The 110950-nt window shown below is 63.0% G+C and carries 116 protein-coding genes (1 of these 116 cut by a window edge); 36 read left to right on the plus strand and 80 right to left on the minus strand.

Going from position 1 to position 110950, the window contains the following annotated elements:
* Positions 1 to 189, plus strand: a 189-nt coding sequence (locus HY26_RS17985; RefSeq protein ID WP_146740274.1) for a DUF885 family protein, incomplete at its 5' end; no start/stop codon positions are given.
* A gap of 97 nt (positions 190 to 286) precedes the next feature.
* Entirely contained in the window at positions 287 to 1471 is a 1185-nt protein-coding gene (locus HY26_RS17990; RefSeq protein ID WP_112074273.1) for an acyl-CoA dehydrogenase family protein, read from the plus strand.
* Positions 1472 to 1476: 5 nt separating this feature from the next.
* On the opposite strand, the gene HY26_RS17995 is transcribed toward HY26_RS17990, so the two are convergent.
* Entirely contained in the window at positions 1477 to 1707 is a 231-nt protein-coding gene (locus HY26_RS17995) for a DUF1674 domain-containing protein (protein ID WP_112074274.1), read from the minus strand.
* Between the two features lie 102 nt (positions 1708 to 1809).
* On the opposite strand from HY26_RS17995, the gene htpX reads away from it, so the two are divergent.
* The 8 genes from htpX to HY26_RS18035 all read left to right on the plus strand — a co-directional run bounded on the left by htpX (position 1810) and on the right by HY26_RS18035 (position 11294).
* Positions 1810 to 2709 (plus strand): zinc metalloprotease HtpX, encoded by a 900-nt coding sequence (gene htpX, locus HY26_RS18000; protein ID WP_034761210.1) that lies wholly within the window; start codon positions 1810 to 1812, stop codon positions 2707 to 2709.
* Positions 2710 to 2727: 18 nt separating this feature from the next.
* Positions 2728 to 4071, plus strand: a complete 1344-nt coding sequence (locus tag HY26_RS18005) for an RsmB/NOP family class I SAM-dependent RNA methyltransferase (RefSeq protein ID WP_112074275.1) — start codon at positions 2728 to 2730, stop codon at positions 4069 to 4071.
* A gap of 91 nt (positions 4072 to 4162) precedes the next feature.
* Positions 4163 to 4660, plus strand: a complete 498-nt coding sequence (locus HY26_RS18010) for a glycine zipper 2TM domain-containing protein (protein WP_034761203.1) — start codon at positions 4163 to 4165, stop codon at positions 4658 to 4660.
* A gap of 79 nt (positions 4661 to 4739) precedes the next feature.
* On the plus strand, positions 4740 to 5408 hold the full coding sequence (gene rpe / locus HY26_RS18015; protein ID WP_034761198.1) for a ribulose-phosphate 3-epimerase: 669 nt from the start codon (positions 4740 to 4742) through the stop codon (positions 5406 to 5408).
* An 18-nt stretch (positions 5409 to 5426) separates the two neighbouring features.
* On the plus strand, positions 5427 to 7157 hold the full coding sequence (locus HY26_RS18020; RefSeq protein WP_034761194.1) for a heparinase II/III family protein: 1731 nt from the start codon (positions 5427 to 5429) through the stop codon (positions 7155 to 7157).
* The gene (locus tag HY26_RS18025; protein ID WP_112074276.1) at positions 7154 to 9046 is read left to right on the plus strand and encodes a polysaccharide biosynthesis protein; all 1893 of its coding nucleotides are present in this window, start codon (positions 7154 to 7156) and stop codon (positions 9044 to 9046) included. Before HY26_RS18020 ends, HY26_RS18025 begins: the two co-directional genes overlap by 4 nt.
* Positions 9047 to 9106: 60 nt before the next feature.
* A complete protein-coding gene (gene purH / locus HY26_RS18030; protein WP_112074277.1) occupies positions 9107 to 10708 on the plus strand; it encodes a bifunctional phosphoribosylaminoimidazolecarboxamide formyltransferase/IMP cyclohydrolase in 1602 nt (533 codons plus the stop codon).
* Between the two features lie 10 nt (positions 10709 to 10718).
* Positions 10719 to 11294 carry a hypothetical protein gene (locus HY26_RS18035; RefSeq protein WP_034761186.1) on the plus strand — a complete coding sequence of 192 codons (576 nt, stop codon included), beginning with the start codon at positions 10719 to 10721 and terminating at the stop codon, positions 11292 to 11294.
* Positions 11295 to 11300: 6 nt separating this feature from the next.
* Here HY26_RS18035 and HY26_RS18040 read toward each other — a convergent pair whose 3' ends face one another.
* From HY26_RS18040 to HY26_RS18055, 4 genes are all read right to left on the minus strand, one after another.
* Positions 11301 to 12119 (minus strand): PhzF family phenazine biosynthesis protein, encoded by an 819-nt coding sequence (locus HY26_RS18040; RefSeq protein WP_112074278.1) that lies wholly within the window; start codon positions 12117 to 12119, stop codon positions 11301 to 11303.
* Positions 12120 to 12204: 85 nt separating this feature from the next.
* Positions 12205 to 13023, minus strand: coding sequence for a bifunctional hydroxymethylpyrimidine kinase/phosphomethylpyrimidine kinase (gene thiD, locus HY26_RS18045; protein ID WP_112074279.1), 819 nt, complete (start codon positions 13021 to 13023; stop codon positions 12205 to 12207).
* A 5-nt stretch (positions 13024 to 13028) separates the two neighbouring features.
* Complete coding sequence (gene fsa / locus HY26_RS18050) at positions 13029 to 13679, minus strand: fructose-6-phosphate aldolase (protein ID WP_034761176.1); 651 nt, start codon at positions 13677 to 13679, stop codon at positions 13029 to 13031.
* Positions 13680 to 13712: 33 nt separating this feature from the next.
* Positions 13713 to 15023, minus strand: a complete 1311-nt coding sequence (locus HY26_RS18055) for a UDP-glucose/GDP-mannose dehydrogenase family protein (protein WP_112074280.1) — start codon at positions 15021 to 15023, stop codon at positions 13713 to 13715.
* Positions 15024 to 15193: 170 nt separating this feature from the next.
* On the opposite strand from HY26_RS18055, the gene HY26_RS18060 reads away from it, so the two are divergent.
* Positions 15194 to 15832, plus strand: coding sequence for a glutathione S-transferase family protein (locus HY26_RS18060; protein WP_112074281.1), 639 nt, complete (start codon positions 15194 to 15196; stop codon positions 15830 to 15832).
* Between the two features lie 14 nt (positions 15833 to 15846).
* On the opposite strand, the gene HY26_RS18065 is transcribed toward HY26_RS18060, so the two are convergent.
* The 4 genes from HY26_RS18065 to HY26_RS18080 all read right to left on the minus strand — a co-directional run bounded on the left by HY26_RS18065 (position 15847) and on the right by HY26_RS18080 (position 21855).
* Positions 15847 to 17361, minus strand: a complete 1515-nt coding sequence (locus tag HY26_RS18065; RefSeq protein WP_034762271.1) for a phosphomannomutase/phosphoglucomutase — start codon at positions 17359 to 17361, stop codon at positions 15847 to 15849.
* A gap of 94 nt (positions 17362 to 17455) precedes the next feature.
* Complete coding sequence (locus HY26_RS18070; protein ID WP_034761168.1) at positions 17456 to 18175, minus strand: type 1 glutamine amidotransferase; 720 nt, start codon at positions 18173 to 18175, stop codon at positions 17456 to 17458.
* A gap of 6 nt (positions 18176 to 18181) precedes the next feature.
* Positions 18182 to 20041, minus strand: a complete 1860-nt coding sequence (locus HY26_RS18075) for an ABC transporter ATP-binding protein (RefSeq protein ID WP_112074282.1) — start codon at positions 20039 to 20041, stop codon at positions 18182 to 18184.
* A gap of 71 nt (positions 20042 to 20112) precedes the next feature.
* On the minus strand, positions 20113 to 21855 hold the full coding sequence (locus HY26_RS18080; protein ID WP_233351685.1) for a DUF885 family protein: 1743 nt from the start codon (positions 21853 to 21855) through the stop codon (positions 20113 to 20115).
* Between the two features lie 109 nt (positions 21856 to 21964).
* Here HY26_RS18080 and sdhC point away from each other — a divergent pair, with 109 nt between their 5' ends.
* Genes sdhC through HY26_RS18100 form a run of 4 tightly spaced genes read left to right on the plus strand, consistent with a single transcriptional unit; the run spans position 21965 to position 25382 of the window.
* Positions 21965 to 22363 carry a succinate dehydrogenase, cytochrome b556 subunit gene (gene sdhC, locus HY26_RS18085; RefSeq protein ID WP_112074283.1) on the plus strand — a complete coding sequence of 133 codons (399 nt, stop codon included), beginning with the start codon at positions 21965 to 21967 and terminating at the stop codon, positions 22361 to 22363.
* 13 nt (positions 22364 to 22376) lie between these two features.
* On the plus strand, positions 22377 to 22772 hold the full coding sequence (gene sdhD, locus HY26_RS18090) for a succinate dehydrogenase, hydrophobic membrane anchor protein (RefSeq protein WP_034761155.1): 396 nt from the start codon (positions 22377 to 22379) through the stop codon (positions 22770 to 22772).
* A gap of 24 nt (positions 22773 to 22796) precedes the next feature.
* On the plus strand, positions 22797 to 24584 hold the full coding sequence (gene sdhA / locus HY26_RS18095) for a succinate dehydrogenase flavoprotein subunit (RefSeq protein ID WP_112074284.1): 1788 nt from the start codon (positions 22797 to 22799) through the stop codon (positions 24582 to 24584).
* Between the two features lie 15 nt (positions 24585 to 24599).
* Positions 24600 to 25382, plus strand: a complete 783-nt coding sequence (locus HY26_RS18100) for a succinate dehydrogenase iron-sulfur subunit (RefSeq protein WP_034761147.1) — start codon at positions 24600 to 24602, stop codon at positions 25380 to 25382.
* Here the strand turns inward: HY26_RS18100 and HY26_RS18105 are convergent.
* The 17 genes from HY26_RS18105 to HY26_RS18185 all read right to left on the minus strand — a co-directional run bounded on the left by HY26_RS18105 (position 25379) and on the right by HY26_RS18185 (position 40957).
* Entirely contained in the window at positions 25379 to 25993 is a 615-nt protein-coding gene (locus HY26_RS18105; protein WP_051599488.1) for a GNAT family N-acetyltransferase, read from the minus strand. The genes HY26_RS18100 and HY26_RS18105 overlap by 4 nt on opposite strands.
* A gap of 202 nt (positions 25994 to 26195) precedes the next feature.
* Positions 26196 to 28124, minus strand: coding sequence for an ATP-dependent zinc metalloprotease FtsH (gene ftsH / locus HY26_RS18110; protein ID WP_034761143.1), 1929 nt, complete (start codon positions 28122 to 28124; stop codon positions 26196 to 26198).
* 94 nt (positions 28125 to 28218) lie between these two features.
* Positions 28219 to 29364, minus strand: coding sequence for a tRNA lysidine(34) synthetase TilS (tilS, locus tag HY26_RS18115; protein ID WP_112074285.1), 1146 nt, complete (start codon positions 29362 to 29364; stop codon positions 28219 to 28221).
* Positions 29262 to 30314, minus strand: coding sequence for a tol-pal system protein YbgF (ybgF, locus tag HY26_RS18120; protein WP_112074286.1), 1053 nt, complete (start codon positions 30312 to 30314; stop codon positions 29262 to 29264). The genes tilS and ybgF overlap by 103 nt, the downstream gene beginning before the upstream one ends.
* Before the next feature lie 110 nt (positions 30315 to 30424).
* Positions 30425 to 30949: a peptidoglycan-associated lipoprotein Pal gene (gene pal / locus HY26_RS18125; protein ID WP_233351686.1), complete on the minus strand. Its 525-nt coding sequence runs from the start codon at positions 30947 to 30949 to the stop codon at positions 30425 to 30427.
* A 113-nt stretch (positions 30950 to 31062) separates the two neighbouring features.
* Positions 31063 to 31608 carry a peptidoglycan-associated lipoprotein Pal gene (gene pal / locus HY26_RS18130; protein WP_034761138.1) on the minus strand — a complete coding sequence of 182 codons (546 nt, stop codon included), beginning with the start codon at positions 31606 to 31608 and terminating at the stop codon, positions 31063 to 31065.
* A gap of 228 nt (positions 31609 to 31836) precedes the next feature.
* Entirely contained in the window at positions 31837 to 33198 is a 1362-nt protein-coding gene (tolB, locus tag HY26_RS18135; RefSeq protein WP_034761134.1) for a Tol-Pal system beta propeller repeat protein TolB, read from the minus strand.
* A 22-nt stretch (positions 33199 to 33220) separates the two neighbouring features.
* Positions 33221 to 34138, minus strand: a complete 918-nt coding sequence (locus HY26_RS18140; protein ID WP_051599480.1) for a cell envelope integrity protein TolA — start codon at positions 34136 to 34138, stop codon at positions 33221 to 33223.
* A gap of 16 nt (positions 34139 to 34154) precedes the next feature.
* Complete coding sequence (locus HY26_RS18145) at positions 34155 to 34592, minus strand: biopolymer transporter ExbD (protein ID WP_034761129.1); 438 nt, start codon at positions 34590 to 34592, stop codon at positions 34155 to 34157.
* A 4-nt stretch (positions 34593 to 34596) separates the two neighbouring features.
* Complete coding sequence (gene tolQ, locus HY26_RS18150) at positions 34597 to 35310, minus strand: protein TolQ (protein ID WP_034761126.1); 714 nt, start codon at positions 35308 to 35310, stop codon at positions 34597 to 34599.
* Positions 35311 to 35522: 212 nt separating this feature from the next.
* Positions 35523 to 36155, minus strand: a complete 633-nt coding sequence (locus tag HY26_RS18155) for an outer membrane beta-barrel protein (protein WP_112074288.1) — start codon at positions 36153 to 36155, stop codon at positions 35523 to 35525.
* Positions 36152 to 36613, minus strand: a complete 462-nt coding sequence (locus tag HY26_RS18160) for a YbgC/FadM family acyl-CoA thioesterase (RefSeq protein WP_034761121.1) — start codon at positions 36611 to 36613, stop codon at positions 36152 to 36154. Before HY26_RS18160 ends, HY26_RS18155 begins: the two co-directional genes overlap by 4 nt.
* Before the next feature lie 31 nt (positions 36614 to 36644).
* Positions 36645 to 37199 carry a lipocalin family protein gene (locus tag HY26_RS18165; protein WP_034761118.1) on the minus strand — a complete coding sequence of 185 codons (555 nt, stop codon included), beginning with the start codon at positions 37197 to 37199 and terminating at the stop codon, positions 36645 to 36647.
* A 60-nt stretch (positions 37200 to 37259) separates the two neighbouring features.
* Complete coding sequence (locus HY26_RS18170) at positions 37260 to 38255, minus strand: alpha/beta fold hydrolase (RefSeq protein ID WP_112074289.1); 996 nt, start codon at positions 38253 to 38255, stop codon at positions 37260 to 37262.
* A gap of 82 nt (positions 38256 to 38337) precedes the next feature.
* The gene (locus tag HY26_RS18175; protein WP_034761114.1) at positions 38338 to 39081 is read right to left on the minus strand and encodes a ThiF family adenylyltransferase; all 744 of its coding nucleotides are present in this window, start codon (positions 39079 to 39081) and stop codon (positions 38338 to 38340) included.
* On the minus strand, positions 39078 to 39674 hold the full coding sequence (locus HY26_RS18180) for a nicotinate-nucleotide adenylyltransferase (protein WP_112074290.1): 597 nt from the start codon (positions 39672 to 39674) through the stop codon (positions 39078 to 39080). Before HY26_RS18180 ends, HY26_RS18175 begins: the two co-directional genes overlap by 4 nt.
* On the minus strand, positions 39671 to 40957 hold the full coding sequence (locus HY26_RS18185) for a glutamate-5-semialdehyde dehydrogenase (RefSeq protein ID WP_112074342.1): 1287 nt from the start codon (positions 40955 to 40957) through the stop codon (positions 39671 to 39673). Before HY26_RS18185 ends, HY26_RS18180 begins: the two co-directional genes overlap by 4 nt.
* 129 nt (positions 40958 to 41086) lie before the next feature.
* On the opposite strand from HY26_RS18185, the gene HY26_RS18190 reads away from it, so the two are divergent.
* Both HY26_RS18190 and HY26_RS18195 read left to right on the plus strand, forming a co-directional pair.
* On the plus strand, positions 41087 to 42655 hold the full coding sequence (locus HY26_RS18190) for a long-chain-fatty-acid--CoA ligase (RefSeq protein ID WP_112074291.1): 1569 nt from the start codon (positions 41087 to 41089) through the stop codon (positions 42653 to 42655).
* Between the two features lie 325 nt (positions 42656 to 42980).
* Entirely contained in the window at positions 42981 to 43388 is a 408-nt protein-coding gene (locus tag HY26_RS18195; RefSeq protein WP_034761110.1) for a hypothetical protein, read from the plus strand.
* Between the two features lie 263 nt (positions 43389 to 43651).
* Here HY26_RS18195 and HY26_RS18200 read toward each other — a convergent pair whose 3' ends face one another.
* Complete coding sequence (locus HY26_RS18200; protein ID WP_034761109.1) at positions 43652 to 43921, minus strand: hypothetical protein; 270 nt, start codon at positions 43919 to 43921, stop codon at positions 43652 to 43654.
* Positions 43922 to 44210: 289 nt separating this feature from the next.
* Here HY26_RS18200 and HY26_RS18205 point away from each other — a divergent pair, with 289 nt between their 5' ends.
* Positions 44211 to 44783, plus strand: a complete 573-nt coding sequence (locus HY26_RS18205; protein ID WP_034761108.1) for a hypothetical protein — start codon at positions 44211 to 44213, stop codon at positions 44781 to 44783.
* A gap of 66 nt (positions 44784 to 44849) precedes the next feature.
* Here HY26_RS18205 and HY26_RS18210 read toward each other — a convergent pair whose 3' ends face one another.
* The 13 genes from HY26_RS18210 to ftsE all read right to left on the minus strand — a co-directional run bounded on the left by HY26_RS18210 (position 44850) and on the right by ftsE (position 55898).
* Positions 44850 to 45371: a CarD family transcriptional regulator gene (locus HY26_RS18210; protein ID WP_034761104.1), complete on the minus strand. Its 522-nt coding sequence runs from the start codon at positions 45369 to 45371 to the stop codon at positions 44850 to 44852.
* 251 nt (positions 45372 to 45622) lie between these two features.
* Complete coding sequence (gene fdxA / locus HY26_RS18215) at positions 45623 to 45964, minus strand: ferredoxin FdxA (RefSeq protein WP_112074292.1); 342 nt, start codon at positions 45962 to 45964, stop codon at positions 45623 to 45625.
* Positions 45965 to 46057: 93 nt separating this feature from the next.
* The gene (locus tag HY26_RS18220) at positions 46058 to 46495 is read right to left on the minus strand and encodes a TerB family tellurite resistance protein (RefSeq protein WP_034761099.1); all 438 of its coding nucleotides are present in this window, start codon (positions 46493 to 46495) and stop codon (positions 46058 to 46060) included.
* A complete protein-coding gene (locus tag HY26_RS18225; RefSeq protein WP_051599475.1) occupies positions 46492 to 46776 on the minus strand; it encodes an RNA-binding S4 domain-containing protein in 285 nt (94 codons plus the stop codon). Before HY26_RS18225 ends, HY26_RS18220 begins: the two co-directional genes overlap by 4 nt.
* An 8-nt stretch (positions 46777 to 46784) precedes the next feature.
* Entirely contained in the window at positions 46785 to 49526 is a 2742-nt protein-coding gene (locus tag HY26_RS18230) for a helicase-related protein (protein WP_112074293.1), read from the minus strand.
* Positions 49527 to 49623: 97 nt separating this feature from the next.
* Positions 49624 to 50445, minus strand: a complete 822-nt coding sequence (locus tag HY26_RS18235) for a UDP-2,3-diacylglucosamine diphosphatase (protein WP_051599474.1) — start codon at positions 50443 to 50445, stop codon at positions 49624 to 49626.
* A gap of 84 nt (positions 50446 to 50529) precedes the next feature.
* Positions 50530 to 51093 (minus strand): HNH endonuclease, encoded by a 564-nt coding sequence (locus tag HY26_RS18240; RefSeq protein ID WP_034761091.1) that lies wholly within the window; start codon positions 51091 to 51093, stop codon positions 50530 to 50532.
* Between the two features lie 141 nt (positions 51094 to 51234).
* Positions 51235 to 51876 carry a DNA-3-methyladenine glycosylase gene (locus HY26_RS18245; protein WP_034761089.1) on the minus strand — a complete coding sequence of 214 codons (642 nt, stop codon included), beginning with the start codon at positions 51874 to 51876 and terminating at the stop codon, positions 51235 to 51237.
* Positions 51873 to 52895, minus strand: coding sequence for a DUF2125 domain-containing protein (locus HY26_RS18250; protein WP_112074294.1), 1023 nt, complete (start codon positions 52893 to 52895; stop codon positions 51873 to 51875). The genes HY26_RS18245 and HY26_RS18250 overlap by 4 nt, the downstream gene beginning before the upstream one ends.
* 13 nt (positions 52896 to 52908) lie before the next feature.
* Positions 52909 to 53655, minus strand: a complete 747-nt coding sequence (locus HY26_RS18255) for a 1-acyl-sn-glycerol-3-phosphate acyltransferase (protein WP_034761083.1) — start codon at positions 53653 to 53655, stop codon at positions 52909 to 52911.
* Between the two features lie 28 nt (positions 53656 to 53683).
* On the minus strand, positions 53684 to 54274 hold the full coding sequence (locus tag HY26_RS18260; protein WP_146740275.1) for a YdcF family protein: 591 nt from the start codon (positions 54272 to 54274) through the stop codon (positions 53684 to 53686).
* Positions 54271 to 55140, minus strand: coding sequence for an ABC transporter permease (locus HY26_RS18265; protein ID WP_233351687.1), 870 nt, complete (start codon positions 55138 to 55140; stop codon positions 54271 to 54273). Before HY26_RS18265 ends, HY26_RS18260 begins: the two co-directional genes overlap by 4 nt.
* Positions 55140 to 55898: a cell division ATP-binding protein FtsE gene (gene ftsE / locus HY26_RS18270; protein WP_051599598.1), complete on the minus strand. Its 759-nt coding sequence runs from the start codon at positions 55896 to 55898 to the stop codon at positions 55140 to 55142. The genes HY26_RS18265 and ftsE overlap by 1 nt, the downstream gene beginning before the upstream one ends.
* A gap of 62 nt (positions 55899 to 55960) precedes the next feature.
* Between ftsE and HY26_RS18275 the strand changes: the two genes are divergently transcribed.
* The 3 genes from HY26_RS18275 to HY26_RS18285 are packed head-to-tail and all read left to right on the plus strand — an operon-like array spanning position 55961 to position 57760.
* A complete protein-coding gene (locus HY26_RS18275; RefSeq protein ID WP_034761079.1) occupies positions 55961 to 56692 on the plus strand; it encodes an MJ0042-type zinc finger domain-containing protein in 732 nt (243 codons plus the stop codon).
* Positions 56689 to 57219 (plus strand): phosphoribosyltransferase, encoded by a 531-nt coding sequence (locus HY26_RS18280; RefSeq protein WP_034761078.1) that lies wholly within the window; start codon positions 56689 to 56691, stop codon positions 57217 to 57219. Before HY26_RS18275 ends, HY26_RS18280 begins: the two co-directional genes overlap by 4 nt.
* 19 nt (positions 57220 to 57238) lie before the next feature.
* On the plus strand, positions 57239 to 57760 hold the full coding sequence (locus tag HY26_RS18285; RefSeq protein WP_146740276.1) for a hypothetical protein: 522 nt from the start codon (positions 57239 to 57241) through the stop codon (positions 57758 to 57760).
* Positions 57761 to 57772: 12 nt separating this feature from the next.
* On the opposite strand, the gene HY26_RS18290 is transcribed toward HY26_RS18285, so the two are convergent.
* The gene (locus HY26_RS18290) at positions 57773 to 58759 is read right to left on the minus strand and encodes a D-glycerate dehydrogenase (protein ID WP_034761074.1); all 987 of its coding nucleotides are present in this window, start codon (positions 58757 to 58759) and stop codon (positions 57773 to 57775) included.
* A 140-nt stretch (positions 58760 to 58899) separates the two neighbouring features.
* Here HY26_RS18290 and HY26_RS18295 point away from each other — a divergent pair, with 140 nt between their 5' ends.
* The 5 genes from HY26_RS18295 (at position 58900) to HY26_RS18315 (ending at position 62127) form a co-directional block, all read left to right on the plus strand.
* A complete protein-coding gene (locus tag HY26_RS18295; protein ID WP_051599471.1) occupies positions 58900 to 59403 on the plus strand; it encodes an SH3 domain-containing protein in 504 nt (167 codons plus the stop codon).
* Between the two features lie 83 nt (positions 59404 to 59486).
* Positions 59487 to 60023: a bifunctional 3-hydroxydecanoyl-ACP dehydratase/trans-2-decenoyl-ACP isomerase gene (fabA, locus tag HY26_RS18300; protein WP_034761071.1), complete on the plus strand. Its 537-nt coding sequence runs from the start codon at positions 59487 to 59489 to the stop codon at positions 60021 to 60023.
* Positions 60024 to 60096: 73 nt separating this feature from the next.
* Positions 60097 to 60915: an enoyl-ACP reductase gene (locus HY26_RS18305; protein WP_034761067.1), complete on the plus strand. Its 819-nt coding sequence runs from the start codon at positions 60097 to 60099 to the stop codon at positions 60913 to 60915.
* A 233-nt stretch (positions 60916 to 61148) separates the two neighbouring features.
* Entirely contained in the window at positions 61149 to 61406 is a 258-nt protein-coding gene (locus tag HY26_RS18310) for a YjhX family toxin (RefSeq protein ID WP_034761064.1), read from the plus strand.
* A gap of 40 nt (positions 61407 to 61446) precedes the next feature.
* The gene (locus HY26_RS18315) at positions 61447 to 62127 is read left to right on the plus strand and encodes a nitroreductase family protein (protein WP_233351688.1); all 681 of its coding nucleotides are present in this window, start codon (positions 61447 to 61449) and stop codon (positions 62125 to 62127) included.
* Between the two features lie 3 nt (positions 62128 to 62130).
* On the opposite strand, the gene HY26_RS18320 is transcribed toward HY26_RS18315, so the two are convergent.
* Together HY26_RS18320 and udk are read right to left on the minus strand one after the other, a co-directional pair.
* On the minus strand, positions 62131 to 62961 hold the full coding sequence (locus HY26_RS18320; protein ID WP_158531559.1) for a CAP domain-containing protein: 831 nt from the start codon (positions 62959 to 62961) through the stop codon (positions 62131 to 62133).
* A gap of 75 nt (positions 62962 to 63036) precedes the next feature.
* Positions 63037 to 63723: a uridine kinase gene (gene udk, locus HY26_RS18325; RefSeq protein WP_034761054.1), complete on the minus strand. Its 687-nt coding sequence runs from the start codon at positions 63721 to 63723 to the stop codon at positions 63037 to 63039.
* 132 nt (positions 63724 to 63855) lie between these two features.
* On the opposite strand from udk, the gene HY26_RS18330 reads away from it, so the two are divergent.
* On the plus strand, positions 63856 to 65250 hold the full coding sequence (locus HY26_RS18330) for a pyridoxal-dependent decarboxylase (protein ID WP_034761051.1): 1395 nt from the start codon (positions 63856 to 63858) through the stop codon (positions 65248 to 65250).
* Here HY26_RS18330 and HY26_RS18335 read toward each other — a convergent pair.
* The 4 genes from HY26_RS18335 to HY26_RS18910 all read right to left on the minus strand — a co-directional run bounded on the left by HY26_RS18335 (position 65247) and on the right by HY26_RS18910 (position 68872).
* Positions 65247 to 65738 (minus strand): SRPBCC domain-containing protein, encoded by a 492-nt coding sequence (locus tag HY26_RS18335; RefSeq protein ID WP_112074298.1) that lies wholly within the window; start codon positions 65736 to 65738, stop codon positions 65247 to 65249. The genes HY26_RS18330 and HY26_RS18335 overlap by 4 nt on opposite strands.
* 132 nt (positions 65739 to 65870) lie before the next feature.
* Positions 65871 to 68006, minus strand: a complete 2136-nt coding sequence (pnp, locus tag HY26_RS18340; RefSeq protein ID WP_034761044.1) for a polyribonucleotide nucleotidyltransferase — start codon at positions 68004 to 68006, stop codon at positions 65871 to 65873.
* Between the two features lie 73 nt (positions 68007 to 68079).
* Entirely contained in the window at positions 68080 to 68349 is a 270-nt protein-coding gene (gene rpsO / locus HY26_RS18345; RefSeq protein WP_034761042.1) for a 30S ribosomal protein S15, read from the minus strand.
* Positions 68350 to 68572: 223 nt separating this feature from the next.
* Positions 68573 to 68872 (minus strand): hypothetical protein, encoded by a 300-nt coding sequence (locus HY26_RS18910; protein WP_146740277.1) that lies wholly within the window; start codon positions 68870 to 68872, stop codon positions 68573 to 68575.
* A 161-nt stretch (positions 68873 to 69033) separates the two neighbouring features.
* Here HY26_RS18910 and HY26_RS18355 point away from each other — a divergent pair, with 161 nt between their 5' ends.
* The gene (locus HY26_RS18355; RefSeq protein ID WP_034761038.1) at positions 69034 to 70074 is read left to right on the plus strand and encodes an NAD(P)-dependent alcohol dehydrogenase; all 1041 of its coding nucleotides are present in this window, start codon (positions 69034 to 69036) and stop codon (positions 70072 to 70074) included.
* Between the two features lie 22 nt (positions 70075 to 70096).
* On the opposite strand, the gene HY26_RS18360 is transcribed toward HY26_RS18355, so the two are convergent.
* The 18 genes from HY26_RS18360 to miaB form a co-directional block, all read right to left on the minus strand.
* Positions 70097 to 70600 carry a hypothetical protein gene (locus HY26_RS18360; protein ID WP_112074300.1) on the minus strand — a complete coding sequence of 168 codons (504 nt, stop codon included), beginning with the start codon at positions 70598 to 70600 and terminating at the stop codon, positions 70097 to 70099.
* Positions 70601 to 70652: 52 nt separating this feature from the next.
* Complete coding sequence (gene truB / locus HY26_RS18365; RefSeq protein ID WP_112074344.1) at positions 70653 to 71588, minus strand: tRNA pseudouridine(55) synthase TruB; 936 nt, start codon at positions 71586 to 71588, stop codon at positions 70653 to 70655.
* 118 nt (positions 71589 to 71706) lie between these two features.
* Entirely contained in the window at positions 71707 to 72447 is a 741-nt protein-coding gene (locus HY26_RS18370) for a hypothetical protein (RefSeq protein WP_112074301.1), read from the minus strand.
* A 139-nt stretch (positions 72448 to 72586) separates the two neighbouring features.
* Positions 72587 to 74209, minus strand: coding sequence for a bifunctional diguanylate cyclase/phosphodiesterase (locus HY26_RS18375; RefSeq protein WP_112074302.1), 1623 nt, complete (start codon positions 74207 to 74209; stop codon positions 72587 to 72589).
* 136 nt (positions 74210 to 74345) lie between these two features.
* Positions 74346 to 74750, minus strand: a complete 405-nt coding sequence (gene rbfA / locus HY26_RS18380; protein WP_034761029.1) for a 30S ribosome-binding factor RbfA — start codon at positions 74748 to 74750, stop codon at positions 74346 to 74348.
* Positions 74750 to 75277: a YcxB family protein gene (locus HY26_RS18385; protein WP_034761026.1), complete on the minus strand. Its 528-nt coding sequence runs from the start codon at positions 75275 to 75277 to the stop codon at positions 74750 to 74752. Before HY26_RS18385 ends, rbfA begins: the two co-directional genes overlap by 1 nt.
* Before the next feature lie 11 nt (positions 75278 to 75288).
* A complete protein-coding gene (infB, locus tag HY26_RS18390; protein WP_034761024.1) occupies positions 75289 to 77850 on the minus strand; it encodes a translation initiation factor IF-2 in 2562 nt (853 codons plus the stop codon).
* 60 nt (positions 77851 to 77910) lie between these two features.
* A complete protein-coding gene (locus HY26_RS18395) occupies positions 77911 to 78588 on the minus strand; it encodes an RNA-binding protein (RefSeq protein WP_112074303.1) in 678 nt (225 codons plus the stop codon).
* Entirely contained in the window at positions 78563 to 80335 is a 1773-nt protein-coding gene (gene nusA / locus HY26_RS18400) for a transcription termination factor NusA (protein ID WP_034761019.1), read from the minus strand. Before nusA ends, HY26_RS18395 begins: the two co-directional genes overlap by 26 nt.
* Positions 80332 to 80931, minus strand: a complete 600-nt coding sequence (gene rimP, locus HY26_RS18405; RefSeq protein ID WP_034761017.1) for a ribosome maturation factor RimP — start codon at positions 80929 to 80931, stop codon at positions 80332 to 80334. Before rimP ends, nusA begins: the two co-directional genes overlap by 4 nt.
* Positions 80932 to 81138: 207 nt before the next feature.
* Positions 81139 to 81348 carry a cold-shock protein gene (locus HY26_RS18410; RefSeq protein WP_034761014.1) on the minus strand — a complete coding sequence of 70 codons (210 nt, stop codon included), beginning with the start codon at positions 81346 to 81348 and terminating at the stop codon, positions 81139 to 81141.
* A gap of 184 nt (positions 81349 to 81532) precedes the next feature.
* Complete coding sequence (gene trmB, locus HY26_RS18415; RefSeq protein ID WP_051599596.1) at positions 81533 to 82246, minus strand: tRNA (guanosine(46)-N7)-methyltransferase TrmB; 714 nt, start codon at positions 82244 to 82246, stop codon at positions 81533 to 81535.
* Between the two features lie 32 nt (positions 82247 to 82278).
* On the minus strand, positions 82279 to 82713 hold the full coding sequence (locus HY26_RS18420; protein WP_112074304.1) for a helix-turn-helix domain-containing protein: 435 nt from the start codon (positions 82711 to 82713) through the stop codon (positions 82279 to 82281).
* A gap of 42 nt (positions 82714 to 82755) precedes the next feature.
* Entirely contained in the window at positions 82756 to 84399 is a 1644-nt protein-coding gene (gene lnt / locus HY26_RS18425; protein ID WP_034761009.1) for an apolipoprotein N-acyltransferase, read from the minus strand.
* Positions 84400 to 84405: 6 nt separating this feature from the next.
* The gene (locus HY26_RS18430) at positions 84406 to 85149 is read right to left on the minus strand and encodes a transporter associated domain-containing protein (RefSeq protein WP_233348560.1); all 744 of its coding nucleotides are present in this window, start codon (positions 85147 to 85149) and stop codon (positions 84406 to 84408) included.
* Between the two features lie 144 nt (positions 85150 to 85293).
* The gene (gene ybeY, locus HY26_RS18435; protein ID WP_034761004.1) at positions 85294 to 85743 is read right to left on the minus strand and encodes an rRNA maturation RNase YbeY; all 450 of its coding nucleotides are present in this window, start codon (positions 85741 to 85743) and stop codon (positions 85294 to 85296) included.
* Positions 85744 to 85751: 8 nt separating this feature from the next.
* Positions 85752 to 86741, minus strand: a complete 990-nt coding sequence (locus tag HY26_RS18440) for a PhoH family protein (protein ID WP_233351689.1) — start codon at positions 86739 to 86741, stop codon at positions 85752 to 85754.
* Complete coding sequence (gene miaB / locus HY26_RS18445) at positions 86738 to 88135, minus strand: tRNA (N6-isopentenyl adenosine(37)-C2)-methylthiotransferase MiaB (protein WP_034761003.1); 1398 nt, start codon at positions 88133 to 88135, stop codon at positions 86738 to 86740. Before miaB ends, HY26_RS18440 begins: the two co-directional genes overlap by 4 nt.
* 146 nt (positions 88136 to 88281) lie before the next feature.
* On the opposite strand from miaB, the gene HY26_RS18450 reads away from it, so the two are divergent.
* Positions 88282 to 89760 (plus strand): sodium:alanine symporter family protein, encoded by a 1479-nt coding sequence (locus tag HY26_RS18450; protein WP_112074307.1) that lies wholly within the window; start codon positions 88282 to 88284, stop codon positions 89758 to 89760.
* Positions 89761 to 89904: 144 nt separating this feature from the next.
* Here the strand turns inward: HY26_RS18450 and HY26_RS18455 are convergent, their stop codons facing one another.
* From HY26_RS18455 to HY26_RS18465, 3 genes are read right to left on the minus strand one after another with little or no spacing between them, the layout of a single operon-like run.
* Positions 89905 to 90378: a VOC family protein gene (locus HY26_RS18455; protein ID WP_112074308.1), complete on the minus strand. Its 474-nt coding sequence runs from the start codon at positions 90376 to 90378 to the stop codon at positions 89905 to 89907.
* Positions 90375 to 90833, minus strand: a complete 459-nt coding sequence (locus tag HY26_RS18460; RefSeq protein ID WP_034760998.1) for a hypothetical protein — start codon at positions 90831 to 90833, stop codon at positions 90375 to 90377. Before HY26_RS18460 ends, HY26_RS18455 begins: the two co-directional genes overlap by 4 nt.
* A gap of 36 nt (positions 90834 to 90869) precedes the next feature.
* Positions 90870 to 91754, minus strand: coding sequence for a bifunctional helix-turn-helix domain-containing protein/methylated-DNA--[protein]-cysteine S-methyltransferase (locus HY26_RS18465; protein ID WP_034760995.1), 885 nt, complete (start codon positions 91752 to 91754; stop codon positions 90870 to 90872).
* Positions 91755 to 91906: 152 nt separating this feature from the next.
* Between HY26_RS18465 and HY26_RS18470 the strand changes: the two genes are divergently transcribed.
* From HY26_RS18470 to HY26_RS18480, 3 genes are all read left to right on the plus strand, one after another.
* Positions 91907 to 92854, plus strand: coding sequence for a glutathione S-transferase N-terminal domain-containing protein (locus tag HY26_RS18470; protein ID WP_112074310.1), 948 nt, complete (start codon positions 91907 to 91909; stop codon positions 92852 to 92854).
* Positions 92855 to 92924: 70 nt separating this feature from the next.
* Positions 92925 to 93734: an SDR family oxidoreductase gene (locus HY26_RS18475; RefSeq protein WP_112074311.1), complete on the plus strand. Its 810-nt coding sequence runs from the start codon at positions 92925 to 92927 to the stop codon at positions 93732 to 93734.
* Positions 93735 to 93822: 88 nt separating this feature from the next.
* Positions 93823 to 95523: an acyl-CoA dehydrogenase family protein gene (locus tag HY26_RS18480; RefSeq protein ID WP_112074312.1), complete on the plus strand. Its 1701-nt coding sequence runs from the start codon at positions 93823 to 93825 to the stop codon at positions 95521 to 95523.
* Between the two features lie 43 nt (positions 95524 to 95566).
* Here HY26_RS18480 and HY26_RS18485 read toward each other — a convergent pair whose 3' ends face one another.
* The 3 genes from HY26_RS18485 to hisI are packed head-to-tail and all read right to left on the minus strand — an operon-like array spanning position 95567 to position 97752.
* Complete coding sequence (locus HY26_RS18485; protein WP_051599465.1) at positions 95567 to 96406, minus strand: family 16 glycosylhydrolase; 840 nt, start codon at positions 96404 to 96406, stop codon at positions 95567 to 95569.
* Between the two features lie 6 nt (positions 96407 to 96412).
* The gene (locus HY26_RS18490; RefSeq protein ID WP_112074313.1) at positions 96413 to 97309 is read right to left on the minus strand and encodes an N-acyl homoserine lactonase family protein; all 897 of its coding nucleotides are present in this window, start codon (positions 97307 to 97309) and stop codon (positions 96413 to 96415) included.
* A gap of 41 nt (positions 97310 to 97350) precedes the next feature.
* Complete coding sequence (gene hisI, locus HY26_RS18495; protein WP_112074314.1) at positions 97351 to 97752, minus strand: phosphoribosyl-AMP cyclohydrolase; 402 nt, start codon at positions 97750 to 97752, stop codon at positions 97351 to 97353.
* Positions 97753 to 97850: 98 nt separating this feature from the next.
* On the opposite strand from hisI, the gene HY26_RS18500 reads away from it, so the two are divergent.
* A complete protein-coding gene (locus tag HY26_RS18500; protein WP_112074315.1) occupies positions 97851 to 98666 on the plus strand; it encodes an enoyl-CoA hydratase in 816 nt (271 codons plus the stop codon).
* A 7-nt stretch (positions 98667 to 98673) separates the two neighbouring features.
* Positions 98674 to 99588, plus strand: a complete 915-nt coding sequence (locus HY26_RS18505; RefSeq protein WP_112074316.1) for a hydroxymethylglutaryl-CoA lyase — start codon at positions 98674 to 98676, stop codon at positions 99586 to 99588.
* Here HY26_RS18505 and cobT read toward each other — a convergent pair.
* The 6 genes from cobT to rpmB all read right to left on the minus strand — a co-directional run bounded on the left by cobT (position 99578) and on the right by rpmB (position 105978).
* Positions 99578 to 101578 (minus strand): cobaltochelatase subunit CobT, encoded by a 2001-nt coding sequence (gene cobT / locus HY26_RS18510; RefSeq protein ID WP_112074317.1) that lies wholly within the window; start codon positions 101576 to 101578, stop codon positions 99578 to 99580. The genes HY26_RS18505 and cobT overlap by 11 nt on opposite strands.
* Before the next feature lie 31 nt (positions 101579 to 101609).
* The gene (locus HY26_RS18515; protein WP_112074318.1) at positions 101610 to 102290 is read right to left on the minus strand and encodes a dienelactone hydrolase family protein; all 681 of its coding nucleotides are present in this window, start codon (positions 102288 to 102290) and stop codon (positions 101610 to 101612) included.
* 1 nt (position 102291) lies between these two features.
* Positions 102292 to 103275: a cobaltochelatase subunit CobS gene (cobS, locus tag HY26_RS18520; protein WP_112074319.1), complete on the minus strand. Its 984-nt coding sequence runs from the start codon at positions 103273 to 103275 to the stop codon at positions 102292 to 102294.
* Between the two features lie 121 nt (positions 103276 to 103396).
* The gene (locus HY26_RS18525; protein ID WP_112074320.1) at positions 103397 to 103861 is read right to left on the minus strand and encodes a DUF4440 domain-containing protein; all 465 of its coding nucleotides are present in this window, start codon (positions 103859 to 103861) and stop codon (positions 103397 to 103399) included.
* A gap of 24 nt (positions 103862 to 103885) precedes the next feature.
* A complete protein-coding gene (locus HY26_RS18530) occupies positions 103886 to 105568 on the minus strand; it encodes an amidohydrolase (RefSeq protein ID WP_112074321.1) in 1683 nt (560 codons plus the stop codon).
* A 125-nt stretch (positions 105569 to 105693) separates the two neighbouring features.
* Entirely contained in the window at positions 105694 to 105978 is a 285-nt protein-coding gene (gene rpmB, locus HY26_RS18535; RefSeq protein ID WP_112074322.1) for a 50S ribosomal protein L28, read from the minus strand.
* 260 nt (positions 105979 to 106238) lie between these two features.
* Between rpmB and HY26_RS18540 the strand changes: the two genes are divergently transcribed.
* Positions 106239 to 107168 (plus strand): DUF3108 domain-containing protein, encoded by a 930-nt coding sequence (locus HY26_RS18540; protein WP_112074345.1) that lies wholly within the window; start codon positions 106239 to 106241, stop codon positions 107166 to 107168.
* Positions 107169 to 107181: 13 nt separating this feature from the next.
* Here HY26_RS18540 and HY26_RS18545 read toward each other — a convergent pair whose 3' ends face one another.
* Positions 107182 to 108213, minus strand: coding sequence for an RluA family pseudouridine synthase (locus tag HY26_RS18545; protein ID WP_034760971.1), 1032 nt, complete (start codon positions 108211 to 108213; stop codon positions 107182 to 107184).
* Positions 108214 to 108303: 90 nt separating this feature from the next.
* On the opposite strand from HY26_RS18545, the gene HY26_RS18550 reads away from it, so the two are divergent.
* A complete protein-coding gene (locus tag HY26_RS18550) occupies positions 108304 to 109998 on the plus strand; it encodes an alkaline phosphatase (RefSeq protein WP_034760969.1) in 1695 nt (564 codons plus the stop codon).
* Positions 109999 to 110010: 12 nt separating this feature from the next.
* On the opposite strand, the gene HY26_RS18555 is transcribed toward HY26_RS18550, so the two are convergent.
* The gene (locus HY26_RS18555; RefSeq protein ID WP_034760967.1) at positions 110011 to 110769 is read right to left on the minus strand and encodes an SDR family NAD(P)-dependent oxidoreductase; all 759 of its coding nucleotides are present in this window, start codon (positions 110767 to 110769) and stop codon (positions 110011 to 110013) included.
* Positions 110770 to 110774: 5 nt separating this feature from the next.
* Positions 110775 to 110950, minus strand: the 3' portion of a protein-coding gene (locus tag HY26_RS18560) for a hypothetical protein (RefSeq protein WP_034760965.1). The gene runs 130 nt beyond the window's last position; 176 of the gene's 306 nt are visible here — the last part of the coding sequence; the start codon falls outside the window, past its right edge; it ends in the stop codon at positions 110775 to 110777.

Raw genomic sequence — 110950 nt, forward strand, 5'->3', positions numbered from 1 at the left:
GGCCAGGCGACGGCCTACAAGATCGGCATGATCAAGATCCAGGACCTGCGCAAGCACGCCGAGGAAGAGCTGGGCGACAAGTTCGACATCCGCGCCTTCCACGACACCGTGCTCGGCGGCGGCGCCATGCCGCTGGAACTGCTGGAGCGCCGCGTCGACCAGTGGATCGAGGAAGTGAAGGCCGCTTAAGGCCAGCAAATATTCGCCAACAAGGCGACGTCGGGGCAGGGCTTGTCATGGGCAAGCCCTGCCCTACGCTTTTGGGGTGATCGCTACGGAGCCAAAGATGGACCTCGCCTTCAGCCCTGAGATCGAAGCCTTCCGCGCCAAGGTGCGGACCTGGTTCGAAACCGAATTCCCGGAAGACATCATCCGCAAATACAAGGCCGGCCTGCCCCTGACGACGGCGGAAGTGCGCCGCTCGGAAATGGCCCTCGGCAAGAAGGGCTGGCTCGCCACCGCCTGGCCGGAAGAATATGGCGGCCCCGGCTGGGGGATCGAGGAACAATACGTTTTCGACGAAGAGCTTGAACGCGCCGGTGTGCCGACGGTCACGCCCATGGGCGTCATCTATGTCGGCCCGGTGATCTACACGTTCGGCTCGGAGGAGCAGAAAGCGCGCTGGCTGCCCGGCATCCGAGACGGCTCCGTCGGCTGGGCGCAGGGCTATTCGGAGCGCGGCGCAGGCTCGGACCTCGCCTCCCTCCAGTTCAGCGCAACTCTGGAAAACGGCACCTATACACTAAACGGTCACAAGATCTGGACGTCCGCAGCCCAGCATGCCGACTGGATCTTCCTGCTGGCACGCACATCCCATGAAGAGAAGAAGCAGCAGGGTATCAGCTTCATCTGCTGCCCGATCAATGCGCCGGGCGTCACGGTGCGGCCGATCATCTCCATCGACGGGGCGCATGCGCTGAACGAAGTGTTCTTCGAGAATGTGAAAGTGCCGGAGGAGAACCGGATCGGCGAGGCCGGCAAGGGCTGGACCTATTCGCAATACCTGCTCGGCTTCGAGCGCACCTCCTATGCCCGTATCGGCGGCAAGCGCGCCATGCTGCGCCATATCCGCGACGTGGCCATGTCCACGCCGGATGGCGGCGGCGACCGCCTGATCGACGATGAAAGCTTTGCCCGCCGCCTGACCGAAGCGGAGATGGCGGTCGATGGGCTTGAGATGACGGTGTTCCGCGTCCTGTCGGCGGCCGCGCAGGGCGGCTCCCCGGGCGATGCGGCCTCGACGGTCAAGATCCTCGCCACGACGACCCACCAGCAGATCACCGAACTGATGGTGGATGCGGCGGGCGCCTATGCCCAGCCGCATTTCAGTTTCTGGGCCGGCCAGAACGAACCGGGCGGCTCGCCGGGGCGCGACATGGCGACCTATTTTGCGGGGCGTGCACAGTCGATCTATGGCGGCACGAACGAAATCCAGCGAACGATCATTGCACGGAAAGTGCTGGGGCTCTGAAGGGTTCAGAAATCGTAGGCGATGCCTTTGCGTTCCCAATCCCCATACCGGGTCGGCTCGATGCTTCTTGGCCCGCCATGCTCGTCTTCCGGCAGGGCGGCCGCATCGGCGGCCTCTTTGGCCTTGCGGGCATCGGCTTCTTCCAGCGCACGGCGCGCGGCCTCCGGCAGCGCCTTGCGGCGCTCGATTTCCGCGTCCGTCAGCGCAGGGATTACAGCTTTGTCATCGCTGGCCATGAAGACTCCTCTTTTCGTTAACGCTCGCCATATAGGTGTGGCGTCTGGGGAGTGCTAACGCACCGCGTACATACGCGGAGAACAGAGTGGAGTTAAGGCCCGATGGGCACGTTGAAAACTTTCATCCTTCTCGCGGCGATGACCGCGCTCTTCATGGGCGTCGGCTATCTCATCGGCGGCGTGCCCGGCATGGCCGTGGCTTTCGTCGTGGCCGCCGCGATGAATATTTTCTCCTATTGGAATTCCGACAAGATCGTCCTGACGATGCAGGGCGCAAAAGAGATCGACCCGAAGACCGCCTCCCCCATGTTGCGTACCTTCGCCAATGACGTTGCCATCATGGCGGACCGTGCCGGCCTGCCGCCGCCGCGCGTCTACATCATCGAAACGCCCCAGCCGAATGCCTTCGCCACTGGCCGTAACCCGCAACATGCGGCCGTCTGCGCCACGACAGGCCTTCTCGGCATGCTGAACCGCGACGAAGTGCGCGGCGTGATGGCGCACGAACTCGCCCACGTAAAACACCGCGACACGCTGACCATGACCGTCACCGCCACGATTGCCGGTGCCATCGGCATGCTGGCGAACTTCGCCCTCTTCTTCGGGCGCGAGCGCACGGGACTGATCGGCTCCATCGCGATCATGATCTTTGCGCCACTGGCTGCCGCTCTTGTGCAGATGGCGATCTCCCGCTCGCGCGAATACGAAGCCGACCGGATGGGCGCGGAAATCTGCGGCAACCCGCTCTGGCTCGCTTCTGCCCTCGCCAAGATCGAACGCGGCGCGCGCTCCACGATCAATGTCGCCGCCGAGCGCAACCCGGCCATGGCGCACATGTACATCGCGAACCCGCTGAACGGGCGCGGTGCGGACAATCTCTTCTCAACCCACCCGGCAACGGCTAACCGGATTGAAGCCCTGCGCCGTCTTGCGGCGGACATGGGCGTAACTGCGCCGCAGGCTTCTCCGGCCATGCGCCGCGAAGCGGGACCGTGGGGCTAAAGGGAAGACTGTGAACCAATGAGCGGCGCACTGGTGCGGCGGGCAGCCGCCGATCTCCTGTTCCTGACACTCGAGAAGCGCCGCACGCTGGACCAGGCCATGGACGAGTCCCCGCCCTTCAACGACCTTGACGGGCCGGACCGCGGCTTTGCCCGCGCCATCGCCTCCGCCGCCCTGCGCGAGCTTGGCCGGATCGACATGGCCCTCGCCCCCCTCCTCTCACGTCCGCTGCAGGCCGCGAGCCCGGCGATCCGAGCACTGCTCCGCGTCGGCGCGGTCCAGCTCTGGCGGATGGATGTGCCGGAACACGCCGCTGTCTCCGAAACCGTGGAAGCGGCAAAGGACTGGCCGGATGCCCGCTCAGGCGGCGCCTTCCTGAATGCCGTGCTGCGCCGGGCCGCCGCCGAGCGCCCGGATCTGGACGCCCTGCCGCTCACCGCGATCTGGCCGGACTGGCTGGCTGCGGCCTTCGAGGAAAGCGTCGGGGCCGATGGCGCTGCCGCGCTCGCCGCCGCCCAACTTGGTGAACCCGGCATTTACCTCACCGCGAAGACCAGCGCCGCCGCCGTCGCCGAAGTGACCGGCGGGGAGCTGCTGGGCAATGGCTCGGTCCGTGCGCCGGGCGGGCCGGTCGAGACCCTGGCGGAGTATGGTAGCGGAGACTGGTGGGTGCAGGACCCGGCCGCCGCTCTCCCCGCAAAACTGCTCATGGCATGCCCATCGGATAGTCCGCCCAAGTCCGGCATGATCATGGACAAGTCCGATATGGTCATGGGCAAGTCGTCCGAAGTCACGGCGATTGACCTCTGCGCGGCCCCCGGCGGCAAGACGCTGCAACTCTGCGCGGCGGGCCTGAACGTCGTCGCGGTCGACCGGTCGAAACCGCGTCTGAAACGGCTCGAAGAGAACCTCGCCCGTACCGGGCTTTCTGCTGAAATTATTGCAGCAGACGCCGAAACCTGGCGCCCGGAGACGCCTGCCGACCTGCTGCTGCTGGACGCGCCGTGTTCCGCCCTCGGCACGCTGCGCCGCCACCCGGAAGGCGCCTGGATCAAGCGCCCGGACGACATCGCCCGCTTCCCGGATGTGCAGTACCGGCTACTGAAAGCAGCCACAGAGATGGTCCGCCCCGGCGGCACGATCCTCTACTGCGTCTGCACCCCGCTGAAGGCCGAAGGCGCCGATGTCGTGGACCGCGCCATCGCCGACGGCTTCGTCACCCGCCTGCCCGTGAAACCGGAAGAAGCGCCGGGATTCGAGACCTGCATTACCGAGAAAGGCGATCTCGTCACCCTCCCGGCGACGAATTCCGAACATGACGCATTCTTCATGTCACGGCTCACCCCGGCAACGCTAAGGTAAGCTAACGCCCTGAAATTGCCGCTGAAGGTTCATCTGCCATTCAGCGAATACATGCCAGAAAGTCCCCATACATTGTGCAGGGAGCACTAAAATGACCGTTGTTTCTTCCATCCGCACCTCGACCGGCAAGCTGGCCGCCGGTGCCTTCCTGGCGCTCAGCCTGTCTCTGGCAGGCTGCGCCTCGACATCCGGCGTTGGTACGGCCAGCCCGGGCGCTGTCGGCCAGGCGTCCACCGTCTATCACGGCACCGTCACCTCGGTCCGCGAAGTGACTATCAAGCGTGACAGCTCGATCATCGGCACAGCCACCGGCGCCGTGCTTGGCGGCCTTGCAGGTTCTGAGCTTGGCGGTGGCGACAAGGCCCAGACGGCTGGCGCCATTGGCGGCGCAGTCCTCGGCGGCATCGTCGGCAACGAAGCCGGCAAGGCTGTCGGCACGTCGAAAGCCTTCGCTTACATCGTCCGCTTCTCCAGCGGCGAGAGCAAGGAAATCATCCAGGGCGCAGACGTCTACATCGCCCCCGGCACGCCGGTTGATATCATCGCCGGTGCCGACGGCTGGAAGCTGATCCCGGCGGCGGCGTACTAAGCGCAACCCGTTCAATCGGAAGCAGATGCGGAACGCCGGGCGCCTTGTGTGCCCGGCGTTTCCCATTTAGGGAGTCTCTATGCGCGACGTACTGATTTCACCTTCGATTCTTTCCGCAGACTTTGCCTGTCTCGGTGAGGAAATCCGGGCCATCGACCATGCTGGCGCCGACATGATCCACATCGATGTCATGGACGGCCATTTCGTGCCGAACCTGACCTTCGGCCCGCCCGTGATAGAGAAGCTCCGTCCGCATACGAAGAAGCCGTTCGATGTGCACCTGATGATCGCACCGGTGGATCCATTCATCCACGCCTTTGCCAAGGCGGGCGCCAACATCCTGACCGTGCATCCGGAGGCAGGCCCGCACCTGCACCGGACGCTGCAGGCGATCCGCGCCACGGGCATGAAGCCGGGCGTCGCGCTCAACCCGGCCACGCCGGCCAGCATTATTGAGCCGGTCATCGACGATATCGACCTTGTGCTGGTCATGTCGGTAAACCCCGGCTTTGGCGGGCAGGCCTTCATCGAAAGCCAGCTGCGCAAGGTCGAGCAGCTGCGCCGGATGATCGACCAGACCGGGCGCGATATCATTCTCGAAATCGACGGCGGCCTGAACGCCGAAACCTCTCCCCGCGCGATCGCCGCCGGAGTCACGGCCATCGTTGCCGGGTCTGCCGTGTTCAAGGGCGGCCCAACGGCCTATGCCGATAATATCCGAGCCCTGAGACCCAGCGTGCACGCTTAACAGGATTGGACGCGTCCCGTGTCAGGTGGAGACAGCCAATACGCTGCTGAACGGGCCCCGCGATCGGGAGCGGACGATGCTGCGCTCTGGCGGCGCTTCCGGGGCGTTGGCGGGGAGGATGCCAAGATCGGCGCCGTCCAGCGCCTGAAACAGACCGGCCCCGTCCCGCAGGGCTTCACGCTTCACCTGGCCGATATCGTCCCGCCCGACACGCTGCGCGGCGAAGCGCTGATGCGCGATGTATGGCGAATCGGCATGTCGCGCATGACGCTAGAACCGGGACAAAGCCCATGGTCGGTACCCATGCCATCCAAACATGTCGCCGACAGGCTGCACCGGTTTGCCTGGCTGCCGGACCTTTTCTCGCAGGGCGAAGAAGGCGCGGTCCGGGCGCGGGCGCATGTCGATTCCTGGATCGAGATGTTTGGCGGGTTCAACGGCTTTGCCTGGCGTATCGATCCGACGGCTGCGCGCCTCTGGCACTGGCTGCGCTGTGGTGAAGACCTGTTCGAGGAAGGCCCGGAACCGGCCCGTCAGGCGCGCCTTGCCTGCCTGCTGCACCAGCTGCGCTACCTTGAGAGCCAATCCGATGCTGCCGTCGACCCGAAGGCCCGCTGGATGGCCGCAATCGTACTGGTCGCCGGGGCGCTGTGTTTCAACAACCGGCCGGCCCTGGGCCTTGCCCTCGATCGGCTGGATGCGGAATGCACCGCGCAGATCCTGCCAGATGGCGGGCATGTCAGCCGGGCCCCCTCGCGCCTCCTGTTCTGCCTGTTGCAATTGCAGGCCCTGGAGGAATTGCTGAACCGGGCCGGGGTCGAGCCGCCCGACTATTTCGCTAAATGGATCCCGCGGATGGGCGCCATGCTGGCCTTCTTCCAGACCGGTGACGGCGCACTGAACCCGTTCAATGACGGCGATGAGTCCCGCCCGGAAGTGGTCGAAGCGGCGCTCGCCCGCCTGCCCGCGCCGCCGCGGCGTTTCACCTTCGCCCCGAAATCCGGCTTTCAGAAGCTCGAGAAACAAGGGCTGCGCCTTGTGCTTGATTGCGGTGAGGCACCGGGCCTGCCGTTCGGCGACCAGGCCCATGCCGGGGCACTGGGGTTTGAGCTGTCAGATAGCAATTCCCGCATCGTGACTTCCTGCGGGTTCAGCGCCGAGGTGAACATCGACTGGCAGGCCGCTGTGCGCCGCACCAGCGCGCACTCGACGCTCATTCTGTCCGGCCGGGATTCTGCAACATTTTCGCTGAACGAGGCGACGCGCCTCCTGTCAGCCAGCGGGCCGGATGGCATTTCGGCCAAACGGCTCGAAGAGGCGGATGAAATCTGGCTGGATGCCCAGCACGGCGGCTACAAGCCGGCCCACGGCCTGCTGCACCGGCGGCGCTTGTTCATGGCGGGTAACGGACGGCGCCTTGCGGGTGAGGATTCGCTGGTACGGCCGATTTCCCAGGCCCCGGCGGAAGACCGGAAATTCATAAATTTCGAAATTCGCTTCCATCTGCACCCAACCGTGGAGGCGGTGATGGGAAAAGATGCGATTCGCTTAATATGCGAAAATGGGGCTGTATGGCGCTTCAAAACGAGTCATGAAGGGGCAAGACTCGAACGGACGGCCTATCTCGCCCGAGGCGTAGTTGAACGCCCCGAGCAAATTGTGATCGCTGGCTTTGCGGATCCGAATAGCGACGGAACCGAACCGCCAAACTGCGTCCGCTGGGCCTTTGTGAAGGAACCGAGTGCATGACGCCTCAACGTGCCGCACGCAGAGCCATGTACCTGACCCTGGGGTTCGACCTCAGCGCGGCCGCTGCGGCCATGATCCTGTCCAATGTGCTGTTCTGGTGGACCGGGGAACCGCGCGGGGAATTCCCGGTCAGCTCCACCCTGCTCAGCACCGTCTGTTTCACAGCCGCCGTCGCTGCCGGTTTCCTCGTACTGCGCATCCAAACACAAGTGTGGCGGCATATCGGTTGGCCGGATGCCGTTCGGATCATGCAGGCCATCGCGCTGTCGGGCCTGATCTACCTGCCGATAGCCGGCCTGCTCAACGGCGCGCTGTCCCAGCCCTGGGGCATCCTGCTCACCGCCCTGCTGATCTGGACGATTGGCCTGTTCACCGGGCGAATGGTTGCGCTCTCCCGCTCGACCCGCAAACCGCTGCAGATTTTCAGCCCCGTCGCGAGGGATGCCCGGCAGATCCTGCTGATCGGCGACGTGCCAAGCTGTATCGGCGTGATCCGGCGCCTGCAGACACCGACGGAGACCCAGAACTTCCGGCTGCTGGGCCTGATCGATACGGACGGCAATGATCCCGGCCGGGCCATTCGCGGTGTGCCGATCATGGGCGGCCTGGATGAATTGTCGAACGTGCTCGATGTCCTGTCGGTCCGTTACGGGCATACGCCCTGGGTCGCCGTCACGGGCGCAGCCCGTGACCGCAAGACCATGATGCAGATCCTGGAAACGACCTCTGCGCACGGCACGCAGATCATGGCGCTTTCCGGGGAAGAAACCGCCCAGCTCCTGGAGAAGGTGCGCCCGGCGGACCTTCTGGCCCGGCCTGAGCGTCGCCTGAGCATCGCCCCGGTCCGCAACAGGATCGAAGGGTCGCGCGTCCTGATCACTGGCGGCGGCGGCACGATCGGGTCCGAACTTGCCCGCCAGGTCGCAGGCCTGAAACCCAGCCAGCTGACCATCATCGATTCCTGCGAATTCAATCTCTACAGCATCGACATGGAACTGACGAAACAGTTCCCAGACATGGCGATCTGTTCGCGTCTCGGTGATGTGCGTGACGCCCAGCGCGTACGCGACATCTTCCAGACGGCCCAGCCCGAAGTCGTGATCCACGCCGCCGCGCTGAAACATGTGCCATTGATGGAACGCAATGTCTGCGAAGCCATCCTGACCAATGTCGAAGGGGCCGTGAACTGTGCCCGGGCCGCTGCAGCCGTCGGCGCAAGCAGCTTCGTCTTCATCTCGACCGACAAGGCCGTGGACCCGGACAATGTCATGGGCGCCACCAAGCGCCTCGCCGAGATCGCCATTTCCCGCATCGCCGAGGAATCCGGCATGGCGGCCGCCATGGTCCGGTTCGGCAATGTGCTTGGCTCGTCGGGATCCGTGGTGCCGCTGTTCGAAAAGCAGATCGCGGATGGCGGTCCGGTCACCATCACAGATATGGGCGTGACCCGCTATTTCATGACGGTGGAGGAAGCCTCTTCCCTCGTCCTGCAGGCCGGTGTCCTGCAGCATACGGGCGGGCATTCGGACATTTACGTCCTCGACATGGGCGAGCCGATGCCCATCCTGCAGCTGGCCGAAACGCTGATCCGCCTGAAGGGCCTGATTCCCGGCGTTGATATTGAAATCACCCAGACCGGCCTGCGGGCAGGCGAAAAGATGCATGAAGCGCTGACCTACGAGCACGAGACCGTGGTCCGCACCGATGTCGATGGCGTCCTGCGCGTTGTCAGCCGGACGCCCACATCGGAACTGTTTGACAAGCAGCTTTCCGTCCTCATTGAGGCTGCCAGCCGCCGTGAACGATCTGAAGCGCTGCGCATGCTGGGCATGATGGTACCGGAGTATGGCGTGGAAAGGGCTGCAAAAGCCTTCAAGGACATTGCTTGACGCCCTGCCCTGCCGTGCTACCCCGCGCGACAACAAATTGTCCTTCCTGGAGAACCTCTCATGTCCGACGCCGCCAGCGGAGCTCCCGTCCGTATTCGCCGTGCCCTCCTGTCCGTTTCCGACAAGACCGGCCTTGTGGAGCAGGCGAAGAAGCTCGCTGAAAAAGGCGTTGAACTTGTCTCCACCGGAGGCACGTCGAAACTGCTCAAGGAAGCGGGGCTCGACGTGAAAGACGTCGCGGACCTGACCGGCTTCCCGGAAATGATGGATGGCCGCGTGAAGACGCTGCACCCGGCCGTGCATGGCGGCCTGCTCTACCTGCGCGACAACCCCTCCCACGTGAAGGACGCCGAGACCCACGGCATCGGCGCGATCGACCTGATCTACGTGAATCTCTACCCGTTCGAGGCGACGGTCGCTTCCGGCGCGGACTTCGAAACCTGCATTGAGAACATCGACATCGGCGGCCCGGCCATGCTGCGCGCGGCGGCCAAGAATGGCGCCTTCGTCGCGGTCTGTACCGATGGCGGCGATGTCGACAAGGTGCTGGAAGAAATGGACGCGAATGATGGTGAAGTCAGCGTTGCGCTCTGCCGCAAGCTCGCCGCGAAGACCTATGCCCGCACCGCCGCCTATGACGCGGCCATCTCGAGCTGGTATGCGGACCAGCTGGGCGAGACAGCGCCGGACTGGGCCGCCATCGGTGGCAAGCTGCAGCAATCACTGCGCTATGGCGAGAATCCACATCAGAAAGCCGCGTTCTATGTCACCGGCGAGAAGCGCCCCGGCATTGCCACGGCGAAACAGCTGCAAGGCAAGGAACTCTCCTACAACAACATCAACGACACCGACGCCGCCTATGAGCTGATCGGTGAGCTCGGCGCAGACGTCCCCGCGGTCGCCATCATCAAGCACGCCAACCCGTGCGGCGTCGCGCAAGGGTCCAGCATCATCGAAGCCTACCGCGCGGCGCTCGCCTGCGACTCGACCTCTGCCTTTGGCGGGATCGTGGCGCTGAACCGCGCGCTGGACGAAGAGACGGCAAAAGAGATCTCCCAGATCTTCACTGAAGTCGTCATCGCCCCCGGCGCCGATGCGGCAGCAGAAGCCGTCTTCGCCAAGAAGAAAAATCTCCGCCTCCTGATCACCGACGGTCTGCCCGACCCCGCCGCTGCCGGCCGGTTTGTGAAGACCGTCGCAGGCGGATTCCTGATGCAGGACCGCGACTTCGGGCGCATCACGAAGGCAGACTTGAAAGTCGTCACCAAGATCGCCCCGACCGACCAGCAGCTGGACGACCTGCTCTTCGCCTGGCGCGTCGCGAAGCACGTGAAATCCAACACCATCGTCTATGCCAAAGACGGCGCGACGGTCGGTGTCGGCGCTGGCCAGATGAGCCGCATCGATTCTGCCCGCATTGCGGCCCGCAAGGCCGAGGACGCCGCCGAAGTCGCCGGCTGGGCCGAGCCGAAGACCAAGGGCTGCGTCGCAGCCTCCGACGCCTTCTTCCCCTTCCCGGATGGCCTGCTGCAGGCAGCCTCCGCTGGCGCCAGCGCCGTGATCCAGCCGGGCGGCTCGATCCGTGACGACGAAGTGATCGCCGCAGCCGACGAAGCCGGCCTCGCCATGGTCTTCACCGGCATGCGCCACTTCCGCCACTAGGCCAGACTCGATGCGTGCCCGTCTTCTCGCCGCCGCGCTGCTACTGGTGACCGCCTGCAGCCAGCCGACCCTTCAGGAGTCGGAGTTCATGCAGCGCCTGTCCGCCCTCTGCGGCAGGGCGTTCGAAGGCAAGATCGTCAGCGATGATCTGCAGGACGATCCCTGGCGCGCGCAGCGCATTGTCATGCATGTCCGCTCCTGCACGAAGGACGAGATCCGTATTCCGCTGCATGTCGGCGAAGACCGTTCCCGCGTCTGGGTGATCCACCGCGAAGGCGACCGCCTCGCCCTGCATCACGAGCATCGCCACGAAGACGGCAGCTTCGATACGCTGACCGGCTATGGCGGTGCGCGCGACGACCGCTTCAGCGGCAGCCGCCTGAACTTCCCGGCGGACGAGGCGACGAAAGTCCTGTTCGACGCGTCCGGCATTCCGCAGTCGAAAGACAACGTCTGGGCCGTGGAAGTGCGCCCCTCGCACAGCCTGTTCGCCTACGAACTGGAACGCCCCGGCCGATTCTTCCGCATCGAATTCGACACGGCCCACCCGGTGGAGGCTCCGCCCGCCCCCTGGGGCGCGGAGTAACCGCGTCTAGAGCGTGAAGCTGCCTTCGATCACGGTCACCGACGTGCCGATGAGTTTTACGCGGTGACCGCTCAGTTTGGTATCGATGAAGGCGCCGCGGCTCGGATAGGCCTGATGGCATTTGAGCTCGGTCTTCCCGGTATGCTCGTGCATCACGCGGGCGAGCATTGTGTGCCAGCTGCCGGTGGCCGGGTCTTCATCGATCCCGCTGCCCGGCGCGAAGAAACGGCTGGTAACGTCCACACCATCGCCACCTGTCGCGAAACAACCAAAATTACCGCGGTCCCAGCCTTCCCCCGGCACGCCAAGGTCTTTCAGGGCTTTCTGGTCTGGCTTGAGGGCTTTGACATCGTCCGGCGTTTCGAACCGCGCCGCATAGAATATGCCGCCCCATGCCTGCACTGGACGGGCGCCAAGCGCGTCGGCAACATCATCTGTCACCGGAATTTCCTGCACCGGACCGCACGGGAAATCCATTTCCAGCTGGCCGTCCGCCAGCCGGCGCACGACCAGGCGGCCGGCATGGACTGTCTCGAAATGAATGGCTTCACCTTTGAAGCCCTGCTCTTCGAACAGGACATGCGCGCTCGCCAGCGTGGCATGACCACAGAGCGGCACTTCCACAGCCGGGGTGAACCAGCGTAGCGCCCAGGTGTTGCCGCCTTTGGGAACCAGATAGGCCGTCTCGGCGACGTTGTTCTCTGCCGCAATCGTCTGCAGCACGGCATCGGGAAGGAAGTCCTCAAGCGGCATCACGCACGCCTGGTTTCCCTCGAATGGCCGCGAGGCAAAGGCATCGACCTGATAGAAAGGCAATTTCGGCATGGGCGCCTCCTGTTTCGGGGCGCATCCTTTGCCACACTCTCAGAAGGCGGCAAATCGATCATTTCTGATCGATTGTTAAGGCCGGCTATTCCTCGTCGTCCAGCACCCAGCCATGATGGACCGGCCCGGCACCCTTGCCGAACCCCTTGGCAGTCCGGATGGCCCCCAGCAGGTATTCGCGTCCCTGCTCGACCGCTTCCGGAACGCTAGCGCCCTGCCCCAGCAGAGCGGCAATCGCGGACGCAAGCGTGCACCCGGTTCCATGCGTGGACGTCGTATCGATCCGCGGGCTTTCGAAGATCCATTCGCCGGTCGTCGTCTGCAACACATCGACAATCTTGCTACCCGGAATATGCCCGCCCTTGACCAGAGCCCCATTCGCGCCAAGCTCGAGCAGCTGTTCTGCAGCCCAGCGCTGGCCATCGACCGTCTCGACGGCCTTGCCGGTCAGCACTTCGGCTTCCGGCGCGTTCGGCGTGACCAACCGGGCATGGGGCACAAGTTCGGACCGGATGGCATCAACGCCCTTCGCTTCGACCAGCCGGTGGCCAGACGTGGCGATCATGACCGGGTCGATCACACGCGGCACCATCTGCGCATTTTCGGAAAGGCATTCGGCGACCGCTTCGACCAGCGCTGCACTGCCGAGCATGCCGGTCTTGATCGCGTCGGCACCAATGTCTTTCAGCGTGACGCGTATCTGGTCGGTCACGGCCTGAAGCGGCAAAGGCCATACGCCGTGCACGCCGGTTGTGTCCTGCACGGTAATCGCCGTCACCGCTGTCATGGCATAACCACCCAGCATGGTGACGGCCTTGATGTCGGCCTGAATGCCGGCCCCCCCGCCGGAATCGGATCCAGCGATAATGAGGACCCTGCCCTGCGGGCCTTGCGCCTCGGTCATGCGGGTCAGACCTTGATGCCAGCCTTTTCAGCGTCGGCGAGGAAGGCTGCGAGGCCTTTATCCGTCAGCGGATGAGCCGCCAGTGTCTTGATCACGTTCGGCGGCATGGTTGCGACGTCTGCCCCGGCAAGGGCCGACTCCTTCACATGGTTCGCGGTGCGGATCGAGGCTGCCAGGATCTCGGTGTCGAACAGGTAGTTGTCATAGATCTGGCGGATGTCGGAGATCAGTTCCATGCCGTCCAGATTGATGTCATCGAGGCGTCCGATGAAAGGCGAGATAAAGGTCGCGCCGGCCTTGGCAGCCAGCAAAGCCTGGTTGGCCGAGAAACACAGCGTGACGTTCACCATCGTGCCTTCGCCGGTCAATGTCTTGCAGGCTTTCAAGCCGTCCCAGGTGAGCGGAAGTTTCACGGCGACGTTTTCAGCAATCGCCGCCAGCTTGCGGCCTTCGGTGATCATGCCGTCATAGTCGGTGGCGACCACTTCGGCACTGACCGGGCCTTCGACCAGGTCGCAGATTTCCTTGATCACTTCAGTGAAAGGCCGTCCAGACTTGGCGACCAGCGACGGGTTCGTGGTGACACCGTCAATCAGACCTGTCGCGGCGAGCTCCGCGATATCGTCAATATTCGCGGTATCTACAAAGAATTTCATGTGTCCTGTCCTTGTGTGCAGCGACGGGGCAGATCAAACGGCCGGGCGGCCGATGGAGGTGTAAGCGAAGCCTTTCGCGGCCATGTCTTCCGGCGAATAGATGTTCCGCAAGTCTACCACGACATTGCTCTTCAGTGCAGCCTTGATGCGCTCAAGGTCAAGGGCCCGGAACTGGTCCCATTCGGTCACGATGACAAGTGCATCGGCATCCTGGGCCGCCTCATAGGCATTCTTCGCGAACTGGATATCCTTCAGCAGGTGGCTGGCTTCTTCCATCGCCTCGGGATCGTAGGCCTTGATCGTTGCGCCGGCCGCCTGAAGCGCCGGCAGGATATCGAGGCTCGGCGCGTCGCGCATGTCGTCGGTGTTTTGCTTGAAGGCGAGGCCAAGCACGCCAATCGTCTTCCCGTTGACATCGCCGCCCATGGCCGCAATCACCTTGCCAGCCATCGCTTTCTTACGGGCCGCATTCACCTCGACAACCGTGTCGACGATACGCACCGGGCTGTCATAGTCGTTGGCCGTCTTGGTCAGTGCCAGCGTGTCCTTCGGGAAGCAGGAACCGCCATAGCCCGGCCCGGCATTCAGGAATTTCCTGCCGATCCGGCCATCGAGGCCGATGCCACGGGACACTTCCTGCACGTTCGCTCCGACCTTCTCGCAAAGGTCTGCCATCTCGTTGATGAAGGTGATCTTCACTGCGAGGAAAGCGTTGGCCGCGTACTTGATCAGCTCGGAAGTCCGGCGGGCGGTGAACAGGATCGGCGTCTCGTTCAGGAACAGCGGACGGTAGAGTTCCTTCATCACCTCGCGGGCGCGCTCGTCCTCGGTGCCGACGACGACGCGGTCCGGAATCTTGAAATCCTTGATGGCAGCGCCTTCGCGCAGGAATTCCGGATTTGACACAACGGCGAAGTCGCCATCGGGGCGCGCCTTCCGGATGATTTCTTCCACCTCGTCGCCGGTGCCAACCGGCACGGTCGACTTGGTCACGACAACAGTGAAGCCGTCCATCAGCTGGGCGATTTCTTCTGCGGCGCCGTAAACATAGGAGAGGTCGGCATGGCCGTCGCCGCGGCGGGACGGCGTGCCGACGGCAATGAACACCGCATCGGCATCGCGAATGGCTTCCGCCGGGTCGGTCGTGAAGAACAGCCGCTCTTCCTGGACATTCTTCGCGACCAGATCATCGAGGCCTGGCTCGTAGATCGGCATGATGCCGGCTTCCAGCTTCTCGATCTTGGAAGCGTCCTTGTCGACACAGGTAACGGTATGGCCGAAGTCCGCAAAGCAGGCGCCGGAAACCAGCCCCACATAGCCTGTGCCAATCATTGCAACGCGCATGGGGAAACCCTCAATCCTGCCTGTTCAAACTGGCCGGAGGGGTGCGATTTTTGTGCCAACTGGTCAAGGGGTCATGACTGTACGTCAGGTAGTTTCAGTCAGAACGAATCCGCATTGACTGAGCTCCCTCGAGAGGGCAGGATCAAAACGTGAACAAATGGAAGGGGCGCATGATCAGTCTGAAACTGTATACCAACCCGATGTCCCGCGGCCGGATCGCCCGCTGGATGCTGGAGGAAGTCGGCGCACCCTATGACGTGGAATACCTCACCTATGGCGGCACGATGAAGGCGCCGGAATACCTTGCCATCAATCCGATGGGCAAGGTCCCCGCGATTGTTCATGGCGACCAGGTGGTGACTGAATGCGCCGCGATCTGCGCCTATCTGGCGGATGCCTTCCCGGAAGCCGGGCTTGCGCCGCCGGTGGACAAGCGCGGGGCCTATTACCGCTGGATGTTCTTCGCAGCGGGCCCCGTCGAATCCGCCGTGACCAACCGGGCGCTCGGCTTTACGGTCGCTGAAGACCGGAAGATAATGGCTGGCTATGGCGATTTCGACGCCATGTATGACGTGCTGGTGAAGGCCGCTTCTGACGCATCGCCTTATCTGTGCGGCGACCAGTTTACCGCAGCGGATGTATACCTCGGCGCCCAGATCGGCTGGGGACTGCAGTTCGGCTCCGTCCCGCCGCACGACGCGCTGGCGGAATACTGGAGCCGGCTCGAATCCCGTCCCGCCTGGAAGCGCGCCGAAGAAATCGACGATGCCGCAGGCGCCAAAATGGGCATGCCGCCCGCTGGCAGCTGATCAGAGACGGCCGATCAGATTTCCTGGTTGTAGGCGCCAACTTCCGGGTGCTTGCCGAGGCGGGGTTTCACTTCCTTGTGGAAGAGGTCCTTCATGTCAGCTTCGCTGGCCATGGATTCGACCACGACGACCAGTTCCGGCTTGTTGGATGACGCCCGCACCAGAACCCAGGAGCCGTCTTCCAGTGTCACGCGGGCACCGTTGACAGTATTCACGTCGACCACTTTCCGGCCAAGAATCTCCGTGCCGTTCAGGCCCTGATATTCTTCGACCATCTTGTCGACGATGCCGTACTTGGTCTCGTCATCGCAGTGCGGCGACATGGTGAGCGAGGTCCAGGCCGTGCCCAGTTCCCCTTTCAGTTCCGCCATCGTCTTGCCCGGGTTGCGGTCCAGCATCTGCAGCACGGCCTTGGCAGCAACGAGGCCGCAGTCATAGCCGAGCCCGATCGGTGGACGGAAGAAGAAGTGGCCGGACTTCTCGAAGCCCGCGAGCGCGCCAAGCTCGTTCGTGCGCCGCTTGATGTAGGAGTGTCCGGTCTTGTAATAATCGACGGTGGCACCGTTTTCCTTCAGTACAGGATCAGTCTTGTAGAGGCCGGTCGATTTCACATCGACCACGAATTTTGCGTTCGGATACTGTTTCGACAAATCGCGGGCCAGCATCAGGCCGATCTTGTCAGCGAAGATTTCCTCGCCCGTATTGTCGACAACACCGCAGCGGTCGCCGTCGCCATCAAAGCCGAGCGCAACGTCTGCACCATGCTCCCTCACGGCTGCGGCCATCGCGTGCAGCATTTCGGAATCTTCCGGATTCGGATTGTATTTCGGGAAGGTCATGTCGAGATTGCAGTCCATCTCGATGACCTCAGCGCCCATGGCGCGCAGTGCGTCCGGCGCAAAGGCACCTGCCGTGCCGTTACCGCAAGCTGCGATCACGCGCAGCGGACGGGACAGTTTCACGCCATCAGAGACGGATGCGATATATTTCTCGCGGATGCCTTCGACACGGTAGTGCTTGCCGCCTTCGCGTTCGACAAAGGCGCCGCCCATGACGATTTCCTTCAGGCGGCCCATTTCTTCAGGGCCGAAAGTGAGCGGCTTGTTCGCGCCCATCTTTACGCCCGTCCAGCCATTTTCATTGTGGCTGGCGGTGACCATGGCGCAGCAGGGTGCATCCAGTTCGAACTGGCTCCAGTAGACCATCGGTGAAAGCGCGAGGCCGACATCCATCACTTCGCAGCCGCCCTGCGTCAGGCCCAGGATCAGGGCATTCTTGATCGGCTGGCTGATGGAGCGGAAATCATGGCCGGTGACCACTTTCGGCTCGACACCCAGTTCGTGGAACAGCGTCGCCATGCCCAGGCCGAGGGCCTGAACACCCGTGAGGTTCAGCTCCGGGGCTTTTTCCTTGCCGATACCGTTGAACCACCAACGGGCATCATATTCGCGAAAACCTGTCGGTTTCACCAGTGGCAGCACTTCGAACTCGAACGTATTCGGAGCGATGTTGGCGAGCGGTTTCGGCATCATGTCGGATATCTCCACGGATTGTGTGCGCGTGTTGAACACTGTTGCACATGTTTCCGCAACCGGATGCAGGTTTCACACCAATTTCAAATCGTTAACGCCTGCGCCGGTGTGCGTTCAGGAATTCCGCCGTCCAGCGCGCCAGACGGGTGTGATCGCCTTCGATTTCAAGGGATTCCAGCGCCTGATCCGTTAAGGTTTCGCCGAGGCGCGGGCGGCGCAGGGAATAAAGTGCCGCAGAGTAGCGATCGGCGAATTCCGGATGACACTGGAAGCTGAGCGCCGGCGCCTCCGGATAGTACAGACCTGCGAACGGCGTGAAATCCGACGCCGCGATCACTTCCGCGCCCGGCGGCAGGGACACGACCTGGTCCTGGTGGCTGACAGCCGCTGAAACGGTGGGCGGGCACGCCTCTTTGATAAAGCCCGGACAGGCCACGACATCGTAAGTGTGCCGCCCGACGCCCCAGCCTTTCTCAGACTTCACGACGTTGCCGCCCAGCGCTTCGGCCATGATCTGGTGACCGAAACAAATGCCGACCTGCGGCACACCCGCGGCAGCGCCCGCACGAACGAAATCGGCCAGCGGACCGATCCATGCCTCGTCGTCGTAAACGCCGGCGGGAGACCCTGTGATCATCACCGCTTCCAGCGTGTCCAGCGCTGGCAAAGGCTGGTTCTGGATCACCGAGACGGTCTCGAATTCATATTGGCCGACGCCTGCCATCATCTGGCGGAACATGGCCGGATAATCCTCGAAGTCGCCGCGGATCGGCTCCGGCACGAGGCCGGTTTCGATAATGGTCAGTTTCATGAGGCCCTACTCCGCCGCAACTTCGCTGTCTGCCTCACCCGGTTCGACCAGGAACCCGCCGGACTGGCGCGCCCAGAGCTCGGAATAGAGCCCGCCGGCGGCGACAAGATCGGCGTGGCTCCCCTGCTCCACGATCTGGCCTTTATCCAGCACGATCAGCCGGTCCATCGCGGCGATGGTCGACAAGCGGTGGGCAATGGCGATCACCGTCTTGCCCTCCATGAGTTCGAACAGTTTTTCCTGGATCACGGCCTCGACCTCGGAATCGAGCGCCGAGGTCGCCTCGTCGAGGATCAGCACCGGGGCATCCTTCAGGAAGATACGCGCAATGGCGATCCGCTGGCGCTGGCCGCCGGAGAGTTTCACGCCGCGCTCGCCGACATGCGCATCGAGACCGCGCCGGCCCTTTGAATCTTCAAGATCGTTGATGAAATCCAGCGCGGCGGCTTTCTCACACGCTGCCAGGATCTGGGCGTCGCTGGCGCCCGGCCGGCCATAGGCGATGTTCTCGCGGATCGACCGGTGGAGGAGCGAGGTATCCTGCGTCACCACACCGATCTGTGCCCGGAGCGAATCCTGCGTCACGTGAGAGACATCGTGCCCATCCAGCAGGATGGCGCCGCTTTCGGTTTCATAGAAGCGTAGCAGCAGGTTTGTCAGCGTCGTCTTGCCTGCGCCGGAGCGGCCGACGAGGCCGATTTTCTCGCCCGGCCGGATGGAGAGGGAAAAGTTCTCGATCACGCCTGACCCTTTGCCATAGTGGAAGGAGACATCCTGGAATTCGATTGCTCCCACGCCGCGCGGCAGGTCTTCCGCATCCGGCGCATCGGCCACGGCAACCGGACGGTTGAGCATGGCCTTCCCGTCATAGACCACGCCGATATTCTCGAAGAGGCCTGCGACTTCCCACATGATCCATTGCGACATGGACTTGATCCGCAGCGTCAGACCGATCGCCGCTGCCACGGCGCCTGCCCCGACCAGATTACCCATCCACAAATAGATGCCTATCGCGCCGACCAGGAAAACCAGCAGCGAATTGTTGAGATAGACGACCACATTGAAACCAGTGACGTAGCGCATCTGCCGGTACACCGTCTGCAGGAAGCCCTGCATACTGTCCTTCGCATAGGCTTCCTCGTGTCCGGCATGGGCGAACAGTTTGACGGTCTGGATATTGGTGTAGCTGTCGACAATACGCCCGGTCATGACAGAGCGCGCATCGGCCTGCTCTTCCGCCACCTTGCCGAGTCGCGGAACGAACCAGGCCATGACGAGGCAGTAGAGCCCGCCCCACAGGAGGAATGGCAGCATCAGGCGCCAGTCGGACGAGGCCACCAGAACCAGTGCCGAGATGAAATAGACAACCACGAAAACGAAAACGTCGAGGATCTTCATCACCGCCTCGCGTACAGCGAGCGCGGTCTGCATCACCTTGGTTGCGACGCGGCCGGCGAATTCGTTGCCGAAGAAGTTCATCGACTGGCCCAGCATCTGCCGGTGCATTCGCCAGCGCGCGCTCATCGGCACATTGCCCATCAGGCCCTGGTAGACGATCAGCGCATGGATCAGTGTCGCGAGCGGCAGGGCAACCAGCACCACACCCGCCATGAAGGCGAGCCGGGGGCCTTCGCGCTGAAGGAAACCCTCCCGGTCAGCGGAGGACAGCCAATCGACGATCCCGCCAAGGAAACCGAACAGGGTTACCTCTCCCACGGCGATGAGCGCAGTCAGGGCTGCCGTGACCGCCAGCCACGGCACAGCATCACGGATGTAATACCGGACGAAAGGCCAGAAGCCGTCCGGCGGCACATCCAGAAGCTGGTCCGGAAAAGGAGCGAGGCGGTGTTCAAAGAAGCGGAACATGGCCCGCCCATTTGGCGTGCCGGTCAGGGCGAGACAAGCCTGCCCGGAACAAATTTAAATGGCTGTCGCAATCAGGGCACGAGCGCGACAGGTGCAGGCGCCAGTTGCGCGTCGATCCAGTCATGTATCTGGCGGTCTAGCACGTCCAGCGGAACAGCGCCCTGCGACAGTACCGCATCGTGGAATGCGCGGATGTCGAATTGATCACCAAGGGCTTCTTCGGCCTGATGACGCAGGTCCAGGATTTTCAGTTCACCGATCTTGTAGGCCGTCGCCTGCCCCGGCCAGCCCATATAGCGGGTGACTTCATTCTGGATGTTCAGTGGCGCGAGCGCAGAGTTTTCGTTGAAACATTTCTCCGCCTCTTCCCGGGTCCAGCCATACCAGTGCAGCCCTGCGTCGGCGACCAGCCGGCAGGCGCGCCACATTTCCATCGAGAGGCCGCCGAAACGTTCATAGGGCGTCTCGTTCAGGCCTGCCTCCATCGCCAGGTGTTCGGCATAGAGTCCCCAGCCTTCGCCGAAGGCGGTAGCGTAGTATTGCTGGCGGAAACGCGGTTGGCCTTCCATTTCCATCGCCAGCATGATCTGCAGATGGTGCCCCGGCACAGCCTCATGCGCCGAAAGGGCTGGCAGCTCATAGAGCGGCCGCTGGTCCAGCGCGTACGTATTGACCAGATAGATGCCGGGCCGGTTTTCCTGCGGATCGCCTTCCACGTACCGCCCGGACGTGTAGCCCGGCGCAATCGTGGCCGGTACCGGCTCCACATCATACCAATGCTCCGGAAGCTTGCCGAAATAGTCGGGCAGGATCGCATCCAGCTTCGCCGCTGTTTCCTTCGCCCGGCTCATCAGTTCCTCAGGCGTCTTTGCATAGAAGGCCGGATCGGTGCGCAGGAAATCGAGGAAGTCCTGGAAATCGCCTTCAAAATGGATTTCCTGAAGGATGGCCTCCATTTCGGCGCGGATACGGGCGACTTCGGCCTCGCCGAGCGTGTGGATCTCTTCCGGGGAATAACCGGCGCCGGCCGTGTGATGCTCGACTGCCGCCGCATAGGCGTCCAGGCCACCCGGCAATTCCGCGATACCGGCCCCTGCCCGTGTGTGAGGCGCATAGTCTTCCTCGATAAAGGCAAGTGTCTTGCGATAGGCCGAGATCGCATTGGCAACGGCGGTCAGCCCATCCGTTCTCAGCCGGGAGGCAACGGCCGGGTCCATGCCCGCAGGCAGGTTCAGGAACGGAACGTACAGTCCGCTCGCACTCGGATCATCTGAGATCTGTTCGCGGATCTGGTCGGTCGACACTTTCAAAGGATCGGCATGGGCCACCCAGCCAGTGGCGAGCCCCCGGCGCATGTTCGCGACGTTTTCGGCAAAATAGCGCGGCACATCGTTCAGGCGCGCAATCCACGCCTCGCCTTCGGCTTCGCTGGTGATCGTGGTCTGCATCGCCGCAAAGATGGGTTCGGCCTGGAAGCCCCAGTCACCGGTGAACGGGATGCGTGGGGTGTCGAAGCGCGCATCATCGATGTCGGCCGACAGGAGACGTTCGAGAATGGCCTGATCGGTGGTCCGGTCCGTCTCGAGGGCCGCAATCGAATCGCGCAGCGCCTGCGCCCTCGCCGCCCGCTCAGATATGGCTTCGGGTGTCACTTTTCCCCAGGCCGATGGCGCTTCCCCAGCGGCACGTGCCGCTTCCTCTGGGTAAACGTCACGCACATACACCTCATATTCGGCGACCAAGGCATCCATCGGATCCGCCAGTGCCGCAGGTGTGATCAGAAACAGGGCCACAACCCACAGAAATCGTTTCATATTGTCACTCCATGACGCGCCGTGCGTTGACAGGATCATAGAGACTCCTAGAACCGCAAGCCAAGCACTTGAGTGAAACTCTTACCATTCATCGGAAGGTGTCCTTCGCATGTCAGGATCGTCCGGGGCTGATGCCCGCCCGCTGTCGCCTCACCTCCAGGTCTGGCGCCCCCATGTCACCATGGCCGCTTCGATCACCCACCGCATCACTGGCGTTGCCCTCTATTTCGGCACCTTCCTGATCGCCGGCTGGATCATCGCTCTGGCCACCGGTGCCGAGTGTTACGACGCCATCGAGGGGATCCTCTTCTCCTGGTTCGGAAGCGTCATCCTCTATCTCTGGACGGTCGCTGTCCTGTTCCACCTCGTGAACGGCATCCGCCACCTGCTCTGGGACGGCCCAAATATCGGCTTCGATCCGGGCCGGGCCAGCGCCGTTTCCGTCTTCAACTACGCATTTGCCATTCTGGGCGCGGCCGCCATCTGGTTCGCCGCCGCCGGACTGTAGGAGGCAGAGACCCATGTCGAACAGCCAGTTCCTGACCCCGACCAAAGCCGCCCGCGGCCTCGGCTCCGCCAAATCCGGCACCCATCACCATATCGGCCAGCGCGTATCGGCCATTGCCCTCATATTTCTGGTGCCGTGGTTCCTGTTCTCGATCATCAACGCCGTCCAGGGCGGTGAAAAGGCTGCGATCGAATGGATTTCGCAGCCGCTGCCGGCGATCCTGCTGATCCTTACGGCCGGCGCGACCGTATACCATATGCGCCTCGGCATGCAGGTGGTCATTGAAGACTATATTGCGAAGACGGGGATGCGCTCGGCGCTGCTGATCCTGAACAGCTTCGCCTGTATCGCACTGTTTGCGGCCATCGCCCTTTCGGTCCTGAAACTGTGGATTGGCGCGGGCGCGTAAGCGACGCCGCGGGAGAGTTAGAACATGAGCACCTATAACTGGATCGATCATACATACGATGTCGTGGTTGTCGGCGCGGGCGGTTCCGGCCTGCGCGCCGCCCTCGGCGCGGCCCAGGCTGGCCTGCGCACCGCCTGTATCACCAAAGTCTTCCCGACCCGCTCGCACACAGTTGCAGCGCAGGGCGGCATTGCCGCTTCTCTCGGCAATATGGGCGAGGACAACTGGCGCTGGCACATGTACGACACCGTCAAGGGGTCTGACTGGCTGGGCGACCAGGACGCCATCGAATACCTGACGCGGAATGCCCCGCAGGCTGTCTACGAACTTGAGCACTGGGGCATGCCCTTCTCGCGGACCGTGGAAGGCAAGATCTACCAGCGTGCCTTCGGCGGCATGACTCGCGACTTCGGCCAGGGCCCGGTGCAGCGCACCTGCGCCGCCGCAGACCGGACCGGCCACGCCATGCTGCACACGCTTTACGGCCAGTGCGTGCGTGAGGAGACCGAGTTCTTCATCGAGTACTTCGCCATGGACCTGATCATGGACGAGGAAGGCGCCTGCCGCGGTGTCACAGCCTGGAAGCTGGATGACGGCACGCTGCACCGCTTCCGTGCCCAGAAAGTCATCCTCGCCACCGGCGGCTATGGCCGCGCCTTCTTCTCCTGTACCTCCGCCCACACCTGCACGGGCGACGGCAACGCCATGGTGCTGCGCGCCGGCCTGCCGCTTCAGGACATGGAATTCGTGCAGTTCCACCCGACCGGCATCTATGGGTCGGGCTGCCTGATCACTGAAGGGTCCCGCGGTGAAGGCGGTTACCTGACCAACTCCGAAGGCGAGCGCTTCATGGAGCGCTACGCCCCCAGCGCGAAAGACCTCGCCTCCCGTGACGTCGTCTCCCGCGCCATGACCGTGGAAATCCGAGAAGGCCGTGGCGTCGGCCCGGAAAAGGATCACATCCACCTGCACCTCGAGCACCTCGGCGCCGAAGTGCTGGCCGAGCGTCTGCCGGGCATTTCCGAAACCGCGAAAATCTTCGCCGGTGTCGACGTCACCAAGGAACCGATCCCGGTCCTGCCGACGGTCCACTACAATATGGGCGGCATCCCGACGAATTATCACGGCGAAGTGCTGACCAAGAAAAACGGCGATCCGGATTCGGTCGTGCCGGGCCTGATGGCCGTTGGCGAAGCGGCCTGCGTGTCGGTGCATGGCGCCAACCGCCTTGGCTCCAACTCTCTGATCGATCTGGTCGTGTTCGGCCGCGCAGCAGGCCTGCGCTGCGGTGAGACGACGATTGCCGGCGCCACGCAGCCGGAACTGCCGAAAGGCGCAACCGACAGCCACCTCGCCCGCCTCGACAAGTTCCGCAACGCATCCGGTGACCAGCCGGTCGCCAAGCTGCGCCTCGAAATGCAGCGCGCCATGCAGAGCAACTGCGCCGTGTTCCGCACCGGCGACGTTCTCAAGGAAGGCGTCGACGCGATCGAGGAAGTCTACAAGAAACTGCCGGGCATCGATGTCCAGGACCGCACCATGGTGTGGAACACCGACCTCGTCGAAGCGCTCGAGTTCGACAACCTCCTCGCCCAGGCGGCCGTTACTGTGAATGGCGCGGCAACGCGCGAAGAGAGCCGCGGCGCCCATGCCCGCGAGGACTTTGCAGACCGCGACGACGAAAACTGGATGAAGCACACGCTGGCGTGGAACGATGGCACCGGCAAGGTGACGCTCGATTACCGCCCTGTGCACGACTACACGATGTCGAACGAAATCAGCTACATCGAGCCGAAGGCCCGGGTTTACTAAGAGGACCGCACGAACATGGTACAGCTTACGCTTCCCAAGAATTCCACGGTCCGCAAAGGCAAGACCTGGCCGAAGCCGCAGGGCGCGACCAATCTCCGCCAGTTCCGGATCTATCGCTACAATCCGGAAGAAGGCGGCAATCCGCGCTGGGACACCTATTGGGTGGACATGGACAAGGCCGGGACGATGATCCTGGACGTCCTGCTCTACATCAAGAACAATATCGACCCGACGCTGGCCTTCCGCCGCTCGTGCCGGGAAGGCGTTTGCGGTTCCTGTGCAATGAACATTGCCGGGCGCAACACGATCGCCTGCACCAAGGGCTTCGACGACCTGCCGAAGGGCGTGATCACGATCAGCCCCTTGCCCTCGCAGCCGGTGGTGCGCGACTTGATCCCCGACCTGACGAACTTCTATGCCCAGCACGCCTATGTGCAGCCGTACCTGAAAACGGACACGCCAGCGCCGGAGAAGGAATGGAAACAGTCCGAGGCTGACCGCGAAGAGCTGAACGGCCTTTACGAGTGTATCCTCTGTGCCTCCTGCTCGACGTCCTGCCCGTCCTACTGGTGGAATGGCGACAAGTATCTCGGCCCGGCCGCCCTGCTGCAGGCCTATCGCTGGCTGATCGACAGCCGCGACGAAGCCACCGGCGAGCGCCTCGACGATCTGGAAGACCCGTTCAAGCTCTATCGTTGCCACACGATCATGAACTGTGCGCAGGTCTGCCCGAAAGGCCTGAACCCGGCCAAGGCCATCGCCAAGATCAAGCACATGATGGTGGAACGGGTCTCTTAAGACTCGTCCGTCAGGCCTTCGTCTTCCGCGCCATTGATCCGGAACACCTCGCGGAGCCCTCGCGGGGTTTCCATGGCGCGCAGCACGCTGATCAGTTCGCCGACATGGAACTGCCACATCGTGGTCGGTGGCATCGGCCGGATCACATGCCCGCCGAGCGCCTTGAACAGGCTGTTGGCCTTGCGGTTCTCCGGCAGCGTCTCCGCTTCCAGCGTGATGATCCCTTCAGCATGACAGCAGAGCGCCACGCAAGCGATCAGCATGCGGGACAGGCCCTGCGCGTGATAGGCGTCCAGTACGCCCATGGCGAGCTCGGCTTCTTCCAGTTCATTCGTGGTGCGGATCGCGTGGGCCGCGGCGATAAAAGGCTGGCCCGGCTCGTTCTTGAGTGCCGCCGCCCAGGCGATGTGGCGGTGCCCGTCCGCATCGGCGAGCGCGTGGATAATCGATTTCGGAATGACCTTGGCGCCTGAGAAGAAGCGCAGGTAACGCGACTCTTCCGACATGTTCGCCACGATATGCTCGAACCGCGGTTCATCCTCCGGCCCGGCCGGGCGCAGAATGACTTCCACTCCGTTGGAGAGGACGATGTCTACCGGTTTGATGGGCATTGCGCCCTCCCGCCTGCCTGACTGTTCCGACCGAATGATGCCCTTTAGAAACCAAAATGCTGCAGTGCAGCAATCCTTGAGGTACAGCAAGACTGTATTTCGATTGCGCCAGTCTACCCCCGCGACAATTCGAACCCGGGCCAGGCGACGAAAAAAGGCGCTGCCGGCATGGCAGCGCCTCAATTCAGGATTTTCCTGCAGATCAGGCCGGGTTCGGTTCCGGGTCGCCCGTGGGCTCGCCACCCTCATCCTTCGGCTTGCGGCGTTTGCCGATGGCCGGGACAGCAGAGGACGGGCCGATGTCTTCGGCGCCAAGGTCCGGACGGGTCGGCGGCTTGCCGTCCAGGAGATCGGTGATCTCGCTGCCGGTCAGCGTCTCGTATTCGAGCAGGCCATTGGCGATGGCAGACCATTCATCATGACACTCGGTCATGATGCGGCGGGCATCGTCCATGCCGGTCTGGATCAGCTTGCGGACTTCTTCCTCGATCTTGCGGGACGTCTCTTCCGAGACGTGGCTCGCCTGCACGAGTTGCTGGCCCAGGAACACATCGCCCTGGTCCGAGCCGTAATCCACCGGACCGATCGTGTCGGACAGGCCGAAACGGGTGACCATGGCGCGCGCCAGACGGGTTGCCTGCTGGATGTCGGAAGCGGCCCCGGCGGTGACATTGTCGTCGCCGAATTTCAGCTCTTCCGCAACACGGCCGCCCATCATGATGGCGAGGCGTGACGTCATCTCGACCTTGGACATGGACAGCTTGTCGTCTTCCGGCAGCTGCATGACCATGCCGAGCGCGCGGCCGCGCGGTATGATGGTCGCCTTGTGAACCGGATCCGCGGCGGGCACTTTCATGGCCACGATGGCGTGACCGGCCTCGTGCCAGGCGGTGAGTTCCTTTTCCTTCTCGGACATGACCATGGAGCGGCGCTCCGGTCCCATCAGGACTTTGTCTTTCGCGTCCTCGAATTCCTGCATGGCAACCACGCGCTTGCCGCGGCGGGCGGCCAGCAGCGCAGCCTCGTTGACGAGGTTCGCAAGGTCGGCGCCCGAGAAGCCCGGCGTACCGCGCGCAATCGTCTTCGCGTCGACGTCTTTGGCCAGCGGCACATTGCGCATGTGAACGCGCAGGATCTTTTCGCGGCCCATGATGTCCGGATTGCCGACGGTGACCTGACGGTCGAAACGGCCGGGGCGCAGCAGCGCCGGGTCCAGAACATCCGGACGGTTGGTGGCGGCGATCAGGATGATGCCTTCATTGGCTTCGAAGCCGTCCATCTCGACCAGCAGCTGGTTCAGCGTCTGCTCGCGCTCGTCATTACCGCCGCCGAGGCCGGCACCACGGGAGCGGCCGACCGCGTCGATCTCGTCGATGAAGATGATGCACGGCGCGGAGCGCTTGGCCTGTTCGAACATGTCGCGCACACGGCTGGCACCGACGCCGACGAACATTTCGACAAAGTCCGAACCGGAAATCGTGAAGAAGGGTACCCCCGCTTCACCGGCCACGGCGCGGGCCAGCAGCGTCTTACCGGTCCCGGGCGGGCCGACCAGCAGCGCGCCTTTCGGGATCTTGCCGCCGAGGCGCTGGAACTTGGACGGATCCTGCAGGAATTCGACGATCTCCTGCAGCTCTTCCTTGGCTTCATCGACGCCTGCGACGTCGTCAAAGGTAACGCGGCCATGCTTTTCGGTCAGCAGGCGGGCACGCGATTTGCCGAAGCTCATCGCACCGCGGCCACCGCCACCCTGCATCTGGCGCATCATGAAGAAAACAAAGCCGACGATCAGCAGGATCGGCAGGATCGAGAACAGGAGCGAGGCAAAATTGTTGCGCCCGCTGTCGGCATCCACCGTGAACGGCACATTGTGGTCGCGCAGATAGTCCTGCGTGCTCATGTCGAGAGCGCGCAGCTCGCTGACCATCGTGTTGCCATCGGTGGTCTTCACGATGATCTGGTCATCGCCCAGCGTGGCTTCCGCCACTTGGCCATTGTCGACGAGTGTGTAGATTTCGGAGAGTTTCGCGCGCTTGGCACTGGCGGTTTCGGGATTTCCGCCCATCGCGACCGCCATACCAATGACGAGCAGCGCGATTGCACCCCAAATGGCCAGGTTCCGAACGTTCATTTCATCTCTCTCAGTTTGGAAAGCTTCTCGACAGATAACATAGGGCCACCGGGGCCGAAAAACGACTCTTTAGCTGCGCCGTGGACATTTTATCTCACATTTCACCTAAACAGGCGGTGACCATGGCCGAAAGTCGCGCAGGGATTGCGTTAACCTGCTCTGGCGGCAGCTTGTGTTCCGCGACCGCTTTGAGGTTCCCGTTTTTGATCCAGACGGCCGCACCGCCGAGGGTTGCCGGCCGCAACGTATCGGGGTGCGCAATGCGGTGTGTGAGCCGGGACAAGGCATCGGATCGCACAGGCCGTGTACGGCCGCTGGCGAGCGTGATCAGGGCGGCGAGCGCCCGGTCTCCCCGTTCGCCCGGCGGCAGCGGCAGGGGCGCTCTCAGCGTCCCGTCCGGGCGGGTCTCGACCTCTTCCGACAGCCAGCGGGCCAGCGCCCGGTCCTGCACCTGCCGCAACAGCTGCAGTCTGTCCTGGATGGCCAGCACCCGCGTACGCAGGGCCGGGTCAGCAGCCAGCAGACGGCGCATGCGGACGCGCTCATAGGCCGGATTGTCATTCGACGGATCCTCGACCCAGTCCTGCCCGTTGGCACGCAGCAGGTCCCGCAGGGCAGCGCGCGGTATGGCTAGCAGCGGGCGGGCCAGGAAAACCGGCACGCCATGCGTCTCTGCAGGCGACAGGGACAGCGGCTGGATGCCCGCCAGCCCGTACCAGCCGGAACCAGCCCGGGCGCGGATCAGAAAGGTTTCTGCCTGATCATCTTCTGTATGCGCGGTGAGGATCATCACGCTGCCTGCTTCACGGGCAGCAGCGGAAAGCAGGTCGTGGCGGGCCATCCGGGCCTTTGCCTGACCGGCGCGGGGCGCCTGCCAGCGCAGCATGCGGTGCGCAACGCCCAGCCGGGCGGCGGCACCGGCGACGAAACGGGCTTCATCGGCGGCTTCGGGGCGCAGGCCATGATCCACGGTGAATGCAAGGACGCTGCGTCCGCTTTTCCGGGCCCAGTCCGCCGCAATCAGCAGGAGGGCAAGCGAGTCCCCTCCCCCGGAGACCGCAACGCAGACAGGCCCCGCAGCAAAGCGGCATAGCTGGTCAAATGACTCCGTCAGGCCCTCCGGGACTGAGGGGGCCTCTAATTGTCGCAACCTGAGCGGGTCCGTTCGACGGCGGCCAGATCCCGCGTCACGCCGGAAGCGTTCGGATAGCGCTTCGGCAGCGTATCGAGGGCCACGCAAGCCTTGTCCTTGTCGCCAATGAGACGCATCGACCGGGCAAGTTTCACCAGCGCGTCCGGGGCACGCGGATCATCCGGATACGACCGGATCATCGTTGTGTAGGCCGCACCGGATTCGGCATAGGCCTTCTGCTGGTAAAGCGACTCGGCCAACCAGTAATGCGCTTCGCCGGCCTGCGGATCGTTGCCGAAATCATCGAGGAAGGCGCGGAAAGCCTGTTCGGCGCCAGCATAGTCGAACTGGACCAGTTTCGCCTTGGCGGCGGCAAACAGCGGACCGGCTTCTCCCGGAAGGGCGCTGGCCGGCAGGGTGCCGAGCGAGCCCTGCGGTGCGCCGGGCGGGACGGCATTGGCGGGCGTCGTGTCGATCGCGGCCGGGCCTTCTGCGGCTTCCGTGGCGCCTGAGCGCGGCAGGAGACGTTTCGGGCCGGAGGTTTCCGGTTCCACGGTCGCGGTGCGGGACATGCCGCCGGTCATGGATTGCGGCGCCGGTGAAGTCGCAGCTGGCGCGGCCGACGCCGCGTACGGATCCGATGAAGCCGCGCCCGGATAATCGGACAGGCTGGAGGCCGCTTCCCCTTCCGGAGGATCCATGCCGAGCGACCGGGCCTGCAGGTCCTGAATGGCGCGCGACTGGGCGCGCAGCTCATTCTTCAGGGCGTTGATCTCGCGGGCGAGGGCCTCATTGTCATTGACCAGCGTCTCATTGTCGTTGCGGGCCTGCTGCAGCTGGAATTCCAGCGTCTCGACCCGGCCCGTCAGGGTCATCAGGTCGCTGGACACGGCATTGACCTGTACCTTGGTGTCCGCGCTCAGCTGGCGGGCCTGGGCAATCTGGTCAGCCAGATCGAGGCTTGTCGTGCCCTGCGTGATCGGGGCGCCACGCTGGGCAACAGCGGGCGCAGCAATAAGCAGGAAGCTGGCAAGTGCCAGGGCCGGGGTCTTGAACATGAGCAAATGTCTCCGGATTTTGCGCGACCATAGTAATGCAGCCGGGGCCAAAATATGGCACCCGGCTGCAAATTCTTTGTGAATCAGGTGCCCTGAAAGGGCAACCGGCTTCAGCTGTTCGGCGAAACGACCTGGATGAACCCGTTCCGGTTCATGGCCCAGGAAGCCTCATCGGAGCCGGCCGCGATCGGACGTTCCTTGCCGTAGGAGATCGTGTCAATGCGGTTCGGCGAGATGCCGAGACTGACAAGATAGTCTTTCACGGTGGCGGCGCGGCGCTCACCAAGGGCGAGGTTGTATTCACGCGTGCCACGCTCGTCGCAGTTGCCGGCAACGAGGACGCGGACCGACGGGTCCTGCGTGTATTTCAGGGCGTGCTGTTTCAACAGGGACTGGTCGTCGCCGTCGAGCGAATCGCCATCCAGGTCGAAATAAACGCGGTCGCCGAGGGCCGGAGCCTGTGCCATCTGGCCAACGGTGCCGTCATCGACATCGCCGGTATCGACGGTCTGGAAGTCTTCGACCACGGTTTCGGTGGTGCCTTCGGTGATCGGGGCCGGCTTGGACGCGCAGGCGCCGAGCAGGATGAGCGATGCACCTGCGAGAACAGATGCGGTGCGGATGTTCATGGACATGCCTTTCATGATGAAAACAGAGACAGGGGGGCGCACAAATTCCCTGCTCCTAACAAAACAGCCGGGGCCACAATGTGGCACCCGGCTGCGTATTGCTGATTTGAAATGTTTCGTTAGCTGGTGGTGCCCGAAACAATCTGCGTGAACCCGTTACGGTTCAGAGCCCAGGAAGCTTCGTCCGAACCGGCAGCGATCGGACGTTCCTTGCCGTAGGAAATCGTGTCGATGCGCGACGGATCAACGCCGAGCGAGACCAGATAATCCTTCACGACCGAAGCGCGGCGCTCGCCAAGGGCGAGGTTGTATTCACGCGTGCCGCGCTCGTCGCAGTTGCCGGCGACCATGATGCGGACCGACGGATAGGACTGCAGCCATGCGGCCTGCAGCTTCAGGATTTCCTGATCGTCGGGGTCCAGACGGTATTCGTCGAGATCGAAATAGACGCGCTCACCCACGTTCACGCGGAAATCTTCAAGCGAACCCGGTGCCGGGCCAGTCGGTTCTTCGACCACCGGTGCCGGCGGAGGCGGCGGAGGCGGTGCTGGCTGTTCTACCGGCGGTGCTTCTTCGACCGGCGGCGGCGGCTCGGGTTGCGATGCGCAGGCGCCGAGGGCGATAAGCACAGCGGCTGCTGTGGAGATTTTGAGATAAGATTTCATTCAGTCAGACTCCCCTGGATGTCCTGAGCTTGGTGACGCCTTGCGGCCTCTGTATTACCAGCAGCCGGCGAACGACCGGTGGTGCTTCCACAATCGGGCCGAATTCCGGCAACAATCGGGCGCAAGCTGCTGCGTGTGGCCTTTTACACAAAGATTTTCGTGCTGTCTCCCTAAAGCAACGCCCCCGACCGAAGAATCGGGGGCGAAACCTGTAGAATAATCAGCAGATTACTGCAGAAGCGGCGACCAGGCCGGGTCAGATGCCTCGGTTTGGGTCTGCAGGCGGCGCTCGTTGCGGCCGGAAAGGTCGACCGACCAGAGCTGCGGGCCTGCGCCGGGACGGCTTTCGCGGAAATAAACGATCACACGGCCGTTCGGCGACCAGTCCGGACCTTCGTCCAGATAGGCTTCGGTCAGCAGGCGCTCGCCGGTGCCATCTGTGCCGATCACGCCGATATAGAACTTGCCGCCCAGCTGCTTGGTGAAGGCGACGAGGTCGCCGCGCGGACTCCACACCGGAGTCGAATACTGGCCCTTGTTGAAGGTGATCCGGCAGGCAACATCGCGGCCCCCCGACGGGCAGGTGCGCGGGGATCCGTCCGTGTTCATGATATAGAGCTGCGGGCTGCCGCCGCGATCTGACGTGAACACGATGGCGCGGCCGTCCGGCGACATCGACGGCGAGGTATCAATCGCCGGGTGGTCGGTCAGGCGGCGCGACTGCCGTGTCTGCAGGTTCATGATGTAGAGATCGGAGTTACCTCGCTCTGCCTGGGTCAGCAGCACGCTCTCGCCATCGCGCGTGAAGCGCGGGGCGAAGGTCATGCCCGGGAAATTGCCCAGCAGTTCCTGGCGGCCCGTCTCGATGTTGAAGAGATAGATGCGCGGCCGTCCGCCCTCGTACGACATGTAGGTAATTTCCTGCGCCGAGGGGCTGAAGCGCGGCGTCAGCACCGTGTTCGTGCCGGGCGTGAGGTATTGCTGGTTGGCACCGTCGGAATCCATGATGGCGAGGCGCTTCACACGGTTCAGCTTTGGGCCAGTCTCGGCAATGTAGACTATCCGCGTGTCGAAATACGGGTCTTCACCTGTCAGGCGGGTGTAGATCGAATCGGCAATCTTGTGTGCGATGCGACGCCAGTTGTCCGGCGTCGTGGTCAGGCGGCGACCCGGCTGGCCGTTGATGCGCATGACATCGCCGGCATAGACATCCCAAAGGCGGAACGAGACGGCGATCTTGCCATCGGGCAGTTCCTCGAAGGCGCCAACGACAAGGCCGTCGGTCTTGATGATCTTCCAGTCAGCGAAACGCGGCTGAACGTCGATCGACAGATCCTTCTGGATGAAGGAGGCCGGGTTCTGCATTTCGAACAGGCCGGTCGATTCGAGGTCGTTGCGCACAACGTCAGCAATCTGGCGGGCGAGGTCGGCATTGGTGCCGCCGCGGACTTCAAAGTCCGGAATGGCCAGCGGCGTCGGTTTGAAATTACCGCTGCCTTCAACCAGCACTTTGAGTTCGGCCGAGGCGTTCGGCGCAAGTCCGATGGCGGCGGTGAAGGCCATCACCAGGGCAAGCAGCAGGCGGGTCATGGGATTCCTCCTTTGAACGGGGTTAGGGCTGGGTCGGGCTGACGGTGACATTGATGTCTTTCCACAGGTCATAATCGTCTTCGGGCAATTGGTAAGGGGCACATTTGCGGACCGCACGCAACGCCACGTCCACGGCAATGCCGGAACGGCCGATCGGGCGGGACCGCGGACTGATCAGCTCAACATTGCCTTTCAGCGTGCCATCGAGGTTCAGCGTGACGCGCATCTGGACGTCAATCTGGTCTTCCTTCGGAAGGTCGGACACGCCGCGCCAGCAGGCATAGATCTGACGGCGCATGGCGGCCTGGAGCGAAGCGGTATTGCCGCGGCGCTCCCCTGCACCGGGGCGGGTTTCCTGGGCATCGCGCAGCACCGGCTTGTTGATCTGCGGTGGAACTTCCTCGCGCGGCTTGCGGCGTTCGTCCTGCGCCTTGTCCTTCAGGATGTCCTCGAACTCATTCAGAAAGTCGAGATCGTCAGAGGCCTCGGGCTTCTGCTTCTCGATCAGCTTGGGCTCTTCCTTCTTGGGCGGCGGCTCTTTCTTTTCAGGTTCTGGCGCAGGCTCCGGTTCCGGTTCGGCTTCCTCGTCCGGAATGACGACTTCTTCCTCTTCCGGGGCCGATTCCTCCTCAGGCGGAGGTTCCGGCACCTCTTCCACCTCTTCGGGGACGGCCTCTTCTTCTTCCTGCGGCTCCTCGGCCTTCTGGACCGGGGCGATGTCTGTCACGAGGCCAATCTCGACAAAGTCGATCGGCACGTCGATTGCGCTGGCGCATTGCGGGATACGCATCAGGATATCGACCGGGGCGAGGCCCGGTTCCTCCTTCTGGAGGCGCTCGATCATCTTGTCGCAATCCGACTTCTGGTGCGGCCATGACAAGACCGCCATCGCAAGGACGGACGCGTGCACGATCGTGGAGACTGTCAGGCCGCGAAGCATTCCTGCCGGCCGCTCCTTATTTCTTCTGTTCCGTCACGAGCGAGACGCGCGTGTAGCCGGCGGCTCGGATCTCGGACATGACTTCCATCATGATGCCGTAAGGCGTCGCTTCATCACCGCGCACATAGATCGGCTTGTCATAGCCTTCGCCGATGATGGCCTGCAGCTGCGGTCCCAGCGTGTCGACCTGGACTTCCGTGTTCTGGATGAACACCGCGCCGTCCGCCTTGATCGTGATGGCCAGCGGGGCATCGTTCGGGTCGGTCTGGATCGGGCCGGATTTCGTTTTGGGCAGGCTGATGTCCTCACCCCGCACCAGCATGGGCGCAGTGATCATGAACACGATCAGCAGGACGAGCATGACGTCCACAAAGGGCGTCACGTTGATTTCGGCATTCAGGGACCTGCGGCCGCGCCGTCCTCCCTTGCCGCCAGAGCCAAGGATCATGCCCATGCGATCAATCCCGTCCCGGATCCGACGCGCGGCGCGACAGGCGCACGAGCACGTCCTGCGAGAAGGCGTCGAGTTGGTCGGCGAACCGCGTCAGGTCACCGGTGAACTTGTTGTAGAAGATCACGGCCGGGATAGCGGCGACGAGGCCCATGCCCGTGGCGAACAGGGCTTCGGCAATCGGACCGGCCACGGTGCCGAGGCTGGTGTCCTGCTGAGCCGCAATGTTGAGGAAGGCATTCATGATGCCCCAGACTGTGCCGAACAGGCCGATGAAGGGCGATGCCGAACCAATCGTGGCAAGCACGCCGAGGCCATTCCCGGCGCGGCCAAGCTCGCGGTCGATCGTGGCGCGCATGGATCGCTCCGCCCGGTTGACGAGGGCCGTTGCCTCACCGGAGCCGGGCGTCACGCGGCGCGCATCCGACCATTCCCGGGCCGCAGCCTGGAACACGCGGCTGGCCGCATCCACGCCGCCGGAGCCGGGGCGCAGGTCGAGGTCTTCGGTCCGGCCGTTCCAGAAGGCGTCTTCAAACTGGCGCGCCTTCTTGCGGGCGGACCCCAGCGAGAACAGCTTTTCGCCGATCACGATCCAGGACCAGATCGAGGCCAGGAACAGCATGAGCATGACCAGTTTGACGACCGGGTCGGCCTCGAAGATGAGGGCAATCAGGGAAAAGTCGGTATTACTGGCCGCTGTGCCGATCGCTTCCGATTCCATAGGACGAATGTGCTCCTTGAAGATGGCAGGCCGGCAGCCCGCAGATAAGGCTAGCGTCCCGTGAGAACGGGCGCGTTGTGCCCCTGTTTCAACAACAATTCCGGCAGAAACACGGCAGAGCGCCCTGATTCCGCAGCTTGCCTCCCGGCTAGGTGGGAAGGGTTAAGATTTTGTTCGATTTTATTAACCTTGCACGGGAAAGCGGCAGGAGATCATTCGTGCGTGCGGCCGAAGAACCATCGGGCGCCGACATAGAAATTGTATGCCCGGTTGATGCCGTCGATGCCGCCGATATTCGAAGCCACCGCCTGATCGGTGTACGTGACGTACTCCATCCCTGCCGACAGACGGAACCGCGGGGAAAAGTGGTAGCTCGTCCCAGCCAGCGCATTCCAGTATGCGCTGGAATTTGTGTCCTTCACTTCAACAATGAACGCTCGATTGATGTCCGCAGGGCCGGAAAATTCGTAGTCCTGCACGCCGGCCCCGCCGCCTCCCCCAATGAAGGGGCGAAACTTCTTCCCTTTCCTAAAGTCATAGAAAACGTGGGCGCCCAGGGACCGGCTGGTGAAATTGCCATGTGCATCCCGTGCGCCGTTCAGGCCGGCAACGTTTGACCAACGAAAGCCGTACTCCCCTTCCACGCGGAAGGATTCACTGATCCGGTAGCCAACGGCACCGGCAACTTCACCGGTATCTTCGAACAGGATGTTGTTCTGGTCCGCAATGGAGCCATACCCCCGCATCGCCACGTAGAAGCCGCGCTCATTATCGAACGGCTCGTCCGCCAACGCGCCAGCCGCCAGAGAGACAGTAGCCAGTCCCAATACGGCCGCGCGCTTCATCCATCCGCTCCCGTCCAGCGGAAGGCGGCCAGCGTGTCCATCATCTCGCGGACCGGACGGCGCGGGCGACCATCGGCATGGATCATCACGGCCGTGATCTCGCCCTCGGCAATCAGGTTTCCATCCCGTAGGCAAGCCTGCCGGAACAGGAAGCGCGGCCCGTCGAGGCCGAGATAGCGCGTCCGGATCTGGAGCAGGTCGTCCACTTTCGCGGCGCGCTTGTAGTCGACCGCCACGCGGGTCAGCGTAAAGGCGGCGGGGTCTTCGCGATTCAGCAGGTCCTGATGCGACACGCCCGCATCCCGCAGGCAGTCGGACCGCCCCCGTTCGAAGAAGCGGAGATAGTTCGCGTGATAGACCATGCCGGTGAAATCGGTGTCTTCGTAATAGACACGGACCTCGATCCAGTGCTGGCGATCGGCGTCGAAATTGCGGTCATCAAGGGCAGGCAGGCTCATGAAGTCGCCGTATCAGAGCCGGCGTGACCCGTCACCCCTGTTGCGCCTGGACCGTCATCTCCAGCGGGGCCGAGTCATAGCCGAGATCTTCGGCGCGCTGCTTCAACGCTTCCAGCTTCGCCGGTGCCAGCTGCGGCGTGCGCGAGAGGATCCAGAGATACTTTCCGTCCGGGCTGCCGACGAGCGAGGCGGAATAGTCCGGCTCCAGCGCCAGGATCCAGTAGTCGCCTTCCGCAAACGGCACCCAGGACGGCGCAAACTTCACCTTCAGCTGGCTGTTACCGGAGCCTTCGATGACACGGGCGCGGCCGTTGGCCACCTTCTTCTTGCCGTCCAGCGTGTCCTTGAAACAGGTATTGGTGACCGAGACGGTGCCGTCTTCCTTCAGGCCATATTCCGCGGTGACGCCGGTACAGTCCCGCTCGAACCAGTTCGGATAGCGGGCAATCTCGTACCAGAGACCGGCATAACGGGTGAGATCCACCGAAGACACGGTCGACGGCGCGTTTGTTTCGTCGCGATAGTCAGGCTGGCTGGTACAGGCTGCGAGGAACAAGGCGGCGATGGCGGGCAAGGTGAGGCGCATTGGAATTCTCCTTCTCCCCTGATACGCGCGAAGCCCCCTGCCGGTTTCCCGGCCACAGCATCAACCGTCCTCGGTTGGCTCCGTCGATGCGGTTTCAGGGGCATTCAGGCTCATCAGGAAGGCGCGGAGGTCGGCAGCGGACTCCTCGGCCAGCTCTTCCTGCGGCAGATGGCCGGCGTTGGCATAGATGACGAGCTTCGCGCCTGGAATGGCATCGGCAAACTTCCGGGCCGCAGCGACCGGGATCAGATTGTCCTGTTTGCCATGAAGGATCAGTGTCGGCGTGGTGATGTCGTCCAGGGCATCCGTTGTCGCCCAGACGCGGCCTTTTCCACCGGACGTCAGCGCCATCAGGGCGTCGCGATGACAAGGCGCGCGGGCGAGCGCGGTGTAGCGATTGACCATGTCATCGGTCGCAAGATCCGGATCGGCGAAACTGTTACGCAGGCCGTCACGCACCAGCCAGGTCATGTCGGTATTCTTCATCAGGCGCCGCGCGACCGGGTTGGACAGCAGCTTGAAGACGAGTGGGTCCGATTTTTCCTCCTGCGCGTTTTCCGGCCAGCCGGAGGCATCGACCAGCACCAGCCCGTCCAGCCGTGAAGGATGCGCCAATGCATAGGCCCAGGCCACGCCGCCGCCCATGGAATTGCCCGCAAGGGTGAATGTCTCGACGCCCAGTGCGCGCGTCACCGCATCCACCGTTTCTACGAATTGTTCGGTGCCGATCCGCTCGCCATCAAGGCAGTTCGTCAGGCCGTGCCCCGGCAGGTCCAGCGAGATCACGCGATAGTCGCGCTTCAGGTTTGCAACCCAGGGCTCCCATGTGTGCAACGAGGACGAAAATCCGTGCACCAACACAATCGCCGGTGCGTCACGCGGGCCGACATCACGGTAATGAACGCGCAGGCCATTCTCGAGCGGAAGGATACGGCTGTCGGAATTGGCATAGACGAGTTCGAGCCTGTCATAGCCGATGTCGGCGCGCTGGAGTGCAAACCAGCCAGCCGCCAATATTGCTGCAAAGGTAAGCAGAACCACCAGAAAACGGCGCATACCCGTTTCCTTCCTCCCGGTTGATTTCTGAATCAGGTGCGCAGAGTAAGCGCCCCCGGTCCTGCCCTGTCAATTCCGGGACTCACCTGATGGCGCAAACCGGACAAGCCGTATCGCGCCGCAACATGACAGTACGCGATTCGCCGCCAAGACCATTGATCAACAGGACCCGGCCGATCAGTGGCTTGCCTGCGCCGGTGATCAGCTTCACGGCTTCCATCGCCATGGCGGCACCTGTCATGCCGGTCAGCGCACCGACAACGCCTACTTCGTCGCAGGCCTCTGCATCGGGCGGCGTTTCCGGCACCCAGCACTGATAGCAGGGCGCGTCCGCCTGCAGACCCGAGGCGAAGACGCTGACCTGCCCGTTCCAACCCGCCGCCGCCCCATGCACCATCGCGCGGCCGGTCTCGTGTGCCAGCCGGTTCAGCGCATAGCGCGTCGGGAAATTGTCGGACGCATCGATCAGGATATTGCCTGACGGCGTCGCACCATCGCCGAAGCGCTCGGCTTTGATCTCAACATTTATAGAAGGATCCATCGCCCGCAGGCGTGCCGCGAGAGTCTCCACCTTCGGCGCGCCAACGTCTTTATCCGTGAACTGAACCTGCCGCTGAAGGTTCGACCGCTCGACCCGGTCGTCGTCCCAGAGTTCGATCCAGCCGACACCGGCCGCGGCGAGGTAAAGCGCACAGGGCCCGCCGAGGGCCCCTGCCCCGATGATGGAAACACGGGCGGCGCGCAGCTTCTGCACGCCCGGCCCGCCAATCTCCTTCAGCAGGATATGGCGGCGGTGGCGATCCAGCTCTTCCGGCGTCAGGCTCATGCCTTCGCCTCGCGGATCGCGGTGGAGGACGACTTGTCCAACGGGCCTTTCAGGTAGACCCAGGCGGGTGGCACCATGCCCGGCAGCAGCGGCGCATAGGCTTCCGGGATACGGTCTTTCGCAAAGGTGCGGGCGAATCTCGAATTGCGCGCGCCGGGGCCGACACCCGGACGGGCAATGATCGCAATCGGCATCAGCCGAGCAATGTCCTGCCAGCGCTGCCAGTAATGGAAGCCGACCATATTGTCCGCGCCCATCAGCCAGACGAAATCGGCTTGCGGCGCATGGGCGGCGAGCGTCAGCAGCGTCTGCCAGGAATAGGTATAGCCGAGCTGCTTTTCGATGTCGGTGACGATCATACGCGGATGATGTCCGGCGACAGCTTCCGCCGACGCAAAGCGGCTACTGAAATCGCCATGATCGGTCTTCAGCGGGTTCCCGCGCGCGACGAGCCACCAGACCCAGTCGAGCTGGAGCCGTTTCATCGCCGTCTCGGCAACATGGAGGTGGCCGGTATGGGCCGGATTGAAGCTGCCACCGAACAGGCCGATGCGTAGCCCCTTTACAGGACCCGGTAACCGGACTGGCCTCAAGGACGGACCTGCCCCTTGCCGCGGACGAGGTATTTATAGGTCGTCAGCTGTTCCGCCCCGACCGGCCCGCGCGCATGAATGCGGCCCGTGGCGATACCGATTTCCGCGCCCATGCCGAACTGACCGCCATCCGCAAACTGGGTGGAGGCATTGTGCAGCAGGATCGCGCTGTCGACATCTGCAAAGAACTTGTCGGCCACGGCCTGATCCTCGGTGATCACGGATTCGGTATGGCCCGACGACCAGTGGGAGATGTGCGCGAGCGCTCCGTCAATGCCGTCGACAATGGCCACAGCCAGGATCGGCGCCAGATATTCCGTGGCCCAATCTTCCTCGGTTGCGGTCTTCATGTCCGGCACGATGGCGCGGGCACGTTCGTCACCGCGCAGTTCGCAGCCGGCCTCTTTCAGGGCATCCGCGAGTTTCGGCAGCAGCGTGTCGGCAATCGCCGAATCCACCAGAAGCGTTTCGGCGGAGCCGCAAATGCCGGTCCGGCGCATCTTGGCATTGACGACGATGGCAATCGCCTTTTCCGGATCGGCTGCGCCGTCGACATAGACATGGCAGAGGCCTTCGAGGTGGCCGATCACCGGCACGCGGGCATCCATCTGCACGCGTTCGACAAGACCGCGTCCGCCGCGCGGCACGATCACGTCGACATCGCCTTCAAGGCCTGACAGGAGGTGGCCGACGGCTTCGCGGTCCTGTGTCGGTACCAGCTGGATTGCGTCCTGCGGCAGGCCTTCCTTCTCAAGCGCGCCGCGCATGGCGCTGACAAGCGCCCGGGACGACAAGGCACTTTCCGAGCCGCAGCGCAGGATCGCGGCATTGCCGGAGCGCAGGCACAGCGCACCGGCGTCTGCCGTCACATTCGGGCGGCTCTCATAGATGATGCCGATCACGCCGAGCGGCACGGACACCCGGGCGATGTCCAGCCCGGACGGCACCGTCCAGCGAGCAAGTTCGCGGCCAATCGGGTCCGGCAGGCCAGCCACGGCTTCGACACCGCTGGCAATGCCTTCGACGCGCGCCTCGTCCAGCGCCAGCCGGTCGAGCATCGCGGCGTCGAGGCCTTTTTCGCGGGCAGCTTCCATGTCCTCGGCGTTCGCAGCCAGAATGTCCGGCGCGGCGTCGCGAATGGCGGCCGCAATGGCTTCCAGGCCACGGGTACGGTCATCAGCGGTCAGTTTACCGAGCGCGCGCGACGCTGCCCGGGCGTTGCGGCCCAGTTGCAGCATGGTTTCGGCGAGTTCGGCGTTCGGGGCGGGTGTTTGAATAGTCATGGGCATCAAGTGCCGTAAACGCAGGCGGACCGCAAGGGTTCCGCCTGCAGCTGCAAAGCAGTGATGGGCTGACATATAGCCAGAAGCGACTACAGTCAGGCCCGATAAAAAGACATGCCGGAGGAACCCATGATCGACACAGAGGCAATGCCTTTTCTGGCGGATGTCCCGCGTGTGCAGGCCCAGATGCGCCCTGAAGACACAGCCTTCTGGTTCGAAGGCGAGACGACGACATATCGCCAGCTGGATATCTATTCCAACCAGGTCGCCAATGGCCTCGTCGCGCTGGGCGTGGAACCGGACGACCGCGTGGGGTACCTCGCAAAGAACACATCACAATATTATGAGATGCTGTACGGCGCGGCGAAGGCCCGCGCCGTGATGACCGCGGTGAACACACGCCTCGCTGCGCCGGAAGTGAAGTTCATCCTGTCAGATGCCGGGGCGAAGGTGCTGTTCGTCGGCCGCGATTTCTACGAAATGGCCGAGCAGATCCGCGCCGAGCTGCCGGACCTAGTGCAGATCATCGCCGTCGATGGCGGCCACCCCGAATGGCCGGACTATCGCGAGTGGCGCGACAGCCAGAGCGCCGCCCTGCCCGGCCTGACGCCAAAGCCGGAAGATGACGTGATCCAGCTCTACACGTCCGGCACGACCGGCCTGCCCAAGGGCGTGCAGCTGACCAATGCCAATTACCGCTCCATGTTCGAACAGGCCAGCAGGCTGGAATGGTCAACTTACGGCGTCGGCGAAGCCGTCATGAACGCCATGCCGCTTTTCCATGTGGCGGGTGTGAACATCGGCCTGCTTGCCACGATCCAGGGCGCAAAAACCGTCGTGCTGCGCGAAATCGATCCGCAGGTCATCCTCAGCCTGATCGAAGAGCAGGAGATCATGCATGCCTTCTGGGTGCCTGCAGTCATCCTGATGCTGACCCAGCAGCCGAATGTGCGCGAGATCGACTGGAGCAGGATGAAGCAGATCTTCTACGGCGCCTCCCCCATTGCAGAGAGCCTGCTGCTGGAAGCGAAGGAAATCACGGGTGCCAATTTCACCCAGCTCTATGGCCTGACGGAAACGGTCGGCGCGGCGACCTTCCTGCCGCCGGAAGCGCATGACCCCAGTTGGGGCAAGCTACGCTCCTGCGGCGTTGCCTATCCAGGCGCCGTGATCCGCTGCGTGGACGAGACCGGCGCGCCGGTGCCCACTGGCGAAGTCGGCGAGATCGTCATCAAGGCGGGCTTCGTCATGAAGGGATACTGGAACCGTCCGGAGGCGACCGAAGAGGCGATCCGCGACGGCTTCTTCCATACCGGCGATGCGGGCTATTTCGACGAAGATGGCTTCCTCTACATCCACGACCGCGTGAAGGACATGATCGTGTCCGGCGGGGAGAACGTCTATCCGGCGGAAGTCGAGAATGCGATCTTCGGCCACCCGGCCGTCGCGGATGTCGCCGTGATCGGCGTGCCGGACGAGAAATGGGGCGAAGCGGTCAAGGCCATCGTGGTGCCGAAGCCGGGCGAGACCCCAACGGCGGAAAGCGTGATCGCCTGGGCGAAGGAACGCATCGCCGGATACAAATGTCCGAAGTCGGTCGATATCATCGAGACCCTGCCCCGCAATCCCTCGGGCAAGATCCTGCGCAAGGATCTGAGAGAACCCTACTGGAAAGACATGGATCGACGGATCGGCTGAGGCCGGGATTGTGCCGCGGGGAGACAGGCGCTCCCCGGCGGCCGCGTCCCGGTCTGGAACGGGGAGACCTGCCGTCCGTTACCAGGATCAAGGTTACCGCATGTGTAACTTGAACGGCACAAAGCACACCAGATTGCTGTCGGGCGTGGCCATTCTGCCACTCCGCACACGTATATAATGAGAAAAACCCAGCAAATTGGTGCTGTTCCGATCAATTCGATCGATCGGCGAAAACAGCCATAAAGGTTTCCGGGGAATTCTGGGGGTAATGTTCAGAGAAGCGGCGGGTCCGGATCCGTCCGTTACGCCGCAGAGGGAGACGAACATGAAAGACTGGCAGATCTTTTTCTGGACCGCAGCCTTCTTCAATTTTGCAATCGGCGCGCCACTTTTCATCTCTCCGGAGACGATGGTCGCCATGACCGGCACGGTAGAAGCGGTCGATCCGGCACTCATGAAAGTGACCGGCGCGCTCGTGCTCTGTTTCGGTGTCGTTTACGCGATTGTCGGCGGGGACCCCAAGCGCTACCGCCCGGTTGTGTGGGCGGGCCTGCTCGGCAAGCTGGGCATTGCCTATGTCTACCTGCCGGACTGGTACCACGGCACCATTCCCTTCACCACGACACTGATCGTGCTGATGGATTTGGGCTTCATCGCCGCGTTCCTCTATTTCCTTCTCCGGCCGACCCAGAAGAAAACCGGGTTCCAGGCCAGCCGCGCGGCGAGTTCGTAACGCCGCCCACCCTTTTGCCGGCGTTCCATCCCCACGGCCCCGGCAATTATTTGCAGCCTGCTGCATTTTGAACGGTCTCCGGTGTGTCCTGCTTCCCTGCAGGCATGCCGGAGCCTAATCGCTTTCCGGGCCAGATCCGGCAGTCGCCAGCGACACCCACCGTCCGCATACGTCCCTATGCGGCGGACATGCGTCACGCAGCAGCCGAGAAGAGCCACTCAGCCATCGGGGGTGTTTGCCGCCCCTCTCTGCCCGAACGGGTCTTAGTGGGCGAGTTTCAGCCAGTCGCGTGCGGCGGACAGGGCGATCTTCACTTCTTCCGAAGTCAGAAGCTCGGCCATTTCCTGGCGCTGGAACTTGGCTTCCTCATGTCCGCGCGATGCGGCGAGGTTGAACCATTTGTGTGCGGCGACCAGATCGATGTCGGCATCGATCCCGGCGGCGCAGACAAGGCCAGCCTGATAAAGGTCTTCTGCGCAGGCATCAGCGCCCAGCAGGGCTCCTGGCGGCAAAGGCATATCTGAATAGGGCATCTCGTTCTCCTGTCACCCATTTTCCCTTCAGCCGGAGTTTTCTCCGTACTTTCCGGGATCAACCCAAGGGTCACCGGAATGTCCGGCGACGGAGAAAAGAGTGCGCCTTCAGGTTTTCGTTAAGGTTAACAGGAAATGGCGAGCAGCCCGGCTTCGTTAATGCCGGGCGTGTTGCGGTTAAGTTTCCCTCGAAATACACCTTGAATTGACGGTCTATCATACCGAATTGGGGGCCTTAAAAAGAAAAACAGCCCCGCCAGGCGGAGCCAGCAAGACAGGAAATACCTTCATGAGCGATCTGGAAACCGCGCTGCGCGATGCGCGCGAGGCAAGCTATGTACGGCTGCGGGGCGGATTCCCCGTGCTACTGGCTGGGGCGACCTATTGGGCCGGTCTCGCCGCGGCCGGGTACCTGCTGGAGCTGCGCTTCTGGTTTCCCATCGCCCTGTTCGGCAGCGGTACGATCTTCCCCCTCGCCGTGATGTATGGCGCGATCTTCGGCAACAATTTCCTGAAGGACCGCTCGCCGGTCACCAGCGTGCTGCTGCCGGCCTTCATCGCCATGCTGCTGTTCTGGCCCATGGCGATCGGGGCCCTCTGGACCGCGAAGGATCTCTTCCCGCTGATCCTGGCGGTCGGTCTCTCCCTCCACTTCCCTGTGATCGGCTGGAGCTACAACCGCACCTGGCTCTACATGAACCATGCCCTGGTCCGCGCCGTCGCCGTGTTCATGGTCTGGTGGTTCGTGCCGGAGGGGCGCTACACCCTGCTGCCGCTGGTCGTTGTGGCCGCCTATCTCATCACGGCTGCGATCGTGATCGTCGATTCCGGCCGGGCGAAAGCCAAAGCCGCTGCCGCATAGAAAAAACCCCCGCAAAGCCGGAGCTTCGCGAGGGTTTCTGCATGATGAATTCTGTAAAGTGGTCGCTTAGGCGGCCACTTTTTTCTTGGCCAGCGATTTGGCCAGCTTTTCCATGGCGTCGCCCTTGTCGATATTTTCGACGGCGGCCAGTTCACGGGCCATACGGTCCAGCGCGCTCTCATAGAGCTGGCGCTCGGAGTAGGACTGTTCCGGCTGGTCTTCGCCGCGGTGCAGGTCGCGCACGACTTCAGCGATCGAGATCAGGTCGCCGGAATTGATCTTGGCTTCATATTCCTGGGCTCGGCGCGACCACATGGTGCGTTTGATGCGGGCCTTGCCGCCCAGCGTCTTGAGGGCATCGTCAACCAGCTTGGAGCCGGCCAGCGCGCGCATACCGGAGGCTTCGGCGCGATTGGTCGGCACGCGCAGGATCATTTTGTCCTGATCGAAGGCGACGACGTAAACTTCCAGTTCCATCCCGGCGACAGTCTGCTTCTCTACCCCGGTGATCTTGCCGACCCCGTGTGCCGGGTAAACGACGCTTTGACCCACCCCGAACGTCAGTGAGGCATCTGTTTTTTTCGCCATGTCGGTTATCGCCCTTTTCTACGCGTATAAGAGCCGAAGAAACCCACCCCAGTCCGCTATATGTACGGTCTGAGTTAGGAAGTCGCAGCTCTTTTCATTTATTGCTCAAGTTTGAACAGTATCACAAATCTGCAGCTTTTTCAACAGGTCTGCGCAACCGTTAACCATGTATGAAGTTAACGAAGCGCCGGAAATCGTTAACTTTTCCTCAGTCCTGCAGCAGTTGCAGCGCCCCCGGAGGGATCAGCCGGTCAGTCTCCGACCCCCGGATTGGCACTGAAGTATTTCTCAAGTTTACCAGTTTCCTGCGCAAACTCTTCACGGTCCGCCGGCGGCTCTTTCATTCGCGTGATGTTTGGCCAGGTCTTCGAATACTCGGAATTGAGTTTCAGCCACTTGCCGTCCGGATCGTCCTCCGTGTCGGGCTTGATCGCCTCGACCGGGCATTCCGGCTCACACACGCCGCAGTCGATACATTCTTCCGGATGGATGACGAGCATGTTCTCGCCTTCATAGAAGCAATCGACGGGGCAAACCTCGACGCAATCCATGTATTTGCAGCGGATACAGGCGTCGACAACGATATAGGTCATGGGCGGGAGGCCTCTTCAGAGGATTTTTGCAGGGGCGAAATGGCGCGCGTAGCGGGCCCTGTCAATGCGGCGTCCTGCACGGTGTGTTTAGCTTTACGCAGTGCGACGGGCCTCGGCGCGCTGGCGGGCGCCTGCGCGGGCTACATCGTCGACATAAAGGAGCGAGGCGACATGGCGGATGAAGGCATCCTCCTCGTCAGACCGTTCGCCGTCGGAAAGGGCTACGCGGTAGAGCCCCTCGATCACGGACACCCTTGTTTCCATGGGAAGTTTTTTTACGTGGCGAGTAAAATTGAAGGAATCGACGGCTTCTTCGGCGAGGGTTTCGCCTTCGGAAATCAGCTCATCCACCTGCTCGGCTTCCAGATCGAAGGCGTCCAGCAGAATCTCCGCGATCATGTCGCTTTCGATGTTCACATATACGCCATCGACCAAGGCCGCTTCGACCAGAAGCGCAGCTGCCGCCAGTTTCGGATCCATGTCGCGCTCAGCCGGCGTGCGGGACCGGAAGAGATTTCGGAGAATATTCATTCAGGTCCGCCTTCCAACAATCTGTAGAGCGCCTGGGCTTCGGCAGGCGGGCCACGCCGTGTGCCGAGCTCGAGGATCTCAACGCTGGTTATATGCGCCCCACGCGCAATGGTTACAACATCACCCGGTGTGATCACCTGGCCCGGTTTGTCGATCCGGCGGGTCTGTCCGTTGTGCGACAGGCGCACCCCGCGTCCACGCACATGGCCGGCTGCCAGGGACCGTGTCTTGAAAAAGCGCGCCCGCCACAGCCAGACATCAAGGCGCAGCGTGTCGTCCATGTGCGCGCTCAGCTGAACGGCGTGTAAGTGAAACCGCCTTTTGATCCAGCAGCTTCATTTCCAGCCGGTCCACCGGCAGATCCCTGTTTCGCGCCGCCCTTTTTCTTGGGCTTGCGCTTCTTTTTCGGCGGCGGTTCCGGCGGCAACAGGGCGGCCAGCGCAGCGAAGGGGCTGTTCGGATCCGGCTGGCGGCTTTGCGGGGCAGACCGGCGCGGTGAACCGCCCTTGCCGCCCGGGCGGGGACCGCCTTTTCCGCCGCCACGATTGTCCGAGCGTTTACCTTGCCCATGCCCGCCTTCACGGCGCGGCGGGCGGCCACCGCCCTCTTCAGGGCGCGAGCGGGCGCCATAGCGCCAGAGCGTCACGGCACCGGTTTCCGGGTCCTTCTCAGCCGGGGCAAGGCCGAAGCCTTTCAGCACGGCCGGCCAGTCATCGGCCGGACAGGACACGACGGATGCCAGATCGATCGGGATGGCGAATGCGTTCTTGCCGGCCTCACGGCGGCGTTTGGACAGTTCCCAGCCGAGACGCTCGGCGAGATCTGCCCGCACGGCGCGTTTGCCGAAGCGGAGATAGCCGTTGGCGGCGAGCGCCTCTTCCGGCCAGGTGCCGTCCAGCGCAAACGATCCAGCCCCTTCCGGCGCGAGCGGGAAGGCTTCGTCGGCAAACACGGCGCGCAGGATGGCGATCATGCGCTGGGCAGCAGGCTTTTGAGCATCCGGCACATGGGCGGCGACACGGCCGGCGCGGATGCCGATGCCTTTCAGGGCTTCGCGCTGTTCCGGGGTCAGGCGGACGGACTGGTCGTCACCCCGCAGGTCCACCGCCGCGCCGCTTTCGAGCACTCGGAAAGCGAGGCCGCGCGGCAGGCCATCCAGCGTCTCGCCGGATTTCTCCTCGGAGAGTTTCCAGTGGACCGGCAGGACGCGCGCGATTTCGCTGCGTAGCCATTCCTCGATCCGGGCACGGGCCGGTTCGCGGTCGTGTGGCTCTGTCTCGGTCGCGCCGACCAGGTCGACACGCGGGGTCATCCAGCTTGCGCCTTTCGACAGGCGCGCCACAGCGGCGCCGCCATGTACGATCGAGCCATCATCAGCCAGCGTGAACGCATCCGACGCCGCCCCCGCAATCTGGCCGAGGCGTTGAAGCAGCATCGGGCGGATGGCAGCCGCGGCCGCGCCGCGCACAGCCTTGCCTTCCAGGGTTCGGGCGTCCAGGACCGGTTCAAAGGTCAGGCCTTTCAGGCGGCCGACGATGTGGCCTTCGACGGTCACGTCGCCTTCCGGCGTCAGGTCAGTCACGAGTGCATCTTCCTTTTTCAGGCTGGCGAGCAGCGCTGTTGTTCTTCGGTCCACGAATCTTGCTGTCAGCGCCTGGTGTAGCGCGTCCGACAAGGCGTCTTCTATCGTGCGGGTCTTTTCCTGCCAATAAGCAGGGTTCTCCAACCAATCGGGGCGGTTGGCCGCATACGTCCATGTGCGGATGCTGGCAAGGCGCTGCTGCAATTTTGCGATATCGCCCTCGGTGGAGGACAGATCGTCCAGCCGCCGCTCCATGCCGGCATTAGACAGGCGCGCATCCGGATCCATCAGCGTCTCGGCAAGACCCAGCACGAGCCGGCCATGGCCTTCGGGCCCCAGCTTTCGGAAGTCCGGCAGGCGGGCGAGATCCCAAAGGCGGCGCACTTGCCGGGCGCCGGACACATCCGGCCCGATATGGCCATCCTCCCCCATCCGACGCAGCACCCATTCGTCCAGCGCATGCGGCGTATGGATCAGCACCGGATTGCCCGACGGCTTTTCCAGGCTGCGGATCAGCGATTTCAGCGACGAGAAGTCGAGATCGGAATTGCGCCACTGGATCGCGTCCACCGGATCGAACCGGTGGGCCTCAATGGCGCGCCATTGTTCTTCTTCGAAAGGCGGACAGTCCGCCGTCTCGCCGAATTCGCCGTCTTGCCGGAAGCGCCCGGCCCGGCCGGCGATCTGTCCGCATTCGGCCAGTGTCAGCGGGCGGTGGCGCCGCCCGTCGAATTTCGAGCGCGAGGCAAAGACCACCCGGTCGACATCGAGGTTCAGACCCATGCCGATGGCATCGGTCGCGACGATATAATCCACCTCGCCGGACTGGAACATCTCGACCTGCGCGTTGCGGGTGCGGGGGCTGAGCGCACCCATCACCACCGCCGCCCCGCCCTTCTGCCGGCGCAGCAGCTCCGCAATGGCGTAAACCTCCTCAGCACTGAAGCCGACAATCGCCGTGCGCTTCGGCAGCTTGGTGATCTTGGTATGGCCGATATAGCGCAATTCCGAGAAGCGCTCGCGCGGCTCGGTCTCCGCCTGCAGTTTCAACTCTCGCAGAAGGCCGCGCATCGTGTCGGAGCCGAGCAGCAGCGTCTCGTGATTGCCGCGCAAATTGAGGATGCGGTCGGTGAAGATGTGGCCGCGATCCTCGTCCTGGGCGAGCTGGATCTCGTCGATGGCCACGAAGTCCGTGCGCAGCTCCACCGGCATCGCCTCGACCGTGCAGATGAAGTATCGCGCCGTGGACGGAACAATCCGCTCCTCACCTGTGATCAGCGCCGCAGCGGCTTCGCCCTTGCGCTCCACGACCCGGTCATAGACTTCGCGCGCCAGCAGGCGCAGCGGCAGGCCGATCATGCCGGTGCCGAAGCCGGTCATCCGTTCAATCGCGTAGTGCGTCTTGCCGGTATTGGTGGGGCCCAGAATGGCCTTCAGGGAGGATTGCATCGGTGTCAGGTGGCCGGGCACGCGCGGGAAGTCAAGCGGCGCGGTTAGCAGCGTTCGTGACCCGCCCTTCCTCACGGGGTGACAAGGAAGGACGGGCTTACGCCACTGCCCTGATGCGGGCCTCTTTTGCCACCGGTTCGTCCGCTTTCACGGCGTGGGGCTGGAAGTGGAGGATTTCCCAGCGGCCATCATGATGCTCGACCAGCGCGGTGCAGCTTTCCACCCAGTCGCCATCGTTCATGTAGGTGATGCCGTCGATGTCGCGCATTTCGGCGACATGGATGTGGCCGCAGATCGCTCCGTCATAGCCCTTGCGGCGGCAATAGTCCGCCACATGGCCTTCGAAATTGTGGATATGGTTCAGCGCCCGCTTGGTGCGCTTCTTCAGGGCCTGCGAGAGGGACCAGTAAGGCATGCCGAGACGGCGGCGGATCGCGTTCAGCTTCGTGTTCGTCCACAGCAGGAAATTATAGGCATGGTCGCCGAGATGCATGATCCATTTGCGGTCGGCCCGCATCATGCCGTCGAACATGTCGCCATGCACAACGAGGTAGCGCTTGCCGTCCTCGCCATCATGCAAGGCGCGGTTCTTCACGCGGATATCGCCGAAGGCGAGCCGGAACTGCAGGAAGGCCCGCAGGAACTCGTCATGATTGCCGATGATATAGGTGACTTCCGTGCCGCGCTTCGCAGCGGTCAGGATGCGGCGGATGACGTTGGTGTGCGACTGCGGCCAGAACCATTTCTTCCGCATGCGCCAGCCATCAATGATGTCACCGACGAGATAAAGCTGTTCGGATGTATGCGTTTTCATGAATGCGCACAGCGCATCGGCCTGGCACCCGGCACTGCCGAGATGCACATCGGAGATGAAAATCGCCTTGTAATCAGGCTTCGGCTGCGCGCGCGAGAAGGACATCCGTTGGCGGATAGCCCGATTTCATACAGTTTTTATGACAGTTCAGGTGCGAATATGTAACAAATACAGCGCTCTGATGGTTAATCAGCTTTCCAGCTCCACATCCCAATAGAGATAGTCCATCCACGTCTCATGCAAATGGTTGGGCGGGAAGCGGCGGCCGGTTTCCTGCAGCTGGTAATTATTGGGCCGGAAAGGCCGGCGCAGCAGGTGCATATCCGTCTGATTCAGCAGCTTGTTGCCCTTGCGCAGGTTACAGGGCGAACAGGCGGCGACGATATTGTCCCACGTCGTGCGTCCGCCCTTCGAGCGCGGGACGACATGATCGAACGTCAGCTGGTCGTGCGTGCCGCAATAGGCGCACTGGAAACCGTCGCGCAGGAACACGTTGAAGCGTGTGAAGGCTGGCGGACGGTCCTGGCGCACGAAATCGCGCAGCGCGATGACGCTCGGCAGGCGGAATTCCGTGCTCGGAGAGCGCACGATATAGTCGTATTCTGCAATGATATCGACACGATCGAGGAAAACCGCCTTCACGACCTCCTGCCACGGCCACAATGAGAGCGGATAATAGGAAAGCGGCCTGTAATCGGCATTCAGAACCAGTGCAGGCCGCCCGCTGGGCGGCGCCGTAAGTATCTCAGCCATGGTGACCCCCCATGCGACAGAGACTGGAAATCTGTTGTTCGAACCGACTGAAAGCGTGCGCTCCTCTTGGTTTCGCCTGTTCATCTAGGCGATTCTTATCAAGAGAATATGACAGGAACGGTGTTTTGCAATGCCCGGCACTCAGGCTGGCGGAATGCCCGCTTTCGCCCGCTCCGTGTTTACCCAACCCCAGAGAAGATGCGCCGCAACGCCCCGGTACGGGCGCCAACGCTCTGCATGCATGGAAAATGCCTTGTTCGCCATACGCTGCTCATAGCCGCCGAGGCGCCGGTGCGCTTCCATCAGGGCGGCGTCGCCATGCGGGAATGCGTCCACCTTCCCGGCGGCATAGAGCAGGTAAAGGTCTGCCGTCCACGGACCAATTCCCTTCACCGCCAGCAATTCGGCGCGGGCCGCGTCCACATCTGCCGCCTCGACGCGGGCGAGATCCAGCGCGCCCTCCGCGATGGCGTCGGCGATTGTGTTCATGTGGGAGAGTTTCGGACGCGACAAGCCACAGGCGCGCAGCTTGTCCTGGTCGCAGGAAAGCACACGCTCCGGTGTCACCTCACCCAGAAAGCCCTCCACCCTGACCCAGATCGCATCGGCTGCGCGCGTGGAGACCAGCTGGTAGACCACCGTCCGCGCCAGCAGCGCATAGCTCGGCGCATGCGTCCGCCAGTCCGGCACGCCGACAATGTCATAGGCGCGGGCGAGCGCCGGATCGATGACAGACAAGGCCTCGCAGGCCGACTGGATAGTCGCTCTGGAAGGCGCAGTCACGACCGGCTGCCGGGCAGCTTGCCCAGCGGCACCGGGCCGACAAAGACCGTATCGTCGATCACCGGTAGGGTCAGGAAGCCGCCATCGCGTGAGGCTGGCGCCAGCGTACCGAACACGACCTGCTCCTGCTGATTCCAATGACCCGTATCGATCATGGCCTGCTTCAGCGCATCGGCATTCTCGATCCGCACCTTGAACGCGCCGTTCGAGCGGCCATTCGCCAGCGTCAGATTGGCCTGCGCGCCAAGGTCCAGCGGGCCCCAGTCCAGCAAGAGCTGTGCAACTTCCACCTCGCCGCCATCTTCCAGAAGCATGGGCCAGACGCCGCCCACTTCGCGGCCAGCCGCCTCATAGGCCGGGAAGAAACTGCGCACTTCCCCAATCAGGCGGGAGGGCCCAAGCTCCGTACCCAAATAAGGCGCAGCCACAGGCGCCGCCTCCAGCGCCAGCTTGTCCCACTGCGCCGCGATCATCAGATCGTCTGGGCTCTCCGGGCGAGGGGCAAGGTTCAGGGACAGATTGCTGATCTCGTAGACCTGCCCGCCAACCAGCGCCTGCGCCTCGCCGGACTGGAAGCCGAACCGGTTCAGCCCCGCCTTGTTCCAGGACAGGCTGAAGGCGGCATGCCCGTCGAAATCGACGCTGTTGCGGATGCCGTTTGCACCGGTGATGACGTGATGACCCGGCATGCGTCCGATCATGTGGGTCAAATTCCAGGCCTGCATCACGAATTCGGCCCGGTCGCCTTCCCAGGACGCTTCCCCGGGCCTGCCGGAATACGCCGGCTGGTCGAACACGAGTTCGAAGCGGAATGGATATCCTCCCATGTGGCGGCCGGCATAGGTGAACGCCGCGCCTTGAGCCTCCTGTTCCGAGATCCATTCGTCCACGGCCTGATCGATCCGGCCACTGGCGACATGCCACCAGGCCGACCAGGCACCAACGACAAGCAGCAGCAAGACAAACGGCAGGAAGAGGCCGAAGCGGGATTTTTTCTTCGGCGTGGAAGACGACACCATATCCGGAATTCCTCTAAGTGGCCGGCAGTTCGCGGCCCTGTACGGCAAGGCCTTCCTTCACCAGCTTATCCGTCGCCGGTTCCAGTTCGCCCTGCAGCCTTGCCATCATGTCCCTGCGCGGCAGGCCACCCGGTATTGGCGGCAGGATCTCGTAGACCACCTTTCCGGGCCGCCGCAGGAGGCCCCTGCCTGGCCAACAGAGGCCCGCATTGGTCGCCACCGGCACGATCGGCGCCTCGATGGCCTTTGCCAGCGCGGAGATGCCTGCGGCATGATAATCCGGCGGGGCGCCCGGCGCCTTGCGCGTGCCTTCCGGGAAGATGACGATCTGTCGGTAGTTTTCCGCCCGTTTCTTCGCCTCGGCGACCATGGCCTTCAGCGTCTTGGTCGTACCCGCCCGGTCAATCGGGATCATCGCGGCTTTCAGCGCGTACCAGCCGAGGAAGGGATACCAGAGCAGCTCCTTCTTCATGATGATGGCGGGGTCGCGCATCACCAGGAAGGGAATGAACACGTCGTACATGCACTGGTGCTTGCCCGCATAGATCACAGGACCTTCCGGCATGTTCTCGCGCCCGCGGATTTCGGTGCTGATGCCGCAGATCAGGCGCAGGCCGAGGCGGATGGTGCGCGCATAGGTGCGGATGCCGAAAATCGTCGCCCAGCGCGGCAGGATCAGTGCCGGCAGGAACAAGATGCCGAGAATGGCCATCCACAGGTACAGCCAGATCACGAACAGGAGGGAAGTGAAGACTCTCATGCCCGCTGGCTTAGCCAATCGCGCGCGATCATTCCAGCGTCGTTACCCGCCACTTCGCCCATTCCAGGAATACGCCCTTGAGGGACTTGTAATCCGTCAACAGGCGCGATGGGTCGATCACGGTCCGCACGGGCCAAGGCTCGAGCGTGATGTCCGGCATCGCGTCCTGCAGCACCAGCATGCTGCGCGCCATGTGATAGTCGGACGTGACTAGGATCAGGTCGTCATAACCATTCTCATAGGCCCAGGCGGCGGTCTCTTCGGCATTGCCGAGCGTGGTCTCCGCCGCATGGCCGATGGTGACGCAGCAGGCCCAGACTTCCGGGTCGCCGCCCGCAAGGCTGATCAGGTCTTCCATGGTGACGTCCGGGTGCACGCCGGAAATCAGCAGGTGCCCGCCCCGCCCTTCGGAAACCAGTTTCACCCCTTCCGCGATGCGAATGCCAGATCCGCCGGTCAGCGCCACGATGGCATCGCCTTTCACGCCCGTGTCCGGTTTCATGTTCGCTGCGCGCTGGGCAAATAGCAGGAAGTCGATGCCAAGCAGGCCCAGCACGAACACGACCACCATCGTGCCGAGCCGGGATTTTCCACGCCGGGGACGGCCGTTCTTGCTCACATCATGCTCTTGAGTGCGCGGATCACTGTGATGCGGGCCGCGATGCGGGCGGCAAGCCCGGCGATCACCGGGGTCAGAACGAGGACGACAAGGTCAAGGTAATCAAGGCTCAGCTCCGGCAGCAGGCCGGCGTGCCCGCCATGGGCCTTTGCGGCGAAGATCGCTGCGGCCGCGGCGCCGAGCGCCAGCAAGGCGCCCACCGCCCCTGACCGCAGGCCAAGGACCCAGAAGCGCCGCTCGAACAGGCTGGCAATGAACCGGTCGCGCGCGCCCGACAGGTGCAGCACATCGACAATGTCCCGCCGGGCCAGCAGCGCGGCATGGGTCGCAAAGGCAATCACCGCCACAGCGGTCGAGGCCAATAACGCCACCGCCGTCAGTGCAATCAGCCGCGTGATCGCCAGCACGCGGCGGACATCGCCCGCCCAGTCGGCATGTTCGTCCACGGCACTGTTATAACCCGCCTGCGTCAGCACGCGCTGCAAGGTCGGACCCATGTCCGGCACATGAGGGTCGGCGGTCACCGCAATCAGCTGCGGGAGAGGCAGGCTGTCCGGCAGGCCGCGATTGCCGAAATTGGGCTCCAGCAATTCGTCGATCTCATCCTTCGACATCAGGTGCGCAGACGCCACGCCGTCCGTCGATTCGATCAGTTTGCGGGCGTCTTCCGCCGCCCTCCGGTCGACATCCTGCAGCGTAACGGTCAGTTCGCCTTCCACTTCCGCCGTCCAGGCCCGCGCGGCGCCATAGGTCGACTTGGCCGACAAGGCCGCGAGCGCCGCCAGGAAACAGAGCGCTGCAACGACAAAGAACAGCGCCGCCTCGCGGGCGTCCTCAACGGGCAGGAGGGGCGTTTCACGTGCCATCAGTCTTCCGCCTTTGCCGGGTCGGTCCGCCGGCGGCCCGCTGCGCCGTCTCCGCCGAACTCGACATCGCGCACCAGAAGGCCATTGTTCAGCCGGTAGACCGGCGCCTCCACCTGCCGCACCAGGCCGAGATCGTGCGTGGCGATGATCACGGTCGTGCCCCGGCGCTTGTTCAGCTCCAGGAACAGGCGCATCAGGCGCGAGCCCATTTCCGGGTCGACGTTGCCGGTCGGCTCATCGGCGATCAGGATGTCCGGCTGGGTCACTACGGCGCGGGCGATGGCGACCCTCTGCTGTTCCCCGCCCGACAGGGTCGGCGGTTTTGCGTGCAGGCGCTTGCCGAGGCCCACCCAGGCCAGCAGCTCCTCCACATCCCCCCTGTAATCGGCGTCCTTGCGGCCAACCACACGCAGCGGCAGGGCCACGTTTTCATAGGCGGAGAGGTGTTCCAGCAGGCGGAACTCCTGGAACACGACGCCCACCCGGCGGCGCATGGCCGACAACTGATCGCGCGCGAGGCGCCCGGTCGGCCGGCCAAACAGCGAGACTTCGCCGAGCGACGGCTTCAGCGCCAGGTACAAGAGTTTGAGAAGGCTGGATTTTCCCGCGCCAGACGCGCCTGTCAGGAATGTGAAAGATCCCTGTTTCAGGCTGAGATCAATACCGCTAAGAACGTCATCCGAAGTGTCGTAGCGTAACGACACGTTATCCAGACGCACAGCAATATCGTCAAAAGGGTCGAGTCTCGAAAGGGTCATCGGCTCCATCGATTGGCCCGGATGGCTGGATTATTGGGGCGAATTGCGGGAAAGACCAAGGCATGATCCTCACCTGCCCGAATTGTGAGACACAGTATTTCGCCGATGACTCAACAATCGGTGAAAGCGGCCGCACCGTGAAGTGCGCCGCCTGCGGGCATTCCTGGTTTGTGGGCCCGCCGGGGCTGGAAATGGAAAAGGCTGGCGCCCATCCAGCCGCCGCCCATGAAATCTACCGCCAACGGGTGCGCGAACAGCGCCGCCGCAAGAGCCGCACGGTCGCTCTCCTCTCCTGGATCGGCACGGCCGTCCTGTTCTTTGTGCTGGGTGTGGCCGCCATCATGTTCCGCAATGATGTGGTGAAGGTTTTCCCGCGCGCCGCCGGGGCTTACAAGATGGCCGGCTTCAATGTGAACCGGTTCGGCATCGAATTCGCCGACATCGAACGCTCCCGCACCTTCAACGACACCGTACCGGTCGTCACCGTTTCGGGCCATGCCGTGAACGTGGCACGCTCCACCGTCGATACACCGCTGGTGAAAGTGGACCTGGAAGACGAACGCGGCCGCACGGTCGCCACCCGCTATGGCTCGATCACGCCGGCCCGCCTGCCCGCTGGGTCTCAGGGCAGTTTTCAGATCGTGCTGGAGCAGGCCCCGATGGAGAGCTTCCAGATCGAACTCTCCCTGGTGGACAAGGCCGGTGTGTCCCAGAGCGCGCTGACACCCCCGGCGCCTGAAACGCCGGACGATGAGGCGGCGCCTGAATTGCCCGCCGGAGACGAGACGGAATGAGCGACGCCCAGAAGATCGAAGTGCTCGTGCCGGAAGACCAGCTGATGGCGCGGATCGACGAACTGGCCGACCGGCTGGCCCCGCGCCTGACCGGAGACTGGACGGTTGTTTCCATCCTGATCGGCGCGACGCCTTTCACGTCTGACCTTATGAAGGCGCTCGCCCGGCGCGGCGTGCACCCGATGCTGGATGTCATCTGGCTGGAGAGCTATCGCGATGCGCGCGAAAGCTCCGGCCGGGTGGTCGTCCGGGCGGACCTGTCGCGGCAGGTGAAGGATCGCGGCGTGCTGCTGCTGGACGATGTGTTCGACACCGGCCGCACCCTCGAATTCGCCAAGCAACACCTTCTGGCCAAGGGCGCGAAAGAGGTCATTACCTGCACGCTGACGCAAAAGCCGTGGGCGCCCCGCGGAGAGAACGGCGTCGATTTCTGCGCCTTCGATTCGCCGGGCCGCTACCTCGTCGGCTACGGGATGGACGATGCCGGCAAATATCGCGGCCTGCCCTATATCGGCGCGCTGGACTGATCGGACATCCGGTATCGCAATGGCAAATAGCGACGGATTGAGAGACCAGCTTGCCGCCTTTGACCGCAAGTCCCCTTCCGTCCTCACCGAGGCTGCGGCGGCACACGGATCAGGAAAGGCCTATTTCAATGAACTGGTCGTTCTGTCCACGGATGAGAACGATGCGATCTCATCCGGGGCGACCTGGCTGATCAAGCATCATGCCGAAAACGACCAGCTCCTGACGCCGGACCAGTGCGTGAAACTGGCAGGCCGGCTTACCGGTCTCACGACCTGGGATGCGCAACTGCACATCTGTCAGAGCGCCCGTCTCCTGCCCTTTCCAGACGATGTAGCAGATCACCTGCTCGCCTTTGCCCGTCCCTTGTTGGCGAGCCCGCGCCCCTTCCTGCGGGCCTGGTCTCTGGACCTTCTCTGCTATCTCGCCGAACGCGATCACGGCATTTCCGCCGAAGCGGAAGCCGCGCTTGCATATGCGGAAAAGGATCCGGCCGCCTCCGTACGCGCCCGCGCCCGGAATCTCAGAAAGGCACGGCGCTGACAGGCGTCAACGCTACAGGATCGCGGGGATCACGCGGTCTGGCGGGCGGTGGCCGTCGGCGAAGGTCTTGATGTTGATGATGACCTTCTCGCCCATCTCGGTGCGGCCTTCGATCGTGGCCGAGCCCATGTGTGGCAGCAGCAGGACGTTCGGCAGTCCGATCAGTTCCTCGTTCACCGCCGGTTCGCGTTCGAACACGTCGAGCCCGGCCCCGGCCAGCTTGCCGGCCTTGATGGCACGGGCGAGCGCCGCCTCGTCGATGACTTCGCCGCGGGCCGTGTTCACAATGTAGGCTTCCGGCTTCATCAGCTCCAGCCGGCGGGCATTCATCAAGTGGAACGTGGCCGGCGTGTGAGGGCAGTTGATGGAGACGATGTCCATGCGGGCCAGCATCTGGTCGAGGCTGTCCCAATAGGTTGCTTCGAGCTGTTCCTCGATCCGCGCGCCGACCGGCTTGCGGTTGTGATAGTGGATCTGCAGGCCGAAGGATCTTGCGCGGCGCGCAACGGCCTGGCCGATACGGCCCATGCCGATGATGCCGAGGCGCTTGCCCGCGAGACGGCGGCCGAGCATCCAGGTCGGCGTCCAGCCATCGAAGCCGCCGCCATCCATGATCTGCGCGCCCTCATGCAGGCGGCGCGGCACGGCAAGGATCAGCGCCATGGCGACATCGGCGGTATCGTCGGTCAGCACACCCGGCGTGTTGGTGACGGTGATGCCGCGCTGGATGGCGCTCTGCACGTCAATATTGTCCACACCGGCGCCGAACTGGGCGATCAGGCGGAGCTGCTCCCCTGCCCGCGCCAGAAGGCGGCCGTCTATATGGTCGGTCACGGTGGGCACCAGCACGTCGGCGGTCTGCATCGCCTCGGCCAGTTCTTCCTGCGTGAAGGGGTGATCGTCCTCATTGAGGCGGGCGTCGAACAACTCCTTCATCCGCAACTCTACCGCAGCCGGCAGTTTGCGGGTGACGACGATCTTCAGCTTCCTGGTCGGCATGAGCACCCTTTGTATCTTTTATAATCGACTCTGCGGAGGCCTTAGCAAAGCCCTGCCGGTACGCCAATGCCGAAGATTTTACGGCTAATTCACCAGAGCGTGCAATCTTGTCGCAGATTTCGCTTTGGAAGCTGATGCACATGAAGTGGGCACCCTTTCTGATCTCGGTCGTGTTCTTCCTCGGAGGGACCGCCATGGCGCAGGCACCGGAGCTGGTGCGCGTGTCGCGATTCTCCGGAAAGCCGGTCCCCCGCTTCGAAACCCTGAAATTCGCCATGGTCAACGGCCGCGCCGGCCCGTCCAAGCAACACCCGGTCCTGTGGGAATACCAGCGCAAGGGCCTGCCCCTTCTGGTGATCAAGGAAAGCCAGAACTGGCGGCGCGTACGCGACCCCTCCGGCACTGAGGTCTGGGTCCATGCCCGCATGCTGGAAGAAGGCCACAAGGCCTATGTCCAGACGCCCACCGTCCTGCGCCAGGATCCGACGCCGGGCGCCGAACCCGTGGCCGACCTGGGCCGGGGCGTTCTGGTCGATCTGGGCGCCTGTTCGCGCGGCTGGTGCCGCGTCCAGGCCCAGGAATTCAAGGGCTATGCGCCTCAGCCCTCGCTATGGGGCGCAGACCCTGGCGAAACGGGCCTCTGAGGCCAAAACCGCGCCTCATGAGTTGACAATCCGGGCGGTCCGGTGCCTTCAAGGCCGGTTACTGACGTTAAGGAAAATCACGCATGTCCGGACCGCACGACTATCACACGCCCAAATCCTCCTATTCCAAGGAAGACCTGCTCGAATCCGGCAAGGGCGGCTATTTCGGTCCCGGCAACGCCCAGCTTCCGGCCCCGCCGATGCTGATGATGGACCGGATCACCGAGATCACGATGGATGGCGGCCAGTTCGGCAAGGGCCATGTCGTGGCTGAGCTCGATATCACGCCGGACCTCTGGTTCTTCGAATGCCACTTCCCGGGCGACCCCGTCATGCCGGGCTGCCTTGGCCTCGATGCGATGTGGCAGATCGTCGGCTACTGGCTCGGCTGGTCCGGCAGCCCCGGCAAGGGCCGCGCGCTCGGCGTGGGCGATGTCCGCTTCACCGGCGAGATCACGCCGGACAAGAAGCTGGTGCGCTATGAAATCGACATGAAGCGCGTTCGCCGCGGCAAGCTCGTCCTCGGCATCGCCGATGGCCGCGTCTATGTCGACGGCGAGCATGTCTACACGGCCACCGACATGCGCGTCGGCCTGAAGAACATGGACCAGCCGGCCTGATCCGGCGCGCTTGACGGGGGCCAACCGCCCCCCTAGCCGTTCTCTTCAAAGACAAGCAGGAAGGATTCGCGCCATGGCTGATGACTGGACCCCGCCCGAAGGCACCCTGATGAAGGGCAAGCGCGGCATCGTGATGGGTGTTGCCAACCAGAACTCCATCGCTTGGGGCATCGCCCAGCAACTGGCCGCCCAAGGCGCCGAGATTGCCTTCACCTATCAGGGCGAGAACCTGGAACGCCGCGTACGCCCGCTGGTCGAGTCCATCGGCATGGACTTCATGATCCCTGCTGACGTGACCGACGACGCTTCGATGGACGCCGCCTTCGCCTCCGTGAAGGAGAAATGGGGCAAGATCGACTTCCTGGTCCACTCCATCGCCTTTGCCGGCAAGGACGAGCTGGTCGGCTCCATGGTCGCGAATACGTCCCGCGAAGGCTTCCGCCGCGCGATGGACATCTCCGTCTATTCCTTCATCGACAGCGCCCGCCGCGCGGCAGAGATCATGCCGGATGGCGGCGCGATGATCTGCATGACCTATCTCGGCGCCGAGCGGACCGTTCCGTCTTACAACGTCATGGGCGTTGCCAAGGCCGCGCTCGAAGCCTCCACCCGTTATGCCGCGCGCGACCTGGGCCATCAGGGCATCCGCGTCAATGCGATCAGCGCGGGCGCGATGCGCACGCTCTCCCTCGCGGGCATCCGCGGAGGCAAGAGCCTTATGGGCACGGGCCGTGACTGGTCCCTCCTCAAGGAAGACACTCGAATGTCCGGCGTCGCCGGCTGTGCACTCTACCTCCTGTCAGAGCTCGGCCACTCCATTGCCGGCGAAGTGATCCACGTCGACGCCGGCTTCCACGCCGTCGGCGTCCCGGAGCTTCCTGAAGAAGAATAATCCGCACGGAAAAGACTTGACCCGTGAGGGCTGCTTACCCAGATAGGCGGCTCAACGGAGCGTTTATGTCCAATTCCATGTTTGAGTCCCGGTAAGGGGCCTGCCGTTTGAGGCGCTGAGGATCAGCGTCAGGCAGGCCGGCGAGAACGATGCCGCTGGCAATTGACGCCAGTGAACGTTTTTGCGCGCCGTCACATCTCCGAAGTGCGGCGCCCGACTTCGGACCACCTACAATGGATATCTCCCGCGCAGAACAGCGCATCCTCCACCTGCTCGCACAGGGCGGGCATATCGAAATCATCCGCAACGAACACAACAAGCCGGAAGAACTGCATTGCTTTACCCGCGATGGCTGGCGCTATCCGGGCCTCAGCCTCCGTCTCTTCCGCAAGCTGAAGCGCAATCGTGCCATCGCCTCGCAAGGTGGCAAGCCTTACCGCATCACGCGGCGGGGGCTGGAGCTCGTCCGCGCGGAATTCGATAACCGGTAAGTGATGTTGCCCGGTCAGGTGCGCATGGTATCGGTGAGGCATGAAAACCTCGCCCGAGACCCATGTGCCCCTGACCGGCTATGCCGATCTGCCGGAAGACGAAATGCTGGCCCGGGCCCTCGCCTTCCATGACCGGATGGCGCGCCGCCGCTCTGTCCGTCAGTTCTCTGACAAGCCTGTGCCGCAGGATGTCATCGAGGCCTGCGTCCGCACGGCAGGCTCTGGCCCGTCGGGCGCGAACCACCAGCCCTGGTATTTCGCCTGCGTCGGCAGCGCGGAAAAGAAACGCGAGATCCGCGAGGCCGCCGAGGCCGAGGAACGCGAATTCTATTCAGGCCGCGCAGGGGAAGAATGGCTGGATGCCCTCGCCCCGATCGGCACCGATGCCGACAAGCCCTATATGGAAACCGCGCCCTGGCTGATCTGCATCTTCGCGCAGCGCCGCGGCGGCGTGCGGGAAGGCGAAGACCGCAAAAATTACTACATCCATGAAAGCGTCGGCATCGCCACGGGCCTGCTGATCGCGGCCTGCCACGAAGCAGGCCTCGCCACGCTGGTCCATACGCCGAACCCGATGAAGTTCCTGAACGGTATCTGCGGCCGTCCGGAGACGGATAAACCGTTTTTGATCCTCGTCGCGGGCCACCCGGCGGAGGGCGCCATGGTGCCAAAACATGCCCTGATCAAGAAACAGCTGGACGAGATCGCCGGCTTCCTCTGACGCCTAGCGCCCCACCGTCACGGCCGGCCCCGGCAGGCGGATCGTGTAATACATGCCGGGCAGTTCCCCACGCATGCGGCCATTCGCGGTCAGTTCGAAATCACCGCTCAGGCCTTTCGGGATCGCCTTGCCCAGCGCCGTGTAGCGGTTGTCCGCCTGCTTCGCGACAAAGTTCTGGAAATTCCACTCGCGCAGCGCGGGCTGCATGTCCAGCCGTTGGCCCGGCCGCATCCGCACAGGCAGCGGCGCAGGCAGTGAACCGGACAGTTCAACGAAAACCTGCGTCACCCAGACACCTGACTCCGTCCGCACAACCCCCATCGCGACATCCGTAATATCCGGATTGAGAATGTTCGCCCGGTGGCCGGGGCTGTCCATCAGATTGCCGTGCAGGCGATCAACGGCATTGCGTTTCAGATTCCACCGCCCACCAATGACTTCCACCATGGCGACATTTTCGGCGCTGAACTCGACCAGCGCGCTGCGGTCGAAGGCGGCGACGCGCGCATCATGGTGGCGCCCGTCCGGGCTCTCATGCCCGAAGAATTTGTTGTAGGCCATGTCGAGGCTCTGGAAGCGCGCGGCGTCCAGCAATTCCGGCCGGTACCGCAGCGGCGTCAGGCCGCGCGACGTGCGCTCCTCATTCACGCGGGTGAAGAAGTCCGCCTCCATCCGCGCATCGGCGGTGTAGCCCGCCGGCCAGGCCCGCAGGCAGGGCTGCACGGTCTCGACATAATCCGCCACAGTCACACCGCGATGGTGCACATCCATATTGCAGGCCGCGGCCGGCAGGGCCGCAAACAAGAAGCCGGTGGCAAGAAACAGCGCGCGCATCTTCATGGCCTGCGCAGTCTACCGCGCCGAAGATGAACAGAACAGTTACAGCAGAACTGTCAATTTTCCGGTTTTTCAGATCACGCCGGCCGTCTGCAGGCGCGCCAGCACAGGCGCCAGCATCCGCTCCAGCGCCTCGCCCGTCGGCCGCACATTGCCATAGGCCGGCAGGCCTTCGTCGGCGATCACGAGATCGGCCTCGAACTTCGCCGGATGGGTCCAGCGGTAATGCGCCGCCCGGACGGTGCCAAGATATTGCTGCAGCACGCTTTCCACATCGCGCCCACGCTCCACCACGTCCCGCCGGATCCGGCGCGCGAGGCGCAGATCGTCCGGCGTGTCGACATAGACCGACAGGTCGATCAAGGGCCGGATCTTGGGCATGGAGAGCGCATGGATGCCTTCGAGGATCAGTACCGGCGCAGGTTCGATCCGGCGCGTCTTGGTGCTGCGATCGTGGCGGTCATAATCATAGATCGGCTGGTCGATCCCCTGTCCTGATTTCAGGGCCTTCAGGTCCTTCACCAGATGGTCGACCTCTTTCGAGGCCGGGGCATCATAGTTGATCGTCGCGATCAGGGCCTGGCGTTCGGCCTCGGTCGCTGGAGCACCATAGAAGCTCATCGGGTGGTAATAGGCGTCTTCCCCGAACATGACCGCCTTGCCGTCCGGCAAATGTTCCAGCAGCGCCTCGGCCAGGGTGGACTTGCCGGAGCCGGACCCGCCGGACATCGCGATGAGGAAGGATTTGCGCTTGGTCATGCATTGGCTTTTGCGGCAAATACCCTTGCGCTTCAACGGGGAAACCGCCGCACGCCTGCAGCGGGAACGACATTTTCCGGGTGGTCCTGCCCGGCCACAGGCGTATGACGTGGGGGGACGAGGAGACCTCACATGTCTGATCCCTTCGACCGCGCCCGGTTCCATGCCCATCAATGGCTGGACAATCTCGGCAACTGCCCGGCCGGGGCGCAGGCGAGCGCCGCCGAGCTGCGCGCCGCCTTCGCGGCGCCGCTACCTGAAACGGGGCGAGACGCGGGCGCGATCATCGACGATCTTGCCGCCAAGGCGACGCCGGGCCTCAATGCCAACGCCAGCGGGCGGTTCTTCGCCTGGGTGATGGCGGGGTCCCTGCCGTCTGCCACGGCAGCAGACTGGCTGGTCTCGGCCTGGGACCAGAATGTCGGCCTGTTCTCCGTCGCCCCCGCTGCCGCCATGATCGAGGAAATCGCCGGCGAATGGCTGAAGGATCTGTTCGACCTGCCGCGCGAGGCGTCCTTCGCCTTCACAACCGGCTGCCAGATGGCGCATGTCACGGCGCTCGCCGCGGCGCGCCACCGCGTGCTGGCCAATGCAGGCTGGAATGTGGAGGAAGACGGCCTGTTCGGCGCGCCCGCGATCCGCGTGCTGACCAGCCGCAACCGGCATGGCTCCATCGATTCTGCCATTCGCTATCTCGGCATCGGCCAGTCCTACATTGTGGACGTGGATACCGGGGCGATGGGCGACATGCTGCTGGACGATCTCGAACGCAAGCTCTCCCACTATGACGGGCCGATCATTCTCTGCCTCAATGCGGCGGATTTGAATGTCGGCACGTTCGACGATTTTGCGAAACTGATCCCGGTGGCAAAGGCGGCGGGCGCCTGGGTGCATGTTGACGGCGCCTTCGGCCTGTTCGCGCGGGTGAGCGAGCGGCTGCGACCGCTGACCGAGGGGATCGAGCTTGCCGACAGCTGGGCAACCGACGGCCATAAATGGCTGAACGTGCCTTATGATTGCGGCATCGCTTTCGTGCGCGATACGGACGCCCACCGCGCTGCCATGGCGCTGGGCGCCACCTATCTTTCCCCCACCCGGGAAGCGCGCGATCCGAATGACTGGAACCTCGAACTCTCCCGCCGGGCGCGGGCAATCCCGGTCTATGCCGCGCTTCAGGAACTGGGGCGGCAGGGCGTGGCCGACATGATCGACCGCTGCTGCAATCACTGCCGCGCGCTGGTTTCCGGTATCGGTTCTTTGCCTGGCGCGCGCGCGCTGAACGATCCGGTCCTGAATCAGGGCCTCGTCCGCTTCGAACGGGCGGGCGCGAGCAAGGAAGAGAATGACGCCTTCACGGACGAGATCATCGCCCGCGTCAACGCCACCGGAGAGGCCTTCTTCTCCCCCACCACCTGGAACGGCCAACGCGCCATGCGCATCAGCGTCGTCAGCTGGCGAACGAATGAAAAGGATGTGAAGCGGACGATTGCCGCGGTGAAGCAGGCGCTATCAGGCGCGGGCGTTTAACAGGGCCGGGCACCGGCTTCGGAATAGATAATGCTGGCGCTGGGCAGGCGCTCCACCAGCAGGGCGAGCCGGTCAAGCGTGACCTCGAACTGGCGGGTCAGCCATTCGGCATCGAGGCCCGGCGGCATGTCCTGCGCGGCAAGCCGCAGGCAGGTGCCTTCGGGCACGTCTTCGAGACACCAGATGATACGCATCGTGCCGGTAAAGCCCTGAAGGGCGGACTCCAGTTCCACAACCTGTACAATCTGCTGGTCACTGACAATGTCGATAAAGCGGCCATTGATCGCCTGAACGGGGCAGTCGTCGGCGGGGGTAAATGCCACACGGAACCGTCCGCCCGGGCGCAGGTCGAACTTGTCGATCCGCACGTCTTCCCCGTCCGGCAGCAGCCAGAGGGAAAGCCGGTCGATATCCGTCATCACGCCATAGATCGTGTCGTCAGGCGCAAAGACGATGCGGGAGGCTTCATAAGTCTTGGTGGCAGGCATGGTTACGGCTCATCTGTTCTTGTTGCTGACAGAGTTGACGCGTGAAATGCGGCCTGGTTCCGGAAAACATCTGGGCAATAAAAAGGCCGCCCGTTTCGGGGCGGCCTTCTGAAGTCCGTTGAGGGGCGAGGATTATTCCTCTTCGCCGCCCTTGTCTTCGGAGAGTTCCTTGCCGGTCTCCTGATCGACGACTTTCATCGACAGGCGGACCTTGCCGCGGTCATCGAAGCCGAGCAGCTTGACCCAGACCTTGTCGCCTTCCTTGACCACGTCTTTCGGATGGCCAACGCGCTCGTTTGCCATCTGCGACACGTGGACGAGGCCGTCCTTCGGACCGAAGAAGTTCACGAAGGCGCCGAAGTCCTTCAGGCCAACGACCGTGCCCTGATAGATCTCGCCGACTTCCGGCTCTGCAACGATCTCCTTGATCATCTGCAGGGCCTTGTCGATGGAGGCGCGGTCGAGGGCAGAAACCTGCACGGTGCCATCGTCGTCGATGTTCACCTTTGCGCCGGACTCATCCACGATGCCGCGGATCACCTTGCCGCCCGAGCCGATCACGTCGCGGATCTTGTCGGTCGGCACCTTGATGATTTCCATCTGCGGGGCGTTGTCGGAGAGCTGACCGCGGCTTTCGCCGAGGGCTTCCGCCATCTTGCCGAGGATGTGCATACGGCCGCCATTCGCCTGGGCGAGGGCTTTCTCCATGATGTCCTTGGTGATGCCGGCAACTTTGATGTCCATCTGGAGCGAGGTCACGCCGACTTCCGTCCCGGCGACCTTGAAGTCCATGTCGCCGAGGTGGTCTTCGTCACCCAGGATGTCGGAGAGGACGGCGAACTCTTCGCCTTCCAGGATCAGGCCCATGGCGATACCGGAGACCGGACGCTTCACCGGCACACCGGCGTCCATCATGGCCAGCGAACAGCCGCAGACCGTCGCCATCGAGGACGAGCCGTTGGACTCGGTGATCTCGGAGACGAGACGGATCGTGTACGGGAATTCCGCGTGATCCGGCAGCACAGCCTTCAGCGCGCGCCATGCGAGCTTGCCGTGGCCGATCTCGCGGCGGCCAGCACCACCCATCCGGCCGGTCTCACCGACGGAGTAAGGCGGGAAGTTGTAGTGCAGCAGGAAGTTCTCCTTCCGGGTGCCGTCCAGGCTGTCGATATATTGTTCGTCGTCGGACGTGCCCAGCGTTGCCACACAGATCGCCTGCGTTTCACCGCGGGTGAAGAGCGAGGAACCGTGGGTACGCGGCAGGAAGCCGGCTTCGGCCACGATCGGGCGAACCTGGTCCAGCTTACGACCGTCGATGCGCTCACCGGTTTTCAGGATGTCACCGCGGACCACAGCGGCCTCGGTTTCCTTGAAGGCTGCCTTGAAGGTCTCGGCGGACATTTCGCCCGGCGCTTCCTCGGTGCCGACAAGCGCGGCTTTCGCCTTGTCGCGGGCCTCGGCCACGGCGGCCTGACGGGCCAGCTTCTCGGTGATCTTGTAGGCAGCGGAGAGATCCCCGCCGACAATGCCCTGGATCGCGGCGACAGCGGCGGAGTTGTCCACCGGCTCGAAGTCGAACGGGGCCTTGGCGGCTTTCTCGGCGAGGTCGATGATCGCGTCGATCACCGGCTGCATGGCGTCATGGCCGGCGACAACGGCGCCCAGCATGATGTCCTCGGAAAGTTCCTTGGCCTGAGATTCCACCATCATCACGGCGTCGGCCGTACCGGCGACGACGAGGTCCAGTTCGGACTCTTCAAGGTCCATCTGGCTCGGGTTGATGATGTATTCGCCATCCTTGTAGCCGACACGCGCAGCGCCGATCGGGCCCATGAACGGGGCGCCGGAAAGGACGAGCGCCGCGGAGGCGCCGATCATTCCGAGAATGTCCGGATCGTTTTCGAGATCGTAGGACACAGCCGTCAGCACGACCTGGACTTCATGCTTGAAGCCGGAAACGAACAGCGGGCGGATCGGGCGGTCGATGAGGCGCGAGGTCAGCGTCTCTTTCTCGGTCGGGCGGCCTTCACGCTTGAAGTAGCCACCCGGGATGCGGCCCGATGCGTAGTATTTTTCCTGATAGTTGACCGTCAGCGGGAAGAAGTCCTGTCCGGGCTTGGCTTCCTTCGCAAAAACGGCCGTCGCGAGGAGGACCGTGTCGCCATACGTCACCATAACGGCGCCATCGGCCTGGCGGGCCACCTGGCCCGTTTCAATCGTCAGCGTGCGGCCGGCCCATTCCAGCGACACGGATTGCTTATTAAACATTTCGTCTTGTCTTTCTTCACATACGAAAAGCCCGCCGCGGCCCTATTGCCCGGCGGGCTTGTTTTGGGTCGCCCTAGCGGCGGATGCCCAGTTCGGTGATGAGTTTTGTATAGCGCGCCTCATCCTTGCCCTTGACGTAGTCAAGCAGCTTTCTACGCGTTGCCACCATGGCCAGCAGGCCGCGGCGGGAGTGGTTGTCTTTCTTGTTGGTCTTGAAGTGGTCGGTCAGATTGTTGATCCGTTCGGTCAGGATCGCGACCTGCACTTCTGGAGAGCCCGTATCGCCCGGTTTGGTGGCGAATTTCGTGATCAGCTCTGCTTTTTTCTCAGCGGTAATCGACATCGAATATCTTTCGTACTGTCGCCTTGCGGCGGGGTTCACTTAAACGCCTGATTTGGCGGGGTTTTTCGGTGGTTTCCGGGGTCAATGGCCACAGCCGGGATGTCGTCCAGCAGGGTCAAGGTCCGAAGGGCCCACCTCAAGCGGCGGCTTATGGCTCATTTCGGGGGGAATTGGAAGGGGGCGAGGTGAGTTGGCGTAATCCCATGCCCATATTTCCAGAGCGCTATTCCGGAGCTCCTATAATCGCCAAAATGAAGTCCATGTTTCGATGGACGTAGCCAGCGGCCCGCAGGATTCGGAAATCCTCAACAATAACTTCCGGCCAACGAACCTCAGACCCATAATCGCCATCAGCAAAAGCAATATAAACTTGGTTTGCTTGGGCATCATTTCCAAGAAGCGTTTGTGCATGAGCCCAATTCACCAACGCTATACGAGTATCAAATTCACCTAAGTACTGCGGTTCGAGTGATGCGAGCGCGGCACAAGCGCCCAATACTTCTTGTGGCTGTCCGTCAAACAAAGCAATCCACGTGTGTCCGACAAGTGCTGAGCAAATATCGACCCGTAACCGGATGGCCGATGCCAGCCCGGCTCTCAGCGCTGGGCCTGCCTCCCGCACCGGCACGCATGGACAAGGCCCCGCTCCGGTGAAATGCTTCTAACGATAAAGGGAGGCACATCATGCAGGTTCACGCATACGCAACAGAGGGCGCCACGGAGGCGCTGAAACCGTTCGAGATCACGCGCCGCGACCTGCAGTCGAACGATGTTCTGATCGACATCACGCATTGCGGCGTCTGCCACAGCGACATCCATGCCGCGCGCAATGAATGGGGCCGCTCGCGCTATCCCTTCGTGCCGGGGCACGAGATCATCGGCCGGGTCAGCGAGATCGGCCCGGACGTGACGCAGCACAAGGTGGGCGATCTCGTCGGCGTCGGCTGCATGGTGGATGCCTGCCTTGCCTGTCCGGCCTGTCATGACGGGGACGAACAATATTGCGAGAAAGGCATGGTCGGCACCTATGGCGGCACGGAGCCCGTGATCGGCGGACCGACCTTTGGCGGCTATTCCCGCCAGATCGTGGTGCGCCAGGAATTCGTGCTGAAAGTGTCTGAGAAACTGCCGCCGGAAAAGGTCGCCCCCCTGCTCTGCGCCGGGATCACCAGCTGGTCGCCGCTGAAGCACTGGAATATCGGCAAGGGCGACAAGGTGGGCGTCATCGGCCTCGGCGGCCTCGGCCATATGGGCATCAAGTTCGCCGTCGCCCTCGGCGCAGAAGTCGTGATGATCACCACCTCACCCGAAAAGGGAGAGGATGCGCGCCGCCTCGGCGTCAGCGATGTGCTGGTCTCGAAAGACCGGGCACAGATGAAGGCGCATCTGGGCAGCTTCGATTTCCTGCTGAACACCGTGCCGGTGAAGCACGACCTGAACCCCTATCTGGGCCTCCTCGCCCGCAACGGCACGATGGTGATCGTCGGCGCGATCGAACCGCTGGAAGAGATGCATGGCGGCCTCTTGCTGGCCAACCGGCGGCGCATTGCGGGTTCCGGCATCGGCGGTCTCGAAGAGACGCAGGAGATGCTCGATTTCTGCGCCGAGCATGACATAACCTGCGATGTGGAAGTGATCGCCATGAAGGACATCAACGAAGCGTATGACCGCGTCGTCGCCAGCGATGTGAAGTACCGCTTCGTGATCGACATGGCGACGCTCTAGGCGGCCAAAGGGCGCGCCGGGATCAGTTCGGCCAACTGGCAGCCATGCGGCTCGCCTGCCGGGAAAAGAGGCCGAGGCGGCCGCCGCTCTGCTCGTCGATCCAGTCGGCAGTGCGCTGCCAGACCACGATCTTGAGGCCCGGCGTTTTTCCGGTTTCGAGCTCCACCGTCCTGTGGATCAGCATCCAGCTCTGCGGCGTGGCCTGAAGGTCGGCAAACGGAATGTAGAGCGGCTTGAAGATTGGAATGTTCAGCAGGAAGGGTCGGAACAGCAGCCAGACACCTTTCCGGTCCACATGAAGCGTCACCATGGAGTGGTAGGAATTATAGGCAACGCCCCGGCCATGCAGGATCACCGTGCTGAAACGCTTGCGCGGACCTTCCGGCTCGGCGGCGGATTCATAGGCCTCCGCCAGTTGGCGCCAGCGCCAGCTGTCGCGCCAGATGACAATGGCCAGCGCCCCGCCGCCAACGACGAGGCCGAACCCGAGGGCATAAAAGCGCGCGAAGATTTCCACGAAATCCATCGCGCCTGTATGGGGGATCAGGTTTAAAATCCGGTGGAGGCGACGTGAAAAATTACGCTACGAATACGCGGGCCGGCTCAAACCGCCCGGCACGCACCTCTCCCATCGCCACGGCGTGGCCATCGCAGATGACGAGGGCGGAGCGGTCATCGTCCACGCGCTCGACCCGCCACTGTTCCACAAGATGGGGCATCAGCTGGATCTCGCGGCCCTGGCGCACATTGGCGGCCTCGTCGCGGGTGATAGTGAGCTGGGGAATATCGTCCAGTACGGCCTGGACCGGCTGCAGCAGGGCAAGCAGTGCCGCCTTGTCCTCGGTCTCCTCGATTCTGGAGATCGGCACGGCCGTCGCGGCGCCGAAATTGCCAACGCGCGTGCGGCGCAGCTGGCTGATATGGCCCTCGCAGCCAAGGTCGAACGCCAGGTCCCGCGCCATGGCCCGGACATAGAAGCCCTTGCCGGAGGTGACGTGAATGACCGTATGATCCGGATCCGGCATGCCGATCACGGCAGCCTCGAACACGTCCACTTCGCGGGGTTTCAGTTCGAAATCCTCACCCTCGCGGGCCAGGTCATAGGCGCGCTGGCCGTCCACCTTGATGGCGGAGTATTTCGGCGGGACCTGTTCGATCGTGCCGACATAGTTCTTGAGGACATCCTCGACCTCATCCCGCGTCGGCCGCGCATCGGAAGTGGCCGTCGCCTCCCCTTCCGCGTCCTGGCTGGCGGTGGAAATGCCCCAGCGAATGGTGAAGACATATTCCTTCTCGGCGTCCATCGCCCACTGGACGGTCTTGGTTGCCTCCCCGAAGGCAATCGGCAGGATACCGTCTGCCAGCGGATCAAGCGTTCCGCCATGGCCGACCTTCGCGGCATTGTAGCGGCGCTTCAGGATCGCCACGGCCTGAGTGGAGGTCATGTCGACCGGTTTGAACAGGTTCAGCCATCCGGTGACCGGATCGCCCTTGCGCTTGCGCTGTCTCGCCAAGATCAACTCCCTTGCACCGGCCGGCGGATCGGACGCCGCGATGCGGTCTGGCAGAATGGAAAGCGAGGGCCTTAAGCGGGAGGACCCCCGCCGTCAACCGGGTGAATTGTGTACCGTATCAGGAGGCGGGCTTCATCGCCTCAGCCACCTTGTCGAACAGGGCGTCCTGATGGTCGTCATCATGCCGGTGGGCAAGCTTCGGCAGCGGCGGATCATTGTCCGCATCGCCGAGCTCGGGCAGCGGTTTCGGTTCCGGCTCTGCCGGGCGTTCCGGCACAGCTGAAGCCCGGCCCCGCGGGGGCTCAGGGTCCGGCTGGCCCGGGGACTGGTTCGGGGATTTCAGGTTCACGATGTCGAGATTCAGATCAAAATCGCCCATGATCGTGCGGTCGTCGGTGTCCATCTTGTGGCGTACCACATCGCGGATCTTGCACAGCACGTCGCGATTATCGTCCACCAACGGGATCTGGCGCGCATCCGACGTGCCAATGACGAGGCGGAAATATTTCTGCTTCACCCGCAGCTTCGCCGCGATCATCCCCGCGCGGAGGCCGCAGACCATCGCACCGATCAGCATCACGACACCAATCGCCAGCATCACCATGCTGGATGGCCGGCCCGGCAGCACGGCCCACCAGCCAATACCCATGAGCGCGAAGAACATCAGCGACACGAACGCGGTGGCATAGCCCTTCTGCGTCACGCGGTTCTTCGGCGTGTCCCAAGGAAAGAAATCTTTCGCTTCCACACTCATTGTCGCGATGCGCTGTATGGCAATCGTGTCATCGCCCATCTGCAGCGAGGCAGCGGAAATCTCACCCTGGCGGGCGCCTTCCATGTCGAGCGTCTGACGATCCATCACTTGCCCCTTTTTTGGGCCCCTGTTCCGGGCCCTTCCTGTGGCCCCTGTTCGGCATGTCATGAAATGCTGGCAATGTGGCCAGAGTAAGTCAACTTACATCCGGTCCAGAATCCGCTCGGTCCCGCTGATGCTGCGTTCAGGCACGCTTGCGCGGCGAGGCGGGAGTTTCGGCAGTGTCAGGCTTGCCTTCTACCGTATTTGCTTGCGCATCTGCCAATTCAGGGAGACCCGATGCCTCCGGCTTGCCGAAGAGGAAGCCTTGCCCGGTGTCGCAACCGAAATCCGTCACGGTCATCGCATTATCGACGGAATCGATCCCTTCCGCCGTAACCGACAACCCAAGACTATGCGCCATGGATGTCACGGTACGGACGATGGTTTGCGCTGCCGGATCAATGGACAGGTTTGCAATGAAGGACCGATCGATCTTGAGCGTTTCAAAAGGCAGTTCGCTGAGATGGCGAAGAGAGGAATACCCCGTGCCAAAATCGTCCAGCGATATATGGACGCCCTGGTTCCTGAGCGACCAGAGCACATCCCGGGCCTTCTTGAAATCCCCAACCAGGGCATTTTCCGTCACCTCGATCTCCAGCCGGCCCGGCTGAATGCCTTCATCGACAAGGATTTGCAGAATGCGTTCAACCAGCCAGGGATCATTGAACTGCACCGGTGAAAGATTCACCGAGAACCGCATATCGCCGGGCCAGTTCCGCGCCGCCTGAGACGCCTTGCGCAGCACTGCGTAGAAAATGTCGGAGATGAGCCCCGCTTCCTCGGCTATGGAAATGAACTCATCTGGCTCACGGCAGGTGCCGTCACCCATGCACCAGCGGGCGAGCGCCTCGTAGCCTATGATCGCCTTGTCTTCCAGGCGGACCAATGGTTGGAAGTGCGCCTTGATTCTGTCTTCTGTCAGGGCCAGGCGAAGCTCGTCTTCGACCTTGGCTCGGCGCAGCGCAGCCACCTCCATGCCCGCTTCGAAAAAGCTGAAACCGTTCCGGCCGGATTGTTTGAACCGGTACATCGCCGCATCTGCCTGTGCCATCAGCACATCGATGTTCATTTGGGGGTCTGTCGTCGTGGTTGCGCCGATACTGGCTCCAACGGATACTGAAACGTCGCTCAGATCGAACCGGCGATCAAAGGCGACCGCGATCGCTTCGACACGCGCGAGCAACTGTTCCTCGGTGAACGAACCACGCATGAGGATGCAGAATTCATCCCCGCCGAAACGGAAAACAGATGCATCTGGCCCGGCAGCATTTGTCAGCCGTGCGCCCACCGCGAGCAGCAATTCATCCCCCACGGCATGACCGTGCAGATCGTTCACCGGTTTGAACCGGTTGAGATCAATAGAAACAATGGTGACCGGTTCTTCCGCTGCCTGCTCGAGTGCCCGGGAAATCTCGATCTGTGCCTTGCGGCGATTGGCAAGCCCCGTGAGCGGATCGTGCAATGCCATCTGGCTGGCTTCCAGCTCTGCCGCCCGCCGGCGTTTCAGCTCCTGACGGGTTTCGTCGAGCCGGCGTTTCGCATAGATCACCAACCCGATGGGCAAAAGCATCATGGTGGTCATGATCTCGTCCAGTTCCCAATTCTCATGGGCATGGGACAATTTCATGACGTAATCGAACGCTTCCATATGGATCGCGATCAGCAGGATCGCGCCGAAGAAAACGATGATCCAGCCAGCATCGAGAAAGGGCGTGGATCGCCAGAACGGCATGTCAGCGCGTTCATCCGTTGAGAAATCTTGCATATATCTCCGCCAGAATGGCGACCTATAAAAGCTACGATATACCCAAGACAATTCGTACCTAAGCGATCATCGTTTCCGATAGCTTAAGCGATCCGGACCAATGTGACCGGTCGCCGATATTCTGCAGATGTGGCTTTTATTCGCCTTCCACGTCCCGGCGGACCTTCGGATCCATCAGGAGACGGTCGATCGCCGTGGCGTCGTCATAGGATTTGTCGGCGATGAAGTGCAGTTCCGGCGTGTAACGCAGCTCAACTTCCCGGCCGAGACGGCCACGGAGGAAACCGGCTGCCCGGTTGAGCGCATTGGCAAGTTTCGTCCGGCCCTCATCGGAGTCGTCGCCCAGCGGAGACACGAACACGTTCGCATGCTTCAGGTCCGGTGAGCAGCGTACTTCCCCGACCGTGATCATGACCTGCTCCAGATCCGGGTCGCGAAAGGCTTCGCGCGAGAGAATATCGGTCAGGGCATGGCGCACGAGTTCACCAGCCCGCAACTGACGCTGCGATGGCATGCCGGGCGGGGCGGATTTGCGGGCCATCAAGATGGAACCTTCTCATTGAGCCGGGCCAGGAAAGCCTGACGCGCGGTCTTGTTCTTGCCAAACCAGGCATTCGGGATGATCAGCGGCGCTGCCCCGTCCAACCGCACCGTAACATGCCCGCCTGTGGCTGCCACATTCGTAACACTGCTCCAGGCGGCGCGTGTTTCAATACCGCCACGCCGGACGACCAGACTGTCCTCTTCCAGTGCGATGCTGGTCTCCAGCCGGGTTTCCGTACCGCGCCCATGAACATGGCGGTAGGACCACCGGATGAAGATCAGATACCAGGCGATACCGGCGAAGGCTGCGACGAGGGCCGCCACAAGCCATTGCCAATACGGACTGGCCCCAACCATGATCATGGCATTGCGCATCAGGACCGACATGCTGGCCGAGATGATCGGCGCCGTCACACCGGCATAGTAGACCGCCGTTGGCCCGACTGTGCCGCCACGCGCCAGCCGTGTCAGTTTCCTGACATCCTTCTCGGTCAGAAGACCGGTGACGGTGAGCGGCTCAGTCATGGAGGACCAGACTAGTCGAGCGTTCTTGCGATTTCCTCAACCTGGAAGCATTCGATCTTGTCGCCGACCCGGATGTCGTCATAGCGCTCGAACGCCATGCCGCATTCCATACCGGCCGTCACTTCGTTCACTTCGTCCTTGAAGCGCTTCAGCGTCTTCAGCTTGCCTTCGTGGATAACGACATCGTCGCGCAGGAGGCGGACGCCACAACCGCGAAGCACTTTGCCTTCAGAGATCCTACAGCCAGCGACCTTGCCGACCTTGGTGATATTGAAGACTTCGAGGATCTCGGCATAGCCGATGAAGGTCTCACGCTTCTCCGGTGCCAGCATGCCCGACAGGGTCGCTTTCACATCGTCGATCAGGTCGTAGATCACCGAATAATAGCGGATCTCCACGCCTTCCTTCTCCGCAAGGTCGCGGGCCTGTTTGTTGGCACGGACGTTAAACGCGAAGATCGGAGCTTCAGACGATTTCGCCAGCAGCACATCGCTTTCGGAAATACCGCCTACAGCGCCATGAATGACGCGGGCGCGGACTTCTTCGGTCGACAGCTTGTCCAGCGACTGGCTGATCGCTTCGACCGACCCCTGCACGTCGCCTTTGACAACGACAGGCAGTTCGGACGTTTCGACAGCGCCCTCTTTCAGCTTGGTCAGCAGCTGATCCAGCGAAGCACGTGCGGCAACACCGGCCTTGCCGGCAACCTGACGCTTCGTCCGGATACGGTAATCCGTGATTTCACGGGCGCGAGCTTCAGTATCGACAACCACGAAGGCCTCGCCCGGATCGGGCGCACCATCGAGGCCAAGCACCTCGACCGGCTGGGATGGTCCAGCGTCTTTCAGCTGTTGGCCGCGCTCGTCGACCAGAGCACGCACCTTGCCCCACTGGGTGCCGGCGACGACGATATCGCCGCGCTTCAGCGTGCCGCGCTTGACCAGAACGGTCGCAACCGGGCCGCGGCCCTTGTCCAGCTGGCTTTCGACCACGATGCCGTCAGCATCCCGGTTCGGATTGGCCTTCAGCTCAAGCAGTTCGGCCTGAAGCGAGATCGCGTCGGTCAGCTCATCAAGGCCCATGCCGGTCTTGGCCGACACAGCAACCGCCTGGGTTTCACCGCCCATGCTCTCAACCTGAACGTCATGCTGCAGCAGGTCTGTCAGCACCTTGTTCGGGTCGGCCGTTTCAAGATCGCTCTTGTTCACGGCGATAATGATCGGCACACCGGCCGCCTTGGCGTGATTGATGGATTCAATCGTCTGCGGCATGACCGAGTCGTCAGCCGCCACAACGATAATGGCAATATCGGTCGCAATTGCACCGCGTGCCCGCATCGCCGTGAAGGCCGCGTGGCCTGGCGTGTCGAGGAACGTGATCCGCTCGCCCGACTTCAGTTTCACCTGATAGGCACCGATGTGCTGGGTAATGCCGCCGGCTTCGCCAGAGACCACGTCCGTCTTGCGCAAGGCGTCGAGCAGCGAGGTCTTGCCGTGGTCGACGTGGCCCATGATGGTCACGATCGGCGGGCGCGGCTCCAGATCCTTCGGATCGTCCTCAACCCCTTCCAGACCGATTTCGACATCGGCCTCGGAGACACGTTTCACGGTGTGGCCGAATTCCTCGGCAATCAGTTCGGCCGTGTCGGCATCGATGATGTCGTTGCCACGCAGCATCTCGCCCTGCTGGATCATGAACTTCACGACGTCTGCGACGCGCTCGTTCATCCGGCCGGCCAGGTCCTGCAGCGTGATGGTTTCAGGCAACGTGACTTCGACGGAGACCTTCTCGCGCTCACCGCCACCACCACCGCGGCGCTCACGTTCACGCTCACGGGCCCGGCGCACCGACGCGAGCGAACGCTGGCGATCGGCATCGTCGCCAAGGGCAGACGTGATGGTCAGCTTGCCACGGCGGCGGGAATCGCCCCCGCGTGCACCACGGGACGGGGCTTCGTTACGCGGCCGCTCATTGCGGTCGTCACGGCCGGACTTGCCGCGCTTTCCGCGGCCGGCGCTTTCCTCAGCAGGAGCAGGCTCGCCGGGTGCCGGCTGGAAGTCCGATTTTGCACGGGAAGGTTTCGAGGCGCGCTCGGCACGCTCTTTCTCCGCGGCTTCGGCTGCCTTGCGGGCTTCTTCCTCAGCCTTGCGGCGGGCTTCGGCCTCTTCACGCTCTTTCTGTTCCTGGAGCTTGCGCTCCTGTTCGGACCGGAGGCGCTCCTGGGCGGCCTTGTCCTTCTCGATTTCTTTCTCGCGCGCGTTCTGCTGGGCCTTGCGTTCAGCCAGCGCTTTCTGCTGCGCGATCAGCTCTGCCACGGTAATCCCCCGCTGGGCCGCGATCGCCTTCAGCTTCTGCTCAAGCGAAGGCTCTGCCTTGCCGGAGCCGGATGCAGCTGCGCCGCCGCCTCCCTCAGAGCCGCCCGGACCAACCGTCCGGCGTTTCTTCGTCTCCACGACGACCTGTTTGGACCGGCCATGGCTGAAGCTCTGCTTCACCGTCCCCGAGGTCTTGCGGGAAACAGTGAGCGGCTTGCGCCCGCCCGTATTGCCACCAGTGTCTTTCGTATCGCTCATTCGTCCTACATATCACAATTCTGGCCAACGCACCCACATGGCGCGAAGGCGGTTTGTCCGCTACCGATCCTGATCCGCAAACCAGTCCAGCTCCGGCCTCTCCCGAAACCCGGTAAGGCGCGCATACGCGGCCTTCAGAGCTTTGGCGAAAGGCCCCTTGCGGACGAGACCGTGTATCACACGCTCACGTCCGAATGCCATGCCCAATTCAGTCGATGTCAGGGCACCCGCAACCTGCACCTCGCTATATAGGCCTTTTGCGAGGAAATACAGCTTCGAACGGCCATCTTCTGCACCGTCGGATGCCTCCAGCATCAGTCCCGGCGGCCGTTTTTGCAGGGCCGCGTGGACCTGATCGAAACCAAGCACCACGTCCCCGCCCTTCTTTGCCATGCCGAGAAGGCCGACAAAGCGCTGTGCCAGCAGGCCTTCCACCGTATCCGGAAGGCCATCGGGCACCTGGACGGATGTCTTGAATGCGCGGGCAAACGCATTCTTCTTCACGGCTTCCGCCAGAACAGCACGGTCTGCCTTGATCCAGACCCCGCGTCCGGGAAGCTTCTCCGCCACGTCCGGCGTCACCACGCCATCGGGCGAAAGCACGAAGCGCACAAGCGCTTCCTTGCCGAGACGCTCACGCGTGACGGCACACTGCCGGACGGAAGCATCGCCTCCGTCCGCAGCATTTCCTTCAGTGCCGGCTACTGCGACATCACTCTTCGGGTGCGGCTTCGTCATCGCCGCCCTCCGCTGCAAGTGCTTCAAGGTCGATATCGCCAAGATCGCCGAGGTCACCGAGATCGATTTCCTCGGTCTCACCGCTATCGAGCGTGTTGAGGGCGAGCAGCGCGCGCTCTTCCTCGGTCAGCTCCTGCGGGGCTTCGGCCTCTTTCTGGGCGGCAATCATCTGGTCGATGGCGTCTGCCTCAATCCAGCCAGCGGCGACGCGGGCCTTCATGATGAACATCTGGGCGTCATCCTTGCGCATTTCGCCTTTCTTCAGGATGCCCTCGACCCAGACCGGCTTGCCGTCCGGGCCCGGCTCGCGCCAGCCGGTGATGTCGTCCGGCACAAGACCGGCCACATCGTCCAGCGTCTGCACGCCTTCCTCACCGAGGCGAACCGCGAAGGACGGATTCATGCCTTCCAGTTCCATGACGGCATCCTCGACACCCAGTTCCTTGCGCTTGGCATCATTTTCAGCGGCCAGGCGTTCGAGGTATTCGCGGGCACGTTCCTGCAGCTCGGCAGCCACATCTTCGTCGAAGCCTTCGATCGAGATGAAGTCTTCCGGAGCCACATAAGCGATCTCTTCGACCGTCTCGAAGCCTTCCGAAGCCAGCAGCTGGGCCAGCGTTTCGTCAGCGTCGAGCGCCTTCATGAAGAGTTCGGTACGCTCCTGGAATTCGCGCTGATAACGCTCGGAATCGGCGCTCTCCGTGATCAGGTCGATCTGCCAGCCGGTCAGCTGGGAAGCGAGACGCACGTTCTGGCCGCGGCGGCCGATGGCCAGCGGGAACTGGTCGTCGGCGACGACGACTTCCACGCGGCGCTCTTCCTCGTCCAGCACCACTTTCGACACTTCGGCCGGCTGCAGCGCGTTCACGATAAAGGTCGCGTCGTCATAGCTCCACGGAATGATGTCGATCTTCTCGCCCGACAGTTCGCCGACAACCGCCTGCACGCGCGCACCGCGCATACCGACACAGGCGCCGACGGGATCGATGGAGCTGTCATTGGAAATGACACCAATCTTGGCGCGCGAACCCGGATCGCGGGCACAGGCCTTGATTTCGATCACGCCCTCGTAAACTTCCGGCACTTCCTGGGCGAAGAGCTTGACCATGAAGTCAGGCGCAGCACGCGACAGGAAGATCTGCGGGCCCTTGGTTTCGCGGGAGACCTTGTAGAGGTATGCACGCACACGGTCGTTCGGCTGGAAGTTCTCGCGCGGGATACCGTCATTGCGGCGGATGATGCCTTCAGCGCGGCCGAGGTCCACGATCACATGGCCGTACTCAACACGCTTGACGACGCCGGAGATGACTTCGCCGACGCGGTCCTTGTACTCATTGTACTGACGCTCACGCTCGGCATCGCGCACCTTCTGCATGATGACCTGCTTGGCGGTCTGTGCAGCGACACGGCCGAAATCGAACGGCGGCAGCTCTTCGGTCAGCTCGCTGCCGATCTCGAGCGACGCATCGATTTTCTTGGCTTCGGCAAGACGCAGCTGCTTGGCTTCGTCTTCGAATTCCTCGTCCGGAACCACCGTCAGGACACGCAGCAGCGTCTGCTCACCGGTCACCGGGTCAATGGTGGCGCGGATGTCATGCTCCTGGCCGTATTTCGCCTTGGCAGCCTTCTCGATGGCTTCCTGCATGGCCTCGATGACGATCGACTGGTCGATCGACTTCTCTTCGGCCACCGCCTTGGCGATCTGCAGAATTTCGAGCCTGTTGGCTGAAACGCCGATAGCGCTCATTGGACGTCTCCCGTCTCTTCGTTGGTATCTGTTTCGTCTTCGGTCTCGTCGATCTCAAGATCGCCGAGGTCGTCTTCATCAGGTTGCGGCGGCAGATTGCCTGCCTGCCGGGCGGCCTCGATCAGCTCATCTGTCAGGACGAGGCTTGCCCGGCTCATTTCATGGACGTGGGCCACCAGCTCGACGTCATCGTCCAGCTCTATGTGGGCCCCATCCTCGTCTTCGCCAGTGATCACGCCGGTGAAGCGGCGGCGGCCATCGATCGGCCGGGCCAGTTCCACCTTGGCAAGGTGACCTACCCAGCGTCCGAAATCCCCTTCCCGGGTCAGCGGCCGGTCGATGCCGGGGGTCGAAACTTCCAGCGTGTAGGCTTCCTTGATCGGGTCAGCGGCTTCCAGCACCGGGCCAATGGCACGGGACAGGCGCGCGCAATCCTCGACATCGGTCGGCGCGCCGCCTTCTTTCTCGGCCATGATCTGAAGGTGCGGCCGGCGCCCGCCCTGGATGCGCAGGCGCACGATCTCCATGCCCAGCGACTCCGCCACGGGCGCGGCGAGGCTGAGAATGCGGCGTTCCTGTTCAGTCAGGGCGATCATGCGTCCGGGACAGACCTTCGGGTAAAGAAAAGCGGCGGCCCCGTTCCCGGAACCGCCGCCGATATGTTTCGACTTGGGAGGTTATATAATGCTGTAGCTGCCCGCTGTCGAGAGGCACACTCAGCAGGCCCGCTCGAAACAAAATTGGCCCAACAAAAAACGGCAGCTCCGCAGAGCTGCCGTTCCTGTTCCTGATTGCAGGAAACCTTAGAGAACTTTCAGGTCCACCGCCGAGGTCTTGCCGCGGCGCTCGTCCTTGTAGAGCTCGTAGGAAACCGCCTGGTCTTCCGCAAGAGTGCGGAGGCCCGAGCGTTCAACTGCGGAGATGTGAACGAACACGTCCGTGCCGCCTTCATCAGGTTTGATGAAGCCAAAGCCCTTCTGGTCGTTGAACCATTTCACTTTGCCAGTTGCCATTACTTCTAGTCCTTTGTGTCAATTCAAGCAGCCGATCCCGGAATGGGAAGGTCTGCCTATCGAAACGGGTAGGAAGAAAGTCATGGCCGTCGGTCTGACGGGGTCTTGATATTTCAGACCGACCGAATTCGATGCGACATTTTGTACACGCTTTACAGGCTTCCGTCAAGAATATCCGCAGGGGTCAGACGGTTTCGAAATTGTACCAGACCGGGTCACAATCGCCGAGCTTCTTTGTTTCATAACGGGTCGTCACATGGTCGCTGGGGGCAGTGCGCCAGTCGTCGGCGCTTTCGGCCAGCCAGCGATAGCCGCCATGCTGCAGGAAGCGCCAGAGCGCCTCGTCGGCATAGCTCGTCACATCGGTCGCAAAGCGTATGCGCGCACCTTTCCGACAGGCGCGGTGCAGGCTTTCCAGAAAGTCAGGCTGGATCAGGCGGCGCTTCTGCTGGCGCTTCTTGGGCCAGGGGTCCGGGAACATGATGAACACCCGCGCGAGGCTGCCCGGCGCAAGCCCGTCGATCAGCGGCCGCGCATCGTCCATCCGGAGGCGGACATTATCCAGGCCATCCGCATCGACCTGCGTTAGGGCCTTGGCCATGCCTTCAACAAAGGGTTCGCAGCCGATGAAGCCGACCTCCGGGTTCCGGCGCGCCTGTTCGGCGAGGTGCTCCCCGCCGCCGAAACCGATCTCCAGCCAGGTTTCCGTCAGACCCGGGAACATCTCCAGCGGATCGCTCAGCCCGTCCGGAACCTGCAGTTTCGGCAACAGATCGTCGACCAAAACCTGCTGGCGCGCGGACAATGCCCGGCCGCCAATGCGGCCGAAAGTGCGGATGGGGCGCCCGGGTTGCTGGCCGCCCTGTTTGCCGCCCCTATTACCTGATGTCTCGTTCATGGCGCGCCTGATGCCCGAGCCCTGCGCTGCAATCAATCCTCGCCCTGCTTCGACTCGAAAGCAGATGCAGCGGCCCGTACGGTGTTCAGCAGCGACCTGCGCAGGGAATCGTCCTCGATCTTCTGGAAGGCCTCGATCAGGTCCAGCGTCTCCGCATCCAGCACAGGCGCGCGCGGGCCGTCGCTTGCGTTGCCGCCTTCGGCGAAGCGATGTTGCCGGTCATCTTCCAGCTGGCTTTCGGCGCCGTCATAGAAATAATTGACGTTCACGCCCATGACCGAGGCGATCTCGAACAGGCGCCCGGCCGAGACGCGGTTCACGCCCTTCTCGTATTTCTGCACCTGCTGGAAGGTCAGGCTCAGCAATTCGGCGAGTTGTTCCTGGGACAGCTTCAGCTCCCGGCGGCGCCAGCGAATACGCTGGCCGACGACGCGGTCTATTCCACTCGGAAGCTTGCTGTCAGACATTTAACCCCTACCCGCGACGAAAATGTAGTCCGGCGCGCACTCCTAGCGGCGCCATGTTGCAAATGCCAGACCCACAAAGGCAGCAAGTGTGAGCCAGAACAGCACAACACCCGCCCGGCTCTGGAACAGGGTCACTTTCGCCGGGGCCGGCAACTTGCCGCGCCCGAAGGTCGTGTTCCAGCCGGAGGGGGCATCCTGGACCGGTGAAGCGCGCAGCACTTCGCGGCCATAGCCGTCGATAATTGCCGAGGCGCCACGGCTTGCGACACGCGCCATGGGCAAGCCGCTCTCGATCGCGCGATACCGGTTCTGCGCATAGTGCTGGGACGGGCCCATACCGCCACCAAACCAGGCATCATTGGAGACGAGGACAATCCAGTCCGCCCGTGTGGCAAGGTTCGCCGCGCGCGTAATCTCCGGGTACAGGCCCTCATAGCAGATGAGCGCCACGAAAGGCGGCACATTGTCGGCAAAGATCACCGCAGGGCCCGTGCCGGGATGGAACCCGTTGCGGGCCAGTTGCTGCATCGCGCCCGGCAGGAAGTCCGACATGGCCTGCCCGAAGGGGATGATTTCTGCGGCGGCCAGTTCGCCGAACGGGACGAGCCGGAACTTGTCATACAGCGCCACGGCGCCCGACCGGCTGACATTCTCGTCCAGCACGACCATGGAATTGAAATAGACGCGCTCGTTCTGTCCTTCGAGCTGGTAGCGTGTCGTCCCGGCGATCAGCGTGCGCGGGCCGAGATAGGCGCCGATCGCATCCAGCGCGTTGATGTCGTTCAGCAGGCTGGTCGGCACCGCGCCTTCCGGCCAGATCATGATGTCACCTGGCTGGCTTTCGCCATTGGTCATCATGCGCAGGTATTCGATCATCACCGGATCTGGACCGGTTTCCCATTTTTCGTCCTGCGGCACGCCGGAATCCATCAGGACGACATATTGCTCCGTCAGCGGAGACGGCGCGGCGATGCGCTGAGCGCCCCAGGCCCAGCCGACGGCCAGCAGGATGACCGCCCCGAAGGACGGCGCGATCCGCAGCACCAGACCGCGCGCATCGCGCGTATCCACCATTGCGGCCGGCGCCGCCATGACGAAGACGGTCAGAAGGGTCAGCCAATATACCCCTCCAAGCGACGCCGCCTGCGAGATCGCCCCGCCTGGCACCCAGGTCGTGCCCGGCAGGTTCCACGGGAAGCCGCCAAACAAATGCCCGCGCACGAATTCGGCAATGGCAAAGAAGAAGGCAAAAACGAACACTCGCGACGGCGACGCAGACCAGAAAGCGCCCGCCATTGCCCCAAATGCGCCCCAGATCAGCGCCATGCCGGCCGGCAGCAGGATCAGCGGCATCCAGAGAAAGACGGCAAACCGTTCCGGCTCGACCAGGAAAGGCTCGGCCGTCCAGTGCATGGAAATCAGGGTAAAACCGACGCCGAAAGCCCAGGTGCGCATGAACACCGCCCTGCCCCATCGGCGATGACTGCGGGCACCGTCGATCATCCAGATCAGGCCGGTGAAAGACAGCGCCAGCACGGCGCTGAAATGGAACGGGGCAAACGCAACGGCCGAGAACGCGCCCAGCAGGACGGCGGCGCCGGCGGCAGCCCAACCGGTCAGCCGCGCAAAGGCTTCGTGAAGGGGTCCAAGCGCAGTGAACCCGTGGCTGCGGACAGCGGTATTCATTTTTGCCTACTCCTGCGGCTTGGGCGCGGGCACAGGTTCGGGCGTCCGGAGACGCAGGCGCCGGATGCGGCGGGCATCGGCATCGAGGACTTCGATCTCGACGCCGGACGGATGCTTGAGGATTTCCCCGCGCACCGGCACACGGCCAGCGAGCGCGTAGGCAATCCCGCCCAGCGTGTCGAATTCCGAATCCTCATCACTGAGTTCGAGGTCAATCCCCGTCTCCTCGGCGAAATCCTGTATTTCGGTGCGCGCATCGACTTCCCAAACCCGAGCGCTGCGCCGGACGAACATGGGCTCTTCATCATCGTGTTCGTCTTCGATGTCACCGACGATTTCCTCAACCAGGTCTTCCAGACTCACAAGTCCGTCCGTTCCGCCATATTCATCCACAACCAATGCCAGATGGATGCGGGTCGACTGCATCTTCACCAGCAAATCGGACAGTTTCATGGAAGGCGGCACATAAAGCACTTCCCGGTGCAGCCGTTCCAGCGGGCGCTTGGGCGGTTCGCCGCCCTTGGCCAGTTCGCTGACGACATCCTTGATGTGAACAAAACCGATCGGGTCATCCAGCGTTTCCCGGAAGACCGGCAGGCGCGAATGGGTGCATTCGGCAAAGACTTTGAGAAGGTCGGGGAATTCGGTGTTCACCTCGACGGCCTTCACCTCAGCCCGGGCGACCATCACGTCCTCGACGCGCAGTTCCTGGAATTCCTGGATGCGCAGGCGCATCGCCTGCGGGGTCACCGGGGCGGACGCCTCCGGACTGCCATTTGGTTCAGCCAGTGCTTCAGGCGCACTTTCCTGCCGGCGGCCTATTCCGAAAAAACTACGCCGGCGCCTTTGAGGCGCGGGTTCTAAAGGGTCTGGATCGCTCATCGTCTCTGTAAATCAGTCCGTTCCATATGGGTTTGGAATGCCGAGCGATGCAAGCGCCTTTATTTCCAATCCCTCCATGATCTCAGCCTCTGCCTCCACCTCATGATCATGCCCGAGAAGGTGAAGGTAACCGTGCACCAGCAGGTGCGTCAGGTGATCGGCCAGGCTTATGCCCTGCGCCTCTGCATCTCGCGCGGAAACGCCGAGCGCCACGGCGATGTCGCCCAGCTGCGGCCGATCCATCTCATGGGCCGGAAAAGACAGGACATCCGTCGGCTTGTCCTTGCCCCTGAAATCCCGGTTCAGCTGGTGCAGCGTCTCGTCATCCGCCAGCAGAAGGGACACAGTGCCTTCAGCGGGCTCAACGGCCGCCGCAGCCGCAAAGGCCTGGTCGCACAGGGCGGCAAGATCCGGCACGGCCTCCCAGCCGGACTCTTCAACGATCAGGTCGGTGGTGATCATCGGACAGCTCAGTTGCCCTCGCCGGCGGCGGCATAGGCATCGATGATCCGGCTGACGAGCCCATGGCGCACGACGTCTGCAGCGGTCAGCATGTGTACACTGATCCCCTCGACATCCGACAGGATCTGCAGGGCGTGCCGCAGGCCCGAGGTCTGGATGCCCGGCAGGTCCACCTGGCCCGGATCGCCGGTGACCACCATGCGGCTGTCGCGGCCAAGCCGGGTCAGCACCATCTTCATTTGCGGGACGGTCGTGTTCTGCGCCTCGTCGACGATGACGAAGGCATTCTTCAGCGTCCGCCCGCGCATGAAGGCGATCGGAGCGACCTCGATCTCGCCGCGCGCCATACGGCGTTCCATCTGTTCCTGGCCCATCAGTTCGCGCAGACTGTCCCAGATGGGCAGCATGTAGGGGTCGACCTTTTCTTCCAGCGTGCCGGGCAGGAAGCCGAGCTTTTCGCCCGCTTCGACAGCAGGTCGCGTTACGATCAGGCGTTGGCGCGCGCCGGAGATCAATTCGGCCACACCGGCCGCGACAGCCAGGAAGGTCTTGCCCGTGCCGGCCGGGCCGATGCCGAAGACGAGCCCGTTGTCCGGATTGGCCAGCAGATTGATGTAGCGTGCCTGACCCTTGGTCTGCGGCGTGATCGGCTTTTTCAGACCCTTCAGGCCACCGCCGAAACTCTGCGCCGGGGTGGAGGCGGCTTCAATGGCCGCATCAAGGTCCATGTCGGTGATGTCCGCGCCGGACCGCATGCGGCGCTCCAGCTCCGCCAGCGCGGCCTCCGCAATGGAGACGCCCTCCGCCGTGCCGGCCAGCAGGATGCCGCCGCCCTGGCTTTCGGCGCGCAGGCCATAATCCTTCAGCTTAGCTTCCAGCCGGTGCAGATACCGGTGATGCGGCCCGCACAGGTCACGCAGGCGCTCGGCATTGCTGACTTCGTAGAACCGGCTCACCGGCGCTTCCGGTGACATGTTCGGACGGCGCTTTCCGCTCACAGGGCGGCCTCGCGAACTTTGACCAGTTCGCCGGTCAGCGAGTTGAGGCTCGCATCGATCACGCGGACGTCCACGATGGTTCCGACCAGGTCCGGTATCGTCATGGCGTGATCCAGCGGCAGTTCGAAGTGAACGGCCTGAAGCCACGGTGAGCGGCCATGCGCCTGACCCGGATTGCGGCCCTTGCCTGTGATCAGGACCGGTACGGTCTGGCCGATCTTGGAGCGGTTGAACCCGATCTGCTGCTCGCGCAGAAGCTGTTGCAGCTGCTGCAGGCGCGCGTCCTTCACCTCTTCCGGCACCTGGCCGAACATGTCCGCTGCCGGCGTACCCGGGCGGGCTGAATATTTAAAGGAATAGGCGATTGCGTAGTCGATATCGCGGACGAGCTGCATCGTCGCCTCGAAATCGGCATCGCTCTCACCTGGAAAACCGACAATGAAATCAGAGGCGATTGCGATATCGGACCGGGCTTCTCGTACCTTGCGGATGATCTCGCGATACTCTTCCGCCGTGTGGCCGCGATTCATCGCCTTCAGGATATTATCTGAGCCCGACTGCACCGGCAGGTGCAGGAAAGGCATCATTTCCGGCACTTCGCCATGGGCAGCGATCAGATCGTCGTCCATGTCGCGGGGATGGCTGGTTGTGTAGCGGATCCGCTCGATTCCGCCGACTTTCGCGATGTGACGGACGAGCTGTCCAAGCGTCCAGTCGGCTTCATTGGTCAGGGCCGGCGCGGCGCCATGGAAGGCGTTCACATTCTGGCCCAGTAGCGTGATCTCACGCACGCCCTGCGCCGCAAGGCTGCGGGCCTCCATCGTAATATCGTCGACAGGACGCGAGAGTTCAGCGCCGCGTGTATAAGGCACCACGCAAAAGGTGCAGAACTTGTCGCAACCTTCCTGAACGGACAGGAAAGCCGTCGGCCCGTCCGCCTCGCGCGTCTTCGGCAGGGCGTCGAACTTCTCGAGTGTCTCGAATTCGGTTTCCAACCGGTCCCCCACAGCGCGGCTGGCCCGGGCGATCATCTCCGGCAGCTTGTGATAGGCCTGCGGGCCAAGCACCAGGTCCACGGCAGGCTGGCGGCGCATGATTTCGGCACCTTCGGCCTGGGCGACACAGCCAGCCACGGCGATAGTGAGATTGCCGCCGCGAGCCTGCTTGGTCAGCTTCAGCTGGCCCAGTTCCGAATAGACCTTTTCGGTCGCCTTTTCACGGATATGGCAGGTATTGAGTACTACGAGGTCGGCCTCATCGGCACTATCTACCGGCGCATAACCGAGCGGCCGCAGCACGTCTCGCATGCGCTCGGAGTCATATACATTCATCTGGCAGCCATAGGTCTTGATGAAGACGCCTTTGGCCTGCTTGGGTTCGCGGGGGTCGGTCATTCGCGGGCTTATGCCTGAAAACAGGCCGTCCTTCCACAGCCGATTGCGGAGCCCTTGCAGCGTTACATACCTGCAATGCTCGCTTCACACATGGGCAAACGGGGTTAGTGTCGGCCCCAAGCAGAGTAAAGGAGCCGGGGAGGCTTATGGAAAACATTATTCGGGCGCTAAACGAATTTGTCTGGGGGCCACCCATGCTGGTGCTCCTGCTGGGGACCGGGCTCTACCTTACGATCGGCCTCCGGCTCTTGTCGGTTCTGAAGATCCCCTTCGCCTTCGGCCAGCTGTTCAAGAAACCGGACCAGAATGAAGAAGGTGACGTCACCCCGTTCGCCGCCCTGATGACCGCCCTGTCCTCCACGATCGGTACGGGCAACATTGCAGGCGTCGCGGCAGCGATCGCTATTGGCGGACCGGGCGCGGTGTTCTGGATGTGGATCACGGCCATCGTCGGCACGGCCACGAAATATTCCGAAGGCGTCCTGGCCGTCCGCTTCCGCGAGATTGACCATGATGGCCGCCATGTCGGCGGGCCGATGTACTACATCAAGAACGGCATGGGGAAGAAATGGATCTGGCTCGGCGGCCTGTTCGCGACGCTGGGCATCCTGGCCAGCTGGGGCACAGGCGCCTCGATCCAGTCCAACTCGATCGCCGATGCCCTGAACGCAACTTATGGCATCTCACCGCTGATTTCGGCCATCGTGCTGTCCGTCGCTGCAGCGGCGGTGATCCTGGGTGGGATCAAGCGGATTGCGAGCGTGGCGAGCCGGCTCGTACCGGTCATGGCGATCTCCTATCTTGCCGGCGGCCTGCTGGTGATCTCGCTACACCTCGACGCCGTCCCGGCGGCCTTCGGCATGATCTTCTCGGGCGCGTTCGGCTTTGACAGCGCGGGCACCGGCATCTCCATCGGCCTTCTGATGTTGGCCATGCAGAAAGGTGTCGCGCGCGGCATATTCTCGAACGAGGCCGGTCAGGGCTCCGCCCCGATCGCCCACGCTGCCGCCAAGATCCAGGACCCGGTCGACCAGGGCCTCGTCGCCATGCTGGGCACGATCATCGACACGCTGATCGTCTGCTCCATCACCGCACTCGTGATCCTGACCTCTGGCGTGCTTGGCCCGGAATGCATTCCGACCGCTGCCAATGCCGCCGACATTCTGGCGAACGGACAGCCTGCTGGCTGTGACACAGGCGCACCGCTGACCGTTGCTGCGTTTGATGCGGGCCTGACCGGTATCGGCGAGCATATCGTCGCCATCGGCCTCACCGTGTTTGGCTTCACGACCATTCTCGGCTGGAGCTATTATGGCGAACGCTGCTGCGAATACCTGTTCGGCGAGAAGTCGATCCTGCCGTTCCGCATCAGCTGGATCGTGGTCACCTTCCTTGGTGCAGCTGCCCTGATGTTCGAAGGCTCGGTCGCCAATATCGTGAACCTGTTCTGGCTGGTTGCCGATACGCTGACCGGCATGATGGCCGCGCCGAACCTTGTCGGCCTGGTCTTCCTGAGCCCGGTCGTGTTCGCGATGACCAAGGCGCACTTCGAAGCCGTCCGGAACGGCACACCGAAGCCGCGCTATCCGATCATCGACCAGCGTAAGCAGGCGCCGAAAGAGTAAGGCGCCCTCCCCCAAAACAAACGCCCCGCCCGGTATCAGCCAGGCGGGGCGTTTTCATTTCCGGGGCCTCAAAACACCATGAAGAACACCGTGTATAGACCATGTATGGACCGTCTATACGGCGGTGTTTTCCGCGAGGCAGGCTTACCAGCTGCCGATATTCTCCGCGCTGGCCCAGGGCTCCTTCGCTGCCAGCGGCTTGCCCTGCTGGAGGAGCTCGACCGAGATCCCGTCCGGCGAGCGGACGAAGGCCATGCGCCCGTCACGCGGCGGACGGTTGATGGTGACGCCAAGGCCCTGCAGCTTTTCGACCGCGTCGTAGATGTCCGAGACCGAATAGGCGAGATGGCCGAAATTCCGCCCGCCGCCATAATCTTCCGGATCCCAGTTGTGCGTCAGCTCGATCATCGGGATCTGCATGTCCGTCGGGCTCTTGCCTTCCGGGATGCCGCCGCACCGTTCGATATCCGCCGGAGACGCGAGGAAGACCAGCGTGAAGCGCCCGGTCTCGCTGTCATAGCGGCCGACTTCGGTCAGGCCGAGACCCTGGCAATAGAATTTGAGCGAGGCGTCGATATCGGTGACACGCACCATTGTATGCAGGAATTCGATGCTCATAAGGCACCTCCGTTCAGATCGCGAATGACTTGTTTCAGATTGGGCGGCATCAGCGCGTAATAGCGGCGCATGGCAATCGCCAGAAGACCGATCGTGGCGAACATGAATGTCAGGAACACCATGAATGTGTGGATCAGCGTGCCGGTCTCGAAGACCGGTGATTTTCCGCTCATCTCCCAGAACATCTGCCACACGGCATTGAAGCCTGCCACGAAGGGCCCGAGCAGCAGGAACATGATGGCGGCGCAGACGAAGAAATAGGTCTGCCCCCTCGGCCCCTCGCTGCGCAGATAGAGGTCGGTGAACGCCTCATCGGTGACGCTTTCAGGCAGTTCCTTGTCGCGCTTCTTCGCGGCGAGCACGTCCGGCGCAAAGGCCTTCACCTCTCTCCAGCGCCAGGCAAGGCTGGCGCCCCAGATCAGCAATCCGGCAACGACGAAGAAATAGAGCAGCATGAGTAGGCCGTCCGGGCTGTGCGCCCCGGTCAGCCATCAGGCGGCATGGGCGCGTTCATAAGTGAGCATGGCGCGTTTGCGGGCCACACCCCAATGATAATTATGAAGACGCCCATCCGCCGCAAGGGCGCGATGACAGGGAATGAACCAGCTGACCGGGTTTGCGCCGACTGCAGCCCCCACTGCCCGCGCCGCTTTCGGATGCCCGCTCGCCCGTGCCAGGTCGCCATAGGTACAGGTGGTGCCGGCAGGGATTTCCAGCAGGGCGCGCCAGACCTGCCGCCGGAAGGGCGTGCCATAAAGCGCGACCGGAAGCGGCTCACCCTTTTCGAAGACCTGCGCGGCCATTTTCCGCGCCGCCGCATCATCCCGGCGGATGTCCGCGTTCGGATACCGCCCGGCCAGATCGGCAAAGGCGGCGTCCTCGCCATAGCCCGGATGGACGAAACCGGCCTTTTCAGGGGCGTTGTCGTCGATGAAACCGAGCGCGACGAGCCCCCGGGGCGAGATCAGCCAGGCCCCTTCCCCGAACGGGGTCGGCGCCCGGCCGAGCACGAGGTCAGCGCCCCGCCCGCCAGCCTTGGCTTCGCCGGGGGTCAGGCCCTCATGCGCAATGAACAAGTCATGCAGGCGTCCGGGGCCGGAGAGGCCCGTCTCGAACGTCGCATCCAGAACGCTCGCGCCCTGGCGCAGCAATTCGCCAGCCTCGGCATGGGCGATGGCCGACTGGAACTGGCGCGGGGAGACGCCGGCCCAACGGGTAAACTCCCGCTGGAAGTGGCTGGGGCTGAGGCCCATGGCCCCCGCGATCGAGGCCAGATCCGGCCAGTCCCGCCATGTGTCACCCAGATAGGAGAGCGCCTCAGCCATGCGGTCATAGGCGGCGGCGCGTTCGTCGAGAGGGGTCGCTTGGGTCTGCATGGGCATCAATTTGCCTGAGCGTTCCAAGGCAGGCCACCCGATTCTTGCGCAGATGCACAATACTGACTGGTCGGAATTGGCCTCTTCCCTGCCCGTGAAAAGCCCGGCATGACTACACAACTCAAAAAACAAGAGACCGGAGAGAAACGGACATGGCGGACGCACGCAGCATTATTCTGCACGAATACCCGACTTCGCCCTATGCCGAGAAAATCCGTCTCGCCCTGCGCCTGAAGAACCTCGCCTGGTCACGCGTGGAGATCCCCGTGATCATGCCCCGGCCGGACCTGATGCCGCTGACCGGCGGCTATCGTCGGACCCCTGTCATGCAGATCGGCGCCGACATCTATTGCGACACCGCCATCATCCTGCGCGAGCTGGAAGCACGCTATCCGATGCCGGCGCTGAAGCTGCCGGGGCATGAAGGCCTTGCCCAGATGGTGGCCGGCTGGACAGATGGGCGCTGGTTCCAGTCTTCCGTCGCTGTGATCTTCGGCGAAATGGGCGACAAGGTTGGCGAGGAGTTCAAGAAGGACCGGGAAAAGCTGTCGGGCCGTCCGTTCGACGTGAACGCCATGAAAGCCGTCGCCCCGATGATGCGCGACCAGTGGCGCGCGCGGCTGATGCTGCTGGAAGAACGCCTTCAGGGCGGGCAGGGCGCTGGGTCCGGCATGTATCTCGTCGGCATGAAGCCGGGACTGGTCGACGTTCATGCCTACATGAATGTCTGGTTCATGCAGCAGAACCTGCCGGACTTCCTGGAGAAGTGTTTCGAGACCGCCGACCTGACCAAGGCGTGGTTCGAGCGCCTGCAGGAATATGAAGGCCAGGAACCGGAGACCATCTCCTCGAAAGAAGCACTGGACATCGGCCTGCATGCCGCGCCGCGCCTCGTCATGGCGACAACCAAATATGAGCCGCAGGATATTGCCCCCGGCGACATGGTGGCGGTGGCTCCGGACGATTACGGACAGGTCTGGGTGGAAGGCGAAATCGTGCATGCCGATTCCCAGCGCGTGATCCTGCAACGCCTGTCTGAGGAAGCCGGAACGGTGCATGTTCATTTCCCGCGGGCGGGATTCCTCGTCCGGCGCATCTGACAGGTCTTGTCTGGCGGGGCCTGTTACCCGGAGCGGAATGCGCTACATCTAAAGGCAAAGGAGCGCATTTATGGAACGCCGACTTTGCCTGATCACAGGAGCCTCCGCCGGAATCGGCGCAGAATTCGCCCGCCAGTATGCCGCGCTCGGATGGGACGTTGCGCTGACGGCGCGGCGCGCTGACCGGCTTGAAACGCTCGCGGCCGAAATCGAGGAAAAATACAAGGTGACGGCGATCGTGATCGCCGAGGACCTGGCGAAGAAATCCGCGCCGGCAAAGATCCTCGCCGCGCTTGACGAAAAGGGCCGCCATGTCGATGCGCTGGTGAACAATGCCGGTTACGGCCTGCCGGGTACCTTCTTCTCCACCAGCTGGAAGGATCAGGCCGACTTCCTGCAGGTGCTCTATGTCGCGCCGCTGGAACTGGCGCACCGGGTCCTGCCGGGCATGGTGGAGCGCGGCTATGGCCGGATCATCAATGTCGCCTCGCTCGCGGGCTACGCCGCCGGAAGCGCCGGGCACACGCTTTATGCCAGCGTCAAAGCCGGCCTGATCAAATTCTCCGAAAGCCTGAATGCCGAATGCGAAAGCCTCGGCCATGAAGACATTCACTGCACCGCGCTCTGCCCCGGCTTCACCTGGAGCGAGTTCCATGACGTGAACGGCACGCGGGAAGACACCAACAAGATGCCGAAATGGATGTGGATGCCTGCAGAACCAGTGGTCCGCCAGGGCATCGAGGCCGTAAACAGGGGACAACCGGTCGTCGTGCCGGGCCTCGTCAACAAAGGGATAGCGACCCTGTCCCGCATCCTGCCGGAACCATTGGGCCGGGCCATGGTCCGGTCGCAGGGAAAGCGTTTCCGCAGGATGGAGTGAGTGCCTGCGATGTTGCACCGCACAAATATGGACTGACAGGGCAAAGAGAGGCCCCTATAAGGGCAAAAAACTGAAAAGGGGCAAGGATATGAGCACCGGCGAAATGGTTCAGGACAAGCAACCGATTGTGATGGAAGGCCTGACGGCCACGATGCGCGACGCCCTCGGCGCGCTCGACACCTATGCGGCTGCCGCAACCTCCGGCGCCTGCGGCCAGCTGGCTGGCGAAGACGGCCGTCCGGACCGCAAGGCGTTCGAGCGCCACCAGCACCTCGCGCACGGCCTGTCCTGGCTCGTCACCTATGTCGAGACGCTGCGCCAGGTGTCCGAATGGGCCTCCCGCCTCGAAGCCGAAGGCAAGTTCGGCGAGATCGAAGCCCTGCTGTCCCAGATCCTGTTCAGCGACTATTGCGCCCAGATTGTCGGCGGCATCCCGATGAACCAGGGCGAGACCATTCGCCCGCACGAACTTGGCAGCCTCGAAGCTTCGGGCGCGCTGTTCGCGGACGCATCAATCAAGAAGCTGATCACCGAAGGCAAGACGCCGGCCTCGATGGCCGCTGCCGCTGCCCTGCTGCCGGATGCCCTGACACGCAATACGGTCGAGGAGACTGGCCTCGACGAAACCATGAGCATGGTGCGTGAGCAGTTTGCGAAATACGCCTCCGAACGCATCAAGCCGCACGCCCATGGCTGGCACCTGCGCAACGACTATATCCCGATGGACGTGGTCAACGAGATGGCAGAGCTCGGCGTGTTCGGCCTGACCATTCCGGAAGATTTCGGCGGCCTCGGCATGGGCAAGACGGCGATGTGCGTCGTCTCCGAAGAACTTTCCCGCGGCTATATCGGCACCGGCTCGCTCGGTACCCGTTCCGAGATTGCAGCGGAACTGATCCTGATCGGCGGCACGCCGGAACAGAAGGAGAAGTGGCTGCCGATGATCGCCAGCGGCGAGATCCTGCCGACGGCTGTCTTCACCGAACCGAACACCGGGTCCGACCTCGGCTCCCTGCGCACCCGCGCGGTGAAGGATGCCGATGGTGAGACCTACTCGATCACGGGCAACAAGACCTGGATCACCCACCCGGTGCGCGCGGACGTGATGACGCTGCTCGCCCGGACCGATCCGGCCACGAACAATTTTTCCGGCCTGTCCATGTTCCTCGCCGAGAAACCGCGCGGCGACGATGCCAACCCGTTCCCGGCCGAAGGCATGACTGGCGGCGAGATCGAAGTGCTCGGCTATCGCGGCATGAAGGAATACGAAATCGGCTTCGACAACTTCAAGGTGAAGTCGGAGAACCTGCTCGGCGGCGTGGAAGGCCAGGGCTTCAAGCACCTGATGGCAACGTTCGAAAGTGCCCGCATCCAGACGGCGGCCCGTGCCATTGGCGTCGCGCAGAACGCATTCGAGACCGGCCTGCAATACGCCCTCGACCGCAACCAGTTCGGCAAGCCGATCTTCGAATTCCCGCGCGTTGCCAACAAGCTGGTGATGATGGCCGCAGAACTCGTCGGCGTGCGCCAGCTAACCTATTACTCCGCCCGCAAGAAGGACGAAGGCAAGCGCTGCGACCTCGAAGCCGGCATGGCCAAGCTGCTCGGCGCACGTGTCGCCTGGGCCGCCGCTGACAATGCCGTGCAGATCCATGGCGGCAACGGCTTCGCGCTGGAATACACGATCAGCCGTATCCTGCAGGATGCCCGTATCCTCAACATCTTCGAGGGTGCTGGCGAAGTGCAGGCCATGGTCATCGCGCGCCGCCTGGTCGAAGGGGGCAATTAGCCCCCATCACCTTTACCGGCAGGCAAATCAGTCTGCCGGCGGCCTATTCCGCAGACGGCACGTGTTCGTAGACGCGCACCCAGTCGATCACGAACTTGTCCGGAAACCTGTCCGGATCAGGCGTGTTCGCCCACCATTTGTTGGCCATGTCTTCCCGCGAGGAGATCTCTCCGGAAAGCTTCACCCAAAGCGGATTCTGGCTGACGCCGCCGGCGGATGAGCGCCAGGTTTCCTGACCGTCGACATAGAAGATGTATTCGTCGGGGAACCATTCCAGCGTGAAGGTGTGCCAGCCCCGCCGGATGCCCGGCCGTACCGCGGAGAAAGCGCTCCACTGGTGCTGTTCCCCATAACCGTCCCAGTGCAGCGCATGGTGCACCTTGTCGTTCCAGCCGAAGGTTTCCATGATGTCGACTTCCGTGCCGTCGCGGCCAGACCCGTCCACATGGTGTACGGACTGTGAGAACAGCCAGAAGGCGGACCACCAGCCCGGCGAGTGTGGCAATTTCGCCCGCACTTCGTAACGGCCGAAGGCCTGCTCGAATTTTCCCTCCGTCGACACCATGGCGCTGGCATAGTCGTAGGGATCCGAATCCTCATCCGGATTGCGGTTCTTGATGACGCTGGTTTTGAGCACCAGCTTGCCTGACCCGTTCAGATAGGCATTGGTGGGATCCCACCAGCCATCCGGGCCGTCATCATTGGGCCGGCGATTGTATTCCTTTGAAATCCATTTGTCCGGATCCGGACGGCCCCTGCCGCTGAACTCGTCCTGAAAGACGAGCCGCCATTCAGGGGACTTTTCATCCAATGCCGAAAAGGTCTGTGTTTCACAGGCACCGACAAACAGGACGAGAAAAAGGGACGCTAGAAGGCGTTTCATGCCTCCCTACCGGATCACGCCGCCAAGCGGTTCGACATCGTCCGGCTCGTGCTGCAGAATCACCTTGGCGCCAAGCTCTTCGGCCAGGGCCTCGAACTTGTCCATCGATTCCAGCGTGACCGGTTCGCTCCAGTTGAAGCGCGGCACCCGGCGCAGGTCGCGGCTTTCCGTGCGGTGATACAGGTCCCCTGCCAGCAGGACCGGGCCGCTTTCCGGCATATCCAGCAGCAGGACAGAATGGCCCGGCGTATGACCCGGCATTTCGAGGATCTTCACGGTGCCATCGCCGAAGACATCATAGTCGCCGGAGATGGTCTTCGCATCCATCGGACCGAAGGCGGCCCACATGGCAGCGAGCTGCGGATCGACCGCGCGCTCGGTGCCTTCCGGCGGGAACATGTCGTTGTATTCGTCTTCCTGAACGATCCAGGTCGCGCCCTGCACCTGGTCCACCTGGCCGATATGATCGAAATGGTCATGCGAGAGAGAGACATAGTCGATGTCGTCCGGTGTCAGGCCAAGATCGGCGAGCTGGGCGGTGATCGTCTTGTCCAGCGAGACATTGAAAATGCCGCTGACATTCTGCTCTCCGGCGCCCGCCAGCATGCCCGGCAGGCCGAGATCCCACAGCAGGCGGCCATCCGGATGATTGATGACGTAACAGGTGTCGGTGAACGTGTCCGACTGGCCGGCATAATCCCCGGCGCTGGAAAAGGCATCGAGATCGAGCACATTGATCGTGCCGCAGTCCAGCACGTTCACGTTCAGCGGAGCCGGCGCTTCGGCTTCGGCAACTATCCCGGTTTCCGGTTCGGCAGGCACCTCAGGCGGTGCAGATTTCGGCGCACAGGCCGGTGCGAGCGTAAACGCAGTTGTTGCGAGCAGCGCATGGATCAGGCGCATCAGAACCCCCTTCAGTTCGGTGAAACCCACTGAAGGAAAGCCTACCCCATGTCCGGATCGTGCGAAAGCGCAGTCCCTTCAAAAGGGACTATCCGGTAGAAACAACTCGCCCGGCCGGTGTGACAGGCCCCGCCGGTCTGTTTCACCTTCAAGAGGACCGCGTCCTGATCGCAGTCGATCCGCACATCCACCACTTCCTGCGTGTGGCCGGAAGTTTCGCCCTTTACCCACAATTCGCCGCGCGAACGGGACCAGTAAGTGGCCCGGCGCGTCTCAAGCGTGGCGGCGAGCGCGTCGGCATTCATCCAGGCCAGCATCAGCACGTCGCCGGTTTCTGCGTCCTGCGTAATGGCGGCAATCAGGCCGTCGGCATTGAATTTCGGGCGCAATTCGGACGTCTCGTCCTGCGCACTTCCGGAAAGGGGGGGCGGAAATTGTGTCATGCCCGCTCCATACGTCACCCCTCCCCTTCGCGCCAGCCACAGTCTAGGCTGTGGTCATACGAGTCCATAACGGACCAACCCATGACGGAGGCATGACCATGGCGGACTATGAGCAGATCCTGAGCGACCTGAAGGACGGGGTGCTGACGCTGACCCTCAACCGGCCGGACCGGCTGAACGCGTGGACCGACGTCATGCACAATGAACTGAAACACGCGATTGTGACCGCCAGCAGCGACGACGCCGTGCGTGTGATCGTGGTGACGGGCGCCGGGCGCGGCTTCTGCGCCGGGGCGGACATGGATGTTCTGCAGGGCATTCAGGGCGGCGCGCGCGACCGGTTGGCGGAAATCGAGGAAGCGCCGTCTGACCTGCGCGATCTCTATCCGGGCCGGTTCGGCTACATGTATGCCTGCCCGAAGCCGATCATCGCGGCGATCAATGGCGCCTGCGCCGGGATCGGCCTGATCTTCGCCCTGTTCGCGGACCTGCGTTACGCCGCCGCCGAGGCAAAATTCACGACCGCCTTTGCCCAGCGCGGCCTGATCGCGGAACATGGCATCGCCTGGCTGTTGCCGCGCCTGATCGGTGAAGCCAAGGCGCTGGACCTGCTCTTCACCGCCCGCAAGTTTACCGGGGCCGAAGCCGCAGAGCTGGGCCTCGTCAATGCAGCCCTGCCGGTCGGCGAGCTGATGGGCAATGTACAGCACACCGCCCACCACCTCGCCACCATGGTCTCGCCCCGCTCTGTCGCGGTGATGAAACAGCAGGTGCGCAAGACCTATTTCCAGAGTTTCGGCGACTCTCTTGCAGAAGCAGATGCTGCAATGGAGGAAAGCTTTACCACATTCGACTTCAAGGAAGGTGTGGCGAGCTTTGTGGAACGCCGCGCTGCGCAGTTCAAAGGACGATAGGAGCATCATGACCCGCCGCATCGACATTGTGGAAGTCGGCCCGCGTGACGGGTTGCAGAACGATCCTGCAAACCTGACGGTCGAGCAGAAGCTGGAATTCATTGCCCGGCTGGAAGACGCGGGCGTGAAGCGGATGGAATCCGGCAGCTTTGTCTCACCGAAGGCCGTACCGAAAATGGCGGACAGCCCGGCCGTCTTCGCCAGGCTCGACCGGTCGAAGCCGACGCGCCACATCGCGCTCGCCCTCAATGAAAAAGGCGTACGCCGCGCCATTGATGCGCAGGCCGACGAGATCAATTTCGTGCTGGTCGCCAGCGAAACCTTCGGCCGGAAGAACCAGGGCATGAGCCCGCAGGAGAGCGCGGACATGCTGGCCCAGTGCGCGCCGCTGGTGCATGAGGCAGGCATCCCCCTCTCCGCCACGATCTCTGTCGCGTTCGGCGACCCCTATGATGGCGAAGTGGACATGGGCGTGGTCGGCAATCTCGCCGCCCAGTCGCAGCGCGCGGGGGTGGCAGAGCTCGCCCTCGGCGACACGATTGGCGTCGCAGACCCCTGGGCCGTGCGCCGCGCCATCGACCGGGTACGGATCGAGGCACCGGACGTTTACCTGCGCATGCATTTCCACGACACGCGCGGACAGGGCCTCGCCAATGTGGCAGCGGCGGTGGATGCGGGCGTCGACGTGATCGATGCGAGCTGCGGAGGCATCGGCGGCTGCCCCTTTGCGCCGGCGGCGACGGGCAATGTGGCGACGGAAGATGTCGTCTACATGCTGGAACGCGGCGGCTTCGAAACGGGGCTGGACCTCGCCAAGCTGATCAGGACCTCGAAATGGCTGGAGACGGTGCTGCAGCACCCCGTCAGCTCATCCCTCAGCAAGGCGGGCGGGTTTCCCGTAAAGAGCGCCGCTACTTCTTAGCGCCCTTCACTTCCTGAAAGCTGGTCGTCTTCACGGCGCGGCCGATGCCGACTTTCTTGCCTTTGCCATAGGAGGGCGCGCCGCTGGAGGCGCCTGAGACGGCGCCGGGACGGACGGTGCGTTCCGTCAGCGGAGGAATGGCCATCGCCTTCGGATTCGGCTGGTTCTCGTCGAACAGGCTCGCCAGCTGGTCCGTCATCGCGCCGCCGAGCTGTTCGGCGTCCACGATGGTGACGGCGCGCTTGTAATAGCGCGTCACGTCGTGACCGATGCCGATGGCGATCAGTTCCACCGGGCTGCGCGTTTCGATCTCCTCGATCACCTGGCGGAGGTGGCGCTCGAGATAGTTGCCGACATTCACGTTCAGCGTGGAATCGTCGACCGGCGCACCGTCCGAGATCACCATCAGGATCTTGCGCTGTTCCGGCCGGGCCAGCAGACGGTCATGCGCCCAGAGCAGCGCCTCGCCGTCGATATTCTCTTTCAGCAGGCCCTCTCGCATCATCAGGCCGAGATTCTTGCGGGCGCGGCGCCACGGGGCGTCTGCCTGCTTGTAGACGATGTGGCGCACATCATTGAGGCGCCCCGGGGAGGACGGCTTGCCGGCCTTCACCCAGTCTTCACGGGAGAGGCCGCCTTTCCACGCCTTGGTGGTGAAACCCAGCACTTCGGTCTTCACATTGCAGCGTTCCAGCGTGCGGGCCAGAATGTCCGCACACAGAGCCGCCACCATGATCGGGCGGCCACGCATGGAACCGGAATTGTCCAGCAGCAGCGTCACGATCGTGTCGCGGAATTCCGAATCGTCTTCCTGCTTGAAAGACAGCGGCGCGGTCGGATCAGTGATGACACGCGTCAGGCGCGCGGTGTCCAGCACGCCCTCTTCCAGGTCAAAGCTCCACGACCGGTTCTGCTGCGCCATCAACAGGCGCTGCAGCTTGTTGGCGAGTTTCGAGACCGCGCCCTGCAGCCCCTGCAGCTGGTGATCCAGATAGGCGCGCAGGCGGGTCAGCTCTTCGGCATCGCAAAGGTCCGGCGCTTGCGCGACTTCGTCATGCTCGCGGGTGAAGACCGAATAGGTGAAGCGGTCCTTGTCGTCGCCGTCGCGGAAATTCGGGCGCAGCGGCTGGGTGCCGTCTTCGTCGTCGTCCGGCGTGTCGTCGGACTCCATGTCCATGTCCTGATCGACAGAGACGTTGGATTCCTCGCCTTCCATTTCTTCCGTGTCCCCGGCTTCCATCTGCTCGGTGGAGGCACCCATTTCCTCCTCGGACTGCATTTCCTGCTCGCCCTGGTCCGGCTGCTGCTCGGACTCCATCTCGCTGTCCTGCTGGTCTTCGCTGGTTTCAGCGTCCTCGCTGGGTACATCGGTGGCCGTCAGGTCCCGGATCATGTCGCGCACGGTGCGGGCAAAGCCCGGCTGGTCGTGCAGTTGGGAGATCAGCTTGTCGAGCGCGTCGCCGGTCTTCTCGGCGACCTGTTCACGCCAGACATCGGCCACACGGTTTGCCGCTTCCGGCAGCGGTCGGCCGGTCAGGCGCTCGCGCAGCAGGAATTCGATCGCCGGGGCCAGCACGGCTTCGGGCTCTTCTGTGCCCATGGCAAATTCGCCGGACTGGCAGCGATAGGTCAGCACCGCGTCCAGATTGTTGGCCGTGCCGCGCATGGCGTTGGCGCCGAGGCTTTCGATCCGTGCGGTTTCGGCCGCGTCGTACACCTTCCGGGGCAACTCGCCTTGCGGGCGGTGCTTGCTGTGGGCGGCGGCGTCATGATGCGCCTTGCGCAGGGCAACGGCATCGGCCTCGCCGCGGATACGGGCCGCCACCTCGGCCGGCAGTGTGACCGGCGGCGGGCGCAGCACGATACGCTCGGCATCGGCACCGGCATCATTGCCAAAGCCGACTTCCACGTCCCGGTCCGCGCTCATCGCCTTAGTCGTCACGGCGAGCGCTTGCTTGAAGAGTTCCTGAGGGGTCGTGTCCTTGGCCATCTAAGTCTTATCTGGTGCGCCGGGGCGCAATCTAGAAGCCCGCATCGGCGGCGGCCTGGTTGAAAAGGTCGAGGGTGCGGCGGAAAGCGAGCTCGTCGGCGTGGGCGTCATGGTCGTCAGAGCGCCGCCGGGCGAAGCCGTGGCCGGCGTCATAGACATAGACCGGCACATCGCGCCTCGCCTGCTCGAACGCGCGCACGCCTTCCATCGGAATGTGCGCATCGTGCTGGCCGAAATGAACGATGGTCGGGCATCTCGGCGCCTGGTCCTTCGCGCCGGGCAAGAGGCTGCCGTAATAGCCGCTCGCGGCGGACAGGCCGTCCAGCTGACAGGCGGCGAGATAGGCCATCGACCCGCCATAGCAGAAACCGGTGATGAAGACCGGGGCCTCCAGTTCGGCGATGCAGGCCGCAATGTCCGCCATGGCGTTGTCGAGGCCGTTCGCGCGGGCATAACCGCCGCCTTCCGCGATCGCTTCCGCGGAATGGCTTTCAGTGGCGAAGCCTTTCTTCTGGCGGTCGAACATGGACGGGGCAAGCACTTCATAGCCTTCGGCAGCAAAGCGCTCGCACGCCTCGATCATGTAGGAGTTCACGCCGAAGATTTCCTGCACCAGTACCAGGCCGCCCTTGCGTGCGCCCCTGGCCGGAACATGCAGCGCATTGAACCGGAAGCCGTCACCGCTCGTCAGCTCGATGACTGTGCCGCTCATCTCAGGCCACCCGCACCATCAGGGCGCTTTCAGGCAGTTCCTCGGCGAAGCAGCGCTGGTACATCTCGGCGACCAACGGGCGTTCCAGCTCGTCACATTTGTTGAGGAAGGTCATGCGGAAGGCATGGCCGAGATTGCCGAAGATGGCGAAGTTTTCCGCCCAGGTGATCACGGTCCGCGGGCTCATCACGGTGGAGAGGTCGCCGGCCATGAAGGCGTTCCGGGTCAGGTCTGCGAGCGTCACCATCTTGGCGAGCGTGTCGTCGTCCACGCCAGTCGCCTTGGATTTCACGATCTCCACTTCGGCGTCGTGTTCCAGATAGTTCAGCGTTGTGACGATGTTCCAGCGGTCCATCTGGCCCTGGTTCAGCTGTTGCGTGCCGTGATAGAGGCCCGTCGTGTCGCCGAGGCCGACCGTGTTGGTGGTCGAGAACAGACGGAAATAAGGGTTCGGCGCGATGACACGGTTCTGGTCCAACAGGGTCAGCTTGCCTGAGCTTTCCAGAACACGCTGGATCACGAACATCACATCCGGACGGCCGGCATCATATTCGTCGAAGGTGATCGCCACCGGGCGCTGCAGCGCCCATGGCAGGATGCCTTCGCGGAATTCGGTGATCTGCTGGCCTTCCTTCAAGACGATGGCGTCCTTGCCGACCATGTCGATCCGGCTGACATGGCTGTCGAGGTTGACCCGGATCATCGGCCAGTTGAGGCGCGCGGCCACCTGTTCGATGTGGGTCGATTTCCCGGTGCCGTGATAGCCCTGCACCATGACCCGGCGGTTGTGTTCGAAGCCGGCAAGGATCGCCAGCGTCGTCTGCGGGTCGAACCGGTAGGCGTCGTCAATCTCCGGCACATATTCGGTGCGGGTCTTGAAGCCATGTACCACCATGTCCGTGTCGAGGCCGAACACCTTGCGGACATTGATTTTCTCGGTCGGTTCCAGGCCGTCCAGGGCGGTGGTGTCACTCATTACGGTCATTGCAAATATCTCAGGCTTCGGGAGGTCTATTCATACAATTAGGCTTCTAGCACGGCTACGTGTCCGGGCTAGTGCGACGTAGGGTAAATCCTGCAGCCCGCGGGAAGACGGCTCGTGGGCGCTAGCGGTCTTCCGGCGCCGGGGCGCCTGCCCCCATATCGGCAATCCACTTCCAGCTGCCATCCTCCTGGCGCTGCCAGATGGTGATGTATTTGCCGTAGGAGGCGCCCTCCTGCCCGCGCTGGGTGTAGGTGGCGTAGCCCCAGGTGTAGCCGAAATCCCCGCCCGCACCGGCTTGGGCCGCCTCTGGCGCCCATTCGATGATCATGTCGGCGGGCCATGCGGACGTCCACTCTTCAACAGCCGCCTTACCTGCGGCGGGCGCCGCCCCGGCGGGGAAGATGGTGACGTCATCGGCGGCGAACTCGACAAAGGCCGGTCCGGCGCCGATTTCCAGCGCGCGGGCAGCGAACGCCCGGTCAGCTTCCAGCAATTCCTGTTCGGTGGCGGCGGGTGTGGAAACCGTAGCACAGGCGGCAAGGCCAATCGCCGGCAGGGCGATAAGACGCTGCATCAATCGAGGCATTCGCCTCTCCTTTGAATTGTGCCCCTACTGGCCCTCAGCCGAGCTGGCATCATACACGATCTTGCCGCCCACGACAGTCATGACCGTTTTGGCATCGAGGATTTCCGCTTCCGGAACGGTCATCAGGTCGATGTCGAAGACGGTGAAGTCTGCGAGCTTGCCGGCCTCGATCGTGCCGAGGTCGTCTTCCTGGAAGGCTGCGTAAGCGGCCGAGGAGGTGAAGAGGGCGAGTGCCTGCTCGCGGGTCAGCTTCTGTTCCGGGTGCCAGCCTTCGCCTTCGAAGCCTTTGAGGTCTTTCCGGGCGACCGCAGCATAGAACTCGATCAGCGGCGAGCCGACTTCCACGGGCGCATCAGAGCCGCCCGCGACAACGGCGCCATCATCGATCAGCGCCTTCCAGGCATAGGCCCCAGCCAGACGGTCGATGCCGAGGCGGGACGGGGCGAAATGCAGGTCGCCAATGGCGTGGCTCGGCTGCATGGACGCGATCAGGCCGAGGGCACCGACGCGAGCGATATCCGTCGGGGCGAGGATCTGCGTGTGTTCGATGCGCCAGCGCTTCTCCGGCGGGTAACCGCCGGCTTCATAGATATCGAGAATGCGCTGGTTGGCGAGGTCGCCGATGGCATGGATGGCCACTTGAATACCCGACTCGTCGGCACGCTTCATGAAGTCGGCGAGGTCTTCATCGGTGATGAGGGAGAGGCCCGACGTATCCGGACGGTCGGAATAGGGCTTGATCAGTTGGGCCCCGCGCGAGCCGAGCGCGCCGTCCATGTAGAGCTTGATGGCATTGTTGGTGATCGTCGGCGCTTCGTATTCCCGAGCCGCCGCGAGAGCCATGCCCTCCTCGGTTGCATCAAAGGCGTTCCACAGGCGCAGGGGCATTTTCCCCTCCCCGGCCAGTTCCAGCATGATCGGGGCTTCATCCGGACCGACGCTCATGTTCTGCACGCCGGTCCAGCCGCGCGAGACATAGACTTTCGCGCCGGTTTCCAGCGCCCGCGCCTTGTCGGCGGCATCGGGCTTGGTCCGCAGCGGCGCGACCAGGCCCATGGCATTGTCGATCAGCATACCAGTGGCATGGCCGTCAGCGTCGCGTTCAATCGCGCCGCCGTCCGGGCTTTCCGTTTCATCGGTGATGCCGGCCGCTTCCATTGCGGCGGTGTTCACCACCATGGCGTGGCCGTCTGCGCGGGTGAGGATCACCGGATTGTCCGGGCTGACGGCATCGAGGTCTGCCGCCGACGGCATGCGGCCTTCCGGCCAGCCGGTCTCAATCCAGCCGCGGCCGAACAGCAGCACGCCCGGCTCCATGCCGACCAGTTCGGATTCGATCCGAGTCACCAGTTCGGCGATGGAGGCGGTGCCTTCCAGGCTGAGGTTCAGTTCACGTTGGCCAATCCCCATGAGGTGGGCGTGGGAATCCGTGAAACCCGGATACATGAAGCTGCCCTTGAGATCGACGAGATCGATCTCGGCCTCGTCCCAGTCCTCCGAGAGCGGCGGGGCAGTGCCGACGATGCGGCCATCCTCGCCGACCACGACGGCATCGACGGTCGGAAGGTCAGGATTTCCGGTATAGATCGTGCCGCCGGTAAAGACGGTCAGTTTCTGCGCGGGGACCGTGTCTGCCGGCTCTGCCGATTGGCCTGCGCCGCAGGCAGCGAGTGTCAGGGCGAGGGCGAGACTGGCAAAGCGCAACATTTAAGACCTCCGTTGATCAGCGGTCTTTCTCCTGCCACGCGATTTTCCAAGGGGCAAAAGAAAAGCGCGCCAAAACTGGCGCGCTGTTCCGTTTCTGCAATTTCTGCTGCAGATATGCGCAGATATCAGGCAATTGCCTTTTTGGCGATATCGCGCTTGATCTTGAGAGCCTTGGCCGACAGCGTGTCGTCCTTGGCCTTGGCCAGGAAGCCGTCGAGGCCACCCAGCTTGTCGACGGTGCGCAGAGCCGAGGCGGTGATACGCATCGGGAAGTTCTGGTTCAGCGCTTCGGAGTGAAGCGTGACGCGCACGAGGTTCGGACGGAAAATCCGTTTCGTCTTGATCTGGGAGTGGCTGACACGGTGGCCGACCATCGGCTTGGTGCCGGTAAGTTCACACTCGCGGGACATGGTCTCGCTCCAATAAATGGGTCTTATCTCGAAGGCGCGCTGTTAAAACGCCTGAGGCCTGCCTGTCAACTCCGGTGTGCGGCGAATCCTCAGTTCACAGGGCCTGTAACTGCTTGTCACAAGGTTTGACCGCAAATCCGCCCGATTAAGGCGGGAAAACGACAGGCTTGTTCAGGCAGCGTTGGCACCGGATGCCTATATATGGCTTAACTAAAGTGACCAGCCCTCCCGGCCGGTCAGGAAACGGTACAGTTCAGATGATGAAACGTTCGATCTTCCTTGCTTCCGCCGCCACACTGGCCCTGACCGGGCTCGCCACGGCGGGATGGGCCACGGCAGGCCAGGCCAGCGCCGAAAAATCGCCTGCCCCGAAGAACGCTTCGGGCGCCATCCTGACCAATGTGAAGGCCGGCACGCCGACGCGGATGGAATACGAGCTGCAGGCCAAGGCCTACATCTTCTTCATTCCGGCCACCGGCCGGGCCACGTTCACGACCGACCTGCAGCCCGATACCTACACGATCGACTCGCGCGTGAAGGTCACCGGCATCGCGGACTGGTTCGTCAATTATGACATGAACATCCATGCCGAAGGCGAAACCCGCAACAATGAGCTGAAGACCCGCACCTATGTCTCGCAGAACAAGGACGGGAAAAAGAACCGCAAGGTGGAGATGGAAATCACCGATACGGATTTCACCATGAATGCCAATCCGGTGTTCGGGAACCTTGGTGATCCGGCGGCCACAACGGAACAGGTGCTGAAGACGAACGATCCGATCACGGCGCTGATCACGTTCGCGCTGGAGCCGCGGGCGCCTGGCGCAGACCCCTGCGGCGGTCCGATCCGTATCTTCGACGGACGGCAGCTGACCTATCTGCACCTCAAAAATGCCGGCACGAAACGCGTCGACACGCCTGTCTGGACCGGCGAAGCCATCGAGTGCCATGTCACCATGGACAAGATCGCCGGCTACAAGAAGGGCGAAGCCGACAATGACAATCTGACCGGCATCGACGGCCCATTGCGCATGTGGCTCGCCCCACTGGAAAATGGCGCATCGGTGCCAATCAAGATCGCCGCCGATTCCAAGAAGATCGGCGATGTGACCCTGACGGCGAAAAAGCTGCGCTTCGAACCATTGGTCACGACCGAAGCCGCGGCCGGACAGGAGATGGCCGAAAACTAGACTGTTTTCGCCACTAAACCTTTTTGGGAAGGCGCTGCAGCGCCGCGATCAGATCGCTCATATCCTCAGGCAGAGGCGCTTCGAACCGGAGCGCCTCTTTCGTTATGGGATGCACGAAGCCGAGCACGGCGGCATGCAGCGCCTGACGCGGAAAGGCGCGCGCCGCATCGAAGCCGGCATCGCGCCCCGGCCCTGAGCCCAGCGCCGAGACGCCCTTGTGGCGGCCATAGACCGGATCGCCGACCAGAGGCGTACCGATATGCGCCATGTGCACACGGATCTGGTGGGTGCGCCCGGTTTCCAGACGGCACTCGACGAGCGCGGCTGACGGGAAATTCGTGCCCTTCTCTCGGATGCCGAAGGTTTCCAGCGTCTTGTAGTGCGTCACCGCATGGCGCCCGAACCCGGCCTCCGGATTCTTGACCACGGCCATCTTCTTCCGGTCCCCGCTGGAGCGGGCGATATGCTCGTCCACGGTCCCCTGCGAAGGCCGGGGGGCGCCGCGCGTGACGGCGAGGTAGGCGCGTTCGATATCATGCGAGCTGAAAAGCGCCGAAAGGCCCTGATGGGCCTGTTCCGTCTTGGCGGCGACCAGCACGCCGGTCGTCAGCTTGTCGATTCGGTGCACAATGCCCGGCCGCTCCACCCCGCCAATGCCGGAAAGCTGGCCCTTGCAATGATGGAGCAGTGCATTGACCAGCGTCCCGTCCGGGCTGCCGGGCGCCGGGTGCACGGCCATGCCGGACGGCTTGTTGATGACGATCAGATACTCGTCCTCAAACAGCACGTCGAGCGGGATGTCCTGTGGCTCGGGCTCTGCCGCCACCGGTTCCGGCACGGCGACCGCGTATTCGGCCCCAGCAATGACCGGCTTTTTCGGATTGGTCTCGGCCGCGCCGTCCATCGTGACCGCCCCCTCCAGGATCAGGGCTTTCAGGCGCGAACGCGACAGGTCCTCCGCCGCAGCGGCGAGGAAAACATCGAGCCGTTTGCCGGCATCGTCCGGGGCGGCGGTGAAGGTCAGTCGGTGGATCGGGCGGGTCATCGCGCGGCTTATAGACGAAAGCGGAGGCGCGCGTCATGCTATTGTCTCGAACCGGCGCTAGACCGGCCCCGCCCAGTTGGAGGATATCCCATGACAAACGTCACACGCCGCGGCCTGCTTGGTGCTGCCGCCACAGGAACACTCAGCCTTGCTGCTTGCGCGACCTCCGCTGCCAAGACCGGCCCGTCCGGTTACGCCGGCGAGGTGGAATTCCTCCACGGTGTCGCCTCCGGTGACCCGCTGACCGACCGCGTCATCCTGTGGACGCGCGTGACGCCGAAGTCCGGCGACGGGGCGATCCCGGTGAAATACGAAGTGTTCGGCCAGGACGGCGCCCTCGTGGCCTCCGGCATGCTGAGCGCAGATGCCGCGCATGACTTCTGCGTCAAGGCCGACGCGAAAGGCCTGAAGCCTGCCACCACCTACACCTACAAATTCACCGCCCTGACAGAAGGCGGCGATGTCGCCTCCCCCACCGGGCGCACGCGCACGACGGCCGCTTCAGGCGACGCACCGGTGAAGATGATCGTCATCTCCTGCTCCAACTGGCAGTTCGGCCAGTTCAATGCCTACAAGGCCCTGTCGGAAGAGCCAGACCTCGACGTGATCCTGCACCTGGGCGACTATATTTATGAATACGGCATCGACGGCTATGGCAGCGAAGTGGCCGAAAAGCTCGGCCGCCTGCATGATCCGGTGACGGAATGTATCACGTTGGCCGACTACCGCCTGCGCCATGCCCAGTACAAGTCCGACCCGAACCTGCAGGCTGCCCATGCGGCGGCCCCGTGGATCTGCACCTGGGACGACCATGAAAGCGCGAATGATTCCTACCGTACGGGCGCACAGAACCATAATCCGGAAAACAATGAAGGCAGCTGGTCTGACCGGAAGATGGCCGCTATCCAGGCCTATTTCGAATGGATCCCGGTGCGCGAGCCGGAGCCCGGCAAGATCACCTCTGCCGTCTGGCGCAGCTTCGAATTCGGCGACGTCGCCACCGTCCACGCGCTGGAGTCCCGCCTGACCGGCCGGTCGCCGGAGCTTGAATGGTATTCCGTCCTCGCCGGTAATCCGTCTCAGGAAGAAATGATGGCCCGCATCGAGGCGAAAGTGGCCGAAGTCAATGATCCTGCCCGCACGATGCTCGGCGCCGAACAGGAAGTCTGGCTGGAAGGCGAGCTTGGCAAGTCCGTCTCCGCCGGCAAGACTTGGCAGGTGCTGGCCAATCAGGTGATCATGGCCAAGGTCGCCCTGCCGAACATGGGCGAAGTTCTGACGCCGGAACAGATCGCCGCACAGGACAGCCCCTATGTCGAAGGCATGGTCGGCTTCTCCGCCCTCGGCCTGCCGTTCAACCTCGATGCCTGGGACGGTTTCCCGGCCGCCCGAGAACGCCTCTATGCTTCAGCCGAGAAGACCGGCGCGCGCCTCGTCACCGTGACCGGCGACACGCACACGGCCTGGGCCAACACGCTGTATGATGCCAAGGGCGATCAGCGCGGCGTGGAGTTCGGCTGCACCTCGATCACCTCGCCGGGCATGGGCTCTGTCGTCAAGGATGTCCCGAATCTCGGCGAGCTGTTGGCAGATGCCAACAAGGAAGTCGACTGGTACGATCCGTTCGGTCACGGCTATATCGTCATGACCCTGACGCCGGATACAGCGCATGCGGAATATAAGAAGGTGTCCTCCATCCTGTCGACGGAATGGTCGCTGGAATCGGTTGCCGCTTGGAAGGCAACAGCAGAAGACGGCGGCATGTCGGGCCTGATGCCCGCCTGATCAAACGCCTGATCAGTCCAGAATGCCGGCGAGGCCCGAGCGTCCCCCATCGAGGCGCAACACCTCGCCGGTAATGATGGCCGCTTCCGGCGATGCCAGGAAGGCAGCCGAATCAGCGATCTCATCGGCCAGCGCCGCCCGGCCAAGGGGTGTGCGCTTGCCCGTCCATGTTTCCATTTTCTCCTCCCGCGGACGGATCGCAACGATCGCGTTCACGCGGATGCCTGCCTCGGCAAGGTCCAGCGACCCGGCCCGCATCACGCCCAGCACACCGGCCTGCGTCACGGATTCAGTGAAGCGGCCCGGCATCGTCGCCAGCGCAGAATAGGACAGAACGAAAGTAACCGTGCCGCGCTGGCGGATGCGCTCTGCGCCGGAAGTCGGCAGGTCGGCCTGTTCCTCGATCCGCTCGGAGAAGACTTTCAGACATTGAGCGGCGCCTCGGACCGTCTTGGCCAGCGCCTTGTCGAACTTCTCCTGAGAGAAGTCGTGAATGGAATCGGGATCTTCGATACTGGGGATGACGATCAGATTGTCGATCCGGCCGAAACCTTCCACCGCCGCGGCCACGGCATTGCGCAGGCCAAGCTTCGTGTGCAGGTCTCCCAGATGCAGGAGCACTTTCTCCGGCATCGCATTCTGGGCCGTCAGCAGGCGGTCGCCGCTGGAATCAGCAGCCAGCACATTGTGGCCAAGTTCATGGAAGCGGCGCGCAACCGCATCGCCGACCTCGCGGCCAAGGCCCAGAATGGCGGTGACGGGTGATCCCACGGCGATCAGTCCTCGTCCGCGCTGCGGACAGACCGCAGATCGTCACCGAGGACGGTCAGCCGGTCGTTCAGACGATGAAGCGCCGCGAGCAGCTCGGTCAACAGGCGCACGACAAGGAAGAGGAAGCCGAGCACAGCGAAGGCGCCCAGGGTTTCCAGAAAAGCACCGACGAAATGGCCGG

The sequence above is a fragment of the Hyphomonas sp. GM-8P genome (genome assembly GCF_003263315.1).
Lineage (GTDB): Bacteria > Pseudomonadota > Alphaproteobacteria > Caulobacterales > Hyphomonadaceae > Hyphomonas.

Coding starts and splice junctions, on each gene's coding strand:
- HY26_RS18280 (WP_034761078.1), top strand. CDS start 56,689: ATGAGCGACGCCCAGAAGATCGAAGTGCTCGTGCCGGAAGACCAGCTG.
- thiD (WP_112074279.1), bottom strand. CDS start 13,023: ATGACCGAGGCGCAAGGCCCGCAGGGCAGGGTCCTCATTATCGCTGGA.
- pal (WP_233351686.1), bottom strand. CDS start 30,949: ATGTCCATGAACATCCGCACCGCATCTGTTCTCGCAGGTGCATCGCTC.
- HY26_RS18200 (WP_034761109.1), bottom strand. CDS start 43,921: ATGCCCTATTCAGATATGCCTTTGCCGCCAGGAGCCCTGCTGGGCGCT.
- HY26_RS18360 (WP_112074300.1), bottom strand. CDS start 70,600: ATGGATTTCGTGGAAATCTTCGCGCGCTTTTATGCCCTCGGGTTCGGC.
- HY26_RS18315 (WP_233351688.1), top strand. CDS start 61,447: ATGAAAACCTCGCCCGAGACCCATGTGCCCCTGACCGGCTATGCCGAT.
- rbfA (WP_034761029.1), bottom strand. CDS start 74,750: ATGGCCCGCAAATCCGCCCCGCCCGGCATGCCATCGCAGCGTCAGTTG.
- HY26_RS18105 (WP_051599488.1), bottom strand. CDS start 25,993: ATGCCCATCAAACCGGTAGACATCGTCCTCTCCAACGGAGTGGAAGTC.
- HY26_RS18170 (WP_112074289.1), bottom strand. CDS start 38,255: ATGCGCCGTTTTCTGGTGGTTCTGCTTACCTTTGCAGCAATATTGGCG.
- udk (WP_034761054.1), bottom strand. CDS start 63,723: ATGACCAAGCGCAAATCCTTCCTCATCGCGATGTCCGGCGGGTCCGGC.
- HY26_RS18385 (WP_034761026.1), bottom strand. CDS start 75,277: ATGACTGAGCCGCTCACCGTCACCGGTCTTCTGACCGAGAAGGATGTC.
- HY26_RS18075 (WP_112074282.1), bottom strand. CDS start 20,041: ATGTTCCGCTTCTTTGAACACCGCCTCGCTCCTTTTCCGGACCAGCTT.
- tolB (WP_034761134.1), bottom strand. CDS start 33,198: ATGACCCGCCTGCTGCTTGCCCTGGTGATGGCCTTCACCGCCGCCATC.
- HY26_RS18395 (WP_112074303.1), bottom strand. CDS start 78,588: ATGACGAAGCCGCACCCGAAGAGTGATGTCGCAGTAGCCGGCACTGAA.
- HY26_RS18470 (WP_112074310.1), top strand. CDS start 91,907: ATGGCGGACGCACGCAGCATTATTCTGCACGAATACCCGACTTCGCCC.
- fabA (WP_034761071.1), top strand. CDS start 59,487: ATGTCCGGACCGCACGACTATCACACGCCCAAATCCTCCTATTCCAAG.
- HY26_RS18295 (WP_051599471.1), top strand. CDS start 58,900: ATGAAGTGGGCACCCTTTCTGATCTCGGTCGTGTTCTTCCTCGGAGGG.
- HY26_RS18525 (WP_112074320.1), bottom strand. CDS start 103,861: ATGCCTCGATTGATGCAGCGTCTTATCGCCCTGCCGGCGATTGGCCTT.
- HY26_RS18305 (WP_034761067.1), top strand. CDS start 60,097: ATGGCTGATGACTGGACCCCGCCCGAAGGCACCCTGATGAAGGGCAAG.
- miaB (WP_034761003.1), bottom strand. CDS start 88,135: ATGACCGACCCCCGCGAACCCAAGCAGGCCAAAGGCGTCTTCATCAAG.
- HY26_RS18205 (WP_034761108.1), top strand. CDS start 44,211: ATGAGCGATCTGGAAACCGCGCTGCGCGATGCGCGCGAGGCAAGCTAT.
- HY26_RS18160 (WP_034761121.1), bottom strand. CDS start 36,613: ATGAGCCTGCCTGCCCTTGATGACCGCAATTTCGACGCCGATCGCCAG.
- HY26_RS18060 (WP_112074281.1), top strand. CDS start 15,194: ATGATCAGTCTGAAACTGTATACCAACCCGATGTCCCGCGGCCGGATC.
- HY26_RS18100 (WP_034761147.1), top strand. CDS start 24,600: ATGGTACAGCTTACGCTTCCCAAGAATTCCACGGTCCGCAAAGGCAAG.
- HY26_RS18275 (WP_034761079.1), top strand. CDS start 55,961: ATGATCCTCACCTGCCCGAATTGTGAGACACAGTATTTCGCCGATGAC.
- rimP (WP_034761017.1), bottom strand. CDS start 80,931: ATGATCGCCCTGACTGAACAGGAACGCCGCATTCTCAGCCTCGCCGCG.
- HY26_RS18515 (WP_112074318.1), bottom strand. CDS start 102,290: ATGAGCGGCACAGTCATCGAGCTGACGAGCGGTGACGGCTTCCGGTTC.
- HY26_RS18460 (WP_034760998.1), bottom strand. CDS start 90,833: ATGCTGCTCTATTTCTTCGTCGTTGCCGGATTGCTGATCTGGGGCGCC.
- HY26_RS18210 (WP_034761104.1), bottom strand. CDS start 45,371: ATGGCGAAAAAAACAGATGCCTCACTGACGTTCGGGGTGGGTCAAAGC.
- fdxA (WP_112074292.1), bottom strand. CDS start 45,964: ATGACCTATATCGTTGTCGACGCCTGTATCCGCTGCAAATACATGGAT.
- HY26_RS18025 (WP_112074276.1), top strand. CDS start 7,154: ATGACGCCTCAACGTGCCGCACGCAGAGCCATGTACCTGACCCTGGGG.
- htpX (WP_034761210.1), top strand. CDS start 1,810: ATGGGCACGTTGAAAACTTTCATCCTTCTCGCGGCGATGACCGCGCTC.
- HY26_RS18500 (WP_112074315.1), top strand. CDS start 97,851: ATGGCGGACTATGAGCAGATCCTGAGCGACCTGAAGGACGGGGTGCTG.
- HY26_RS18490 (WP_112074313.1), bottom strand. CDS start 97,309: ATGCGCCTGATCCATGCGCTGCTCGCAACAACTGCGTTTACGCTCGCA.
- HY26_RS18450 (WP_112074307.1), top strand. CDS start 88,282: ATGGAAAACATTATTCGGGCGCTAAACGAATTTGTCTGGGGGCCACCC.
- HY26_RS18080 (WP_233351685.1), bottom strand. CDS start 21,855: ATGAAACGATTTCTGTGGGTTGTGGCCCTGTTTCTGATCACACCTGCG.
- ftsH (WP_034761143.1), bottom strand. CDS start 28,124: ATGAACGTTCGGAACCTGGCCATTTGGGGTGCAATCGCGCTGCTCGTC.
- HY26_RS18410 (WP_034761014.1), bottom strand. CDS start 81,348: ATGGCAACTGGCAAAGTGAAATGGTTCAACGACCAGAAGGGCTTTGGC.
- HY26_RS18065 (WP_034762271.1), bottom strand. CDS start 17,361: ATGCCGAAACCGCTCGCCAACATCGCTCCGAATACGTTCGAGTTCGAA.
- hisI (WP_112074314.1), bottom strand. CDS start 97,752: ATGACACAATTTCCGCCCCCCCTTTCCGGAAGTGCGCAGGACGAGACG.
- HY26_RS17990 (WP_112074273.1), top strand. CDS start 287: ATGGACCTCGCCTTCAGCCCTGAGATCGAAGCCTTCCGCGCCAAGGTG.
- ybeY (WP_034761004.1), bottom strand. CDS start 85,743: ATGATCACCACCGACCTGATCGTTGAAGAGTCCGGCTGGGAGGCCGTG.
- lnt (WP_034761009.1), bottom strand. CDS start 84,399: ATGAATACCGCTGTCCGCAGCCACGGGTTCACTGCGCTTGGACCCCTT.
- cobT (WP_112074317.1), bottom strand. CDS start 101,578: ATGGCCAAGGACACGACCCCTCAGGAACTCTTCAAGCAAGCGCTCGCC.
- HY26_RS18175 (WP_034761114.1), bottom strand. CDS start 39,081: ATGAGCCTGACGCCGGAAGAGCTGGATCGCCACCGCCGCCATATCCTG.
- HY26_RS18035 (WP_034761186.1), top strand. CDS start 10,719: ATGCGTGCCCGTCTTCTCGCCGCCGCGCTGCTACTGGTGACCGCCTGC.
- sdhD (WP_034761155.1), top strand. CDS start 22,377: ATGTCGAACAGCCAGTTCCTGACCCCGACCAAAGCCGCCCGCGGCCTC.
- HY26_RS18190 (WP_112074291.1), top strand. CDS start 41,087: ATGATCGACACAGAGGCAATGCCTTTTCTGGCGGATGTCCCGCGTGTG.
- HY26_RS18370 (WP_112074301.1), bottom strand. CDS start 72,447: ATGGATCGTCAGACGCTCGACATGGAAGGCGCCCGCCAGGGTGAGATT.
- HY26_RS18145 (WP_034761129.1), bottom strand. CDS start 34,592: ATGGGCATGATCCTTGGCTCTGGCGGCAAGGGAGGACGGCGCGGCCGC.
- HY26_RS18505 (WP_112074316.1), top strand. CDS start 98,674: ATGACCCGCCGCATCGACATTGTGGAAGTCGGCCCGCGTGACGGGTTG.
- HY26_RS17995 (WP_112074274.1), bottom strand. CDS start 1,707: ATGGCCAGCGATGACAAAGCTGTAATCCCTGCGCTGACGGACGCGGAA.
- ftsE (WP_051599598.1), bottom strand. CDS start 55,898: ATGACCCTTTCGAGACTCGACCCTTTTGACGATATTGCTGTGCGTCTG.
- HY26_RS18455 (WP_112074308.1), bottom strand. CDS start 90,378: ATGAGCATCGAATTCCTGCATACAATGGTGCGTGTCACCGATATCGAC.
- HY26_RS18195 (WP_034761110.1), top strand. CDS start 42,981: ATGAAAGACTGGCAGATCTTTTTCTGGACCGCAGCCTTCTTCAATTTT.
- HY26_RS18250 (WP_112074294.1), bottom strand. CDS start 52,895: ATGGTGTCGTCTTCCACGCCGAAGAAAAAATCCCGCTTCGGCCTCTTC.
- HY26_RS18010 (WP_034761203.1), top strand. CDS start 4,163: ATGACCGTTGTTTCTTCCATCCGCACCTCGACCGGCAAGCTGGCCGCC.
- rpmB (WP_112074322.1), bottom strand. CDS start 105,978: ATGTCCCGCGAGTGTGAACTTACCGGCACCAAGCCGATGGTCGGCCAC.
- HY26_RS18545 (WP_034760971.1), bottom strand. CDS start 108,213: ATGACCCGCCCGATCCACCGACTGACCTTCACCGCCGCCCCGGACGAT.
- fsa (WP_034761176.1), bottom strand. CDS start 13,679: ATGAAATTCTTTGTAGATACCGCGAATATTGACGATATCGCGGAGCTC.
- HY26_RS18040 (WP_112074278.1), bottom strand. CDS start 12,119: ATGCCGAAATTGCCTTTCTATCAGGTCGATGCCTTTGCCTCGCGGCCA.
- HY26_RS18420 (WP_112074304.1), bottom strand. CDS start 82,713: ATGTCTGACAGCAAGCTTCCGAGTGGAATAGACCGCGTCGTCGGCCAG.
- HY26_RS18070 (WP_034761168.1), bottom strand. CDS start 18,175: ATGAAACTGACCATTATCGAAACCGGCCTCGTGCCGGAGCCGATCCGC.
- HY26_RS18540 (WP_112074345.1), top strand. CDS start 106,239: ATGAAACGTTCGATCTTCCTTGCTTCCGCCGCCACACTGGCCCTGACC.
- rpe (WP_034761198.1), top strand. CDS start 4,740: ATGCGCGACGTACTGATTTCACCTTCGATTCTTTCCGCAGACTTTGCC.
- HY26_RS18550 (WP_034760969.1), top strand. CDS start 108,304: ATGACAAACGTCACACGCCGCGGCCTGCTTGGTGCTGCCGCCACAGGA.
- HY26_RS18320 (WP_158531559.1), bottom strand. CDS start 62,961: ATGCGCGCGCTGTTTCTTGCCACCGGCTTCTTGTTTGCGGCCCTGCCG.
- sdhC (WP_112074283.1), top strand. CDS start 21,965: ATGTCAGGATCGTCCGGGGCTGATGCCCGCCCGCTGTCGCCTCACCTC.
- HY26_RS18290 (WP_034761074.1), bottom strand. CDS start 58,759: ATGCCGACCAGGAAGCTGAAGATCGTCGTCACCCGCAAACTGCCGGCT.
- HY26_RS18235 (WP_051599474.1), bottom strand. CDS start 50,445: ATGTCCTTCTCGCGCGCGCAGCCGAAGCCTGATTACAAGGCGATTTTC.
- pnp (WP_034761044.1), bottom strand. CDS start 68,006: ATGTTTAATAAGCAATCCGTGTCGCTGGAATGGGCCGGCCGCACGCTG.
- HY26_RS18140 (WP_051599480.1), bottom strand. CDS start 34,138: ATGCTTCGCGGCCTGACAGTCTCCACGATCGTGCACGCGTCCGTCCTT.
- nusA (WP_034761019.1), bottom strand. CDS start 80,335: ATGAGCGCTATCGGCGTTTCAGCCAACAGGCTCGAAATTCTGCAGATC.
- HY26_RS18165 (WP_034761118.1), bottom strand. CDS start 37,199: ATGCGCCTCACCTTGCCCGCCATCGCCGCCTTGTTCCTCGCAGCCTGT.
- infB (WP_034761024.1), bottom strand. CDS start 77,850: ATGAGCGATACGAAAGACACTGGTGGCAATACGGGCGGGCGCAAGCCG.
- HY26_RS18055 (WP_112074280.1), bottom strand. CDS start 15,023: ATGCGCGTTGCAATGATTGGCACAGGCTATGTGGGGCTGGTTTCCGGC.
- rpsO (WP_034761042.1), bottom strand. CDS start 68,349: ATGTCGATTACCGCTGAGAAAAAAGCAGAGCTGATCACGAAATTCGCC.
- HY26_RS18220 (WP_034761099.1), bottom strand. CDS start 46,495: ATGAATATTCTCCGAAATCTCTTCCGGTCCCGCACGCCGGCTGAGCGC.
- sdhA (WP_112074284.1), top strand. CDS start 22,797: ATGAGCACCTATAACTGGATCGATCATACATACGATGTCGTGGTTGTC.
- HY26_RS18355 (WP_034761038.1), top strand. CDS start 69,034: ATGCAGGTTCACGCATACGCAACAGAGGGCGCCACGGAGGCGCTGAAA.
- HY26_RS18480 (WP_112074312.1), top strand. CDS start 93,823: ATGAGCACCGGCGAAATGGTTCAGGACAAGCAACCGATTGTGATGGAA.
- purH (WP_112074277.1), top strand. CDS start 9,107: ATGTCCGACGCCGCCAGCGGAGCTCCCGTCCGTATTCGCCGTGCCCTC.
- HY26_RS18225 (WP_051599475.1), bottom strand. CDS start 46,776: ATGGACGACACGCTGCGCCTTGATGTCTGGCTGTGGCGGGCGCGCTTT.
- HY26_RS18240 (WP_034761091.1), bottom strand. CDS start 51,093: ATGGCTGAGATACTTACGGCGCCGCCCAGCGGGCGGCCTGCACTGGTT.
- trmB (WP_051599596.1), bottom strand. CDS start 82,246: ATGAACGAGACATCAGGTAATAGGGGCGGCAAACAGGGCGGCCAGCAA.
- HY26_RS18185 (WP_112074342.1), bottom strand. CDS start 40,957: ATGACTATTCAAACACCCGCCCCGAACGCCGAACTCGCCGAAACCATG.
- HY26_RS18265 (WP_233351687.1), bottom strand. CDS start 55,140: ATGGCACGTGAAACGCCCCTCCTGCCCGTTGAGGACGCCCGCGAGGCG.
- HY26_RS18465 (WP_034760995.1), bottom strand. CDS start 91,754: ATGCAGACCCAAGCGACCCCTCTCGACGAACGCGCCGCCGCCTATGAC.
- HY26_RS18375 (WP_112074302.1), bottom strand. CDS start 74,209: ATGCAAGATTTCTCAACGGATGAACGCGCTGACATGCCGTTCTGGCGA.
- HY26_RS18485 (WP_051599465.1), bottom strand. CDS start 96,406: ATGAAACGCCTTCTAGCGTCCCTTTTTCTCGTCCTGTTTGTCGGTGCC.
- HY26_RS18285 (WP_146740276.1), top strand. CDS start 57,239: ATGGCAAATAGCGACGGATTGAGAGACCAGCTTGCCGCCTTTGACCGC.
- cobS (WP_112074319.1), bottom strand. CDS start 103,275: ATGACCGTAATGAGTGACACCACCGCCCTGGACGGCCTGGAACCGACC.
- pal (WP_034761138.1), bottom strand. CDS start 31,608: ATGAAATCTTATCTCAAAATCTCCACAGCAGCCGCTGTGCTTATCGCC.
- HY26_RS18255 (WP_034761083.1), bottom strand. CDS start 53,655: ATGAGAGTCTTCACTTCCCTCCTGTTCGTGATCTGGCTGTACCTGTGG.
- HY26_RS18530 (WP_112074321.1), bottom strand. CDS start 105,568: ATGTTGCGCTTTGCCAGTCTCGCCCTCGCCCTGACACTCGCTGCCTGC.
- HY26_RS18310 (WP_034761064.1), top strand. CDS start 61,149: ATGGATATCTCCCGCGCAGAACAGCGCATCCTCCACCTGCTCGCACAG.
- HY26_RS18475 (WP_112074311.1), top strand. CDS start 92,925: ATGGAACGCCGACTTTGCCTGATCACAGGAGCCTCCGCCGGAATCGGC.
- HY26_RS18155 (WP_112074288.1), bottom strand. CDS start 36,155: ATGAAGCGCGCGGCCGTATTGGGACTGGCTACTGTCTCTCTGGCGGCT.
- HY26_RS18230 (WP_112074293.1), bottom strand. CDS start 49,526: ATGCAATCCTCCCTGAAGGCCATTCTGGGCCCCACCAATACCGGCAAG.
- HY26_RS18330 (WP_034761051.1), top strand. CDS start 63,856: ATGTCTGATCCCTTCGACCGCGCCCGGTTCCATGCCCATCAATGGCTG.
- ybgF (WP_112074286.1), bottom strand. CDS start 30,314: ATGTTCAAGACCCCGGCCCTGGCACTTGCCAGCTTCCTGCTTATTGCT.
- tolQ (WP_034761126.1), bottom strand. CDS start 35,310: ATGGAATCGGAAGCGATCGGCACAGCGGCCAGTAATACCGACTTTTCC.
- HY26_RS18005 (WP_112074275.1), top strand. CDS start 2,728: ATGAGCGGCGCACTGGTGCGGCGGGCAGCCGCCGATCTCCTGTTCCTG.
- HY26_RS18335 (WP_112074298.1), bottom strand. CDS start 65,738: ATGCCTGCCACCAAGACTTATGAAGCCTCCCGCATCGTCTTTGCGCCT.